98 protein-coding genes and 1 tRNA gene (1 of these 99 running past the window's edge) are annotated in these 106,670 nt (G+C 66.6%); 49 read left to right on the forward strand and 50 right to left on the reverse strand.

The genetic code is table 11. The features are described from left to right. Nucleotides 1-26, reverse strand: partial view of an ABC transporter substrate-binding protein gene (locus tag BLT60_RS09730; RefSeq protein ID WP_090876218.1) — the 5' portion only. Its footprint begins 1,534 nt before the window's first position; the window shows 26 of its 1,560 coding nt (coding positions 1-26); it begins with the start codon at nucleotides 24-26; its stop codon lies beyond the left edge, outside the window. 394 nt (nucleotides 27-420) lie between these two features. After that, complete coding sequence (locus BLT60_RS09735) at nucleotides 421-1,281, reverse strand: MurR/RpiR family transcriptional regulator (RefSeq protein ID WP_090876219.1); 861 nt, start codon at nucleotides 1,279-1,281, stop codon at nucleotides 421-423. A 384-nt stretch (nucleotides 1,282-1,665) separates the two neighbouring features. Between BLT60_RS09735 and BLT60_RS09740 the strand changes: the two genes are divergently transcribed. Both BLT60_RS09740 and BLT60_RS09745 read left to right on the forward strand, forming a co-directional pair. Next, a complete protein-coding gene (locus BLT60_RS09740; RefSeq protein WP_139167792.1) occupies nucleotides 1,666-2,706 on the forward strand; it encodes a peptidoglycan-binding domain-containing protein in 1,041 nt (346 codons plus the stop codon). A gap of 1 nt (nucleotide 2,707) precedes the next feature. After that, the gene (locus tag BLT60_RS09745) at nucleotides 2,708-6,676 is read left to right on the forward strand and encodes a hypothetical protein (RefSeq protein WP_090876221.1); all 3,969 of its coding nucleotides are present in this window, start codon (nucleotides 2,708-2,710) and stop codon (nucleotides 6,674-6,676) included. A gap of 166 nt (nucleotides 6,677-6,842) precedes the next feature. Here the strand turns inward: BLT60_RS09745 and BLT60_RS09750 are convergent. Further along, a tRNA-Gly gene (locus tag BLT60_RS09750) sits at nucleotides 6,843-6,917 on the reverse strand. Nucleotides 6,918-7,048: 131 nt separating this feature from the next. On the opposite strand from BLT60_RS09750, the gene BLT60_RS09755 reads away from it, so the two are divergent. Continuing rightward, nucleotides 7,049-7,564 carry a prolyl-tRNA synthetase associated domain-containing protein gene (locus BLT60_RS09755; protein ID WP_090876222.1) on the forward strand — a complete coding sequence of 172 codons (516 nt, stop codon included), beginning with the start codon at nucleotides 7,049-7,051 and terminating at the stop codon, nucleotides 7,562-7,564. Nucleotides 7,565-7,618: 54 nt separating this feature from the next. Here BLT60_RS09755 and BLT60_RS09760 read toward each other — a convergent pair whose 3' ends face one another. Next, entirely contained in the window at nucleotides 7,619-10,267 is a 2,649-nt protein-coding gene (locus BLT60_RS09760; protein ID WP_090876223.1) for a PQQ-dependent sugar dehydrogenase, read from the reverse strand. A 428-nt stretch (nucleotides 10,268-10,695) separates the two neighbouring features. Between BLT60_RS09760 and trxA the strand changes: the two genes are divergently transcribed. From trxA to BLT60_RS09775, 3 genes are read left to right on the forward strand one after another with little or no spacing between them, the layout of a single operon-like run. Beyond that, nucleotides 10,696-11,619: a thioredoxin gene (gene trxA, locus BLT60_RS09765; RefSeq protein ID WP_090876224.1), complete on the forward strand. Its 924-nt coding sequence runs from the start codon at nucleotides 10,696-10,698 to the stop codon at nucleotides 11,617-11,619. Nucleotides 11,620-11,628: 9 nt separating this feature from the next. Continuing rightward, nucleotides 11,629-12,294: an LON peptidase substrate-binding domain-containing protein gene (locus tag BLT60_RS09770; protein WP_090876225.1), complete on the forward strand. Its 666-nt coding sequence runs from the start codon at nucleotides 11,629-11,631 to the stop codon at nucleotides 12,292-12,294. Between the two features lie 12 nt (nucleotides 12,295-12,306). Further along, nucleotides 12,307-12,504, forward strand: coding sequence for a Trm112 family protein (locus tag BLT60_RS09775; RefSeq protein WP_090876226.1), 198 nt, complete (start codon nucleotides 12,307-12,309; stop codon nucleotides 12,502-12,504). A 22-nt stretch (nucleotides 12,505-12,526) separates the two neighbouring features. Here the strand turns inward: BLT60_RS09775 and BLT60_RS09780 are convergent, their stop codons facing one another. The 7 genes from BLT60_RS09780 to BLT60_RS09810 all read right to left on the reverse strand — a co-directional run bounded on the left by BLT60_RS09780 (nucleotide 12,527) and on the right by BLT60_RS09810 (nucleotide 18,818). Beyond that, entirely contained in the window at nucleotides 12,527-13,258 is a 732-nt protein-coding gene (locus tag BLT60_RS09780; RefSeq protein ID WP_139167793.1) for a lipase family protein, read from the reverse strand. Nucleotides 13,259-13,327: 69 nt separating this feature from the next. Continuing rightward, a complete protein-coding gene (locus BLT60_RS09785; protein ID WP_090876228.1) occupies nucleotides 13,328-13,927 on the reverse strand; it encodes a protein-S-isoprenylcysteine O-methyltransferase in 600 nt (199 codons plus the stop codon). Next, nucleotides 13,924-15,180: a hypothetical protein gene (locus tag BLT60_RS09790; RefSeq protein WP_090876229.1), complete on the reverse strand. Its 1,257-nt coding sequence runs from the start codon at nucleotides 15,178-15,180 to the stop codon at nucleotides 13,924-13,926. The genes BLT60_RS09785 and BLT60_RS09790 overlap by 4 nt, the downstream gene beginning before the upstream one ends. 182 nt (nucleotides 15,181-15,362) lie before the next feature. After that, nucleotides 15,363-16,247 (reverse strand): glycine betaine ABC transporter substrate-binding protein, encoded by an 885-nt coding sequence (locus BLT60_RS09795; protein ID WP_090876230.1) that lies wholly within the window; start codon nucleotides 16,245-16,247, stop codon nucleotides 15,363-15,365. Between the two features lie 60 nt (nucleotides 16,248-16,307). Beyond that, nucleotides 16,308-17,048 (reverse strand): ABC transporter permease, encoded by a 741-nt coding sequence (locus tag BLT60_RS09800; protein ID WP_090876231.1) that lies wholly within the window; start codon nucleotides 17,046-17,048, stop codon nucleotides 16,308-16,310. Further along, nucleotides 17,041-18,153 carry an ABC transporter ATP-binding protein gene (locus BLT60_RS09805; RefSeq protein ID WP_090876232.1) on the reverse strand — a complete coding sequence of 371 codons (1,113 nt, stop codon included), beginning with the start codon at nucleotides 18,151-18,153 and terminating at the stop codon, nucleotides 17,041-17,043. The genes BLT60_RS09800 and BLT60_RS09805 overlap by 8 nt, the downstream gene beginning before the upstream one ends. Beyond that, nucleotides 18,150-18,818 carry an ABC transporter permease gene (locus tag BLT60_RS09810; protein WP_090876233.1) on the reverse strand — a complete coding sequence of 223 codons (669 nt, stop codon included), beginning with the start codon at nucleotides 18,816-18,818 and terminating at the stop codon, nucleotides 18,150-18,152. The genes BLT60_RS09805 and BLT60_RS09810 overlap by 4 nt, the downstream gene beginning before the upstream one ends. A gap of 689 nt (nucleotides 18,819-19,507) precedes the next feature. Here BLT60_RS09810 and BLT60_RS09815 point away from each other — a divergent pair. The 5 genes from BLT60_RS09815 to BLT60_RS09835 all read left to right on the forward strand — a co-directional run bounded on the left by BLT60_RS09815 (nucleotide 19,508) and on the right by BLT60_RS09835 (nucleotide 24,978). Next, nucleotides 19,508-20,515, forward strand: a complete 1,008-nt coding sequence (locus BLT60_RS09815; protein WP_090876234.1) for an ABC transporter substrate-binding protein — start codon at nucleotides 19,508-19,510, stop codon at nucleotides 20,513-20,515. Between the two features lie 70 nt (nucleotides 20,516-20,585). After that, nucleotides 20,586-21,443: an ABC transporter permease gene (locus tag BLT60_RS09820; protein ID WP_090876235.1), complete on the forward strand. Its 858-nt coding sequence runs from the start codon at nucleotides 20,586-20,588 to the stop codon at nucleotides 21,441-21,443. Between the two features lie 3 nt (nucleotides 21,444-21,446). Continuing rightward, complete coding sequence (locus BLT60_RS09825; protein WP_090876236.1) at nucleotides 21,447-22,637, forward strand: quaternary amine ABC transporter ATP-binding protein; 1,191 nt, start codon at nucleotides 21,447-21,449, stop codon at nucleotides 22,635-22,637. Nucleotides 22,638-22,741: 104 nt separating this feature from the next. Then, complete coding sequence (locus tag BLT60_RS09830) at nucleotides 22,742-23,332, forward strand: CAP domain-containing protein (RefSeq protein WP_175478367.1); 591 nt, start codon at nucleotides 22,742-22,744, stop codon at nucleotides 23,330-23,332. Nucleotides 23,333-23,334: 2 nt separating this feature from the next. Next, complete coding sequence (locus tag BLT60_RS09835; RefSeq protein ID WP_090876238.1) at nucleotides 23,335-24,978, forward strand: AMP-binding protein; 1,644 nt, start codon at nucleotides 23,335-23,337, stop codon at nucleotides 24,976-24,978. Here BLT60_RS09835 and BLT60_RS09840 read toward each other — a convergent pair. From BLT60_RS09840 to BLT60_RS09855, 4 genes are all read right to left on the reverse strand, one after another. Next, entirely contained in the window at nucleotides 24,975-25,898 is a 924-nt protein-coding gene (locus BLT60_RS09840; RefSeq protein WP_090876239.1) for a cupin-like domain-containing protein, read from the reverse strand. The genes BLT60_RS09835 and BLT60_RS09840 overlap by 4 nt on opposite strands. Further along, a complete protein-coding gene (locus BLT60_RS09845; protein ID WP_090876240.1) occupies nucleotides 25,895-27,094 on the reverse strand; it encodes a GNAT family N-acetyltransferase in 1,200 nt (399 codons plus the stop codon). Before BLT60_RS09845 ends, BLT60_RS09840 begins: the two co-directional genes overlap by 4 nt. After that, the gene (locus BLT60_RS09850; RefSeq protein WP_244521202.1) at nucleotides 27,091-28,515 is read right to left on the reverse strand and encodes a lipopolysaccharide biosynthesis protein; all 1,425 of its coding nucleotides are present in this window, start codon (nucleotides 28,513-28,515) and stop codon (nucleotides 27,091-27,093) included. The genes BLT60_RS09845 and BLT60_RS09850 overlap by 4 nt, the downstream gene beginning before the upstream one ends. Before the next feature lie 172 nt (nucleotides 28,516-28,687). Continuing rightward, the gene (locus BLT60_RS09855) at nucleotides 28,688-30,487 is read right to left on the reverse strand and encodes a long-chain-acyl-CoA synthetase (RefSeq protein ID WP_090876241.1); all 1,800 of its coding nucleotides are present in this window, start codon (nucleotides 30,485-30,487) and stop codon (nucleotides 28,688-28,690) included. 72 nt (nucleotides 30,488-30,559) lie between these two features. Here BLT60_RS09855 and BLT60_RS09860 point away from each other — a divergent pair, with 72 nt between their 5' ends. Further along, nucleotides 30,560-30,805, forward strand: coding sequence for a sulfurtransferase TusA family protein (locus tag BLT60_RS09860; protein ID WP_090876242.1), 246 nt, complete (start codon nucleotides 30,560-30,562; stop codon nucleotides 30,803-30,805). A 9-nt stretch (nucleotides 30,806-30,814) separates the two neighbouring features. Here the strand turns inward: BLT60_RS09860 and BLT60_RS09865 are convergent, their stop codons facing one another. Continuing rightward, the gene (locus BLT60_RS09865; RefSeq protein ID WP_090876243.1) at nucleotides 30,815-31,891 is read right to left on the reverse strand and encodes a D-alanyl-D-alanine carboxypeptidase family protein; all 1,077 of its coding nucleotides are present in this window, start codon (nucleotides 31,889-31,891) and stop codon (nucleotides 30,815-30,817) included. A 257-nt stretch (nucleotides 31,892-32,148) separates the two neighbouring features. Between BLT60_RS09865 and BLT60_RS09870 the strand changes: the two genes are divergently transcribed. The 12 genes from BLT60_RS09870 to BLT60_RS09925 all read left to right on the forward strand — a co-directional run bounded on the left by BLT60_RS09870 (nucleotide 32,149) and on the right by BLT60_RS09925 (nucleotide 41,763). Beyond that, a complete protein-coding gene (locus BLT60_RS09870; protein WP_210185579.1) occupies nucleotides 32,149-33,021 on the forward strand; it encodes an urease accessory protein UreD in 873 nt (290 codons plus the stop codon). A 10-nt stretch (nucleotides 33,022-33,031) separates the two neighbouring features. After that, entirely contained in the window at nucleotides 33,032-33,334 is a 303-nt protein-coding gene (locus tag BLT60_RS09875; protein ID WP_090876245.1) for an urease subunit gamma, read from the forward strand. Between the two features lie 38 nt (nucleotides 33,335-33,372). Beyond that, the gene (locus BLT60_RS09880; RefSeq protein WP_090876246.1) at nucleotides 33,373-33,576 is read left to right on the forward strand and encodes a hypothetical protein; all 204 of its coding nucleotides are present in this window, start codon (nucleotides 33,373-33,375) and stop codon (nucleotides 33,574-33,576) included. Then, nucleotides 33,573-33,881 (forward strand): urease subunit beta, encoded by a 309-nt coding sequence (locus BLT60_RS09885; protein ID WP_090876247.1) that lies wholly within the window; start codon nucleotides 33,573-33,575, stop codon nucleotides 33,879-33,881. The genes BLT60_RS09880 and BLT60_RS09885 overlap by 4 nt, the downstream gene beginning before the upstream one ends. Further along, on the forward strand, nucleotides 33,881-34,279 hold the full coding sequence (locus tag BLT60_RS09890; protein ID WP_210185580.1) for a DUF6980 family protein: 399 nt from the start codon (nucleotides 33,881-33,883) through the stop codon (nucleotides 34,277-34,279). Before BLT60_RS09885 ends, BLT60_RS09890 begins: the two co-directional genes overlap by 1 nt. A gap of 23 nt (nucleotides 34,280-34,302) precedes the next feature. Further along, nucleotides 34,303-36,012, forward strand: coding sequence for an urease subunit alpha (gene ureC, locus BLT60_RS09895; protein WP_090876248.1), 1,710 nt, complete (start codon nucleotides 34,303-34,305; stop codon nucleotides 36,010-36,012). Next, the gene (locus BLT60_RS09900) at nucleotides 36,012-36,491 is read left to right on the forward strand and encodes an urease accessory protein UreE (RefSeq protein WP_090876249.1); all 480 of its coding nucleotides are present in this window, start codon (nucleotides 36,012-36,014) and stop codon (nucleotides 36,489-36,491) included. The genes ureC and BLT60_RS09900 overlap by 1 nt, the downstream gene beginning before the upstream one ends. Then, the gene (locus tag BLT60_RS09905) at nucleotides 36,451-37,218 is read left to right on the forward strand and encodes an urease accessory protein UreF (protein ID WP_244521203.1); all 768 of its coding nucleotides are present in this window, start codon (nucleotides 36,451-36,453) and stop codon (nucleotides 37,216-37,218) included. Before BLT60_RS09900 ends, BLT60_RS09905 begins: the two co-directional genes overlap by 41 nt. Beyond that, nucleotides 37,215-37,841, forward strand: coding sequence for an urease accessory protein UreG (ureG, locus tag BLT60_RS09910; protein WP_090876250.1), 627 nt, complete (start codon nucleotides 37,215-37,217; stop codon nucleotides 37,839-37,841). Before BLT60_RS09905 ends, ureG begins: the two co-directional genes overlap by 4 nt. A 103-nt stretch (nucleotides 37,842-37,944) precedes the next feature. Beyond that, complete coding sequence (locus BLT60_RS09915) at nucleotides 37,945-39,126, forward strand: M20 aminoacylase family protein (RefSeq protein WP_090876251.1); 1,182 nt, start codon at nucleotides 37,945-37,947, stop codon at nucleotides 39,124-39,126. A 69-nt stretch (nucleotides 39,127-39,195) separates the two neighbouring features. Beyond that, nucleotides 39,196-41,088: an ABC transporter ATP-binding protein gene (locus BLT60_RS09920; protein ID WP_090876252.1), complete on the forward strand. Its 1,893-nt coding sequence runs from the start codon at nucleotides 39,196-39,198 to the stop codon at nucleotides 41,086-41,088. A 93-nt stretch (nucleotides 41,089-41,181) separates the two neighbouring features. Next, nucleotides 41,182-41,763 (forward strand): VOC family protein, encoded by a 582-nt coding sequence (locus BLT60_RS09925; RefSeq protein ID WP_090876253.1) that lies wholly within the window; start codon nucleotides 41,182-41,184, stop codon nucleotides 41,761-41,763. Between the two features lie 40 nt (nucleotides 41,764-41,803). Here the strand turns inward: BLT60_RS09925 and BLT60_RS09930 are convergent, their stop codons facing one another. From BLT60_RS09930 to BLT60_RS09945, 5 genes are all read right to left on the reverse strand, one after another. Next, on the reverse strand, nucleotides 41,804-42,892 hold the full coding sequence (locus BLT60_RS09930; protein ID WP_090876254.1) for a M48 family metallopeptidase: 1,089 nt from the start codon (nucleotides 42,890-42,892) through the stop codon (nucleotides 41,804-41,806). Nucleotides 42,893-43,159: 267 nt separating this feature from the next. Next, the gene (locus BLT60_RS09935) at nucleotides 43,160-43,726 is read right to left on the reverse strand and encodes a LemA family protein (RefSeq protein ID WP_090876255.1); all 567 of its coding nucleotides are present in this window, start codon (nucleotides 43,724-43,726) and stop codon (nucleotides 43,160-43,162) included. Between the two features lie 22 nt (nucleotides 43,727-43,748). Then, nucleotides 43,749-44,081, reverse strand: coding sequence for a hypothetical protein (locus tag BLT60_RS09940; RefSeq protein ID WP_090876256.1), 333 nt, complete (start codon nucleotides 44,079-44,081; stop codon nucleotides 43,749-43,751). Nucleotides 44,082-44,942: 861 nt separating this feature from the next. Next, a complete protein-coding gene (locus tag BLT60_RS24005) occupies nucleotides 44,943-45,428 on the reverse strand; it encodes a hypothetical protein (protein ID WP_139167794.1) in 486 nt (161 codons plus the stop codon). Between the two features lie 70 nt (nucleotides 45,429-45,498). Continuing rightward, the gene (locus BLT60_RS09945) at nucleotides 45,499-49,506 is read right to left on the reverse strand and encodes an error-prone DNA polymerase (RefSeq protein WP_090876257.1); all 4,008 of its coding nucleotides are present in this window, start codon (nucleotides 49,504-49,506) and stop codon (nucleotides 45,499-45,501) included. Nucleotides 49,507-49,565: 59 nt separating this feature from the next. Between BLT60_RS09945 and BLT60_RS09950 the strand changes: the two genes are divergently transcribed. Further along, nucleotides 49,566-49,838 carry a BrnT family toxin gene (locus BLT60_RS09950; protein ID WP_090876258.1) on the forward strand — a complete coding sequence of 91 codons (273 nt, stop codon included), beginning with the start codon at nucleotides 49,566-49,568 and terminating at the stop codon, nucleotides 49,836-49,838. Continuing rightward, nucleotides 49,819-50,115 carry a BrnA antitoxin family protein gene (locus BLT60_RS09955; protein WP_090876259.1) on the forward strand — a complete coding sequence of 99 codons (297 nt, stop codon included), beginning with the start codon at nucleotides 49,819-49,821 and terminating at the stop codon, nucleotides 50,113-50,115. Before BLT60_RS09950 ends, BLT60_RS09955 begins: the two co-directional genes overlap by 20 nt. Before the next feature lie 31 nt (nucleotides 50,116-50,146). On the opposite strand, the gene BLT60_RS09960 is transcribed toward BLT60_RS09955, so the two are convergent. Both BLT60_RS09960 and BLT60_RS24745 read right to left on the reverse strand, forming a co-directional pair. Continuing rightward, a complete protein-coding gene (locus BLT60_RS09960) occupies nucleotides 50,147-51,838 on the reverse strand; it encodes a Y-family DNA polymerase (protein ID WP_210185581.1) in 1,692 nt (563 codons plus the stop codon). Between the two features lie 148 nt (nucleotides 51,839-51,986). Continuing rightward, entirely contained in the window at nucleotides 51,987-52,880 is an 894-nt protein-coding gene (locus BLT60_RS24745; protein WP_210185582.1) for an ImuA family protein, read from the reverse strand. A 197-nt stretch (nucleotides 52,881-53,077) separates the two neighbouring features. Here BLT60_RS24745 and BLT60_RS09965 point away from each other — a divergent pair, with 197 nt between their 5' ends. The 5 genes from BLT60_RS09965 (at nucleotide 53,078) to BLT60_RS09985 (ending at nucleotide 62,276) form a co-directional block, all read left to right on the forward strand. After that, on the forward strand, nucleotides 53,078-53,521 hold the full coding sequence (locus BLT60_RS09965) for a cupin domain-containing protein (protein WP_090876261.1): 444 nt from the start codon (nucleotides 53,078-53,080) through the stop codon (nucleotides 53,519-53,521). A gap of 79 nt (nucleotides 53,522-53,600) precedes the next feature. Next, on the forward strand, nucleotides 53,601-53,933 hold the full coding sequence (locus tag BLT60_RS09970) for a hypothetical protein (RefSeq protein WP_139167797.1): 333 nt from the start codon (nucleotides 53,601-53,603) through the stop codon (nucleotides 53,931-53,933). Between the two features lie 76 nt (nucleotides 53,934-54,009). Continuing rightward, nucleotides 54,010-58,815 carry an NAD-glutamate dehydrogenase gene (locus tag BLT60_RS09975; protein WP_090876263.1) on the forward strand — a complete coding sequence of 1,602 codons (4,806 nt, stop codon included), beginning with the start codon at nucleotides 54,010-54,012 and terminating at the stop codon, nucleotides 58,813-58,815. 81 nt (nucleotides 58,816-58,896) lie between these two features. Further along, the gene (locus BLT60_RS09980) at nucleotides 58,897-60,273 is read left to right on the forward strand and encodes an MFS transporter (RefSeq protein WP_090876264.1); all 1,377 of its coding nucleotides are present in this window, start codon (nucleotides 58,897-58,899) and stop codon (nucleotides 60,271-60,273) included. Next, on the forward strand, nucleotides 60,273-62,276 hold the full coding sequence (locus BLT60_RS09985; RefSeq protein WP_090876265.1) for a tetratricopeptide repeat protein: 2,004 nt from the start codon (nucleotides 60,273-60,275) through the stop codon (nucleotides 62,274-62,276). Before BLT60_RS09980 ends, BLT60_RS09985 begins: the two co-directional genes overlap by 1 nt. Nucleotides 62,277-62,307: 31 nt before the next feature. On the opposite strand, the gene purH is transcribed toward BLT60_RS09985, so the two are convergent. From purH to BLT60_RS24325, 3 genes are all read right to left on the reverse strand, one after another. Beyond that, nucleotides 62,308-63,924: a bifunctional phosphoribosylaminoimidazolecarboxamide formyltransferase/IMP cyclohydrolase gene (gene purH, locus BLT60_RS09990; RefSeq protein WP_090876266.1), complete on the reverse strand. Its 1,617-nt coding sequence runs from the start codon at nucleotides 63,922-63,924 to the stop codon at nucleotides 62,308-62,310. Nucleotides 63,925-64,024: 100 nt separating this feature from the next. Then, nucleotides 64,025-64,888: a VHL beta domain-containing protein gene (locus BLT60_RS09995; protein WP_090876267.1), complete on the reverse strand. Its 864-nt coding sequence runs from the start codon at nucleotides 64,886-64,888 to the stop codon at nucleotides 64,025-64,027. A 162-nt stretch (nucleotides 64,889-65,050) separates the two neighbouring features. Then, nucleotides 65,051-65,200, reverse strand: coding sequence for a hypothetical protein (locus tag BLT60_RS24325; RefSeq protein ID WP_175478368.1), 150 nt, complete (start codon nucleotides 65,198-65,200; stop codon nucleotides 65,051-65,053). A gap of 92 nt (nucleotides 65,201-65,292) precedes the next feature. On the opposite strand from BLT60_RS24325, the gene BLT60_RS10000 reads away from it, so the two are divergent. Then, on the forward strand, nucleotides 65,293-66,288 hold the full coding sequence (locus tag BLT60_RS10000; protein ID WP_090876268.1) for an NAD-dependent epimerase/dehydratase family protein: 996 nt from the start codon (nucleotides 65,293-65,295) through the stop codon (nucleotides 66,286-66,288). A 12-nt stretch (nucleotides 66,289-66,300) separates the two neighbouring features. Here BLT60_RS10000 and BLT60_RS10005 read toward each other — a convergent pair whose 3' ends face one another. Beyond that, nucleotides 66,301-68,055, reverse strand: coding sequence for a heparinase II/III family protein (locus BLT60_RS10005; protein ID WP_090876269.1), 1,755 nt, complete (start codon nucleotides 68,053-68,055; stop codon nucleotides 66,301-66,303). 109 nt (nucleotides 68,056-68,164) lie between these two features. Further along, nucleotides 68,165-69,496, reverse strand: coding sequence for an RsmB/NOP family class I SAM-dependent RNA methyltransferase (locus BLT60_RS10010; RefSeq protein ID WP_090876270.1), 1,332 nt, complete (start codon nucleotides 69,494-69,496; stop codon nucleotides 68,165-68,167). 180 nt (nucleotides 69,497-69,676) lie between these two features. Here BLT60_RS10010 and BLT60_RS10015 point away from each other — a divergent pair, with 180 nt between their 5' ends. After that, the gene (locus tag BLT60_RS10015) at nucleotides 69,677-70,936 is read left to right on the forward strand and encodes a CAP domain-containing protein (protein ID WP_090876271.1); all 1,260 of its coding nucleotides are present in this window, start codon (nucleotides 69,677-69,679) and stop codon (nucleotides 70,934-70,936) included. A gap of 3 nt (nucleotides 70,937-70,939) precedes the next feature. On the opposite strand, the gene htpX is transcribed toward BLT60_RS10015, so the two are convergent. From htpX to metX, 5 genes are all read right to left on the reverse strand, one after another. Then, on the reverse strand, nucleotides 70,940-71,872 hold the full coding sequence (gene htpX / locus BLT60_RS10020) for a zinc metalloprotease HtpX (protein ID WP_090876272.1): 933 nt from the start codon (nucleotides 71,870-71,872) through the stop codon (nucleotides 70,940-70,942). Nucleotides 71,873-71,972: 100 nt separating this feature from the next. Next, on the reverse strand, nucleotides 71,973-73,175 hold the full coding sequence (locus BLT60_RS10025; RefSeq protein ID WP_090876273.1) for an extensin-like domain-containing protein: 1,203 nt from the start codon (nucleotides 73,173-73,175) through the stop codon (nucleotides 71,973-71,975). Next, entirely contained in the window at nucleotides 73,172-73,723 is a 552-nt protein-coding gene (locus BLT60_RS10030) for an O-acetyl-ADP-ribose deacetylase (RefSeq protein ID WP_210185583.1), read from the reverse strand. The genes BLT60_RS10025 and BLT60_RS10030 overlap by 4 nt, the downstream gene beginning before the upstream one ends. Next, on the reverse strand, nucleotides 73,720-74,349 hold the full coding sequence (gene metW, locus BLT60_RS10035; protein WP_090876274.1) for a methionine biosynthesis protein MetW: 630 nt from the start codon (nucleotides 74,347-74,349) through the stop codon (nucleotides 73,720-73,722). Before metW ends, BLT60_RS10030 begins: the two co-directional genes overlap by 4 nt. A 2-nt stretch (nucleotides 74,350-74,351) precedes the next feature. Then, the gene (metX, locus tag BLT60_RS10040; protein WP_090876275.1) at nucleotides 74,352-75,554 is read right to left on the reverse strand and encodes a homoserine O-acetyltransferase MetX; all 1,203 of its coding nucleotides are present in this window, start codon (nucleotides 75,552-75,554) and stop codon (nucleotides 74,352-74,354) included. A gap of 151 nt (nucleotides 75,555-75,705) precedes the next feature. Between metX and pheA the strand changes: the two genes are divergently transcribed. The 4 genes from pheA (at nucleotide 75,706) to BLT60_RS10060 (ending at nucleotide 79,597) form a co-directional block, all read left to right on the forward strand. Beyond that, nucleotides 75,706-76,560 carry a chorismate mutase gene (gene pheA, locus BLT60_RS10045; RefSeq protein ID WP_090876276.1) on the forward strand — a complete coding sequence of 285 codons (855 nt, stop codon included), beginning with the start codon at nucleotides 75,706-75,708 and terminating at the stop codon, nucleotides 76,558-76,560. Further along, nucleotides 76,557-77,663, forward strand: a complete 1,107-nt coding sequence (gene hisC / locus BLT60_RS10050) for a histidinol-phosphate transaminase (protein WP_090876277.1) — start codon at nucleotides 76,557-76,559, stop codon at nucleotides 77,661-77,663. The genes pheA and hisC overlap by 4 nt, the downstream gene beginning before the upstream one ends. A 196-nt stretch (nucleotides 77,664-77,859) precedes the next feature. After that, nucleotides 77,860-78,798, forward strand: a complete 939-nt coding sequence (locus BLT60_RS10055; RefSeq protein WP_090876278.1) for a prephenate/arogenate dehydrogenase family protein — start codon at nucleotides 77,860-77,862, stop codon at nucleotides 78,796-78,798. 28 nt (nucleotides 78,799-78,826) lie between these two features. Continuing rightward, nucleotides 78,827-79,597, forward strand: a complete 771-nt coding sequence (locus BLT60_RS10060; protein ID WP_090876279.1) for an SDR family NAD(P)-dependent oxidoreductase — start codon at nucleotides 78,827-78,829, stop codon at nucleotides 79,595-79,597. Nucleotides 79,598-79,602: 5 nt separating this feature from the next. Here the strand turns inward: BLT60_RS10060 and BLT60_RS10065 are convergent, their stop codons facing one another. After that, on the reverse strand, nucleotides 79,603-80,634 hold the full coding sequence (locus BLT60_RS10065) for a DUF2125 domain-containing protein (RefSeq protein ID WP_090876280.1): 1,032 nt from the start codon (nucleotides 80,632-80,634) through the stop codon (nucleotides 79,603-79,605). A 119-nt stretch (nucleotides 80,635-80,753) separates the two neighbouring features. On the opposite strand from BLT60_RS10065, the gene BLT60_RS10070 reads away from it, so the two are divergent. Further along, nucleotides 80,754-81,281 (forward strand): gamma-glutamylcyclotransferase, encoded by a 528-nt coding sequence (locus tag BLT60_RS10070; RefSeq protein WP_090876281.1) that lies wholly within the window; start codon nucleotides 80,754-80,756, stop codon nucleotides 81,279-81,281. A gap of 60 nt (nucleotides 81,282-81,341) precedes the next feature. On the opposite strand, the gene BLT60_RS10075 is transcribed toward BLT60_RS10070, so the two are convergent. From BLT60_RS10075 to ftsE, 4 genes are all read right to left on the reverse strand, one after another. Further along, complete coding sequence (locus tag BLT60_RS10075) at nucleotides 81,342-82,127, reverse strand: lysophospholipid acyltransferase family protein (RefSeq protein ID WP_244521205.1); 786 nt, start codon at nucleotides 82,125-82,127, stop codon at nucleotides 81,342-81,344. 20 nt (nucleotides 82,128-82,147) lie between these two features. After that, nucleotides 82,148-82,774 carry a YdcF family protein gene (locus tag BLT60_RS10080; RefSeq protein WP_175478369.1) on the reverse strand — a complete coding sequence of 209 codons (627 nt, stop codon included), beginning with the start codon at nucleotides 82,772-82,774 and terminating at the stop codon, nucleotides 82,148-82,150. A gap of 126 nt (nucleotides 82,775-82,900) precedes the next feature. After that, nucleotides 82,901-83,800, reverse strand: a complete 900-nt coding sequence (locus tag BLT60_RS10085; protein ID WP_090876283.1) for a cell division protein FtsX — start codon at nucleotides 83,798-83,800, stop codon at nucleotides 82,901-82,903. Between the two features lie 58 nt (nucleotides 83,801-83,858). Then, on the reverse strand, nucleotides 83,859-84,518 hold the full coding sequence (gene ftsE, locus BLT60_RS10090; RefSeq protein ID WP_090876284.1) for a cell division ATP-binding protein FtsE: 660 nt from the start codon (nucleotides 84,516-84,518) through the stop codon (nucleotides 83,859-83,861). A gap of 212 nt (nucleotides 84,519-84,730) precedes the next feature. Between ftsE and BLT60_RS10095 the strand changes: the two genes are divergently transcribed. Together BLT60_RS10095 and hpt are read left to right on the forward strand one after the other, a co-directional pair. After that, the gene (locus BLT60_RS10095) at nucleotides 84,731-85,429 is read left to right on the forward strand and encodes a zinc-ribbon domain-containing protein (protein WP_175478370.1); all 699 of its coding nucleotides are present in this window, start codon (nucleotides 84,731-84,733) and stop codon (nucleotides 85,427-85,429) included. Continuing rightward, on the forward strand, nucleotides 85,429-85,971 hold the full coding sequence (gene hpt / locus BLT60_RS10100; RefSeq protein ID WP_090876286.1) for a hypoxanthine phosphoribosyltransferase: 543 nt from the start codon (nucleotides 85,429-85,431) through the stop codon (nucleotides 85,969-85,971). Before BLT60_RS10095 ends, hpt begins: the two co-directional genes overlap by 1 nt. 344 nt (nucleotides 85,972-86,315) lie before the next feature. On the opposite strand, the gene BLT60_RS10105 is transcribed toward hpt, so the two are convergent. Next, complete coding sequence (locus tag BLT60_RS10105) at nucleotides 86,316-87,065, reverse strand: class I SAM-dependent methyltransferase (protein ID WP_090876354.1); 750 nt, start codon at nucleotides 87,063-87,065, stop codon at nucleotides 86,316-86,318. Nucleotides 87,066-87,183: 118 nt separating this feature from the next. Here BLT60_RS10105 and gloB point away from each other — a divergent pair, with 118 nt between their 5' ends. Continuing rightward, on the forward strand, nucleotides 87,184-87,942 hold the full coding sequence (gene gloB, locus BLT60_RS10110) for a hydroxyacylglutathione hydrolase (RefSeq protein ID WP_090876287.1): 759 nt from the start codon (nucleotides 87,184-87,186) through the stop codon (nucleotides 87,940-87,942). A 24-nt stretch (nucleotides 87,943-87,966) separates the two neighbouring features. Here the strand turns inward: gloB and yddG are convergent, their stop codons facing one another. Then, the gene (gene yddG / locus BLT60_RS10115; RefSeq protein ID WP_090876288.1) at nucleotides 87,967-88,839 is read right to left on the reverse strand and encodes an aromatic amino acid exporter YddG; all 873 of its coding nucleotides are present in this window, start codon (nucleotides 88,837-88,839) and stop codon (nucleotides 87,967-87,969) included. A 165-nt stretch (nucleotides 88,840-89,004) separates the two neighbouring features. On the opposite strand from yddG, the gene BLT60_RS10120 reads away from it, so the two are divergent. After that, complete coding sequence (locus tag BLT60_RS10120) at nucleotides 89,005-90,735, forward strand: NYN domain-containing protein (RefSeq protein WP_175478371.1); 1,731 nt, start codon at nucleotides 89,005-89,007, stop codon at nucleotides 90,733-90,735. 27 nt (nucleotides 90,736-90,762) lie between these two features. Here the strand turns inward: BLT60_RS10120 and BLT60_RS10125 are convergent, their stop codons facing one another. The 3 genes from BLT60_RS10125 to BLT60_RS10135 all read right to left on the reverse strand — a co-directional run bounded on the left by BLT60_RS10125 (nucleotide 90,763) and on the right by BLT60_RS10135 (nucleotide 94,533). After that, nucleotides 90,763-92,442 carry a glycosyltransferase family protein gene (locus tag BLT60_RS10125; protein WP_090876290.1) on the reverse strand — a complete coding sequence of 560 codons (1,680 nt, stop codon included), beginning with the start codon at nucleotides 92,440-92,442 and terminating at the stop codon, nucleotides 90,763-90,765. 126 nt (nucleotides 92,443-92,568) lie between these two features. Next, nucleotides 92,569-93,294, reverse strand: coding sequence for an acetoacetyl-CoA reductase (gene phbB / locus BLT60_RS10130; protein ID WP_090876291.1), 726 nt, complete (start codon nucleotides 93,292-93,294; stop codon nucleotides 92,569-92,571). A 60-nt stretch (nucleotides 93,295-93,354) separates the two neighbouring features. After that, nucleotides 93,355-94,533, reverse strand: a complete 1,179-nt coding sequence (locus BLT60_RS10135; RefSeq protein WP_090876292.1) for an acetyl-CoA C-acetyltransferase — start codon at nucleotides 94,531-94,533, stop codon at nucleotides 93,355-93,357. Nucleotides 94,534-94,781: 248 nt separating this feature from the next. On the opposite strand from BLT60_RS10135, the gene phaR reads away from it, so the two are divergent. Further along, the gene (gene phaR / locus BLT60_RS10140; protein ID WP_090876293.1) at nucleotides 94,782-95,381 is read left to right on the forward strand and encodes a polyhydroxyalkanoate synthesis repressor PhaR; all 600 of its coding nucleotides are present in this window, start codon (nucleotides 94,782-94,784) and stop codon (nucleotides 95,379-95,381) included. A 13-nt stretch (nucleotides 95,382-95,394) separates the two neighbouring features. Here phaR and BLT60_RS10145 read toward each other — a convergent pair whose 3' ends face one another. The 4 genes from BLT60_RS10145 to BLT60_RS10160 all read right to left on the reverse strand — a co-directional run bounded on the left by BLT60_RS10145 (nucleotide 95,395) and on the right by BLT60_RS10160 (nucleotide 98,609). After that, on the reverse strand, nucleotides 95,395-97,092 hold the full coding sequence (locus tag BLT60_RS10145; RefSeq protein ID WP_175478372.1) for a bifunctional diguanylate cyclase/phosphodiesterase: 1,698 nt from the start codon (nucleotides 97,090-97,092) through the stop codon (nucleotides 95,395-95,397). Nucleotides 97,093-97,214: 122 nt separating this feature from the next. Next, complete coding sequence (locus BLT60_RS10150; protein ID WP_090876295.1) at nucleotides 97,215-97,622, reverse strand: hypothetical protein; 408 nt, start codon at nucleotides 97,620-97,622, stop codon at nucleotides 97,215-97,217. A 116-nt stretch (nucleotides 97,623-97,738) separates the two neighbouring features. After that, entirely contained in the window at nucleotides 97,739-97,924 is a 186-nt protein-coding gene (gene rpmF / locus BLT60_RS10155; RefSeq protein ID WP_090876296.1) for a 50S ribosomal protein L32, read from the reverse strand. A gap of 46 nt (nucleotides 97,925-97,970) precedes the next feature. Continuing rightward, nucleotides 97,971-98,609 (reverse strand): biosynthetic peptidoglycan transglycosylase, encoded by a 639-nt coding sequence (locus BLT60_RS10160; protein ID WP_244521206.1) that lies wholly within the window; start codon nucleotides 98,607-98,609, stop codon nucleotides 97,971-97,973. 246 nt (nucleotides 98,610-98,855) lie between these two features. On the opposite strand from BLT60_RS10160, the gene BLT60_RS10165 reads away from it, so the two are divergent. Then, complete coding sequence (locus tag BLT60_RS10165; protein ID WP_090876298.1) at nucleotides 98,856-99,743, forward strand: polyprenyl synthetase family protein; 888 nt, start codon at nucleotides 98,856-98,858, stop codon at nucleotides 99,741-99,743. A gap of 55 nt (nucleotides 99,744-99,798) precedes the next feature. Here the strand turns inward: BLT60_RS10165 and BLT60_RS10170 are convergent, their stop codons facing one another. Next, nucleotides 99,799-100,899 carry a patatin-like phospholipase family protein gene (locus tag BLT60_RS10170; RefSeq protein ID WP_244521207.1) on the reverse strand — a complete coding sequence of 367 codons (1,101 nt, stop codon included), beginning with the start codon at nucleotides 100,897-100,899 and terminating at the stop codon, nucleotides 99,799-99,801. Nucleotides 100,900-101,064: 165 nt separating this feature from the next. Between BLT60_RS10170 and BLT60_RS24020 the strand changes: the two genes are divergently transcribed. After that, nucleotides 101,065-102,381, forward strand: coding sequence for a hypothetical protein (locus tag BLT60_RS24020; RefSeq protein ID WP_139167798.1), 1,317 nt, complete (start codon nucleotides 101,065-101,067; stop codon nucleotides 102,379-102,381). Nucleotides 102,382-102,405: 24 nt separating this feature from the next. Here BLT60_RS24020 and BLT60_RS10175 read toward each other — a convergent pair whose 3' ends face one another. Further along, the gene (locus BLT60_RS10175) at nucleotides 102,406-103,188 is read right to left on the reverse strand and encodes a 3-hydroxybutyrate dehydrogenase (protein ID WP_090876356.1); all 783 of its coding nucleotides are present in this window, start codon (nucleotides 103,186-103,188) and stop codon (nucleotides 102,406-102,408) included. A gap of 146 nt (nucleotides 103,189-103,334) precedes the next feature. On the opposite strand from BLT60_RS10175, the gene BLT60_RS10180 reads away from it, so the two are divergent. The 3 genes from BLT60_RS10180 to BLT60_RS10190 all read left to right on the forward strand — a co-directional run bounded on the left by BLT60_RS10180 (nucleotide 103,335) and on the right by BLT60_RS10190 (nucleotide 105,611). Beyond that, nucleotides 103,335-103,820 (forward strand): Fur family transcriptional regulator, encoded by a 486-nt coding sequence (locus BLT60_RS10180; protein ID WP_090876299.1) that lies wholly within the window; start codon nucleotides 103,335-103,337, stop codon nucleotides 103,818-103,820. 220 nt (nucleotides 103,821-104,040) lie between these two features. Continuing rightward, entirely contained in the window at nucleotides 104,041-105,309 is a 1,269-nt protein-coding gene (gene ispG, locus BLT60_RS10185) for a flavodoxin-dependent (E)-4-hydroxy-3-methylbut-2-enyl-diphosphate synthase (protein ID WP_090876300.1), read from the forward strand. Between the two features lie 29 nt (nucleotides 105,310-105,338). After that, nucleotides 105,339-105,611, forward strand: a complete 273-nt coding sequence (locus BLT60_RS10190; protein ID WP_090876301.1) for a hypothetical protein — start codon at nucleotides 105,339-105,341, stop codon at nucleotides 105,609-105,611. 40 nt (nucleotides 105,612-105,651) lie between these two features. On the opposite strand, the gene BLT60_RS24935 is transcribed toward BLT60_RS10190, so the two are convergent. Then, nucleotides 105,652-105,786, reverse strand: coding sequence for a hypothetical protein (locus BLT60_RS24935; protein ID WP_280138919.1), 135 nt, complete (start codon nucleotides 105,784-105,786; stop codon nucleotides 105,652-105,654). Between the two features lie 246 nt (nucleotides 105,787-106,032). Between BLT60_RS24935 and BLT60_RS10195 the strand changes: the two genes are divergently transcribed. Beyond that, the gene (locus tag BLT60_RS10195; protein ID WP_090876302.1) at nucleotides 106,033-106,557 is read left to right on the forward strand and encodes a DUF6790 family protein; all 525 of its coding nucleotides are present in this window, start codon (nucleotides 106,033-106,035) and stop codon (nucleotides 106,555-106,557) included. The last annotated feature ends 113 nt before the right edge of the window (nucleotides 106,558-106,670 follow it).

Consider the following 106,670-nt stretch of genomic DNA (forward strand, 5'->3'; position numbering starts at 1 on the left):
GTTAGTCTGCCCGTTCGGATCGTCATCGTCGGTCTCTCCATGTCTCGTGAACCCTCGTGATCGGCCGGCCGGGCAACAGGGGTCGTTTGCCCGGAACGCAAGTTGCGGGCCGGATTACCGGCGCTGTTCGTGTCGTGGTTCTTTTCCGCCTTCGGGGGCATGGCCCCGTGTCCATCCCGGACCGGCGCCATGCCAAGAAGGCTCCACTGCATGGACCCTGCGGGCGCGCTTGAAACGAGTCAAACGAATTTCAAAAATGCGCTGTTTATTTTCGAAACTGAAACAAAGCGCGTCGATTCGACAATGGGACGAATCAGAAACGGCGCTGTCCCCCGCCTGTTTCAGCGCCTTTCCGGCATCTGTCGCTGGCCGTCCGCGCCCGACCGGGCGGCGCCCGGTCGCGATTCAGACTGTCCCGGATCAGAGGTCGCCGGGAACCAGGTCGCCCCACTCGTCGTGGATGTTCTCGATGAACTGCATCCGCTCGATCGCGGTCTGCCCGATCTTCAGGGCCAGCGCCGAGCACAGGTAGGTGATCAGCGAGACGGGGGCCGCTACCGATTCATAGACGGAGACGCCCCGGGTCCGGCAGCGCAGCGTCACGCTGGCGACTTCGGGCCCGCCGCGGCTGGCCTGGTCGGTCAGGTAGATCACCTGCGCCCCCGCATGGACGGCCGAGCGCATCAGCGAGCGCAGGCTGCGTGTCTTGCGGCCAATGCCGAGCGCCAGCATGGCGTCGGTCGGCTGGATCGAGGCGAATTCCTCCGGCACGGAGAAGCCGCCGATCGGGATCATCCGTATGTCCGCCTTGATGCGGATCAGCAGGGAACGGGCGAAATGAGCCAATGGATAGTTGTCGCCGAAGCCGACCACCCAGAGCTTTTCGGCCCTGGCCATCGACTGGATCGCCTGGTTCAGTTCGTCGGTCCGCAGCGCCTCGATGGTGCGCACGAGATTCTGCACATCGCTGGCCAGGTGCTCCGCCAGCGACTCCCGTCCGGCCTTTCGCGGCAGCCCGTCAACAAGGGGAGGCCGCCCGGCGCCCGCCTCGTTGCCGGAGCGGGCGATCTTCTGGGCGGTCTTGAAGCTCGGGTAGCCGAGCCGGCGGAAGAAGCGCGCCGTGGTCGCCTTCGAGACGCCCACCTGGGCGGAAATGTCGGTCGCCGACTTGAGGACGAGGGTGTCCGGATCCTCGAGCAATCGATCCGCCAGCCGCCGCTCCCCCCGCGTCAGGTCGTCATAGGCTTCCAGCATCCTCTGGGACAGCGTCGCATCGCTCATCGGCGCATCATTTTTTCGTTAGTGAAACAATTGGAGCATCAGTAGGCGAAAATCTCTCGAAAGTGAAGAAAACAGCAACCCGCCACCACGCGATCATGGTTGCAGCCCGCCAATCACCGACGAACTTGTATCCGAGAAGGGATGGGCCTCCGACCGGTGACGACAAAAAAAACGGCTGCCAACATTCGCGTCTTACCCTGTTGCAAGACAGAATGTCATTGAACGCTGGTAAGGACCGACCGTCATTGACGAGGACTAAGGGATGCGGCGTCAGAATATGATGCCATGGATCTCAGCATCAAGGCATAGCTTGAAGTGTATCTTTGAGAAAAAAGCTATCCTAGCATGACGAACTGATCTGACTCAGCGAGCCGGGGGCGCGACGTGTCAAAATTGGTTGGGGCGTTTTTCATCGTAGCGGCGCAAATTGTGCTTCTTGTCTTTGTCGCAGGACCCGCAGGCGCTCAAGACGCTACGCCATCATCTCACCCATTGCTGAAACCCTATAGCGACTGGGTGAATGACAATATTGAGAGCGAATTTGCCCGCTACTGGCGGATATATCCCGGTGACGACGGGCGCGAGCCGTATCTCGTCTACTGCAAGGACGATCTCTTCGCCGAGCATGCGATCAGAGGCAGGTCCGTTCGGGTCCGCTCGGGCTCCGAGGCCCTCGGTTTTTTTACAAGGATAACCGGCAAGACCGCGCAGCTCCTTCCCAGTTCCGAGCTCAATGCTGCGTTTGAGTTGGGTATCATCGACTGCATCGGATTTGGCGGAGAACTGGTCGAAGTGGCGGCGCCGGCAAGCGAGCCAGACGCCTTTGATCCGACTGTTGTCGATACCGTGCTCCGCACACTGGGGGTTCAAGCGAGCGATGAGACGTTCGATTGGAAGCCGGGGACGCTGGAATGGTCGATCTATCGTGCAACGAATGGCGACCTAAACGAGATCTACAATCTCTACGCCACCCATCGCTCCTACGGCGTCAACGCGAAGGTGAGGCCATTCGTGCACATGGCCGGGTTCTGGGCGGTGCGGGCCTTCGAATACACGGAGCGCGGCGGTAGGCTGCAATATGACGACCTACTCCAAGCCGCCAAGGGAAATTGCGAAGGGCGAGCGGACCTGTGCAAGGCGATTCAGATCGAACTCAAGCGGATCGGCCGTTATGCGGGAGCCATCGATGGCATCATCGGGCGGGGCACCAGGCAGGCGATCGATGCGATCGTCGGTACGCGGCAGGCCGGAAACCTGAGAGATATCGCGTCGCTGGATGCGTTTCTGGCCGCGCGACAGCCGGCCCCCACCGATGCCAGACCTGATGATGTAGGCGACAAGACCGTCTCAGACGCCAAGGGGGCCGAGCCGTCCGCGGCACCGGATTCGCTGCTGACCTTGCCGCAGAATCTGGACGACTTTTAGGATGGCGGTATTCCGGCAGCCGTCGCTCTATGGCGTACTGGCCGCCATCTCGTTGGCCTTCTCATGCCAGCTCGGACCCGCGCAAGCGCAGCAGCAAGGTCGCGCTTCCGTTTCGGCAACCGCCGGGGAGCCGAATGCAGTTTTTGTCAACGTTCCGAACGAGCCTTGCGTCTTCCTCTATGAAAGCCTGTCCGACCGGATCACCGGGCTCGATCTGAATTTCGGTCCGGTGAAGTTCGATCAGCGGACGTACTTTCTCAAATATTGCCGCGAGAAGAAGGACGAACTTGTCGCCCGGATCAAGGCGCCCTTCGAGGCGGCCCAGGCCCGCGCCGAGGACGCAGCCAACAAGGCGGCATCCGAACTGACGGGCGGGTTCTGGAAGTTCATGTCCGAGCAGCTTTATGCGCGGCTGCCGGCGGAGGAACGGGCCAGGTACGCACCGGGCACGCCGGAGGTGGAGGCGCTGGCCCACCGGTGGCTCAACGAGGCGCCGCAGGAAGAATTCGGGACCTATGTCGCAGCCTATCTGACCGCGGGCGGGCAGGAATCGCGCTTGCTGGATGCGTGGAAGGTCTATGTGGATCTGACCAACGGCGAATCCAAGACCATACTGGAGGGCGCTTACAAGCTTCTCAGCGACGCGAAAACGCGTCTCGCTCAAATCCTGCTCGCCAAGCAGCGGATTGCCGAAGAGCCCGACACGCCGATCTCCGACATCATCAGGGATGTGGGGCTCTCGGGAGAATGGTTCGAGTATTTCAAGAGCCGCGAAGCGCAGATCCGCGGACTGAATTCCAAATTCCGGCTGGCCGAGGTGATGGAGATCGTGTCCGACGCCATGGGGTCGGAGGACCAGTCGGACAAGGTCCGCGCATTCTTCCAGCTCATGGGCCTGTCCGGCGACGTCCTTGCCGAGAGCAATCAGCCTCTGTTTGTCTTTGTCGGCCAGATTATCCGGGACTATGCCGATGTCGCCAACCAGGCATTGGACAATGCCCTGTCCCTCGATGGCGTCATTCAACGACGCAACGGCTACTGCCTGGGTGAAGGGGTGCCGTCGCGCGACATCCGCAAGTTCTATTTCATCGAGCAGAAGGTGATGGCGTGCCCCCTCAGCTACGGCACATGGCCGCTGAAGCACGTTTACCAGTCCCAGGGCGGCGAGCCGACGCGGCTCTTCTTCTACGACGGCAGCAGCTTCATCGAGGCCGAGAATCCCAGTGGCCCTGACGGGGTTGTCGCGGCGGCCAAGCTGATCACGGACGCGATTGCGCTGGGATATCCGATCGTTTCCGACCCCGATGCGCATATCGCGCGCATCGCCGCGGTGTACAACACGGTCAATCCCGGCGGCGTTCCTGGATTGATGAGGAACGCGAGGGAAATCGTCGCGACCATCGAAGCTGCGGTGTCGGCGGTCAAGGACCTGCATCGGCCAGGCGACACCTGTTCGGCGGACCAGGTTCTTTCGGCGGTGGCACGGAGTGCGGGCTTTTCCACCGACAGCTTCCTGCGGGATCTGGCGAATGGTGGCGCGGACCGGCTGGCAAGCGCAATTGCCGCCTCCTTCATCGCATTCGAGGGCAGGTTCGGTCGCGGCGTGACGCGCGGCGACGGCGCCAACGCCTACGAGACCTATTCCGACCTCGCGGATGCCTTGTCGCGGGCCAGCGTGCTCATCCTGGAAGGACGGGTTCTCAATGCCGACCGGTCGGCCATTCCGGGTGCCAGCCTGGATATCGCGATCGGCGGCGGGCAACAGGTCGAAGGCTGCGAGGTGTCGCAGGCCGACGCGGCCGGCCGGTTCTCCGTCGTCGCCCTGGGCGACGGCAGATCCATGTCGATCACCGGGCAAGCGAACACTCCCGATACCAGGGGCGTGCGCGAGACGTTCGACGTCGCCTATTTCAGGCGCAATGGCTCCACCTTTGCGGAACGGGACGGTGGTCTCACTGCACGGGCCGACGGCGAGCTTATCGTCCCGGAGAGGGACGCGCCGCCCGGCGAGGAGGCCGACGAGGAGGAGGAGGTTGTTGTTCCCCCGCCCGTCGTCACCCCGGAACAGGCGGCGGCGTGCAGGGCGGTCGATCTGGCGGTTGCCGCGGCACGATCAGAGTTGGCCGTGGGCCTGTTCGACCGGCTGCCGGAGGTCCTGTCGAAGATTGACGAGGCCGTCGCGGCGCAGGAGAGCCTTGAGAATTGCGGGCCGGAGACCGCATCCGAAGTGGTAAAGGCGCGGGAGCTCCTGACCATCGCGCAGCGCGATGTCGCATCAGTGGAGGTCTTGCTTGGTCAATGCGAGCCGGCAGCACTGGCGGACAAAAGGGCTAGCCTGAAACCGGTTTCGGGCATCAACTACGATTTCCTGGTCGGCCGGCTCAACTATGCGACGGACGGAATCGAATATTTCGGAAAGGCCCTGTCCTATTACCAGGACAATCTGCTCGGCCCGGCAGCAACAATCCTCGAAAATCTGCCGGGGTTGTTCGGCCCGGACTGTCAGAACTATCAGGAGCGGGCAAAGCAGGGGCTGCAGAAAATCGCGGTGCTGCAGCAGTTCGATGCGCGCCTGGTGAGCGCCATCGACACCTGCGGAATGGACCAGCTCGAGGCCATGAGAGCCGAGGTTGCCGACCGCAGCCACAAATTCTTTGCCGAGGCGCGCGGTCGGATCGAGGGAGCCCTTTCCTCTTGTGCCGGGAAGCGGAGCGCAGAGGCCGCGGCCCGCAATTGCGAAGCGGCGACGGCGGCGTTGAACAAGGCGCGCGCGAGCTACAAGGCAAACAACCTGCGCCAGGCGACGGGCGAACTGGCATCGGCGCAGGACCTGCTGGATCCTGCCGCAAACGAGCTGTGTCCCGAGATCGGTGCCCGCATCGTCCAGGGCAACGCAAACATCGCCGTAATCCAACACGCGGAAGCAGAGTTACAAGGAGCATTGGCCAACTGCGATATCGAACGCCTGAAGGGAGCGCGAGCCCAGGCGACCAGCCAAAGCCACGTATGGTTCCGGACGGCCGTCGGACGGATCGACGAAGCATTGGCCCAATGCGACAAGCAGGTCGAGAACCAGTGCGAGATGGTGCGCTCGTCATTTGCCGCTGCGGATGAACTGTTCATCGCCGGGAATTTCGAGGCCGTCATGGTTGCCCTCGGGGAGATGAAGTTCAGGGCGGAGCAACCCGAAGCCATTGTGGGCTGCGAGGACCTGGTTGCTCGAGTTCCCGGCGCCACCGACTTTGTTCAAAACGTCATCGGCATGATCGGGCGCGGGGAAGCAGCCATCGCGTCCTGCGATTCGGCGGATATTGAAAGCGCGCTGGCAGCCATCGACGCTTCCGGTACGAAAAATGTCAGGGTGGATGAGGTCAAAGCGCATCTCGTGGCGGCGCAAGAGGCGTGTCAACCGCCGGCAGATGAGCCCGATCCAGTGGTTACGGCCGAGCCGGCGCCCGATACGGTTGAAGGCGCTGGTGCTCTCGAAATCCTGCGCGACGCGCAGGCAAGACTGAAAATCATGCTCGACGATGTCGACAAGGACATGGGCTTCTTCGCTCAAGGTACAGCAAGTGGCGATCGTCGCGTCGCGTCGGTTACCTATGATGTGACATCAGCCAACAGGACGAACGATGTCCCGACTTCGAGTGTGACAATCCGCAACAGGATTACGCTTGCCAAGTTTGGGTCAGACGAGGAAGCGCGGCCTCAGCCACAGCCCGGTGAAGAGCTCAATGCCGATTCATGGCTGGGTTTTCAGTATCTATCCTCCTACACCGGAAACGAAGGCGAGACGCACGCGACCATGCGGTTCTCCAAGGGCACCGTGCGAGTCGAAATCGTGTCTGACCTGACCGGCTTTACGGTGCTCAACGAGGAGGGCGAAAGCGATCGGGGCTACCCCTTCGCCGGCATGGCGGGCGCCATCGTTGGCAAATACCTCTACGAAAGCATCGATACCGGTTTGTAGATCGCGGCGGTGGCGCGAGCCGGCCAATCGGGTGCGGGAGGTCCCGTCTCAAAAGACCGCGGGCATATCAATGCGGCCGACTCGGCTAATTGGATGATAGGGGTCCGAACCCGGCAAGTCGGTCGCGAATACGCGACCTTCGGCCATTCTCGACGGTTGGGACAATTGGAGCGGGCGAAGGGATTCGAACCCTCGACCCCAACCTTGGCAAGGTTGTGCTCTACCCCTGAGCTACACCCGCTCGCGCGACCGTCGCCGGTCGCTGCGGGGCTTATATCGCTCCTTTGCCTGCTCTTGCAACATGGATGTCATAACTTGTGTGCGGATTGGCCAGGGAATACGGGATTCGGCCGACCGAGACCGGAGTCCGACATGCCAGCGATGACCCCCGACGACCTTGCCGGCTATCTTGCCGACCTCGGGATCGACAGCACCACCGTCACCCACCCGCCACTCCATACGGTCGAGGAAAGCCAGGCGCTGCGGGGCGCGATCGAGGGCGCACACACCAAGAACCTGTTTCTCAAGGACAAGAAGGGCCGCCTGTTCCTCGTCGTTGCGCCCGAGGATGCAGTGGTCGAGCTAAAGCACCTGCACGTGCGGATTGGCGCATCCGGGCGGTTGTCCTTCGGCAAGCCCGATCTGCTTCAGGAGGTTCTCGGGGTCATGCCGGGCTCGGTGACGCCGTTCGGCCTGGTCAACGACCATCCGCCGCGCGTGACGGTCGTCCTCGACGCGGCGCTGATGGCGAACGAGACCGTGAACTGTCATCCCCTGGTCAACACGGCGACGACGACGATCAGAAGCGCAGACCTCCTGGCCTTCGTCCGGGCGACCGGGCACGAACCGCTGGTGATTGCGCTTGACGAGGCACATCCCGCCGGTTGACCCGCCGGGGCGGGCGTATCGCGATGTCGCCGGCCGGCCTGGGCCGGACCCTGCTCAGATCAGCATGAAGTCGTCGACATCGAGGTCAGGCGCGCCCTTGAACTTGGCTATCTTGTCGCCGTCGTATTTCAGGACGCCGTTATCCTTGTAGTCGAACAGCTTGCTGAAATCCTTGGCCGAGAGGTCGCCATCGCTCAGCTTCTTGTGGTCGAAGACCGACATGGCGAGCAGGATGTTGTCGCCTTCGGCGCTGTCGAAATCCATGATCTTGTGGAAGGACTTGGTGATCCTGGAGTCGAAGATGAAGGAGTCGGCGCCGTTGCCGCCGATGAGCTTGTTGGTCCCCCTGCCGCCTGACAGGAGGTCATTGCCGTCGCCGCCGTTGGCCTTGTCCCGGCCCCAGCCGCCAATGATGTGGTCATTGCCGCCCAGGCCCTTGATCTTGTCGTGCTTGCCGCCACCGATGATCGTGTCGTTTCCCTCTGTGGGATTCGGCTGACCCTCGGGGGCATGCGTCGCGTCGATCTTGTCGCTTTTCTTGGTCCCCGTGATGGTGACACCCATGGCCTTCAGGTCGACCGTGATGTCGGAAAACTGGATGGACTCGAATCCATCGAGGACATCGTAGGTGTCGTCGGGGTTCGTCAGCGACCAGACGACGATGCCGGTCCCGTCCTGGGTCGGGGCCCAGGCGTAAGCGGACGACGGGCCGGAAATCACGAACTTGTCGCTGGCCGTCTTGCCGACGAGGTGCTGAACGAGGCGCGGGTCGTCCTGGTAGACGGGGCCCTTCAGCGACGACAGGTTGATCGTCATATCGGAGAAGCGGATCGTCTCGAAGCCGAACAGGACATCCACCCCGACGCTGTTCCAGATGGCGAAACCGTCTCCCGTACTCGCCGGCCCGATCTCGTAGCCCGCCGACGACGCGCCGACGACGAAGACGTCGTTGGCCGAAGTGCCGGTGATGGTCTGGTTGCCCGCCGAGTTGTAGTAGAGCTTCTCCGAAACGGTCGTGCTGATCTCCAGGCGGACGATGCGACCGTTGGCCAGGTCGGCGAAATAGATGTAGCCGTCCGGACCTTGCGAGAAGCTGACAGGGCTGAAAGCGCCGACGTTGGTAACGAATTGCGTCTGGGTGCGGTCGTTGATGTCGACCGTGTAGATTTCGCCATCGACGATGTCGGCGAAAAAGTAGTCGTTGAGGAAGGCGGCCGGGTACTTGGAGCCCGTGTAGATGTCGCTGGCGCCGACGATCGCGCTGATCTGGTATCCCGGCTCCGCGTCGAGGTGGGAGAAGGACTGGTAGGCTGCCGTTATCGAGATGGCGCCGCTGGCCACCTGGGCGTAGAAGGCCGCGGCGCTGGCCAGGTCCTGGTATCCCGGCGCCTTGATGAGCGACCCGCTCGCGTCACCCTCGTAATAGGGCCAACCGAAATTGGCGCCGGCGTCGCCCGAATTGATCTCTTCGTGGCTGTACCAGCCGGTCTCGGACATGAAGAGCCGGCCATCGTCGGAGAAGGTCATCGAATAGGGATTGCGCAGGCCGAGCTGCCAGACCTTCGACTGGTTGGACGACAGATCGCCGAGGTCGGCGAAGGGATTGTCGGCGAGGCCGTCGCCGGTCATCGGATCGATGCGCAGGATCTTGCCGGAGAGGCTCGTGACGTCCTGAACGGCAACCGACCGGGGATCGGCGTAGCTGTATGAGGTTCCGTCGCCGACTGACACATAGAGCGCGCCGTCCGGCCCGAAGGCGAGGGCGCCGCCGGCATGCGACCGGGAATCGACCTTGATATAGTCCTCCTTGTAGAGGCCTGTCGCCGTGTCGAAATCCGAGGACGGGGCCGCGATGTAGGCGGGATCGGTGTAGTCGAGGGCGCCGTTGCCGGAGATGTCGGCGAGCGTCTTGCCGGCGGCGCCCAGCAGGATCGTCTTGCTGTTGTCGACGATCTTCAGGGTCGATCCCGACGTGTCGACCTCGTAGCGGACGACATAGGCGAACCGGTTGCCGTTGCCGTCGGCAGCTGCCAGGCCGGTTGCGGTTGCCGTGTCCGGCGGATCGACGACATAGAAGGCATAAAGGTACGGGTTGTTCTCGAAATCGGGGTGGAGGGCGACGTCCATCAGCCCGCGATCGCTGCTGGAATTCACTTCGTCGCGGATATCGAGAAGCACCGATTTGACGACGCCGGTCGTGGTGTTGACGACCTTGATCGTCCCCGTCTTTTCGACGACCAGGGCGGTCGACGGGTTGCCGGGCAGCCACTCGATGTTCATCGGCTGCTCGAGCCCGGTCACGACGTTCTTGGTCGTGACCGTGTAGGGCGATGTCAGTTCCGGCTGGACCGGCGGGGAAACCGGGTTCTCGTCGTCGAGGATGGAGATGTTGGTCGTGCGCGGATAGAGCAGGGTGCCGCTGTCGATGCTGAGGATGGACAGGCCGAAGGTCTCGGTCGCCTCGGCGAGCGCATCGTTGGTGATCGGAATCTGGACCGTGATGCTGTTGGTGCCCGCGGCGATGATCGCCGAGCCGTTGCTGCCGGGAAAATCCTGGCCTGCAATGGCCGTTCCGTTGGTCGTCGCGTAGTTAACCTGGACTGCGCCGGAGGTGTCCCCGGTGCGCTGAAAGGTTACCGCCACGAACGGTTCGCCTTCCCGAACGCTGTATTCGGACGCCCCTAGAAACACCGATCCTGTCATAATTAACCCCGCGCGAAAGTATTGTTGACGCGTTAGTCTTGACGTTGCGGGGACACTACGATCTGTGGAGGCGAAATTTAATGCAAAATGTAATCAAATCCATATTAATCTAAGAATTTAACATTAACTTTTAAGGTTAACTCCGGTCGATGCGAGTAATATCAAGCGGATCATCCGTCAGGACGTGCTGGTGGGCGGTCGGGCGAGCTGGTGACGGCGCTGCCGGTCCGACGCCGGATCGGGCGATTGCTTGGGCGTTGAGGTCGGAATCAACGACGGACGGCATCGCCTGCCGGCACCGTCCATTGCGGTCCCGGCGGCGGGCGGCGCGGTCGATCGATTGTAAAGGCGGGGGGAAACCGCCATGTTAAGCAGGAAAACGATGTCTTGAGGCGGCGCTCTGCCGCCGGCGAAATACAGGGACGACAATGAGCACCTTTTTGACCGGAGACGGCAGCCCCGCCATGCCTGCGGGGGGCGCCAGCGACGCCGTTATCGACACAACGACCCAAACCTTCGGCGCGGATGTCATCGAGGCATCCATGCAGCAGCCGGTGCTGGTGGACTTCTGGGCGCCGTGGTGTGGCCCCTGCCGGACCCTCGGCCCGATCATCGAGAAAGCGGTCCAGGCGTCCAAGGGCGCGGTCAGGCTGGTCAAGATGAATATCGACGAGCACCCGGCGGTTGCCGGGCAGCTCGGCATCCAGTCGATCCCTGCGGTCATTGCCTTTTCCAAGGGCCAGCCGGTCGACGGGTTCGTTGGCGCGGTACCGGAAAGCCAGATCAAGGAGTTCATCGAGCGGGTCGGTGGTCCGGTCGGTCCTTCCGACGCCGAGGCCCTGGTGGCCGCCGGCGAGGATCTGCTGGCCGCCGGTGATACCACTGGCGCGGCCGAACGCTTCGCTGCCGTGCTGGCGGCCGAGCCGCAGTCGGTTCCGGCCACCGCCGGGCTGGTGCAGTGCCTTGTCGCGTCCGGCGACCTTGATCGCGCCCGACAGGCCCTCGATCAGTTGCCGGAAACCGCGGCCGGCGACCCGAAGGTGGTCGCCGCGCGGGCGCAACTCGATCTTGCGACGCAAGCCGCCAGCCTTGGTGACGAATCCCCGCTGGAGGCCCGCCTTGCCGCCGATCCCAACGACCACCAGGCCCGTTTCGACCTCGCGCTGCTCCGCAACGAGAAGGGCGATCGCGAAGCCGCTGCCGACGGGCTCCTTGAAATCATGGCAAAGAATCGTAGTTGGGAGGACGAGAAGGCGCGGAAGCAACTGCTGACATTCTTCGAGGCCTGGGGTCCGAAGGATGACGCGACGCTCTCCGGTCGCCGTCGACTGTCGTCAATGCTGTTTTCCTGAGGATTGTCCGTGAAGGTCGGTAACTGCGCTTATGGGTGTCCGGGGGACTTGCCGGAGATCATTCCGGTGTTTCCGCTGCCCGGGGCGCTGCTTCTGCCGCGCGCCGAGATGCCTCTGAATGTCTTCGAGCCGCGCTATGTCGCGATGATCGACGCAGCGTTGGCAGGCGATCGGATCGTCGGCATGATCCAGCCCGACGAGAGCAAGGCGCCTTGCGCCTCCGGGCCGGGCCTTTGCGGTGTCGGTTGTGCCGGTCGCATTACCGCCTTTTCCGAGACCGGCGACGGGCGTTACCGGGTGACGCTGACCGGCGTCGCGCGGTTTACCGTGCTCGAGGAGCATATCGTGCCGACCGGCTACCGCCAGTGCCGGGTGACCGCCGTTCCCTATGCCGGCGATTTCAAGGCGGAGCGCGACGAGGCCGTCGACCGCGCGTCGGTCCTCAAGTCGTTCCGGGACTATCTCGACGCGCACAATCTCGAGGCGGATTGGGAAAGCGTCGACCAGGCGACGAACGAGACACTGATCAATGCCCTGGCGATGATGGCGCCCTTTGGCGCCGCCGAGAAGCAGGCCCTGCTCGAGGCGCCCGATCTCAAGACCCGGGCGGAGACCCTCGTGGCCCTGACCGAAATGGCGCTCGCCCACGAGGGCGGTGGCCGTTCGCTGCAATAAGGGTGTGAATCGATGAGCGATGGCGAGCGCGTGGCCGGCAAGGTCGATCCCAAGCTTCTGGAAATGCTGGTCTGCCCGCTGACCAAGACGACGCTCGAATACGATGCGGCGGCGCAGGAATTGATCAGCCGCGCCGCGAAGCTCGCCTATCCGATCCGCGACGGCATCCCGATCATGTTGCCGGACGAAGCCCGTCAGCTCGACGCCTAGACTTCGCTACTGCTCTACGACCTCACCGGCTCGCGGTCTTCTGGCCCTGCAGGATCGCCAGCGACCTGGCCAGTACGTCGTCCTGGAGTTCCTCATCCTCGTCGATATTGAGGTGGTCGACGTCCTTGCGCTGGGTGAGGTCGATGTTGATGATCTCACCCTTGTAGCGTTTGCTGCCGGTCACTTCCTGACCATAGCCCTTTGGCTTGTAGAAGTTGAGAACCTCGGCGACCCCCGGTTCGACCGGATGGGTCTGGGCAACGGCGTCGAAGACCACGACGAACCGCACCGGCACGCCGTTGTGGACGATCCAGTTGGACATCACCAGCGCGGCGTCGCCACCGAGCGAATGGCCGATGATGATGATCGGCGCGACATTCTTGTCCTTCTTGTAGTCTTCGATGGCCTCGTTCGCGAGGCGCTGCCAGTGGGAGTGGTTGGCCAGCGTGACGGTGACGCCTTGCGCCTCGAACTTCTTGGCCAGGGCGTCCATGCCGCGCGACCAGACGTTGTGAAGGCCGCGCAGGATGATCACGCGCCCGTTCTTGTAGCCGCCGGCCGGAGGCTTGGGAATCGCCACGCTGGTGGCCGGCTTGGCAGGGTTGGTCGCGGTCTTGGCGGTTGCCTTGGGGGCGTAGGCCGGGCGGGGCGACGGCACGGGGATCGGACTCTCGGCGCCTGCCGGCACGGTCGCCGCCGCCAGCCCCAGAACGAATGCGGCGAGGGCCATCATGGCCGCCCGTCTCATTTTCATCGGGTGTCTCCGTTCATGCGTAGCCCACGTCCATGTTGGCTCAAAAAATGGCCGGGAGGTGGCGACCCGTCAATAGATCAGCGGGATAATGCGCTTGGTTCGGCGCATATAGGCGACATAGTCGTCGCCGAAGGTCTCGATCATCAGCTTTTCCTCGCGGCCGACCCGGAGGAAGTAAAGGATGCCCCAGCCGACGATGCCCGCAAACCCGGCGACCCAGTTGGGCAGCAGCACGGCTTGAGCCAGCGCCAGCAGCCAGAAGGCCGAATACATCGGGTGGCGGACATAGCCGTAGAGCCCGGTATCGACCAGAGTGTGCTTCTTGCGCGTGTCGAGGGTCACCGACCAGTTGCGGCCAAGCTGGCGATGGGTTTCGTAGAGAAACGCCAGGGCCGCGACCATCAGGACCAGGCCGATCCAGCCCATTGTCGGGCTGAAGGTGTAGTTGGCGAACCACGGCTGGCCCGTCCCGAACCGGCTGGTGATGAAATAGATCAGCGGGATGATGGCGAGGCCGGTCAGCGACGATGCCAGCAGCCACTGGTCGTGCCGCCCGCCGGCTGAGCGCGCCACCTTGGTCTTCCGCGACCGCCGCTGGTGCGGATAACGGACGACGAACCACAGCACGCCGCCGACAAACCAGATCCATTCCGCAACGAGTTGGCTCATTCTTTTCCAATCGCGGCCGCTTTGCCGGACTTCCGGGGCGACTGCTTCCTCTTGTAACTGCCATTCCTGGCGAAGATCGAGACCACCTTCTTGCCCAGCTTGACCCGTTTGGCCAGCCGCAGGGGGCCGAAGGCGATGTGATAGAAGTCGTAGGAGTAGCGCTTGGCGTTCGGCATCACAAACTGCCGATGGAGGTGAAGTGAACTGCGCTGCGCCTGGCGATATCCTTCCGCGCTCATCATGTCGCGGATCCGGATCATCCTGATGACCGGGCTGCCCGTCTTCGGGTTGCCGAGATCGGTGACGGGATTGGTCTTGTAGAAGTTGATCGGGTCGACTTTCGACTGATACTCGACCCAGAGCAGCGATTTCTCGGCGCCGACCCGGTAGACGTCCTGGCGCAAGGCCTTGGCGGCCGGGTGCAGGCCGATCTTCATGATCGAAGAGCCGACGGTGAGGAAGGCCGTCCGGCTGGCTTCCTTGTCGAGCCCGGGTGTCGCCCGATAGGCGCGGGCAATCGCCTCGACCATCATGACGGCGCCGAGGCTGACGCCCGACAGCAGCACTTCGTCGGCCTCGGGATCGCGGATCGCCTCAACGACCATCGCCGCGAACTGGTCGAGCAGAGTCTCCATCCCCGGTATGTCGCGCTTGGCGAGGTCGGCGGCACAGGCCCAGTCGGCAAGGGCAAAATCAATGAAGAAGTAGCCGCCGACGACCCGTAGCAATAGGCCGAAGACCACCAGCCCAACCGCGGTCGCGCCCAGTCCGCCGAAGGGGATGCCGAGCCATGCGGCCAGGAAACCGGCGCCGACGGCCAGCAGGATGAAGGCCAGCAGCAGGACCAGCGGGTAGATGAAGAAAAGGCCATAGCGGATGTTGGCCTTGAAGTAGCGACGCAGCGTTCCGGTCCAGATGAACTCGAACAGCGCCTTGTATCCGTGCAGCATGCGGCCGAGCCAGGATCGGTCGACATAGGGCGCCATCAGTTCGTCCCAGCGCAGGATGGTGTAGCGGCAGGCCGTCGACCAGTTCGGTCCGTCAGTCGTGACGTCCCAGCTGACCGAGCGCTGGTCCGGCGCGATGGCGGCCGGCGAGCATGTCGTCTCCGCCCCCCAGAGCTTGGCGAAGCGGCGCAGACCGCTGTTCATCCGATGGTCGAGCCGCTCGATCGGAATCGGCTCGAAACCGTAGATATGGATGACGCGCCGGGTCCTGACGAGATTGGGCTGGGCTGGTCGCTTGTCCGGCAATGAGCAGTTCCCGATTGGCTCCCGGCTGGGTGTGACCAGCATTTAGCCGAAGCCGGGGCGGGATGCCAGCGATGCTCACGCAGATCGGCCGATGATCCGTCGATGCCGGGGCGGGGCCGAGGCGGGGTCGCTCCCGCCCGCCAGGGTGCGGGCGAGAGCGGTTACTGTTCGCGGAAGGGCGGTCAGATGAGCCCGTTGCTGCTCAGGAACTCGGTCGCGACATCCTCGATCGTCATCTTGTCGACATCGACCTTGGCGTTGAGCATCTGCATGGTTTCGTCGTCGAGCTTCGCCGAAAGGGCATTGAGCGGCTGGGCCAGGGTCGGGTTGGCCTCAAGCGTGTCGCTGCGCACCACCGGAACGATCGCGTAGTCGGGGAAGTAGCCCTTGTCGTCGTCCAGGACGCGGAAGTCGAAGGCGGCAATCCGTCCGTCCGTGGCGAAAACCAGCGCGAGATCGACCTGGCCCTCGTTCAGCGCCTGGTAGGTGAGGCCGGAATCCATCGCCTTGAGGTCGGCGCGGCTGGTCTCGAAGCCATAGGCCTCCTCAAGGCCCGGCAGTCCGTCCGGCCTCTTCGGGAACTCGGCATTCACCGCCATGATCAGTCCGCCATCCGCATTGTAGGATGCGGCGAGGTCGGACAAGGTCTTCACGTCCTTGGTGCTGTCCTCGCCGGACTTGACCGCAAGGGCATAGGTATTGTTGGCGTTGGAGGGATCGAGCCAGGTCAGGCCCTGCTCTCCGTCCATCTCCTTCACCTTGGCATAGGTCGCCGCGGCGTCCATCGGATCGCTGACCTTGTTATAGGTAACCAGCGACGTGCCGGTATACTCCCAATAGACGTCGACCTGCCCGTTCAGCTGGGCATTGCGGAGCACCTGGGAGCCCATGCCGTCGCGCTTGTCGACATCGAAGCCCTCTGCCTCAAGAAGCTGTGTCGTCATCTCGGCCAGAAGCAGTTGTTCCGTGAAGTCCTTGCCGCCAACGACCACGTCCGCAGCCTGGGCGGATGCGGTCAGGGCGACGCCGGCAATCGCCGCCGTGAGAATCCTGGTCAGGTCTTTCATTTTCTTCTCCTCTGTCGTTCAGGTTCATTCACCGAGGGGTGAAATCGGAAAAAAGGGCGGTCAGCGCAGCGGATTGACGCCGCGCGGGATCGTCCAGAGCTGCATCTGGCCCATCAGGAAATCGACCAGGATGGCCAGGAGCGCCGTCGGGATCGCGCCGGCCAGCATCATGCCGAACTCGTTGAGGGCGATGCCGCTGAAGATCAGTTCGCCGAGACCGCCGCCGCCGATCAGGAAGGCCAGCGGCACGGTGCCGACATTGATGGCGAGCGCGGTGCGGATGCCGGCATAGATGACGAACATGGCGTTGGGCAGTTCGACCTTGAGCAGGATCTGCCTAGTGCTCATGCCCATGCCGTGGGCGGCCTCGATCAGGTGGGGCGGCACCGCGCGGATTCCGGCCAGCGTGTTCGAGACGATCGGCAGCAGGGTCAGCACGAACAGGCCGAAGATCGCCGGCGTATCGCCAATGCCGAGCAGGCTCATCGACAGGGCAAGGATGGCAAGGGTCGGGATCGTCGCGCCGATATTCAGGACCTGGAGGACGATGTCGCCATACCGGCGCAGCGCCGGTCGGGTCAGGGCGACGCCGAGCGGCACGCCGACCAGGACGGCGAGGCCGTCGGAGATGATGACCAGCATGATGTGCTGGCGGGCGAGATAGACGATGTCGTCCCAGAGGTCGATCATGGTCGGCAACAGGCCGCTCGCCCACGCCCAGGCGCCGAGCGCGAAGATCAGCACGAGCAGCCCGTTCCGCCACAGGCGGTAGAGCCCGGCCGCGGCGGCGTGCTCAGCCATCGCGGTGGGCCTCGCCGAGCAGGTGGGTGATGCCGCGCAGGGTCACGTAGCCCTTGAAGATGCGGTCGTCGTCGACACAGGCCAGCCATGTGACGTCATGACGGAACATGGTCGAGACCGCGGTTCGCAGGTCCTCGGTCACATTGATCGTTGTCGGCAGGGTCTCGTGGTTCTCGCCGACCTTGCCCTTCTTTCCGGCGGCGTTGGTCAGGGCGACGAAGCCGCGGACCCGGCCAGTGGCGTTGACCATGATGATCGAGTTGTGGCCGTGCTCTTCCATCAGGGAGGCGGCGGTCGCGAGCGTGTCCTCGGTCCGCACGCTCGGCGGATCGTGCATCATCGCGTCGCTGACCTTGAGCAACTGCAAGCGCTTCAGCGTCCGGTCCGAGCCGACGAAGTCCGAGACGAAGCGGTTCTTCGGATGGGCGAGGATGTTGTTAGGCGTGTCGTATTGGACGAGACGGCCTTCGTTGAAGATGGCGATGCGGTCGGCCATCTTGACCGCCTCGTCGATGTCGTGGCTGACGAACATGATGGTCTTCTTCATCTTCGCCTGCATCTTCAGGAACTCGTCCTGAATGATCGCGCGGTTGATCGGGTCGATCGCGCCAAATGGCTCGTCCATCAGGAGGACGGGCGGATCGGCGGCGATCGCCCGCAGGACGCCGATGCGCTGCTGCTGGCCGCCGGAGAGTTCCTTTGGGTAGCGCTTCAGGAAGATCTTGGGATCGAGCGCCACCATTTCGAGCAGCTCTTCGGCCCGGGCGCGCGACTTGGTGCGGTCCCAGCCGAGGATGTCCGGGACGATGCAGATATTGTCTTCGATGGTCTTGTTGGGAAACAGGCCGATCTGCTGGATGACGTAGCCAAGCGACCGCCGCAGTTCGACCGGGTTGTAGTCGTTGGTGTCCTTGTCGCCGATGAATATCTTGCCCGAACTCGGCTCCACCAGACGGTTGACCATCTTCATGGTCGTCGTCTTGCCGCAACCCGAAGGTCCAAGGAGCACGCAGATCTCGCCTTCGGGAACCTCCATGGTGACACGGTCGACGGCCGGCGCGGCCGCCCCGGGAAACACCTTGGTGACGTTGTCGAGGCGGATCATGCGGGGGCTCTCGCTGTTTCGCGCAGTCCCGGCGACGTGAGCAGCTTCTGGAAACCGAGCAATGCGAGATCCGCCGCCACGGCGAGGATGCTGACCGCCAGCGCGCCGGTGATCAATTGCCGGGGATCGGTCTGGCTGATGCCGCGGGAAATGAAGACGCCGAGACCGCCGGCGCCAATGTAGGCGGCGATCGCGGTGACGCCGATGTTCATCACCACGGCAATCCGCACCCCGGCCATGATCACCGGTATCGCCAGTGGCAATTCGACCTCGCGCAGCCTCTGCAAGCGCGTCAGTCCCATGCCGCGAGCCGCCTCGCGGAGCGCCGGATCGAGGTTGCTGATGGCCGTGTAGGTATTTCGGATGATCGGCAACTGGGAGTAGAGCAAAACCGCGATCACCGCCGGCACATAGCCGATGCCCTGGCCGATCAGCGACAGGACAGGGATCATGATGCCGAAGAGGGCAATCGACGGGATGGTGATGATGATGGATGCGACATAGAGGACGCCCGCAGCGGCGCGCTTGTTCTGGCTGATCGCGATGCCTATGGGCACGCCGGTAAGAATCGCCAGGCCGACCGCTACACCGACAATGGCGAGATGCTGACCGGTGCGAACGACGATCAGGTCCCAATTCGCAATGATGTACTCAAGCAATTCCATGATTGATCGGACTCTTGGACGCTCATCGTGTGAAATGCAATGGTAGATCAGCGCTTTGAGTTTAGATTCAACCTATTCTTTATCGTTTTGTGTATTATTCAAATACAAACATTTCTACCAAGAATTTTTCCGAAGAAGACTTGCTTCTCCAGATAAACTGAAATCAAGCGCCGATATATTTATCAGGATGGGGCGCTGTCGAACGGCGATCCCTCAGCGAATTCGCGACCTTCGACCGCTCGTCACAGCGTGAAGAACCGGTTGCGGGAATCTGGCGCCTTCTTCGCCGGGACGCGGGGAACCGCCTTTTTGACATTCCGGGGCGCGCCGCTATGGTTTTCATAACGCGCTGTCCCGTCGCCTTCCGGCGACGAGATGCGGTGCATTTCGCCGGGGTGGAGACAGTCAGGCGGCCGCGGGCCGCACGCTCCTGACACCCTATGACGGTTGCCGGTGCTTATCCTGCGAGAGCGCCGGGAACGACCATCAGGGGTGGCCGGGCCAGAATTCACGCAATGTGACGAGGAGATTCGCGGCTTCCGCTGGTGGCGACCGGGAACGTTTTCCCGCCCCTCGGCTTCTCGACGAGACGCCCTAGCTCTCACAACATGCCGGGTTCAGCGAGTCGTCGGCGACACATGCGTTTGCCGAAAACACGCCAAGAGTTTCGACACACAGGAGGATTGTTCATGTTTCGCCATTCCATCGCTCTCGCCGTCGGCGTCTTCGTCGCGGCGCCCGCCTTGGCCCAGGATGCCGAGATGGCCTGCGAGATCGACCGGCCGGTCGTCTTTGCCGACCTCAACTACGGCTCGGCCCAGTTCCACACCGCTGTCGCCAGCCGCCTCATCCGCGACGGCTTCGGCTGCGAGGTGGACAGCATCCCCGGCGATACCATCCCGCTGATCAACGGCGTCGCGCGTGGCGACGCCGATATCATCATGGAAATCTGGACCGCCAACCCGGCCCAGGCCTGGGTCGATGCCGAGGCCGCCGGGCAGACCGTGGCGCTCGGCACCACCTTCCCGGACGCCGCGGAGGGCTGGTTCGTGCCGACCTCGATCGTCTCCGGTGCCGACGCCGTCGCCCCCGACCTCAAGTCGGTCGCCGACCTGCCGAAATACACCGAACTCTTCGCCGACCCGGAGGAGCCCGGGAAGGGGCGTTTCTACAATTGCCCGGCCGGCTGGCAGTGCGAGGTGGTGAATACCCAGAAGCTGATCGCCTATGGCCTCGACGATTCGTACACCAACTTCCGTCCGGGCACCGGCGAGGCGCTCGCGGCGGCGGCCGAAGCGGCGGCGTTGCGCAACAAGCCGGCGGTCTTCTACTACTGGGGGCCGACCTGGCTGCTCGGCAAGTATGACTTCACCAAGCTCGATGAAGCGCCGTTCGACAAGGCGGTCTGGGACGAGATGCTGGCTTCCGACAAGCCGACCAAGGCGACCGCCTATCCGGTCAGCAAGGTCATCATCGGCGCCAACAAGGAATTCAGCGAGGCGGCGCCGAAACTGACGGCTTTGCTGAAGGCCTATTCCTCGACCAATGCGGCGACCTCCGCCGCGCTCGCCTATATGCGCGACAGCGACGCCAGCGCCGACGAAGCTGCGGTCGACTTCCTCAAGAGCAACGAGGACTGGACCAAGTGGCTGCCGGCCGAGGCGGTCGAGGGCGTCAAATCCGCTCTCGGCGAGTGACCGGACCTGCGGTAGATTGAGACGGGCCGGCGGCTAGACCGCCGGCCCGTTCGCGCCTGAGGACGCCACGATGTTCATCGACATCGGCAAGCCCATCGCCGACACGACCAATGCCTTCATCGAGTGGCTGATCGTCAATCATGGCGATGTCTTCGAGTCGATCGCCAATGCGCTGCTCACCGTCCTGATCCTCATCGAGCGGGTATTGCGCGGGGCCCCGCCGTGGTCGGTGATCCTCGTTGCCGGGCTGATCGCCTATGCGGCGAGCCGGAAGCCTGTCCTGTCGGTCGGCGTCATGGTGCTGGCCTGGCTGCTCGGCAGCCTCGGGCTTTGGGAGCAGGCGATGCAGACCATCGCCATCATGCTGGTTTCGGTCGGCATCGCGGTCATCATCGGCATTCCGCTCGGCGTGGTGACGGCCCGCAGCGACACAGCCCGGATGCTGCTCAACCCCGTCCTCGACCTGATGCAGACGATCCCCAGCTTCGTCTACCTGATCCCGGCGGCGATGCTGTTCGGGCTCGGCAAGGTGCCGGCAATCCTGGCGACGGTGATCTATGCGACGCCGCCGCTGATCCGGCTGACCGATCTCGGCATCCGCCAGGTCGATCACGCCGTGGTCGAGGCAAGCCGCGCCTTTGGCGCCACCCGCTGGCAGATGCTGCGCGGCGTCCAGATTCCGCTGGCCTTGCCCTCGATCATGCAGGGCATCAACCAGACGATGATGATGGCCCTGGCGATGGTGGTCATCGCCTCGATGATCGGGGCGCGCGGCATTGGCGAAACGGTGCTGCTCGGCCTCCAGCGCAACGACCCCGGCAAGGGCCTGGTCGGCGGCATCGGCATCGTCATCCTCGCCATCATCTTCGACCGGATCAGCCAGGCCTTCGGCCGCCGCCTGCAGGCCTATCGCGCGGTGGAGGGCTAAGCCATGCCGCTGATCGACGTCCGCAATGTCACCAAGATCTTCGGCGCGAGGCCGGAGCGCGCGCTTGCCCGCCTCAAGGCGGGCGCCGGCAAGGAGGCGATCCTCGCCGAATCCGGCAATACCGTCGGGCTCTACGACGTATCGCTGTCGATCGAGCGCGGCGAGATCTTCGTCGTCATGGGCCTGTCCGGCTCCGGCAAGTCGACGCTGATCCGCCATCTCAACCGCCTCATCGACCCGACCGAGGGCGAGATCGTCATCGACGGCAACGACATCCTCAAGCTGTCGATCCGCGAACTCGAGGCCTTCCGGCGGCAGAAGACCGGGATGGTCTTCCAGCGTTTCGGCCTGTTTCCCCACCGCACCGTCCTCCAGAACGTCGCCTATGGCCTCGAGGTGCGCGGCGAGCCGCGGGCGAAGCGGCACGCCAGGGCGGCCGAATGGGTCGCGACCGTCGGCCTGTCGGGATACGAGGACCAGTATCCCGCGCAATTGTCCGGCGGCATGCAGCAGCGTGTCGGGCTGGCGCGGGCGCTGTGCACCGATCCGGAGATCCTGCTGATGGACGAGGCCTTTTCGGCGCTCGATCCGCTGATCCGCGGCCAGATGCAGGATCAGCTCATCGACCTGCAGTCGCGGCTTCGCAAGACCATCGTCTTCATCACCCACGATCTCGACGAGGCGCTGCGGCTGGGCGACCGGATCGCGATCCTCAAGGATGGCTCCCTGTCGCAGATCGGCACCCCGGCCGAGATTCTGCTCAGTCCGGCCGACGACTACGTCCGCGCCTTCGTCAAGGACGTCAATCGCGCCCGGGTCCTGACGGTCGAGACTGTGATGAAACCGCCGCCGCTGCGCCTGACCGACGAAACGCTCGAGCAGGCGCTGGCCGAAATGCAGCGGCAGGGCGCAGAGATCGGATACGTCGTCAACGCGCGGGGCTATCGCGGCGTCGTTACCCGCGATTCGGTCAACGCCGCCATCGCCAGTCGCGCCGGACCGACCGTCGACGAGATCGCGGTCGGCGCGCCGTCGATTGCACCGGGGGCATCGCTCGCCGAGGCATTGCCTGCAACCCTTTCGAGTACATATCCGCTCGCCGTCATCAGCCGCGACGGGTCGCTGGAGGGGACTCTTTCGGCCGCCCAGGTCGGGGAAATCCTGACGCCCTCGAAGGATCTCGAAGCAGCATAGATGGTCGGTGCGGGGAGTTCTCGCCTGTTTCTCGCCGCCGTGCTAGCAAGGCTCGCCGCCACCGAAGAGCGGCGGATCGGTCGGCTAGCCGCATGGACAACAACATGGACAATACGGGTCTCACGCGCCGCTCGGCGTTCAGGATCATCGCGGTCGGGCTGGCGCCGGTCTTCATGCTGTCGGCCTGCGCGTCGCTGTTCGACAAGCCGGACGAACTGATCAAGGGCGCTGGCCGGCCCGGCCCGGCGACGGTCAATCCGGGCTCCGCCGCGCGGACGATTTCGGCCTATCGCACGTCGCGGGGGCTTTCGGCCGTGTCGGTCGATTCGAAGCTGACGGCAATCGCCCGTGGCCATTCCCAGGCCATGGCCCGCGCCGACAATATGAGCCATCGCGTGCGCGGCGAAAGCAGCTTCCCGCAGCGGCTCAGCCAGGGCGGCTACGATGCCGGCATCGCGGTCGAGAATGTCTCCGCCGGGCATCGCAATTTCGACGAGGCGCTTGCCGGCTGGAAGGCGTCGCCGGGCCACAACGCCAACCTCTTGAAGCCGGGCGTGACCCAGATGGGGATCGCGGTCGCCTACACGGCCAATGGCAAATACGGGAACTTCTGGACGCTGGTGATGGCGGCGCCTGACGATCGCCGCGCCACGCTCGGCCCCAATGCCGGCCCGCTCGTGGCGGTGCCGCGCTAGCCATGCTGGCGCGGGCGGCGAATTACGAGGCGCTGGTCGCCTCCTTTCGCTGGGATATCCCCGAACGTTTCAATATCGCGGTCGCCTGCTGCGACCGCTGGGCGGCGGTCGTGCCGGAGCGGGTGGCGCTGATCCGCCGGGACGGCAACGGCGCGCTGCATCCCATCACCTTCGCCGAACTGAAGCGTGGCTCGGACCGGCTGGCGCATGCATTGCGGCGCCGGGGCGTTGCCAGCGGCGACCGCCTCGCGCTGCTCCTGCCGCAATCCTTCGAGACCGCCATCGGCCATCTCGCGGCCTACAAGCTGGGCGCCATCGCCGTGCCGCTCGCCGCGCTCTTCGGTCCCGACGCGCTTCGCTACCGGCTCCGGAACTCCGGCGCCCGGGCGATCCTCACGGATGCCGGCGGGATCGCCAGCCTGTCCGAGATCCGCGGCGCCTTGCCGGATCTCGAAACCATCCTGTGCGTCGACGGCCCATCGGCCGGGATCGAGGGACTTGCCGAAGCGCTGGAGCCTTTCGACGAGCCGTTCGTGCCGGTCGATTCGAGCCCGGACGATCCGGCGATGATGATCTACACCTCCGGCACAACCGGCCCGCCAAAGGGCGCACTGCATGGCCACCGGGTGCTGCTCGGCCACCTGCCGGGTTTCTCCCTGACCCATGAATTCGCGCCGGATGCCGACGACCGCGTCTGGACGCCGTCGGACTGGGCCTGGGCCGGCGGGCTGCTCAACGCCCTGCTGCCGGCCCTCTATTTCGGCACGCCCGTCGTCTTCGGCCCGTTCCAGCGCTTCGACCCGGAGGCGGCCTTCGCGACGATCGCTGACGCCGGCGTCCGCAACGCCTTCCTGCCGCCCACGGCGATCAAGCTGATGGAGGATGTCGCGCGTCCGCGCGAGCGCTTCGACCTGAAGCTGAGGACGATCGGGGCGGCGGGCGAGAGCCTCGGCCGGTCGGCCTTCGAGCGGGCGGAAGGTACCTTCGGTCGATCGATCAACGAATTCTACGGCCAGACCGAGTGCAACTACGTGCTGGGCTCCTGCGCGGCGCTGGGCGTCAGCCGGGCCGGCGCCGTCGGCAAGCCGATCCCGGGACACACGGTGGCGATCATCGACGGCGAGGGCCGCGAGTCGCCGGTCGGTGAGCCGGGCGAGATCGCCATCCACCGTCCCGACCCGTCGCTCTTCCTCGAATACTGGCGCCAGCCAGAGGCGACGCGGGAGAAGTTCCGTGGCGACTGGATGCTGAGCGGCGACCAGGCGGTGCGCGATGCGGACGGCTATGTCCATTTCCTCGGCCGCAGCGACGACATCATCATTTCCTCCGGCTACCGGATCGGGCCGAGCGAGGTGGAGGACTGCCTCGCCGCCCATCCGGCGGTCGCGCTTGCCGCCGTGGTCGGCAAGCCCGATCCGGTGCGGACCGAGATCGTCAAGGCCTTCGTCATGCTGAAGCCGGGTCACGAGGCGGGGCCGGACCTCGCCGCGGAGATCCGCGCCCTGGTCCGCAACCGGCTTTCGGCGGCTGAATATCCGCGGGAGATCGCCTTCGTCGACGCGATACCGCTGACCACTTCGGGCAAGGTCATCCGGCGCGGGTTTCGCGACCGGGTTCGCGAAGAAGCGGCGAAGGCGGCCGACTAAACCTTGCGTTCGCCGCCGTAGTAATAGTTGGCCCGCCGGCCGAACAGCAGGGCGCGGAGACGCCGGCGCATGCCCTCGCTTCGCCGCAGCGGGTTGACGACAGCCTGCAGGGTGGCGAGCGCCATGACCTTGGCGCTGTCATAGGCCGAGTAGCGGCCCGGAGCCGGCTGCGGCAGGCGCAGCTTTCGCAGCATCGCGTTGGCGAGATAAAGGCGGTTCATGCGGATGTCGCGCGGCGATTTCCAGGTGATCGCCATCGAGATTGTCCAGTCGCTGCCGGTCCGCACCCAGTGCGGCCAGGTGTAGGGCAGGAACATGCCTTCGCCAGGCTCGAAGCGGTAGACCGTCGCCCGCTCCTCGAAATCCGCGAGGTAAGAGAGGTTGCGGTGCTTGCCCGGGAAGGTCTCGAGGTCCGGCTCCGACACCAGCGCCCGGTCGCGATTGTCGAAGACATGCATGAACTTCTCGCCATGAAGATGGACGAAGAAATTCTCCTCATAGTCGATGTGGAAGGGGGTCACCCCGTTGGCGGAGGAGACGAAGATGAAGCCCTGGAAGTCGGTCATGCCGTCGTCGTCCGCGCCGCCGATCGCAGCCCGGGCGTCAGCCAGCGCGTCGCGGATCAGCGCCGCGTATTCGGGCACGGTCTCGACATTCTTCAGCACCATCCAGGCGCCGCAGGTCTCGATCTGGCGGACGACGTCGGTCGGCGCGAGGTCGAGGCCGGGCACCTCGTCCGGTGGCTGGTTGGGCTGGAGCTTGCCGGAATTATACTCGACCCGGTCGCGGTCGAGACGGCCGGCCAGCCCGGCCAGCGCGTCGAGCGTCAGGAGCGGATGATCGGCGAGTCCGTGGCGAATCCGGAAGGGCTCGGCCGGAAAGGTCACGGCTGCGTCGTGGTCGATGTCGATCAGTCTCATGGCCGTCGCGCGCCGTGGGTCTGTTTCAGCCGCGCCCTGAGGGTCCTGGCGGTGGCGCGGGCGGCGATCTCGCCCCTGCAAGCGGCAAGGCCGATCCGGTAGAGGGGGCCGCCGCCGACCGGGCCGACGACCAGCGTGCCGAGCGCGATGCGATCCCGCCACAGGGCGTCGATCATCGGATGGTTGGCCGAGGCGCAGGAATCGACGCTGGCGATCGCCGGGTCGGCAAGCAGGCTATCGCCGGCCTCGAGCATCAGTTGTGCACCGGGCGAGTAGCGGGCGAAGCGGGCGTCATGGGCGATCTTCCACGTATAGGCGGTGGCGCCGGCAACGAAGCAGACAACGATGGCGACCGGCTTGTCGCCGAGCCGGATCGAGACGATCCGCACCGTGCCGCGCTCCGACCGGTTGAACACGACCTCGCGGGCGAATGCGGCGGTGGCGGCCCGTGACGCCAGGGCCGTGCCGGCTTCGCCCTTCCAGCTGTCCATCTCAAGGACCAGGAACTCCTCGAAGCGGGCGCGGACCCGGTCGTGGTCCGTCGCGGTCTCGATGGTGACGGCGCCGAGATCGCCGAGGCGGCGCATCTGCCGGGCGAGTTCCTTGCGCCGACCCGTCGGCAGCAAGGCGCGGCTGTCGGCGGGGCCGTCACTGCGGCGGTTGAGCACCGCGCGCGCGTGTTCGTCGACGATCTCGCAGGGGCGGCCGGCGCGGGTCGCGGCTTCGATCAGCGCCGTGGCGACCGGTCCTGCCAATGGCAGGTCGGGGATCACCAGGCTGCCGGCGCCAGCACACCGGATCATGCCGGCGGCTGCCGTGTCGAGCATGGAAGGGTCGACGAGCGGCGACCCCAGCGGACCGTAGTCATGCACCCAGATCCGCGTTGCCGGCGCGATCTTGCCGAGGCGGGCCGACACCATCGGCGCCAGCGCGACGAGATCCCCGTCGCCGCCGCGCACGGTCGCCACGGCGACGGTCGGGTCGAGATGATCGATCGCCGGCAGCAGGAAGCCGGGATGGAAGAAGACGTTGGCCTCGGCGCTGCGGGTGGCGAGGTCGCGCCAGCCGTCGATGCTGGCCGTCGCCTCGGCGGGGCTCAGCGTCGACAGGCTGTCCGCCGGCCGGCGCGCGCGATTGCGCCTCTCGCCGGGCGGGCGTCGCGACAGGGGCGATGCGGGGAAACCGATTTCGCTCACAGGACGGCTCCCGTTGCACGTCTGAAGGGCGGGAAGGTGAAGAGGACAAAGGAACGGATGCCGAGCCGGTTGCGCGTCGCGAAATAGAGCGCGAAGGTCTCCAGCAGCAGCGCGACCGATGTCGCGAACGCGGCGCCGGCTAGGCCGAAGCGCGGGATCAGCGCGAAATTCAGCACGATGTTGACGAGGAAGGTGGCGGTGTAGATCGCCGCGCAGATCCGCTGCTGACCGGCCATGGTCAGCAGGCTCTCGGCCGGGCCGATCGAGGCGCGGGCCAGCAGGCCGACGGAGAGGATGAAGAACAGCGGGTAGCCGCTGCCGAAGGACGGTCCGAACAGCAGGAGGAGTTGCTTGCCGACGATGAAGATCACCAGGATCAACGCCAGCGACGGCCAGAAGGTCCAGTGCAGCGTGTCGCGGACGAAGCTCGCCAGCCGCTGGGTGTCGCCGCTGGTATAGTATTTCGAGAAGCGCTGGGCGCCACCGGCCCGCACGGCGAAATAGACGAAATGGACCAGCGCCAGCGTCTTCGCCGCGGCGAAATAGATCGCCACCTGGTCCGGCGCCATGAAGTAGCCGACGACCAGGATGTCGACGTTGGTCAGGAGGTTGAAGAAGCCCTCGACGACGAAGATCGGCAGCGCGACGCCGATCCACAGCATCGGCTGATACTGGCGCGGACCGCTCGGGACGGTACGGCCGAGCCGCCGCTGCAGCAGGATCAGTTGTCCGATCGAGGTGACGTAGGTGGCGACGATGACCGAGCCCATCGCGGTCACGGCGTCCGGGGCCCAGCCGAGGCCGAGGGCCAGCGCCATGGTGGCCAGGATGATGATCGGCCGGACGATATAGGTCGGCCACAGGCTGAGGTCGGCCCAGCTGAAGGCACGGGCCATGCCGTCCTGAATCTCGCTGAGCGCCAGCATCGGCAGGGTGACGGCGCCGAGATAGAGCGGGATCAGGTAGTAGCTCGACAGCGCGTCGCCGAAACCGAGCAGGCCGAGGATGCCGAGCCCGGCGAAAAGCGTCGCTGCAATGAAACCGTAGACCCGGCTGCCGACCAGCACACCGCGCAACAGGGCCGTATCGCCCCGTGCGACATATTCGGGAACGAACCGGACGATGGCGGTCTGGAACCCGAGGCAGGCCAGCCCGCCGAGGATCACCGCCCCGACCCATACGACGACAAAGACGCCGTATTCGAAATCGCCCATCCAGCGGGCGAGGAGCACCTGGCTGACATAGGCGATCGCGGCGCTGACGACCCGGACGCCGAAGGCGATCACGGCGATGCGTTGCGATACCGAGCGGTCGTCGCTGTCGTAGAGGATGGAATCCAGCCGGCTGCCGACCGGCATCAGCCGGCGACCGAGACGGGCGCCGAAGGCCCTTTCGACGGCGCCGGCAAAGGATAAGCGCACGTGGATTGTCTCCGCTGGTATCGCGCAGCCGCCACTATGCAGGTTCGAGTTTTATAAAAACTGAACCGATCGGCTGCAAAAACACATACGGACGGAGGCGGTTATTTACAAATCAAGAGTAATTCACCATCGCGTCAAGGTTAACGCGGTATGAATAGTGGCGCCGGCCGGTCTAGAAACGGATGTCGCCGGAATGGATACGCCGGTGAAGGGCGGCGTCGATGCGGACCAGTTGCGCGGCGGCTGGATCGTCGAAATAGATCGGATCGTGGGTTTGCGACGGGTCAAAGCCCTCGCGGACGAGATCGATCTTGCGCTGCTTGAAGGTCGAGGTCGCGTCGATCGACTGGCGGAAGCGCACGAACGGCGGCCGGGCGTGGCTGCTGAGCGTGGCGTGGAGGTGGTCCCGGAACGCCTCCAGCGAGAAATCGTCGTTGACGGCCAGCGCCGCCATGCCGGCGCGGCCTTCGGCATGGGCGACTTCGACGCCATAGACATTGGCCTCGTCGACGCCGACGCAGAGGCTCAGCGCCTCGGCGACTTCGGCGGTCGAGATGTTCTCGCCCTTCCAGCGGAAGGTGTCGCCGATGCGGTCGACAAAATAGAAATAGCCGCGCCGGTCGCGGCGCATCAGGTCGCCGGTGCGGAACCACATGTCGCCGGCGACGAAGACGTCGCGCAGGATCTTCTTCTCGGTTTCCGACCGGTCGGCATAGCCGTCGAAGCGCTGGCCGGGTTTCAGCGGGTTGACGACGATCCGCGAGATCATCTCGCCGGTCTCGTCGTCGTCGCATTCGATGCACAGCCCATCGTCGTCGCGCACCGGCCTGTCGTGGTCGAAGTCGAAGCGGATGTTGGTGACGGGGAACAGCGTGCGTGCCCAGCGCGGGATGCGGCCGACGGCGCCTGGCGTGCTGTCCCAGTTGAAGATGATCGCGTTGCCCTCGGTGGCGGCGTAGAATTCGCGGATCGCGGTGATCCCGAAGCGATGGGTGAAGCGCTCCCAGACGTCCGGCCGCAGGCCATTGCCGCAGACCAGGCGGACCTTGTGCATCCGCTCCTTCGGGTGGGGCGGCGCGGTCACCAGGTAGCGGCAGAGTTCGCCGATATACTGGAACCGGGTGCAGTCGTTGTCGACGACGTCGTCCCAGAATTGCCGGGCCGAGAAGCGCTCGGCGATGAAGCTCGAGCCGCCGACCATCAGGCCACAGCCGATCGCCAGGATGCCGCCGGAGGTGTGATACATCGGTAGGCAGTTGTAGTTGCGATCCTGGGCCGTCATCTCCATCACGCTGGCATAGGCGAGCATCGCCGCATGGACGCGATAGTGGTTGATATTCGCGGCCTTCGGCAGGCCGGTCGTGCCGCTGGTGTAGATGAACAGGCAGCGGTCATCGAGGGTCAGCGTCGGGCGGTCCCCGGCGGGGATCGCCTCGTCGCCATGGTCCATGATGGCGTCGTCAATGCGGGGCCAGCCCGGCACGCCGGCGCCGTGGCCCCAGACGGTCGGCCCGGCCTTGACCATGGGCGCGGCGGTGTCGAAGGAATCGGCCAGTTCCGCGGCGACGATGATGTGCTTCGGCGAAACGAGGTTGATGCAATGGGCGAGGGCGGCGCCGGCGAGGTTGGTATTGAGCAGGGCCGTGGTGCCGCCGGCCCGGGCTATGCCCAGCCAGACTGCCGCATATTCCGGCCGGTTCGGCATCAGCAGGCAGACGACGTCGCCCTTCTCGATACCGTTGGCCATGGCCCAGCGGGCATAGCGGTTGCCGCGGCCGTTATAGTCGGCGTAGGACAGCGTCTCGCGCGCCGATATCAGCGCAGGCCGGTCGCCGAAGCGTTCCGCGAGATCCTCCATGGCGTCGGCGAAGGTGCGGTTGCGGTGCCGCGCCATCGGCGTCACCCGGCGCAGCGCCTTGAAGACGCCATGGGCGAAAACCCAGTCCTTCCTCAGGTTGTCGAGAAAGCTCATGTTCTCCCCTGGCCCACGATTCTTTCCCCGCGGTTCCGACAAACCTAGCATTGGCTGCAAAGCGAGCAAGTGATGACGACACGCCAGACCTGGGACTGCGATGTCCAACTCGACCTGCGCGGCCTGGCCTGCCCGCTGCCGGTCCTCAAGACACGCAAGGCATTGCTGGGCCTGGCCAGCGGCGGTCGCGTGCTGGTCGAGGCGACGGACCCGCTGGCGGCGATCGACCTGCCGCATTTCGTGCGCGAAGCCGGCCATCGGCTGGTCGTCGCGGAAACCGTCGACGGGGTCTACCGCTGCATCGTCGAGCGCGCCTGAGAAAGCCGGCTACTGGAGGATGAGCTGGGCGCCGGCGGGGTAGGGCGGCCGCGGCCGTGGCAGGGGAATATTCGCGGTCGGCCGGGCGCCCGACGTCGCGCTGGCGGCGGGATCGGCGTTGCCCGTGAAGACCGGCACCGGCTCCATCAGCACGAAGCGCGGCCCAAGGGCCGAACGGGCGCTCGGCTTGTCCGGCGGACGCTTGGTCTCGCAGATTTCCTTGCGCAGGTTGACCGGAGCGCCGGGCGCGGGACGGGACTGGAAGGTCGCCAGGTTCTGGCCGCGAAAGCTGGAGAAAAGACCGTTGAAGCCGCGATCGAGCAGTTCGGCCGCGGTCTCGGCCCGTGCCAGCGACGAGGTCTCGCCGAGGACGACGGCCATCAGCGTCCGGCCGTTGCGGGTTGCGCTGGCGACGATGTTGAAGCCGGAGGCGCAGACGAAGCCGGTCTTCATGCCGTTGGTGCCGCGATAGGTCTCAAGCAGCGTGTTGTAGGACTTGAGCGTCTTGCGGCCGGCCTTGATCGCGGTGATCCGGAAATATTCGCGGTATTGGGGAAATTCCATCCACACCGTGCGGGAGAGCACGGCAAGGTCGCGTGCCGTCGTCACCTGGCCGCTGGCCGGCAGCCCGTTCGGATTGACGAAATGCGTGCCGTTCATGCCGAGCCGCGCCGCTTCGGCATTCATCATCGCGACGAACCGCGATTCGCTGCCGCCCACGGTCTCGGCGATCGCGACGGCGATATCGTTGGCCGAGCGCACGATCATCATCTTCAGGGCATTGTCGAGGTTGATCACCGTGCCGACCTTGTAGCCCATCTTCGACGGTGGCTCGGCGAGCGCATTCTTAGAGACCACAACCGGGGAGGTCAGCGTCAACTGCCCGGTCTGCAGCGCCTTGAAGGTCAGGTAGGCGGTCATCACCTTGGTGATCGAGGCGGGCGGCCACAGCTTGTTGGCGTTGTCGCTGTTGAGCACGACGCCGCGCCCGACATCGACGACGATATAGGCCGGGTCCTGGTCAGCCCGTGCCGACCAGCCAGCGAATGACAACAGGAAAACGGCTACCAGAAGCGTCAGTCTCAAGGTTCAGCCCCAGCATGATGGCGGTCGCGACGCCCCCGACCGCGTTCACTTCCTTCATATCGACTTGGCGACAATTTGGCAAAGCCGGCAGCGGCGGGCAACCGGGACGTCGCCGCCTGCACAATTTGCCCAATAAACCGGCAAATGCATGAAATATGGGCCATCAAGCGCCACCGGCCTGTCCTCCGCCCCGATGGCGTCGCCTCCAGAATGGACATGGCGTCGGGCTTGCATGATGGGGCCGGTTCAAGAGCATAATGCCGTCAATGATCGTCGCCCCGCCAGTTGCCATTGCCGAAGCGCCATCGCTGCCTATCGCTTCGCTGCGATTGCAGCGGGCGCGCGGCGAGGCGCGTGTCACGGTGCGGCGCGAAAGGGGCGGCAACCGCCTCGACCAGTTGCGCCAGTCGGGATCGGCCAAGGTCCGGCTGCCGCGGATTGCCGACACCGCGCCGCTCGAGGCGATCCTCCTCAACACCGCGGGCGGCGTCACTGGCGGCGACCGTCTCAACTATGCGGTTTCGGTCGGTGCCGCCGCTGCGGCGGTGGTGTCGTCGCAGGCGGCCGAACGCGCCTACCGGTCGTCGGGCGGCGTCGCGCGCATCGACACGCGCCTCGAAGTCGGGGCCGGCGGCCGGCTCGAATGGCTGCCGCAGGAAACCATCCTTTACGAACGGAGCGCGCTTCATCGTCGACTGGAGGCGGATGTCGCCGGCTCGGCGACGCTGCTCGCCGCGGAAGCCGTCCTGCTTGGCCGCGCAGCGATGGGCGAGAGGCTGCATGACATCGTCTTCGACGACATCTGGCGCATTCGCCGCGACGGCGTCCTGGTCTTCGCCGAGGGGACGCGCCTCGACGGCGACGCGGTCGCCGGCATGGCCGGCAAGGCGACCGGCGGCGGCGCCGGCGCCTTCGCCACGGTCGTCATGGTCTCGCCGGACGCCGCCGCTCGGCTCGACGCGGCCCGCGAAATCCTTGCCGAGGGTGGCTGCGAGGCCGGCGCCAGCGCCTGGAATGGCCTCCTCGTCGCCCGGATTCTCGCGCCGGGCGGGCAGGCGTTGCGCACGTCCTTGACGAGGCTGCTGGAAATGTTGCGCGATGCGGCGATGCCGCGCGTGTGGAATTGTTGAAGAGGACACCATGAACCTGACGCCACGGGAAAAAGACAAGCTGCTGATCGCCACCGCCGCGATGGTGGCGCGGCGACGGCTGGAGCGCGGCGTCAAGCTCAACTATCCGGAGGCGATCGCGCTGGTCAGCGACTTTGTCGTCGAAGGCGCCCGCGACGGTCGCTCGGTTGCCGACCTGATGGAGGCCGGCGCCTCGGTCGTCAGCCGTGACCAGGTGATGCCCGGGATCGCCGAGATGATCCACGACGTCCAGGTCGAGGCGACCTTTCCCGACGGCACCAAGCTCGTCACCGTCCACAATCCTATTCGATAGCCCGCCGCGCCAAGCGGCCTAACGGAGTAACTAAACGCATGCGCCAGATCCTCGCTTCCGCCGCCGCCATCGCCTTCCCGGGCGTGGCCATGGCCCACACTGCGCTGGGCGAGCACGCTCATCCGCATGCCGCCGGCCACCCGTATCTCGGTATCGACGTCGTCCTGATCGTCGCCGCTGTGGCGATCGCCGGCGGGGTCGTCGCCTATGCCTACCGGCGCGGGCTGCGGAGCGGACGATGATCCCCGGCGAGATCATTCCCGCCGACGGCGAGATCGAACTCAACGCCGGCCAGCCGACGGTGACGATCGATGTCGCCAATACCGGCGACCGGCCGGTGCAGGTCGGCTCCCACTATCATTTCTACGAGACCAATTCGGGGCTCGCCTTCGACCGCGAGAAGACCCGGGGGTTGCGGCTCGACATTCCGGCCGGCACCGCCGTGCGCTTCGAGCCGGGGCAGACCCGCAGCGTGACGCTGGTGCCCTATCTCGGAAAACGGCTTGTCTTCGGGTTCAATCAGAAGGTGATGGGCGGACTCGACTGATGTCCAAGCTGCTTTTCGCCGATCGCCGCGTGTTGTGGATGGACCCGAAGGGTGTCCCGTCCTCATTTGGCGACGGCGCGCCCGAGGGTCGGTGCTGTGCGGCCATGGAGGCAGCCCTCGTGAACGCATGTCCGGACCATGCCGACGATCCGTTTGCCTGTCCCGACATGGTCGTCGCCTACAGCGACACCTTCGACGAGTACGGCCTGATCGTCCATGACGGCGGCGCCTCCTACCTGACGATTTCCTTCTGCCCCTTCTGCGGCGCGGAGCTTCCCCGGAGCCGACGCGACGACTGGTTCGACCGCCTCGAGGCGATGGGGATCGACGATCCTTCCGAAGCCGACATTCCCGAAAGCTTCCGGAGCGGCGCCTGGCGGCGCGCGACCGGTCACTAGCCCATTTCGACAAGGGACCTCACATGCCTTATCGCATCCCCCGCCACGCCTATGCCGAGATGTTCGGCCCGACCGTCGGCGACAAGGTTCGCCTCGCCGATACCGACCTGATCATCGAGGTCGAGAAGGATTTCACCACCTATGGCGAGGAGGTGAAATTCGGCGGCGGCAAGGTGATCCGAGACGGCATGGGCCAGGCGCAGACGACCAATGCCGAGGGCGCGGTCGACACGGTCATCACCAACGCGCTGATCGTCGACCACTGGGGGATCGTCAAGGCGGATATCGGCATCAAGGACGGCAAGATCGCCGGCATCGGCAAGGCCGGCAACCCGGATGTCCAGCCGGGCGTCGACATCATCGTCGGGCCGGGCACCGAGGCGATTGCCGGCGAGGGCAAGATCGTCACGGCCGGCGGCCTCGACGTGCATATCCATTTCATCAGCCCGCAGCAGATCGACGAGGCGCTGATGTCCGGCGTCACGACGATGCTCGGCGGCGGCACCGGCCCGGCGACCGGCACCAACGCCACCACCTGCACGCCCGGCCCCTTCCACCTCGGCCGGATGATCCAGTCGGCGGAAGGCTTCCCGATGAACCTCGCCTTTGCCGGCAAGGGCAATGCCTCCCTGCCGGAAGCGCTTGAGGAGCAAGTCAAGGCCGGCGCCTCGGCGCTCAAGCTGCACGAGGACTGGGGCACCACGCCCGGCGCCATCGACTGCTGCCTTTCGGTCGCCGAGGACTTCGACGTCCAGGTGATGATCCACACCGACACGCTGAACGAATCCGGCTTCGTCGAGAACACCATGGCGGCGTTCAAGGACCGCACCATCCACGCCTTCCATACCGAAGGCGCCGGCGGCGGCCATGCGCCGGACATCATCAAGGTCTGCGGGCTGGCCAATGTGCTGCCGTCCTCGACCAACCCGACGCGGCCCTACACGGTCAACACCATCGACGAGCATCTCGACATGCTGATGGTCTGCCACCATCTCGACTCGTCGATCCCCGAGGATGTCGCCTTCGCCGAAAGCCGCATCCGCAAGGAGACCATCGCGGCGGAGGATATCCTCCACGACATGGGCGCCTTCTCGATGATGGCGTCCGACAGCCAGGCGATGGGCCGGGTAGGCGAGGTTCTGATCCGCACGTGGCAGACCGCCCACAAGATGAAGGTTCAGCGCGGCAGCCTGCCGGAGGATGCCGCCGGCAACGACAATTTCCGCGTCAAGCGCTACATCGCCAAATACACCATCAACCCGGCGATCACCCACGGCCTCGACGAATGGGTCGGCTCGGTCGAGATCGGCAAGCTCGCCGACCTCGCGATCTGGTCGCCGGCCTTCTTCGGCGTCAAGCCGGACATGGTGATCAAGATGGGCACCATCGCTGCCGCCCAGATGGGCGATCCCAACGCCTCGATCCCGACCCCGCAGCCGGTCCACTACCGGCCGATGTTCGGCGGCTTCGGCAAGTCGATGACCAACTCGGCGGTGACCTTTGTCAGCCAGGCGGCGATCGCCGAGGGCATCACCGAACGGCTTGGGCTCGACCGGACGGTGCTGCCGGTCCGCCATACGCGCGGCATCTCGAAGGAATCGATGATCCACAATGCGACGATGCCGGAGATCGAAGTCGATCCCGAGACATACGAGGTGCGCGCCGACGGCGAGTTGCTGACCTGTGCTCCGGCCGAGGTCCTGCCGATGGCGCAGCGCTACTTCCTGTTCTGATGGCCCGCGCCGCCCACGTCATGACTGCCGGACACTGGTCCGGGCCCGCCGTCGACACGGTGGTCCTCGACCACGACAACCGGCATCGCCGGCGGCTGGCGATGACCGGCGAGGGCGGTCTCGCCTTCCTGCTCGATCTCGCCGAAGCGACGACGTTGCGTGATGGCGACGGCCTGCGGCTGGAAGACGGCCGTATCGTCGCCGTAAAGGCGGCGGCCGAGCCGCTGGCCGAGATCGGCGCGACCGACCCGGCTCACCTCGTCCGCATCGCCTGGCACCTCGGCAACCGCCACCTGCCGACGCAACTCCTCGGCGAGCGCCTGCTGATCCGCCGCGATCACGTCATCGAAGCGATGCTGGTCGGCCTCGGCGCCACCGTCACCCATGTCGAGGCGCCCTTCGATCCGGAAGGCGGGGCTTACGGGCACGGCGAAACCCATGGTCACAGCCATGGGGGGCATCATCACAGCCATGCTTGAGCGCCTGCCGAGCGATATCGGACCGGATCCGGCCGGCATGGCTGCGCCGGCGGCGTTGCAGCGGCTGCTGGCCTGGCTGTCCCCGGCCTTTCCTGTCGGCGCCTATACCTACAGCCACGGTCTCGAATGGGCGATCGAGGACGGGACGGTGGTCACGGCCGCCGACCTCGAAGCCTGGCTCGACGGCGTGCTGCGCCATGGCGGAGGCCGCAACGACGCCATCCTCTTCGCCCACGCATGGCGCGCCGCGGCGGCGAACGACCTCGACCAACTGCGCTCGATCGTCGAACTGGCGGCGGCGTTCCAGCCGTCGAAGGAGCGGCATCTCGAGGCGACGGCGCAGGGCCGCGCCTTTCTCCTCGCGGTGTCGGCTGCCTGGCCGAACGACCCGATGGCGGCGCTTGTCGACGCGCTCGGGGCCGACGCCCCGGTCGCCTATCCGATCGCCGTCGCGATCGCGTCGGCCGCCCATGGGGTTCCGCTCGACCTGGCGCTGGTCGCCTGTCTCAACGCCTTCGTCGCCAACATTGTCTCGGCCGGCGTGCGGGCGATTCCCATCGGCCAGACCGACGGCCAGAAGGCGATCGCGGCGCTGACGCCGGCCTGCGAGGCGGTGGCCGCCGGGTCGCTGACGGCTGGGCTCGACGACCTCGGCGGCATGGCGCTGCGCGCCGACATCGCCAGCATGAAACACGAAACCCAGTATACGAGGCTGTTCCGCTCATGACGCTTTCCCCCAACGGGCCGCTGCGGCTCGGTATCGGCGGCCCGGTCGGCTCGGGCAAGACGGCGCTGACCGATGCGCTCTGCAAGCAGCTTGCGCCGCGTTTCGACATCGCGGTGATCACCAACGACATCTACACTCGCGAGGATGCCGAATTCCTGATCCGCTCCGGCGCGCTGCCCGAGGAGCGGATCACCGGCGTCGAGACCGGCGGCTGCCCGCATACCGCGATCCGCGAGGATGCCTCGATCAATCTCGCCGCGGTCGCCGACCTCCGCGCCCGCTTCCCGAAGCTCGACATCATCCTGATCGAATCGGGCGGCGACAATCTCGCCGCGACCTTCTCGCCGGAACTTGCCGACCTGACCATCTACGTCATCGACGTTTCGGCCGGCGACAAGATCCCGCGCAAGGGCGGGCCGGGAATCGTCCGCTCGGACCTCCTGGTGATCAACAAGATCGACCTCGCGCCACTTGTCGGGGCGTCACTGGAGGTGATGGACCGCGATGCCAGGCGGATGCGGGGCGACCGGCCTTTCGTCTTCGCCAACATGAAGGACGGTACCGGACTGGCGGAAATCGTGACTTTTCTGGAGTCGCGCGGCGGGTTGAGTCAGGCGGCGTGACGTCATTGCCACAACCGGATGAAGGCCGCCGCGGTGGCCGTTTCGCCACTCGCTTTCCGGAGTCCGGCGGACTATGGTGCGCCGCGATATCGGTGGAGCCTGTATGCCAGTCATCAACCGTCTCGCGGACTTCCAGGATGACATCGTCGCCTGGCGCCGCGACTTTCATCGCCACCCTGAAATCCTCTACGACGTCCATGAAACGGCGGCGTCGGTCGCCGAAAGACTGCGGTCTTTCGGGCTCGACGAGGTAACCACCGGCATCGGCCGCACCGGCGTTGTCGGCGTCATTCGCGGTCGGGGAGCCGCGGGCGGACGGACGATCGGCCTGCGGGCCGACATGGACGCGCTGCCGATCCGGGAAACCACCGGCAAGCCCTACGCCTCGACCATCGACGGCCGGATGCACGCCTGCGGCCATGACGGCCACACCGCGATGCTGCTTGGCGCCGCGCGCTATCTCGCCGAAACCCGAAATTTCGAAGGGACCGCGGTCGTCATCTTCCAGCCCGCCGAAGAGGGCGGCGGCGGCGGCAAGGCGATGATCGAGGATGGGCTGATCGATCGCTGGGGCATCGACGAAGTGTATGGCATGCACAACATGCCGGGCATCGATGTCGGCGCCTTCGGCATCCGTCCCGGGCCGATCATGGCGTCGACCGACGATTTCACCATCGATGTCCATGGCGTCGGCGGCCATGCCGCCATCCCGCACGAATCGGTCGATCCGGTGGTGGTCGGCGCAGCCATCGTCCAGGCGTTGCAGTCGGTCGTCTCGCGGTCGGTCGATCCGATCGCCTCGGCGGTTGTGTCGGTGACGACGTTTCACGCCGGGGACGCCCATAACATCATTGCCGAGACCGCCCACCTGTCCGGGACGACGCGGACGCTTGATCCGGCTGTTCGCGACCTCGCAGAGGGCCGAATCCGGACCATTGTCGCCTCGATCGCGGCCGCTTATGGCGCCACGGCGACGCTGAACTACAATCGTAACTACCCGATCACCCGCAATCATGCCGTGCCGACCAGCCTGGCTGCGGCGGTGGCGGCCGACGTCGTCGGGCCCGACCGCGTCGACAGCCATGTCGCGCCGATGATGGGCGGCGAGGATTTTTCCTATATGCTTGAGGAACGGCCGGGAGCCTTCATTTTCCTCGGCAATGGCGACAGCGCCGGACTGCACAATCCGGCCTATGACTTCAACGATGACGCGATCCCGATCGGCTGCTCCTACTGGGTGCGGCTGGTCGAAACCGCGCTGCCGCTGCAAGGCCCCGATCGGTAGAGGGGGTCGCGCCGGCCATGGTCGATCGTGTATACGGGCGCCAACGGTAAACCGAAACGAAACCAGTTTATGCAGATCAGCAAGTTCATTCCGGCTTTCCTGAAGCCCGATCCGAAGGGCCCTTGGGACGTCATCGAGCGGCTCTTTCGCGAGGGCTGGCGGAAATATCTGCCGGGATATGCCATCGCCAGCTTCTTCATGGTCTTTGTCGCGGCGACGACGGCGGCGACGGCATGGATCATCGGCGACGTTGTCGACCAGGTCTTCATCGACCGCAGCCTGTCGCAACTGGTGATGCTGTGCACCGGCGTCGTCGTGATCTCGACGATCCGCGGCATCTCGCTCTACGGATCCGCCGTCGCGCTTGCCCGGACGGGCAATGCGGTGGTCGCCGACATGCAGAAGCGCGTCTACGACCACGTCCTCAAGCTCGGCATCGCCTATTTCGACAAGACGCATTCGAGCATGCTGATCACCGCGGTATCGAACCGGGCGGGTTCGGCCTCGGCGGTGCTGTCGACGGTGATGACCAGCCTCGTCCGCGACCTCCTCTCGGTGGTCGGCCTGGTCGCGGTGATGGTCATCAAGGCGCCGTTCCTGTCGATCATCGTTATCGTCATCGGCCCCATCGCGCTGATCGGCGTCGGCAACCTGGTCAAGAATATCCGTGCCGTGGCCCGGTCGGAATTCGCCGGCATGGCGGCGATCATCGCCTCGATGCAGGAGACGGCGGTCGGCATCCGGGTGGTCAAGGCGTTCAATCTCGAATCGATCATGCGGGCGCGGATGACCAAGTCGATCGAGTCGGTGCAGCGGCGCGGCAACAAGGTATCGACGATCAAGGCGCGCACCTCGCCGCTGATGGAGACACTGGGCGGCTTCGCGGTTGCCGGCGTCATCCTCTGGGCGGGCTATGCGACCATCTACCAGGGCGAGAAGCCCGGCTCCTTCATGTCCTTCATCACCGCGATCCTGCTCGCCTACGAGCCGGCCAAGCGGCTCGCCAATACCCGCGTCGGGCTGGAGCGCAGCGTCATCGGCGTGCGCTTCGTCTACGAGATCCTCGACAAGCCGATCAGGATGGACCCCAACCCCGACGGTCCCGAACTGAAGGTCACCGAGGGTGACATCCGCTTCGACAAGGTGAATTTCGGCTATCGCAAGAAGACCCAGGTGCTGCACGACTTCGACTTCCACGCCGAAGGCGGGAAGCTGACGGCGCTGGTCGGGCCGTCCGGGTCGGGCAAGAGTACGATCATGTCGCTGCTCGAACGGTTCTATGACGTCTGGGGCGGCACGGTGACCATCGACGGGCAGGACATTTCCAAGGTCCGCATCGCGTCGCTGCGCGACCAGATCGCGCTGGTCAGCCAGCACACGTCGATCTTCCAGGACACGATCCGCGAGAACATCCGTTTCGGCCGGCCGAGCGCCACCGACGAGGAGGTTGAGACCGCGGCGCGCAACGCCATGGCCTACGACTTCATCATGGCGACGCCGGATGGTTTTGAAACAGAGCTCGAGGAGGGCTCGGGGCTGCTGTCGGGCGGCCAGCTGCAGCGTCTGGCAATCGCCCGGGCGATGGTCCGCGACGCCCCGATCATCCTTCTCGACGAGGCGACGTCGTCGCTCGATTCGGAATCGGAGAACCAGGTCCAGGTCGCCTTCGAGCGGCTGATGGCCGGCCGGACCACGATCGTCATCGCCCATCGGCTCTCGACCGTCCTCGGCGCCAGCAAGATCTGCGTCGTCGTCGACGGCAAGATCACCGAGAGCGGCAAGCATGCCGAACTGCTCGCCGCCGGCAAGCAGTATGCCCGGCTCTACGATCTCCAGTTCGCACAGCATCCCGAATTCGAGGACGGGGACGACGACGACAACAACAAAGACAAAGACAAAGACAAAGACAAAGACAAAGACAAAGACAAAGACAAAGACAAGAAGGTGGCAACGGTCGGATAGGCCATTCGCCGCCGTCGGCGCGAAGCCGGGGCTGACATCCAGGCATTCGGCTCTATCTGAGACGGCTGGATTCACAACAAGGGCGGAACCGACATGCAGAAGCTGCAGGTCCAGGGCGTTCACCACATCACGCTGGTCGGGGCGGATCGGCAGACCTCGATCGACTTCTGGGAGGGCGTGCTCGGCATGCCCTTCGTCTTCGAGCAACCCAATCTCGACGCGCCGGCGGAAAGCCACCTCTATTTCGATCCCGGCGACGGGCGGCTGATCACGATCTTCACCAACGAAGAACGGAAGCCCGACCCGCAACGGACCTCGACCGACATCGGCGCCGTCCATCATGTCGCCTTCTGGGTGTCGCGGGCGACCTTCTCGCAGGCGATCGAGCGGCTCGACGCGCGCGGCATCAAGCACAGCGGCGTCAAGGATCGCGGCTTCATGGATTCGATCTATTTCCAGGACCCGCTCGGCCTGCTGATCGAACTCGCCGCCTATCGCTTCTTCCCGCCCGAGGGCGTCACCCATGGCGAGGTGCTGCTCGAGGCGCACAAGATCCGCGTGGCACGCGGCGACTACAACATCGCCGAGGTCCACCTGGCCGACGCGATCGAGCGGATCGTCGCGCGACGGCGCGAGAGCCTCTCCGACGACCGCTCGCCGAAGAACCCCTACTAGTCCGCCTGCCTGTCCCTGACAGGCGGGACGCATCGACAGCCTAGCCCCATGGGCCGGCTCCCGGTCCGGGACCGGGAAGGGGCGGGCGCGCATCGTCGCGACCGATTTCTGGCGGCTCGCCAGTCGCGCCCTCGATCCGCGGGGAGATCGCGATATCCATGCCGCCGGCATATTCGACGAGGGCGGCGATACGATCCTCGATCGGCGGGTGACTGGCGAAGAGGCCGGCGAGGCCGCTTGCCTTCGGCAGGTCGATGAACATCTGCTGGACCTGGCTCGGCGCCTTGAGTTCGGAGTGACCGGAAATCTTGCGCAGCGCGCCGATCATCGCATCGGGATTGCGGGTCAGTTCGGCGGCGCCGGCGTCCGCAAGGTATTCGCGGCGGCGGGAGACGGCGAAGCGGAGGGCGATGGCGAGGAAGCGGGCGAGAATGAAGATGGCGACCGCGACCAGGATCAGGATGATCGCGCCGCCGCCGCCCTTGCCGCTCGAGCTGCTCGACGAACGGCGTGAGCGGCCGGAGGTGTAGAGCAGGGCGCGGGGGCTCCTGACCAACAGGTCGCCGACCAGCGAGATGACGCCGACGAAGACCGCGGCGATGACCAGGAGCTGGACGTCGCGGTTGCGAATGTGGGTCAGCTCATGGGCGAGCACCGCCTCGAGCTCGGCGTCGTCGAGCGACTCGACCAGGCCGCGGGTGACGGTGATCGAATAATGCTTCTCGCGGATGCCGCTGGCGAAGGCGTTGCGGACGTCCGTGTCGATCATCCGCAGCGTCGGCATGGTGATGCCGCGGCTGATGCAGAGGTTCTCCAGGAGGTTCCAGACCCGTGGACTGGTGCGCCGGTCGAGGACATGGGCGCCGGTGGTCGCGTCGATGATGCCCTGGTGGGCGAAGAAGGCGATGACCCACCACAGCAGCGACACGGCCAGGGCGATCGGCACCAGCACCGGCATGAGCTCGAAGGCATTCTCGAAGCCCTCGCCGATATCGGGATTGTCGAAGGCCGAAATCACCAGCGCGAAGGCGAAGCAGATCATCAGCATCAGGAAGGGGAAGCCGGCGAGCAGGATCACCGTCTTCAGCCGGTTGTTCCAGATATGCGTCTTGAGACCGTAGGTGCCCATCGGTTTCGGCTTATGTGGTCACGGCCGGGGCCGCGCCCCCTCGGCCGATCAACACAGGACCGGCGCGCGTCTGTTTTCCCTCCCCGAACCGGGGAGGGTGGCAGCGAGCGGCGAAGCCGCTCGGTGACGGGTGGGGTTCGTGTGGTGAGGGAGCCCACCCACCATCCTTCGGATGGTCCCCCCTCCCCGTTCCGGGGAGGGATGGGCGTCGCGTTGCCGGAGCCCTGGGCTCAACCGACGTGTTTCGGGGGCGCCGGCGCATGGGGCTCAGAACTTGACGGACGGGGGGACGACGACGGCGGCTGTCTCGGCCTCGTCGAGCTCGAAGAATTCGCGGCCGGTGAAGCCGAACTGGCGGGCGATGAGGACGGCCGGGAACTGCTCGATCGAGGTGTTGTATTCCTGGACCGAGTTGTTGAAGAAGCGCCGGGACGCGGCGATCTTGTTCTCGAGGTCGGAGAGTTCCGACTGGAGCTGGAGGAAGTTCTGGTTGGCCTTGAGGTCGGGATAGGCTTCGGAGAGGGCGAAGAGCTGGCGGAGCGCGCCGGTCAGCATGTTCTCGGCCTTGGCCGCCGCTTCCGGGCCACTGGCCGACACGGCGGCGTTGCGCGCCGCGGTCACCGCCTCGAGCGTCTTCGCCTCGTGGCTGGCATAGCCCTTCACCGTCTCGACGAGGTTCGGCACCAGGTCGTGGCGCTGCTTGAGCTGGACGGTGATATCCGACCAGGCCTGCGAGACGGTCTGCCGGAGGCTGACCAGCCGGTTGTAGAGAAAGACGAGGTAGACGGCGCCGAGGACGATGACGCCGAGAATGATCCAGCCGATAGTGCCCATGGGAATTCCTTCCGTCCCGTGTTCAGGTCCGGTCGAGCTTATCAGGGGTCGCGGAGTCGGGCCACTGATCCGCGCAGAAGGCCTCCCAGTCCTCCCGCGACGGCCATTCCGTCAGCGGCGCGCCATTGGCCCTGGCGCGCAGCGCCGGCAGGATGATGGCGTTGATCTCCTGGCGGAGCGCCTGGTAGCAGTAGACCTCGGCGGTGGCGCAGCGGCGGCCGCGCCGACAGGCGCTGAAGGAACAGGTTTCTGCCAGCCCGAATTCTGTGCACACCTCGCGCATGAGCCGGGCTCGCAGCGGCTTGATCGGCCGTATCTCGACGTTCTCGTCCCCGATTCGCATCACCTTCGTCATGGCACGCCTCATCGTTTCCGCGACCGCTGCCGGCCCGGATCGTTGATCATTTCTCCCCCGGCGATGCCGAGGGTGGCGGGCGACGGCAGCCGCCATCGCAAGGGAAAAGCGGGCGGCTCCCGCCGCCCGCCCGGCGACTTGTCGCCATCCGGTCCATGCTCCGGCCACGCGCACCCGCAGGCTCGCGCGCCTTAAGGCGGGTCATGTCCCGCAGACCCCTCGTAGTGGGGGTCGGACTTCCCGGACAGCACCCCGGGCCGATGGCCGGTTGTCCATCGTCGCGGGCGCCGACCTCTCCACGTCAGGCCGGTGCCGGTACCGGGCAACGTCCCTCGGCGGGAGAGGCGGGCTCAAGTCTACGGGAGGTTTTCGGGAGGGGGACAAGGGGAGGGGTTATGCCGGTTGGAAGAAGACGGGTCTCAAACAGCGGGCTGCGTCATTAGGTCGATTGGTTTGGTTTTCCCCGAAGGCGCCACCATGACGGCCGCGTTTGGGACGGTGCGCGCTTCTTGAATTTGGTTTCCCAATCAGCGTAGCCTTTGGTGTCGGGGATAAGACCTTCAGACTCGGGTTGAGATAGGTCTGCCTCGGATGGTTCCGGAGCGTATTGACGATAGCTCTTTTGAAAACGCCGCCTATGTTCCTCGGATATGAGGTTCAAATCCCGAATGAGCGTTAGCGAGAAATAGATCCCGTCGTCTGTATAACTGTAAAGCGCATTCAGAATTGCCGGATAGCTATTATCAATGCTGCCGGAATCGTCAGGCAGGCCAAAATATAATTGTATCCTGGCGAGAGGATCTTCAGGATATTCATTTCTATATCGCTCGATCAATTGGTTTCGATTCTCAATCGTCTCCTTTAGGGATTCGATAGTTTGCAAAAGAATTGTACACAAATGCAGGGGCGGCCGGTTAGGTCTAAGCGATCGAAGATAGCTTTTTGTAGCAATTCTACAGGAATCGCGGGATTTGGTAAGGTCTCTAGATCTGCTTTTAGCTCGAATTTTCCTCCCGGACGCCGAACGGCGTATTCATATTGCAGCCGGCTAAGAGAATGTCTTTCCTTCATTGGTCTAATGAATTGCTTTTTCATTCGAAAAAATACTTGAATAATGCTGAGCAATAGTTCTATTGCGCCATTAATTGCCCGAATTTTTGATAAAAATTCTTGTTTTTCTTGTTCTTTCTTAATTAGTAGTTGCGCACCGCGCGCCCCAAAAAAGGCACCGAAGCCGCTAGCAAATAGAGCAATGGAGAAAGGATGAGTTAGGGCATCCGATATACGCTCAAGAATCCAGCTCGTGGCATTGTCCACCATCGCTATGAAATGCATGACCTCGAACATCGCGTAATTCTGCCGGTTAGAATCGCGCCAACTCTAGCGTGTGAATAGTGTATTCGCGGAGGTTTTTGGCTCAATGAAAGTTCCGACCCTTGGGCATGACCCTGCCGGCCGAGAGTTTCGCTAGGTCGGTGGCGACGCCGGGTTCCTCGCGGGCCAACTGGACCAGCCGTGACTTCGGGCCGATCTTCTCGCGCATGTCGACCTGCGGCCGGCGGATCTCGTCGGCGCGGGCCAGCGCCTCGAGGTCGCGGCGGTTGGGCTCGCCGGCCTCGGCCGACAGCGCCGACAGCATCGGCGTCAGGTCCTCCAGCTTCTCCGACACGACATGGATGACGCCGCTCTCGCTCTGCACCCGGCCGGTGACCGCGACGAGGCGGGCGCCAAGCACCACCGGGCGGAAGCGCTCGAACACCTTCGGCCAGACGATGATGTTGGCGATGTCGGTCTCGTCCTCGATGGTCATGAAGATGACGCCGCTCGCCGTGCCCGGCCGCTGGCGGACAAGGACCAGGCCGGCGACGGTCACCCGCCGCGGGTTTTTTCCTTCCCGGTCCGGCCTCCGGCCGTCCTCGCCTCTTGATTTTCCTTCCCGGTCGTGGCTTCGCCGCTCCTCGCCTCCTGATGCTTCCCGGTCGAACCTTCGGTTCTCCTCGCCTCTTGCCCGCTCGTCGCGGGTGGCGAGGGCGATCAGGGTGGCGTTGTCGACGATGCGGCGGGCAGCGAGTTGCGGGCGGAGGAAGGACAGCGGGTGGGCCTTCAGCGACAGGCTGAGATAGCGGTAGTCGTTGACGACATGCTCGCCGACCGGCATCGGCGGCAGGGCGACGTCGGGCTCCTTGCGGATGTCGCCGAGGTCGGCGATGTCGAAGAGCGGCAGGCGGCTGCCCGGCTTCGTCGCCGCCGTCTTGCCGCCGAGGCCGCGCGCCGCCCACAGCGCATCGCGCCGGTCGAGACCGATCGAGCGGAAGGCGTCGGCATCGGCGAGCCGCTCGATGGCCGCCTGCGACAGGCCAGAGCGCAGCCACAGGTCGCGGACCGAATCGTAACCGCGCCCCCGCGCGTCGGCGAGCGCCCGGGCGTCTTCCTCGTGGAAACCCTTGATCTGGCGGAGCCCGAGCCGGACGGCATGGGTCGACCGGATGTCCGGTCGCTGGTCGGCATTGGCGGGGTGGAGCTTCCCTCTCCCCTTGTGGGAGAGGGCTTCCGGACTTGGCGTCGCAGGGTGCGTAGCGCCCGAGACGCTTAGGCCGGAAGGGTGAGGGGCGATGCCCACGGGGTCGCATGCATCGTCCGTCATGGTGTCACGCCTGGCGGGGTCCCCCTCACCCATTGCCTCCCGGCTCGCCTGCGGCTCGCCAAGAGGCAAAGCCCTCTCCCACGAGGGGAGAGGGAAAGGGGCGATGGAGGCTGGAGAGTTTCGGAGCATTCGTTTTCGCGGGTGGGCGCCCCCTCCACCACCCTTCGGGTGGTCCCCCTCCCCCGCTTCGCAGGGGAGGATGGGCGCCTCAGGCAAGGGATGCGCTTCCGGTTCCAGCGTCGAGTCCCAGTCGGAGAAGTTGATGTCGGGCGGGCGGGTTTCGATGCCGTGGCGCTGGGCGTCGCGGACGATCTGGGCGGGGGCGTAGAAGCCCATTGGCTGGGAGTTGAGGAGGGCGGCGCAGAAGACGTCAGGGTAGTGGCATTTCAGCCAGGCGGAGGCGTAGACCAGCAGGGCGAAGCTTGCCGCGTGGCTTTCGGGGAAGCCGTATTCGCCGAAACCCTCGATCTGGCGGAAGCAGCGCTCGGCGAAATCGCGCTGGTAGCCGCGGGCGGTCATGCCCTCGACCATCTTGTCCTGGAAGGTCTTGATGGTGCCGACCCGCTTGAAGGTCGCCATGGCGCGGCGCAGGCGATCGGCCTCGCCCGGCGAGAAGCCGGCGGCGACGATGGCGATCTTCATCGCCTGCTCCTGGAAGAGCGGCACGCCGAGGGTGCGGCCGAGCACCTGCTCCAGTTCGTCCGCTTCGCCATGGGCCGGCGACGGCGAGGGATAGACCACCGTCTCCAGCCCCTGGCGGCGGCGGAGATACGGGTGGACCATGTCGCCCTGGATCGGGCCGGGGCGGACGATCGCCACCTCGATGACGAGGTCGTAGAAACTGGCCGGCCGGAGGCGCGGCAGCATGGTCATCTGCGCCCGGCTCTCGACCTGGAAGACGCCGAGCGAATCGGCGCGCTGCAGCATGCGGTAGACGGCGGGATCCTCGGCCGGGATCGTCGCCAGGGTCGGCGCCTCGCCATAATGATCGCGCATGAAGTCAAAGGCGCGGCGGATGCAGGACAGCATGCCCAGCGCCAGCACGTCGACCTTCAGCATGTTGAGCGCGTCAAGGTCGTCCTTGTCCCATTCGACGGTGGTGCGGTCCTCCATCGCGGCGTTCATCACCGGCACCATCTCGTCGAGCCGGTCGCGGGTCATGACGAAGCCGCCAACATGCTGGGAAAGGTGGCGGGGGAAGCCGATCAGCTCCTGCGACAGGGTCATCACCTGGGCCATGGCGCGGTCGCCGGGGTCGAGGCCGATGCGGCGGATATCGGCCTCGCGGACGCCGGCCGAGGACCAGCCCCAGATGGTGCCGGAAAGCGCGCCGATGGTGTCCTCCGACAGGCCGAAGGCCTTGCCGACCTCGCGGACGGCCGAGCGGGTGCGGTAGGTGATGACGGTCGCGGCGAGGCCGGCGCGGTGCCGGCCGTACTTGTCGTAGATATACTGCATCACCTCCTCGCGCCGCTCATGCTCGAAATCGACGTCGATGTCCGGCGGCTCGTTGCGCTCGGCCGAGATGAAGCGCTCGAAGAGGAGGTCGGAGCGCTCGGGGTCGACCTCGGTGATGCCAAGGACGAAGCAGACCGCCGAATTCGCCGCCGAGCCGCGGCCTTGCGCGAGGATGCCGCGCTGCCTGGCGAAGCGGACGATGTCGTGGACGGTGAGGAAATAGGGGGCGTAGTCGAGCTGGGCGATGAGGCGGAGCTCGTGGTCGATGGCGGCCTGGACCTTGGCCGGGACGCCGGCGGGATAGCGGAAGCGGGCGCCGTCCGCGGTCAGCCGCTCCAGCGCCTCCTGCGGGGTGGCGGCATCGCCGGTCGGCTCGTCGGGATACTGGTAGCGCAACTCGTCGAGCGAGAAGGCGAGGCGCTCCAGCACGGCGCGGGACTCGGCGACCGCCTCCGGACAATCGCGAAACAGCCGGGCCATCTCGGCGGCGTCCTTGAGATGGCGCTCGGCATTGGCGGCGAGCAGCCGGCCGGCGGTCGCCAGCGACTTGTGCTCGCGGATGCAGGTCAGGACGTCCTGCAGCCGGCGGCGCTCCGGCGCGTGGTAGAGCACGTCGTTGGTGGCCATCAGCGGCACGCGGTGGCGGCGGGCGACGCGGTCGAGCGCCGCCAGCCGGCGATGGTCGGCGGCGGCATAAAGCCGGCTTGCCATCAGCCGGACATTGCCGGGAAAGGCATCGGCGAGGGCGGCGAGGGTGGTGTGCAGCGGATCGGTTTCCGCTGCCGTTTCGGGGTCTCCTCTCCGCTCACCCCCGCGCAAGCGGGGATCCAGAACCACGATCGCGTGCCCGGCTTCGCGGTCACTGGGTCCCCGCTTTCGCGGGGATGAGCGGTTGGTGGGGGCGGCTCCTGCATGGATGGGGCCTGAGCCGGTTGCAGAGCTCCGTGGCATGACGCCGAGCATCAGGCCGTCGCCCCAGGCGAGGAGATCGGCAAGGTCGAGGTGGCATTCGCCCTTGGCGGCGCGGCGGTTGCCCAGGGTGAGGAGGCGGCAGAGACGGCCATAGGCGGCGCGGTCGGTCGGCCAGGCGAGGATATCGGGGGTGCCGTCGCGGAAGACCAGCCGGCAGCCGACGGCGTAGCGGAAGCCGGCGGTCCTGGCCGCGACATGGCCCCGCACGACGCCGGCCAGCGTGTTGCGGTCGGCAACGGCGATGCCGGCAAGCCCGAGCCGCGCGGCTTCGCCCACCAGTTCCTCCGGATGCGAGCCGCCGCGCAGGAAGGAGAAATTGGTGGTGACGGCGAGCTCGGCGAAGGCGGTCATGGGACGCCTCCTCCGTCGTCGGCTCTTGAAAATAGAGCAAATTGTAACAACAATATGCTATGGAATACGAATGGGACCCGAAGAAAGCGGCGGCGAACCTCGCCAAGCATGGGGTTGCATTCGAGCGCGTGGCCCTGTTCGAGTGGGAAGACGCCTTGATCGACGAAGATCTTCGTTACGCCTACGGAGAACGTCGTTTCAATGCCTTTGGAAGGATCGAAGGCCGCCTGCATACACTGGTCTTCACAATGCGGGGACGATCGGTTCGCATGATCGGATTGCGAAAAGCCAACAGTCGGGAAGTCCGTCGTTATGGAAAAGAAAAAGCCTGACCATATTTCCCAGGAAGACTGGGACGCGGTTGATGTCCCGGAATGGACCGACGAGAGGTTTCGCCGGGCCAGACCTGCCCATGAGGTCTTGCCGGATATCTTCCCCAAACCCCGGCCGCGCGGACCGCAGAAGACGCCGACCAAGGTCCAGACGACGATCCGGCTTGACAGCGACGTGATCGCCCATTTCCGGTCGACTGGCGCGGGCTGGCAGAGCCGGCTCAACGAAATGCTCCGGCGGGGCGTCGCGCAGGAAAAGAAGCGCGCCCAGAAATGACCGGGAGTGGTGCGCCGCAGTTTCCGGCGCATCACCCGAAGACCCCGTGCAGGTACCAGCGCGGGGCGATGGTCTCGCGGCCGTAGAGGCCTTCGCGGAAGAGCCAGAAGCGGTGGCCGGTGGCGTCCTCGACGCGGAAATAGTCGCGGGTCTCGTCCTCGTCGTTGCGCCACCATTCCGGGGCGATGCGTTCCGGTCCTTCGGAGCGAGCGATGCGATAGAGGGCGCGCCGCCAGCGGAAATGCATCGGCGGGCCGTCGGGCACCGCGGCGGTCGCCTCGACCGGCTCGGGCCGGGCGAAGAGGCGGAGCGGCCGGTCGATGGGATCGGCGTCCATGAACGCCGGGAAAAGGGGAGGGTCCAGTGCGCGGACACACGACACCTCTCCATCAGAATTCGTTGCGGACCTCCCGTCCGCTCGTCCCCGCGCAAGCGGGGACCCAGATTCCGACGGGTAGTGGTGGCCGGATCCTGGATTCCCGCTTGCGCGGGAATGAGCGGAAGGAGGAGGGAGCCCTCCCCAATGCCTGCCGGGGGACAATGCGTGCGCCGCGGCATCGATATCAGTCCATGCTTCCGACCGTTCGGGGATGTGGCTGTCGCGGGGGACGATGCGGCGGACGCGTTCGGGGCCGATGCGGGCGCCGATCCGGTCGATGAGCTGGCCGAGGTCGGCCTCGCCGACGGCGTCGCCGGCAAGGTCGACCTGGGCCGGGGTGTCGGGGGCGGTGACCGGCACCGAGAGGCGGGCCATGTCGAAGCCGAAGCCGGCGTCGAGCTCGTCGGCAAGGCTTGCGAATTTCTCGGCGAAGAGGCCGAGGACGTGCTTCGGCGCACGCACCGGCCGGCTGGTGCCGACGCCGAGCCGGGTGACGACGCCATCGACGCGGAACAGCGACAGCTCGAAGCGCCGCGCGCCCTCGCCGCGCTGCTCGAGGTTGCGGGCGAGCGTCGCGGCGAGCGAGGCGATGGTCGCGGCGATGTCGTCCTCCAGCCCGATCGGCTCGGCGAAGCGGCGCTCGGCGATCAGGGCGGCGACCGGGCGGCGCGGATCGATCGCCTCCTCCTCGCGGCCGAGCGCCTGGTCGAGCCGGCGCATGAGACTGGCGCCGAAACGGGCGGCGAGCGGCGCCCGCGGCGCGTCGAGGATCTGGCCGATGCGCTTCAGCCCGACCCGGTCGAGCGCCGCGACGATGTCGTCGTCGAGGCGGAGCGCCGCGAAGGGCAGGGGGACGAGCAGGTCACGCGCGCCGCCCGACGCCACCCGCGACGTTTCGGCGTAGCGCGCCGCCGCCCAGGCGGCGCCGGGGGTATCGGCGATGGCGGCGCGGGCGGCGAAGCCCTGAGCCGGAAGGCGGGCGGCGAGATCGGCGACCAGTTCCGCTTCGCCACCGAAGAGATGGGCGCAGCCGGTGATGTCGAGCATCAGGCCGTCTTGGCCGTCGAGGGCTACCAGCGGCGTATAGCGCTCGGCCCAGTCGGCGATGGCGGCAAGCAGGGCGGCGTCGCTGGTCGGATCCGCGTCGACCGCGTCGATCGCCGGGATGATGGCGCGGGCGTCGGCCAGAGCCTGGCCCCGGTGCAGCCCGCGGCGGCGGGCGGTCTCGTCGAGGGCGACGAGGCGCAGCGCGCTCCTGGCCTTCGCGACGACGACGAGGGGCGGTGTTTCTCGAACGTTTTGGGTTGCGGTGCGTCCTTCGAGGCTCGGGCTATGCCCGAGCACCTCAGGATGGCGGATGGGGTTTGTCTCTGTCTCCGGATTGACGCCGCCGATTCTTCGGCCATTGCGATCAACACCGACCTCGCCATCCTGAGGTGCGCGCGAAGCGCGCCTCGAAGGACGCGGTTGCCCGGATGGCTTTGGCGATGGCTCATCCCGTCCGGCGATACGCCACGACCGTCCCAGCCGTTCGCGCCAGATCCGGTCGGTCGGCAGGCAGGGCAGCGCCAGGGCGAGATAGCGCCGGGGTGGCGAGGGGGGCGAGGGCGAAGCTCCGTGCGTCATGGTCCCATTCCAGGTCGAACCGGCCGGTGGCGCCGGCGCGGTTGCGTTCGAGGTGAAGCCGCCAGGCAGGGCGGCCGATGCCGGCGGCGAAATCGTCGAGGGTGCCGGCCGGTCGCGGCTCGACCAGCCAGCGGGTGGCGGCGGCGCCCGGTTCGGCGGCGGCGGCCTGGCGGAGCAGGATCCCCATGACGCCGCCGTCGCGGGCCCGGAGCGCCAGCCGGCGGCTGGCGGTGAGGTCGAGGACGCGGGGATGGCCGCGGATCTCGCCGAGCACCCCGGCAAGACCGGCGCAGCGCAGCCCCTCCTCGAAGACCCACAGCGTCTCCTCCGGCCGGCGGGTGACGACGACGATCAGCCGGCCGGGGTCGAGACCGAAGCGATCGAGGCCCGGCCCATGGGGATGGCCGCCCTCGCGGACCGCGGCTTCCTCCATCACCCAGAGCAGCGGACGGTCGTCGCCGACGGTCAGGCGGGCCAGAATGGCGGCGGCGAAGCCGGTGGCGGCGGAGCCGGCGCGGGTGGTCTCGGCCCGGACCTCGTGCAGGGCGTTGCGGCGCAGGCCGCCGCCGAGCAGGCAATCGAGGCCCTCGACGCCGAAGGGCAGCAGCTTTTCGGCGCGCCGGGGGGCGAGACGCGGGGCCTCCGGCCTTTCCGGTCCCTGAGGGGGGACGGCAGGCGACGGCGGTGCCTCGACGCCGAGCGGACGGCCCTCGATTTCGGCAATCCTCCGGCGCAGCCCGGCAAAGTCGTCCCCTGCCATGAAAACGCTCGCGCGCATGGCTTTCGGCCTTTCGATGTGAATATGTTCCTGTTTTGTTCTATTGATTCCGGAGAACGAAAAAAGAGTCAAGCGGATTCCGGGAAAGCCTGTGGTAACGGGCTCGCCGCTAAGGTGTCGCCCCGTCCAGCCGCCGCCTTCACCCAGGCCGCAGTCGTCCCACGCCGATCGGAGCCGTCATGATCCGCGCCAAAGCCGTCCTTGCCGTTGCCTTTTCCGCCGCCTTCGCCCTGCCGGCAGTGGCGCTCGACCCGGGGGGCGAGCAGTACAAGAACCTGCTGACGCCGCTGCTCGAAAGCGGCAAGACGATCCTCGACCAACAGATCGCCTATCCCGCCGGCACGGCCAAGGTGACGGCGGCAATCGTCACCATCCCGCCCGGCAACGACACCGGCTGGCATACGCACGAGGTGCCGCTCTTCGCCTATGTGATGGAGGGCGAATTGTCGGTCGACTATGGCAGCAAGGGCGTCAAGGTCTACAAGGCGGGCGACAGCCTGCTCGAGGCGATGGACTGGCCGCATAACGGCACCAACCGGACCGACAAGCCGATGAAGCTGCTGGCCGTCTACATGGGCGCCGAGGGCGAGCCAAACGCCGAGCCGGTCGACGGACCGAAATAGCGCAAGCGGCGCCGGCCGGGGGAACCGGGCCCGCCTTCGCCGTCTTGACGCCATATGTCGCGACTATCAGGGTCGACCCATGAACGGTCGATTCCCCGCCATGGTCCTCATCGTCGCCGCCATCGCGGCGCCGGACGCCGGCATGGCGCAGGCGTCGGGCGCGGTGACCCCGGCGGCGCTGGTCAACGCCATCGGCCAGGCGATCATCATCCTGCTCATCGCGCTGGCGGCGCTGTCGGTCGCCGCCAAGCTGTCGATCCATTTCGGCCTCGTGCCGCGCGAACCGGAAACCCGGCTGCAGACCCTGATCCACGGCGCCGCCAATGTCGTCGGCCGGCTCAGGCCGCCGCAAACGATGCGCGACAGGCGGCGGGCCGAACGCATGTCCGAGGACGACGAGCGGCGCCGCTAGGCGTCGCGCGCGAATGTCACAAACGCCTCATAGGATGAGGCGAATAACCAGAAACGTTGTCGCCGGGGGAAAGCCCATGCATGCCGCAGAGGCCGAACGCAGCCGCCTGATCGGTGCGGTCCAGAAGATGCTGTCGCGGGCCGGAAAGGATGACGGGGCGAGGCTCCCGGCGCTGGCCGGCGATCTCCTCGGCCATGTCAGCCCGGAGGACCTTGCCCGGGTCTCGCCCGACGACCTTTGCGGCTTCGTCCGCTCGGCCGATTCGCTGCTGGCGCGGCGCAAGCCGGGGCAGGCCGTGGTGCGGCTCACCGATCCCGACGGCGACGGAGCGGGGCCGGATGGCGAGGTCACCGTCATCGAGATGCTCAACGACGACATGCCCTTCCTGGTCGATTCGACCCTCCAGGAGTTGCAGGCGCTCGGCCTCACGGTGCGGCTGGTCGCCCATCCGGTGGTCACCGTCACCCGCGACCGCGCCGGCAAGCTCACCGCCTATGGCGCGGAGGCGCAGGCCTCCGGGCGCGGCCGGCGGGAGAGCCTGATCCAGATCGTCATCGCGCGCGTGGCGCGGACGGCGGATCGTGAAACGATCGCGGCGCAACTGGAAAGCCTGCTCGTCGAGATCCGCCACGCGACCGCCGACTGGCCGGCGATGGTCGAGAAGCTGGCGGCGATCATCGCCAGCTACAAGGCCGAGCCGCCGCCGATCCCGGCTGCCGATGTCGCGGAGGCGATCGCCTTCCTCGAATGGCTGGCCGACGACAATTTCACCTTCCTCGGGGTGCGCGAATACGGCTTTTCCGGCGGCGCCAAGCGCGGCCAGCTCAACCGCGAGGAGGGGAGCGGGCTCGGCATCCTCGCCGATCCCGACGTGCGGGTGCTGAGCCGGGGCGGGCGCGGCGTGACGATGACGCCGGCGATCCGCGAATTCCTTGCCCGGCCCTTCCCGCTCTTCGTCGCCAAGTCGAACCTCAAGTCGCGTATCCATCGTCGCGCCTATGCCGACTATATCGGCATCAAGTGCTACCGCAGCGACGGCCGGCTCGCCGGCGAGGTCCGCTTCATCGGGCTGTTCACCTCGACCGCCTATAACCGCTCGGTGCTGGCGATCCCGTATCTGCGCCGCAAGGCGGAAGCGATCGTCGCCCGCGCCGGTTTCGGCGGCGCCGGCCACTCGGCCAAGACGCTTGTCAATGTGCTGGAATCCTATCCGCGCGACGAGCTGTTCCAGACCGACGAGGACACCCTGTTCCGCTTCGTTATGGCGATCATGGCGCTGGCCGAGCGGCCGCGGGTCAGGGTGCTGGCGCGGACCGACAAGTTCGACCGCTTCGTCTCGGTCCTCGTCTTCGTGCCGCGCGACCAGTATGACACCGACGCCCGGGAACGGATAGGCGCCTATCTCGCCGAGACCTTCGACGGGCATGTCTCGGCCTATTACCCGACCTTCTTCGAAGGGGCGCTGACCCGGGTCCAGTTCATCATCGGCCGGGCCGGCGGCGAGACCCCCGACCCCGGCGAGCCGGCGCTCGAGGCGGCGGTGACGCGGATCGTCGAGAGCTGGCCGGACGCGCTGGCGGCGGCGCTCCGCCGCCGCTTCGAGCCGGCGCGCGCCGACGTACTGGCCGGGCATTACCGCGACGCCTTTCCGGTCGGCTATCGCCACGCGACCAGCCCGGAAGCGGCGGTCAACGACATCGCCACCTTCGCGCGGCTGACCGGCGAACACCCGATCGCCGGCTCGTTTCACCGCGACAGCTGGACGCCGCCGCACGGGCTGGCGCTGAAGCTGATCCACCTCGGCGAGCCGATCGCCCTGTCGATGCGGGTGCCGATGCTCGAGAACATGGGCCTGCGGGTCATCGATGAGCAGACCTACGAGATCACGCCGACCGGCGACCGGCCGCGGATCTTCGTCCACGAAATGGCGCTGGAACGCGCCGACGGCAAGCCGGTCGACCTCGAGACGGCGGCGGAACCGCTGATCGCATGCTTCATGGCGGTCTGGTACGGGCTGGCCGAGAATGACGGCTACAACGCGCTGGTGGTCAACGGCGGCCTCGGCTGGCGGGACGTCACCATCCTGCGGGCGGTGTCGCGCTACATCCGCCAGGCCGGGACGCCGCTCACCCAGCATACGCTGTGGGAGACGCTGAACGCTCACGCCGATATCGCCCGGACGCTGGTCGAGCTGTTCCATGCCCGCTTCGACCCGGACAATCGCGACGAGCGGGTCGCCGGCCGCCGCGTCGCGCGGATCGAGACGGCGCTCGAAAAGGTCGAGAGCCTCGACGAGGACCGCGCCATCCGGCGTTTCCTCAATGTCATCGACGCGATCCTGCGGACCAATGTCTACCAGCGCGATGCCGAGGGCGAACCGCGCCGCCAGATCGTCTTCAAGCTCGATTCGCAGCGGATCGAGGACCTGCCGGCGCCGCGTCCCTTCCGCGAGATCTTCGTCTACGGGCCGCGCGTCGAGGGCATCCACCTGCGCTTCGGCAGGGTGGCGCGCGGCGGCATCCGCTGGTCGGACCGGCCGCTCGACTTCCGCACCGAGGTGCTCGGCCTCGCCAAGGCGCAACAGGCCAAGAACGCGGTGATCGTGCCGGTCGGCGCCAAGGGCGGCTTCGTGCCGAAGCTGCTGCCGGCCTCCGGCGATCGCGCCGCGATCTTCGAGGAGGGCAAGGCCGCCTACAGCATCTTCATCTCCAGCCTGCTCGACATCACCGACAACCTGGTCGATGACGCGCCGGTGCCGCCGGACGACGTGATCCGCCGCGACGAGGACGATCCCTACCTGGTCGTCGCCGCCGACAAGGGCACGGCGACCTTCTCCGATACCGCCAACGCCATCGCGGAAGCGCATGACTTCTGGCTTGGCGACGCCTTCGCCAGCGGCGGTTCGCATGGCTATGACCACAAGAAGATGGGGATCACCGCCCGCGGCGCCTGGGAGGCGGTGAAGCGACATTTCCGCGAGATGGATACCGACATCCAGGCGACGCCCTTCACGGTGGTCGGCGTCGGCGACATGTCAGGCGACGTGTTCGGCAACGCGATGCTGCTGTCGCCGCAGATCCGGCTGGTCGCCGCCTTCGACCATCGCGACATCTTCATCGACCCGGATCCCGATCCGGCGGTGGGGATCGCCGAGCGCCAGCGGCTCTTCGACCTGCCGCGATCGAGCTGGCAGGACTATGACCGGGCGAAGATCTCGGCCGGCGGCGGCGTCTTCTCGCGCAAGGAAAAGTCGATCCCGCTCAGCCCGGAGATGCGGGCGGCGCTCGACCTGACCGGCGAAAAGGCGACGCCCAATGTCATACTGCGCGCCATTCTCGGCGCCCGCGCCGACCTCCTGTTCTTCGGCGGCATCGGCACCTTCGTGCGGGCGCGGGACGAGGGGCCGGACAAGGTCGGCGACCGGGCCAATGACGCGATCCGCCTGACCGGCGGCGAAGTGCGGGCCAGGGTGGTCGGCGAGGGCGGCAACCTTGCCATGACCCAGTCGGGGCGGATCGAATATTGCCTCGCCGGCGGACGCTGCAATTCCGACGCGATCGACAACTCGGCCGGGGTCAACACCTCCGATGTCGAGGTCAACATCAAGATCGCGCTCGGCAAGGCGGTGCGCGATGGGCGGCTGGACGCCAGGGGCCGCGACAAGCTGCTCGCCTCGATGACCGACGAGGTGGCGGCGCTGGTCCTGCGCAACAACTATCGCCAGACGCTGGCGATCTCGCTGACCGAGATGCGCGGCTTCGCGTATTTCGGCTACCAGCGGCGGCTGATCCAGGACCTCGAACGCCGTGGCGTGCTCGACCGGGCGGTCGAATCGCTGCCCGACGAGGTGGCGATGGCCGAGCGACAGGCGGCCGGCAAGCCGCTGACCCGCCCCGAGATCGCGGTGCTGGTCGCCTATGCCAAGATCCTGCTCTTCGACCAGTTGATGGCCGGCGACGTCGCCGACGACACGACGCTCGACGACGAGTTGTTCCGCTACTTCCCGACCCGGATGTGGGACGACTATCACGCGGATATCGAGAGCCACCGACTGCGGGCCGAGATCATCGCGACGATGGTCGCCAACTCGATGGTCAACCGGGCCGGGCCGACCTATGCCATCCGCGTCGCCGACCGGACCGGCGCCTCGCCGATCCAGATCGCCCGGGTCTATGTCGTGCTGCGCGAGGCCTTCCGGCTGCGCGAACTCAACGACGCCATCGACGCGCTCGACAACAGGATCGACGGGACGACCCAGCTCAATCTCTACAGCGCGGTGAAGCACCTGGCGGTGTCGCGGACGACATGGTTCCTGCGCAACGTCTCGCTGGACGCCGGAATCGGGCCGGTGGCCAGCGCCTTTGGCGAGACCATCGCGACGATGGCCGGGATGCTCGACCGGGTGCTGCCGGAGCCGGTCGCCGCGCGCCTTGCCGACTCGATCGAGGCCTATCGGGCCGCCGGGGTTCCGGAGGAGGTCGCGGTCGCCATCGGACGCCTGCCGGTGCTGGTCGACGCGACCGACATCCACCTTGTCGCCGAGGCGACCGGCCAGTCGCTCGAGGCCGCAGCCACCGTCTTCTACGACGTGGGCGAGCGGGCCCGGATCGGCAATGCGATGCGCCGGGCCGAGGCGATCCCGATGACCGACTATTACGACGGGCTGGCCCGCGAGCGGGCGCTGGAGACCATCGCCACCGCCCATCGCCAGATCGCCATCCAGGTGATCAAGGCCGGCGGCGTCGAAGCCTGGCGGGCGGCGCGCAGCGATGCCGTCGAACGGAGCCTCGACGTCGTCTCCGGGATCACCGAGACGGAGGAGATGACGCTGTCGCGGATCGCGGTGGTGGCCAGCCTGCTGGCCGATCTCGCGGCGATCTGATCCAGGCGCGATTGGCGTCCGCCGACTCTTCCTTCGCCCGCCGCAACCGGACTAAGCTGCCGGGAGGCGTCGGGCGAGGGCATGCGGGTGGGGCGGATCATTGAACATGGGGCGACACGGCCGACGAAACGGTCCGCCATCCTTGGCTGGCTGCTGTTCGATTGCGCGACGCAGCCCTTCTTCACCCTGGTCATCACCTTCGTCTTCGCCCCCTATTTCGCCGCCCATCTCGCCGCGACGCCGGTCGAGGGGCAGGCGCTGTGGGGCTATGCGACCGGGACGGCCGGGCTGATCATCGCCGTCTCGTCGCCGCTGCTCGGCGCCATCGCCGATGCGACGGGCGCGCGAAAGCCCTGGATCGCGGGCTTTTCCGTCCTGCTCGTCGTCGGGTCGATCGGCCTGTGGTGGGCGGCACCCGGGGTCGAGGGGGCGATCGCGATCGCGCTCGTCGCTTTCGTCGTGGCGACGATCGGGGCCGAATTCGCTACCGTCTTCAACAATGCGATGATGCCGGACCTCGTCGATGCGGACCAGCTCGGCCGGCTGTCGGGCACCGGCTGGGCGGTCGGCTATGCCGGCGGGCTGGTCAGCATCGTCATCAGCCTCGGCCTGATGATCGGCGATCCGGCGACCGGCAAGACGCTGTTCGGAACGACGCCGATCCTCGGCCTCGACCCGGCCAGCTTCGGCGGTGACCGGGCGTCCGGCCCGTTCAGCGCCATCTGGTACGTGGTGTTCGTCCTCCCGCTGTTCCTCTTCGTGCCGGACACCCCGAAGCGCCTGGCGCTGCTGCCGGCGATCCGCTACGGCTTCAGGGACCTCGCCGCGACCGTGGCCCATCTCGGCCGCCACGCCAACGCGGCGCGCTACCTGCTCGCCCGGATGATCTATGCCGACGGGCTGGTGGCGCTCTTCGCCTTCGGCGCCATATACGCCGCCGGCACCTTCGGCTGGAGCTCGATCGAACTCGGGCTGTTCGGCATCCTCATCCTGGTGACCGGGACGATCGGTGCGGCGGTCGGCGGGCGGATCGACGACCATATCGGGCCGAAGCGGCTGATCCTCGGCTGCATCGTCATTCTCGCCCTGGCCAGTCTCGGCATCCTGTCGGTCGATACCGGCCATATCGGCTTCATCATCCCGGTCGATCCGGGCGGCGGCGGGCTGTTCGGATCGGCCAGCGAAAAGGCCTATCTGGTGCTTGGCGCGACGATCGGGGCGATCGCCGGGCCGCTGCAATCGGCCAGCCGGACGCTGCTGGTGCGGATCAGCCCGCCGGGGCAGATGACGCAGTTTTTCGGCCTCTATGCGCTCTCCGGCAAGGTGACCAGTTTCGCCGGGCCGCTCGCGGTCGGGGCGCTGACGGCGTATTCAGGCAGTCAGCGAATCGGTATCTCGGTCCTGCTCGTGTTTTTCGTGGCAGGCGGCGCGGTGCTGATGACGGTCAGGGAGGATTGATGAAGCGGCCGGCAGGACAGGGAAACGCACCGGGACAGATCGACGATGTCCTTGCCGCCGCGGCCGGGCTGGTCGGCAGCGGCAAGTATCGCGTCGCAATTCGCCAGCTGACGCGGAACGCCGCGGCGCTGAAGCATCCCACCGGACAGAACATCCTCGGCAACGCCTACCTGCGGTCCGGCAAACCGGACGAGGCGCTGACCGCCTTCGACGCCGCGCTGGCGCTGGCGCCGCAATTTCCCGAGGCGCATTGCAGCCGGGGGGTGGCGCTGCAGGAGGCCGGGCGGCAGGACGAGGCGCTGGCCGCCTTCGACCGGGCGATAGCGCTGCGCGCCGCCTATCCGCTGGCCCATTTCAACCGGGGCAACGCGCTGAAGGCGTTGGGGCGGACGGAGCAGGCGGTGATGGCCTATGACCGGGCCGGCCGGCTCGAGCCGGCCTTCAGCGAGGCGCATCTCAACCGGGGCTTCGCGCTGCTCGGCCTCGGCAAGGCAGGCGAGGCGTTGAAGGCCTTCGACCTGGCGCTGAGGCTGCGGCCGGAATGGAGCGAGGCCAATCTCGGCCGGGGGACGGCGCTGGAGCGGCTGCACCGGCCGGCGGCGGCGCTGGCCGCCGTCGACGCGGTGCTGGCCGGCGATCCGGATAACGGCGATGCGCTGGTGGTGCGCGGCAACGCCCTGACCGCGCTGCGCCGGACGAAGGAGGCGCGGGCCGCCCATGAGCGCAGCCTCGCCGTGCTGGCCGACACGCCGGACGGGCTGGTCAGCCGGGCGAGCGTGCTGGCGAGCCTCGACCGCTACGACGAGGCGCTGGCTGCTGCGAGCGATGCGGTGGAACGTGGCGCGGGCCCCGACGGCCACTTCGCCCGGGCCTCGGCGTTGCGCGGCCTCGACCGTTTCGCCGAGCAGCTCGAGGCGCTGGATACCGCGGTCTCGCTTGGCAAGCCCGGTGGCGCGATCCACCGCGCCCGCGCCGTGGCGCTGGCCGAGCTCGGCCGTTTCGACGAGGCGGACGCCGCCTTCGAGCAGGCGGTTACGCTCGATCCGGGCGACGCGCGGACGCAGTTCGACCATTCCCATCTCCTCCTCCATCGCGGCGATTTCGAACGCGGGCTGACGGCGCATGAATTTCGCCTGCGGCTGCCGAACTTCGCTTTTGGCGACCGCGCGACGCCGCGCTGGCAGGGCGAGGCCATCGCCGGCAAGCGGCTGCTGGTCCATGCCGAGCAGGGGCTGGGCGACGCGATCCAGATGCTGCGCTATCTCGGCCGGGTGGTGGAGACCGGGGCGACGGTGGTGCTGGCGATCCCGGCGCCGCTGCGGCGGCTGGTCGCCACGAATTTTCCCGATATCGAGATCCGCGACATGGGCGGCGACTATGCCGACTTCGATCTCCAGGTGTCGCTGATGAGCCTGCCGCATGTCTTCGAGACGCGGCTGGAGACGATCCCGGCGGAGATTCCCTATCTGGTCGCCGAGGACGACCTGGCCGCCAAGTGGCAGGAGCGAATCGGCACCACCGGCTTCCGCATCGGCATCTGCTGGAGCGGCAATCCCGACTACCGGGCCGACCGCCACCGCTCGATTCCGCTCGCCAGCTTCGCGCCGCTGGCGGTGAACCCCGAGGTGCGGCTGATCAGCCTGCAGGCAATCCACGGCCTCGACCAGCTGGCCGACCTGCCCGACGGCATGGCGGTCGAGGACCAGGGCAGCGAGATCTCGGACAATCCCGACGGGTTGTCGGAGATCGCGGCGCTGATGGGATCGCTCGACCTGGTGGTCAGCGCCGACACGGCGGTCGCCCACCTTGCCGGGGCGCTCGGCCAGCCGGGCTGGACCGCGATCCGGTTCCAGCCGGAATGGCGGTGGCTGGAAGGCCGGAGCGAGCCGCCGTGGTATCCGACCATGTGGCTCTTCCGCCAGCCGTCGCTCGGCGACTGGGACAGCGTCTTCGCCGAGATGGGCCGCTATCTCGACAAGCTGTGGCGCGAGTCGGGCGGCTAGCCCGGTCGCGGTATCCCTAACGCCGCTTCGCTCAGTGGCGGAAGTGGCGCATGCCGGTCATCACCATGGCGAGGCCGCGTTCGTCGGCGGCGGCGATGACCTCGTCGTCGCGCATCGAGCCGCCGGGCTGGATGACGGCGGTGGCGCCGGCCTCGGCCGCGGCGAGCAGGCCGTCGGCGAAGGGGAAGAAGGCGTCGGAGGCGACGACCGAGCCGATGGCCAGCGATTCGTCGAGGCCGGCGGCTTTTGCCGCCTGTTCGGCCTTGCGGGCGGCGATCATCGCCGAATCGACGCGGCTCATCTGGCCGGCGCCGACGCCGACGGTGGCGAGGTCCCTGACATAGACGATGGCGTTCGACTTGACGTGCTTGGCGATGCGCCAGGCAAAGAGCAGGTCGGCCAGTTCGACCGGCGTCGGCTGGCGCCTGGTGACGACTTTCAGGTCGGCCTCGGCGACCATGCCGGCGTCGCGGTCCTGGACGAGCAGGCCGCTAGCGACGGTCTTGACCGTCAAGCCGGGGGCGCGGGCGTCGGGAAGGCCGCCGGCGATCAGGAGGCGAAGGTTCTTCTTGGCGGCGACAATGGCGATCGCCTCGTTGCTGGCGTCCGGGGCGATGATCACCTCGGTGAAGATCTTGACGATCTCGGTCGCGGCCGCGGCGTCGAGCGGGCGGTTCAGCGCGACAATGCCGCCAAAGGCCGAGACCGGGTCGCAGCGCAGCGCCCGGGCATAGGCCTCGGCGAGGCTGTCGCCCTCGGCGACGCCGCAGGGGTTGGCGTGCTTGATGATGGCGACGGCGGCGGAGCTGTCGGGATCGAACTCGGCGACCAGCTCATAGGCTGCGTCGGTGTCGTTGATGTTGTTGTAGGAGAGCGCCTTGCCCTGGACCTGGCGCGCCGTGGCGACGCCGGGCCGGCGGTCGCCGGTCAGGTAGAGGGCCGCGGCCTGGTGCGGATTTTCGCCGTAGCGCAGGGTCGAGCCGAGCCGGCCGGCGAAGCTCCGCCAGGCCGGGGCGTCGTCCTCGAGGGTGGCGGCGAACCAGGTCGAGACCGCCGCGTCATAGGCGGCGGTGCGGGCATAGGCCTTGGCGGCGAGGCGCTGGCGTAGCGCATAGGGCGTCGCGCCGTCATGGGCGTCGAGCGCCTCAAGCAGGGCCGGGTAGTCGTCGGGCGACACCGTCACCACGACATAGCCGTGATTCTTGGCGGCGGCGCGGATCATCGCCGGGCCGCCGATATCGATATTCTCGACCGCCGTGGCGTAGTCGGCCCCGGCGGCGACGGTGTCCTCGAAGGGGTAGAGGTTGACGACCAGCAGGTCGATGCCGGCGATGCCGTGGGTTTCCATCGCCTCGGCATGGGCGGGATCGTCGCGCAGGCCGAGCAGGCCGCCATGGACCTTGGGATGCAGCGTCTTGACCCGGCCGTCCATGATCTCGGGAAAGCCGGTGGTTTCGGCGAGGTCGGTCACGGCGATGCCGGCTTCGTCAAGGGCGGCGCGGGTGCCGCCGGTCGAGACGATCTCGACGCCACGGGTGCGCAGCTTGCGGGCGAGATCGACGATGCCGGTCTTGTCGAAGACGGAGAGCAGCGCGCGCCGGACGGGGACGTGGTCGGGCGGCGCGAACTTTGCCGGGGAAACGGCCATTGGTCACCATGGGTCGAGGGGCCAGAGGAGCCCGGCCGATAGCACGATTCCGCGCCCGGTCAAATGCGACCGGCTGACCGGGGTGTGGGTGCCGGTGCGGCTATTCCGGACCGAAGTCGATGTTGGGGGCGGTGATGGCGAAGACACTCGCGCCGGCGGCCGGGACATAGACCTCGAGGCAGTTTCCGGGGCCGTCGGTGATCATCCAGATATGCCCGGCGAAGCTCTGCTGGGTATAGGATTCGCCGGGATTGAGGTTGCCATAGGGCTGGGGCATGCCGTTGCCGTCGATCCACAACACGCCGCGGAAGCCGTCGGTGCGGTTGACGAAGGTGATCGACGCCTCGCCGCCGGTATCGGTGGTACGCATCGTGCCGAGCTGGCTGCAGCCGGCAAAGACCTGGGCGGTCGGCGGTGGGGGCGCGGGCTGTGGCTGTGCCGCGACATCGCCGGGCTCCGGCATGTCGCGGCAATCGGTGACGAAGCGCGCCACCGGGTCGGCGGCGCCGTTCAGGCCGAGGCTATGGTCGGTGCGCTCGCCGGCGGTATAGGCAAGCTCCAGCGAGGTCTGCATCGCCTGCCAGATCGGGTCGTCGAGCTCGACGGCGAGGCTGACGCCGGTCAGGCCGACCTCGGCGCCGACGCCGATCACGTCGCCGGTGATGACGTCGCGATAATTGCTGCCGAGAATCCGGACATCAACCGGCGCGCCTTCCGCCAGGCTGCCGATATCCGCGCCGAGTTCGATGGTCGCATAGGTGCCGCCGGCGCCGATCCGGCAGGTGGCGATGAACTGGACCGCGTCGGTCTCGGGGATGGCGTAGACGAGGGAGAGGCGGGTCTGGAAGGGATCGGGGTCGAGATAGCGGTCGTAGATCCAGACGAAACCGTCCTGGGCCATCGCCGCGCCGGCGAGCGTTGCCTGCAGAAGGAGCGCCGCTGCCGCGATGCCGATCCTTCGCATGGTCCATCCCCGCCACTGGGCCGAATAATCGGTCCGAATAATTGGCGGGATAAGACCAGATGGTCGGGAGGGGCGCAATCGCGCCGCCCCTCTAAACGCAAAACGGCCGCGCAGTGACCCTCGGCGAGGGTGACGCGCGGCCGGGCGTGGAACGCGGATCGGTTAGACGACGCCGAACGCGAAGAGCGCGATGATCACGACGATCGGAACGCCGAGAAGCCACATGATGCCTGCCTTCAACATGATCTTTTCTCCATCGGGGTAAAGTCTGGAGCGATAACCCGGCAGTGGGAAGAAAGTTCCGGCAGCCATTCCCGCCCTCGCCAGTCGCCGTCGGGCCGCCTGTCCGGTTTCCCCGAATCGGGACGTCTTGATAAACCTCACCCGATCGCGGGAGGGAGACGATGAGCGTACTTGTCACCGGAAGCGCCGGACATCTCGGGGAGGCGCTCCTGCGCACGCTCGCCGCAGCCGGCCGCCCGGCCCTGGGTATCGACATCAAGCCGGGGCCGCATACCGACCGGGTCGGCTCGATCGACGATCGGGATTTCGTGCGATCGTGCATGACCGGCGTCCGGGCGGTGATCCACAGCGCGACGCTGCACAAGCCGCATATCGGGACGCATGCCAACCGGGACTTCATCGATACCAACGTCACCGGAACGCTGGTGCTTCTCGAGGAGGCCGTCTCGGCCGGGGTCGAGTCCTTCGTCTTCACCAGCACGACCAGCGCCTTCGGGGCGGCGCTGACGCCGGCCGGCGATCAGCCGGCGGCGTGGATCACCGAGGATGTGCCGCCGATTCCGCGCAACATCTACGGCGTTACCAAGGTCGCCGCCGAAGGATTGTGCGAACTCTTCGCCCGCCAGAACCGGCTGCCGGTGGTCGTGCTGCGGACCTCGCGCTTCTTTCCCGAGGCGGACGACAGCGCCGCGGTGCGGGACATCTACGACACCGCCAATGCCCAGGCGAACGAACTGCTCTACCGCCGGGTCGACATCGCCGATGTCGTCGATGCCCATCTGCTTGCCGTCGAGCGGGCAGCGGAGTTCGGCTTTGCCCGCTTCATCATTTCGGCGCCGACACCGTTCGATCGCGACGATGCGGCCGTGCTGCGGAACGACGCGCCGCGGGTGGTGGCGCGGCTCTTTCCCGAATTCGCCGATCTCTATGCGGCGCGCGGCTGGACGATGTTTCCGGGGATCGACCGGGTCTATGTCGCGAAGCAGGCCATGACGCGGCTCGGCTGGCGGCCGGCCTACGACTTTCGCCATGTGCTGTCATGCCTCGCGGCCGACGAGGACTTTCGCAGCCCGCTGGCCCGGGCGGTTGGCGCCAAGGGGTATCACGACACGACCTTCGCCGAGGGGCCGTACCCGGTCGCGCCGTCAGGGGCCTGACGGCTGGCCAAGTCAGCCGCGAGCAGGGGCCCGGGCGCGATCGGGTGCCGGCAAGGCGCGGCGGCGGCCGCCGACGGTGGTGCGCTGCATCTGCCAGCCGACCACCGGATTGTGCTGGGCGCGGCCATGGATGACGATCTGCGACGCCTTGCGGTTGCCGCGGGTGTTCGACATCAGGATCGATTCCTCGATCTCGACGGAGGGTCCGTCGGTCGAGAATTCCCAGGTCTCGCCGTCGGTCATTTCCAGCGTGACGCCGCGGCCCTGCTGGGTGACGCTGACATTCGGGTGGATATGGAAGCGGATGGCGAAGGCGTCCTTGCCGGACCGGGTCAGCGGATTGCCGGAGGGCGTCATGAAGGAATCCGACCCTTCCAGCACGTCGCCGGCCTCCGACAGGGCAAGGCGGCGCTCATGGACGATGGCGTAGCGGCTGACATAGCCGTTATGGCCCATCGACAGGACGGTCGAGCCGCCCTCGAAGCCGCGCTCGGACTTGACTCGCGACGGGCCGGAGATGATCGCCTCGCCGAGCCATTCGCCGATCCAGGACCGGGTGAGGAAGCGGCATTGCGAGGTGTCGTTGAGGGTGACGGTCGAATGGGCGGCGGTGGTGCGGGCGAGACGCCGCAGGCCGGAGCCGGAAAAGGGGACGCCGCAGTTGACGATCAGGCGCTGGCGGGCGGAACTCATCTCGAAGGACAGGCAGCCGGCATGGGCCTCGGTCGAGAAGTCGGTCGGCGGCGGGCGGCCGGCATCGGCGATCAGGATCGTCGTGCCGGCTTCGATGCGCTGGTAGCCGCTATGCGGGGCGCTGGTCAGTGGCGCGCCGCGGACGTCGTCATAGGCGAGCACCGTGGCGAGCTGGTCGGCCGGGGTGTCGCCGGCGCCGTTGAAGCGGGCGAAGCCGCCGTCGCCCTGGCGGAAATAGCGCAGCATCGGCATCATCCGGTCGATCGCCGACAGGAGGATGCGGGAGGGCTGCTGGCCGCGGGCGGTGAAGGCCTGGCGGAGCGGCAGCAGGTCGAGCAGCACCTCGAGGATGGCGACCGGGTTGCGGCTGGCATGGCCGCCATCGGGCAGGACCTGGCGAACGAGTTCCTGGTCGAGCCACTTGGTCGCCTGCTTGAGGAAGCGATCCTGGTCCGACATCGAGAGCGCCGCGGAGGCGAGCGCGATCATGGCGCGCAGCCGCGGCAGGCCCTGCGGCCCGTCATAGGCCGTGCGGCGGAGGTAGCGGACCTGACGGGTCAGCGAGCGCATGAAGCGGCGGTAGAAGGCGAGGTCGCAGCCCTCGAGGATCAGCGGCGTCTGGGCCAGCCACGAGATGATGCGGCGGGCGACGACGCCGGGCTCCCAGGCGATCGGGTCGGCACGGCCGGCCTGGGCGATCCACTCGTCGACAAGGCTGCGGGCATTGGAGCGCGACAGCGCCATGTCGGTGGCGCGCAGGTGGCGCAGCCAGCCGAAACCGTGCAACTCACGCATCCAGGCATCGCTCGGCGGGTCGACATCGAAGATCGAATAACCGTCGGCGTCGACGCCTTCGCCGGAAAAGAAGAAGCGGCCGGCGTAAATGTCGAGCGCGGTGGTGGGGTCGGCGGTCCGGAGGTCGATCGGCGCGATCAGCAGCCGTTCGGGGATGCCGCTGGCATAGCGCCAGCGGTAGAAAAAGCTCGCGTGATAGCGGAACGCAACCTGGCGCGAAAACGCGCTCAGGGCGAAGCGCATCTGTCGACCCTGACCGGATGCCGATCCGATCGCCATCAATTCACTCCAGAGACCCGGACTACCCCTTGCCCCAACCGACGAATCACAGGCGGTTGGCAGACTATCACCCTAGAGCAGATTTCAATCAATTGGACGGAAATCCCCATCAGGGCTTGATCAGCCGGCCGATGAAGAAGCCGTCGAGGCCCGCCAAGCGTGGGTTTGGATCGGGAAGATGGCAGGGCAATGTCCGCAGATAACCGGCTTCGGTGACCACCCCGGCGATGCCGCCGATCTCGTCGGCGGCGATCGGCGACGGCGTGAGGCCGTGCCGGGCGATGGCGGCGGCCGCCTGACCCTCGCCCTCCTGCGGCTCCAGCGAACAGGTGCAATAGACCAGCGTTCCACCGGGTTTCAGCCAGGAGACGGCGCGGTCGATCATCCCGGCCTGGCGGACGGCGATGCTCTTCACGTCGGCCGATTGTTTCAGCCAGGCGGTGTCGGGGTGGCGGCGGATGGTGCCGGTCGCCGTGCAGGGGGCATCGAGCAGGATGGCGTCGAAGGGCTCCGACGGCTGCCAGGCGAGGAGATCGGCGGCGACGACATCCGCCGAAAGGCCGAGCCGCTTGAGGTTGGCGCTCAGCCGTTCGAGGCGCGGGGCCGAAATGTCGACCGCCGTGACGCTGGCGCCGGCATGGGCGAGCGTCGCGGTCTTGCCGCCCGGTGCGGCGCAGAGGTCGGCGACGCGCTTGCCGGCGACGTCACCGAGCAGGCGGGCCGGCAGGGCGGCCGCTGCGTCCTGGACCCACCAGGCACCCTCGGCATAGCCGGGCAGGTCGGCAACCCGGCCGGTCGGGACGAGGCGGACGGTACCGCTCGGCAGGACGATGCCGCCGAGTTTCTCCGCCCACCCCGCGGCGTCTTCCTTCACGGTGAGATCGAGAGACGGTTCGACGAGGTGGGCGGCGGCGATGGCGCGGGTCGTTTCCTCGCCATAGCTCTTGATCCAGCGGGTCCACAGCCAGTCGGGCGTGTCGAGGCGGGGGGCGTCGGCGCCGACGAGGACCGTATCCTTCTCGCGCGCCATCCGCCGCAGCACGGCGTTGGCCAGTCCCTTGAAATGACGGCCGTCGGGATCGGCGGTGACCTGATCCATCGCGGTGGAGACGGCGGCGTGGTCGGCGACATCCATGAACAGGATCTGCGCTGCGGCGATCTGGAGGATGCGGATCAGGGCGCCGGCCTTGCGCGGCCGGCGGTCGAGCATCCGGTCGAGGGCCGCCTCGATCTCGCCAAAGCGCCTGAGCGTCGTCGAGACGATGGCGCGGGCGAGGCGGCGATCGCGATCGCCGAGCCGGTTGAACGCGGTGCCGCCGTCGCTCGGGTCGATCAGGCCGTCGAGGGCCTGGCGGGTGTCGAGGACGGCGATGAGCAACCCGGTGGCGGCCTGCCGCGAGGCGAGGCCGGTGGCGGATTTCGGTTTTTGAGGTTGAGCCATTACCGCGTCGCGTAGATCACCCCGCGCCGGAAAGCAAATGCCGTCGCGACCCTGGCGCCTCGACAAACGCCGATCCCGCCCAACTTACGTCAAATCGCTGCTGTCTGATTAGGATTGTCTTGCATTGTTGCGCCTATAGCGGCGCTTCTCCCATGACATCCATGATCCGGAGCCTGCCTGGTGGAACCGACTGCCCAAGAACAACTCATGCTCGAACTCGTCAACCGGGCGCGGCTCGACCCGGCCGGCGAGGCCAAGATGTTCGGCATCGACCTCAACAAGGGGCTTGGCAAGGGCACCATCAAGGCGACGCCGAAACAGCCGCTGGCGATGAACATGGACCTGCTCGAAGCGGCGCGGGTGCACAGCGCGTGGATGCTCGACAAGGATGTGTTCAGCCATACCGGGGTCGGCGGCTCGTCGGCCGGCGATCGCATGGCGGACGCCGGCTATGTGTTCACCGGCAACTGGGCCTGGGGCGAGAATATCGCCTGGCAGGGCACCACCGGCTCGCTCAACCTGACCTCCTATATCGTCGACCAGCACAAGGCGCTGTTCAAGAGCCCCGGCCACCGGGAAAACATCCTCGATGGCGACTTCCGCGAAATCGGCGTCGGCCAGATCCAGGGCGACTTCAAGGGCTACAACGCCTCGATGGTCTCCCAGGAATACGCGGCGTCGGGCAACGCCATGCGGTTCGTCACCGGCGTGATGTATGACGACAAGGACGGCAACGACTTCTATTCGGTCGGCGAGGGCAAGGGCGGTATCGCCGTCTCCCTCGGTGGCACGACCACCGTGTCGATGTCGGCCGGCGGCTACCAGGTCAAGGCGCCGACCGGCCTCGTCACGGTCACCCTCGACGGCGACATCGTCTTCAAGGTCGACACGAAGAAGGGCAACGCCAAGGTCGACCTGGTCGATGGGGCGACCCTCGAAAGCTCGGCGAGCCTGACGATCGTCGACGGCATCCAGCATGCCCGCCTGCTCGGCATCGCCAAGGCCAACCTGACCGGCGGCAACGACGACGACCGGCTCGACGGCAATGCCGGCAAGAACAAGATGTGGGGCAATGGCGGCGACGACACGTTGAACGGCGGTCGGGGCCGCGACAAGCTGTTTGGCGACAATGGCGACGACAAGCTGGTCGGCAATGGCGGCAACGACAAGCTCGGCGGCGGCGCCGGCGACGACATCCTCAAGGGTGGCAAGGGCCGCGATACCTTCGTTTTCAAGCAGGACGTCGGCAACGACCGCGTCCTCGGCTTCAAGACCGGGCAGGACCGGCTCGATTTCAGCGACATCTTCGGATCGGCCAAGAAGGCGCTGGCGGTGGCGGAAACCCACCACGGCAACACCGTCTTCGACCTGCCAGGCGGCGACCACGTCACGCTGAAGGGCGTGAAGGCCTCGAGCCTCTCGGTCGACGACTTCGTCTGAGCCTCAGCCCCAGGGGCCGCGCTGGCGGTTGCGGGCGGGGCCGGTGCGGCCGACGCGGGGCACCGCAACGGAAGCGGGGGGCTGCGCGGCCGGGCCGTTGCGCATCATGCCCTGAAGGGCGGCGATGCGGTTGGCGGTGGCGGGATGGGTGGCAAAGAGGTTGTCCATCCGGGCGCCCGACAGCGGGTTGATGATGAACAGATGGGCGGTCGCCGGATGGCGCTCGGCCTCGTCATTCTGCATCCGCGGCGCGGCCTGGGCGATCTTCGACAGGGCGGAAATCAGCCAGTCCGGGCGGCCGGTGATCTCGGCGGCGGCGCGGTCGGCCGAATATTCGCGGGTCCGGCTCACCGCCATCTGGACGAGGAGCGCGGCGATCGGCGCGACGATGGCGGCAACCAGAATGCCGACGAAGCCGAAGGGATTGTTGTTGTCGCGGGCGCCGCCGAAGAAGAAGGCGAAGTTGGCGAGCATCGAGATGGCGCCGGCGATGGTCGCGGTGATCGTCATGACCAGCGTGTCGCGATTCTTCACATGGCCGAGCTCATGGGCCATCACGGCGGCGATCTCCTCGCGGGAGAGCGCGCGGAGTAGGCCGGTGGTGGCGCAGACCGCGGCGTTTTCCGGATTGCGGCCGGTGGCGAAGGCGTTGGGCTGGGGCGAGTCCATCACATACACCTTCGGCATCGGCAGGCTTGCCTGTGCCGCCAGATCGCGGACGATGGCGTAGAATTCCGGCGCGGTGCGGGCATCTACCTCGCGGGCATTGTGCATGCGCAAGACCAGCTTGTCGGCATTCCAGTAGGTGAAGACGTTCATCCCCGCCGCGACCAGGAAGGCAATCGTCATGCCTCCGGTGCCGCCGACCATATAGCCGACGCCCATGAAGATCGCCGTCATGGCGGCAAGCAGCATGGCGGTCCGCAGAAAGGCCATTCACAATGCTCCGTTCACGCGAGAGATACGCTGTTGCGACGGAGATAATGATGGGGAGCGTGAGGGCCTGCCGCAAGATCGGGCGGGCGCCGGAGGCGGGTCAGCGGCAGTAAGTGCTGGTGCCGTTCTTGCCGCGGCGGATCACGTCGAAGTGGAAGTGATCCTTGTGGTAGCCGTCCGAGCCGGGCCCGAGAACGGTGGTGAACGGGCCGCAGCCGGCCTCCCGCACGTCGGTGAGGAAGCGCCTGGCGGAGGCGTTCTTGCCCTTGCCGACCTCGACCCAGCCGACGCCCTCGATCTCGAAGGCCGAAATGTCGATGGCGTTGCCGTGGGCGTGCTCGCTGAGCTTGGCGCCGGGGACGTTGTTGCGGGTGCGGCAGGAATAGGAGGCGGCGACACGGACGCCGGTGACGCTGCCGCGCAGGTTCTTCCGGGCCAGCGGTTCGACCTGGTCGCGCATGAAGGTGGCGAAGGATTGCGCGGCGCGACAGGACAGGACGGCGTTGCTGGTCAGGGCGATCGCGCCATTGTCCAGCGCCGAGACCTTGGTCGGTACGTCGATGCCGCACTGGCCCTTGCGGATCGGATCGATCGATACCGAGACGAGGCCCAGCATCCGCAGGCTGCGCATGCAGTCGAGTTCAGGCCCGTCCGCATCCTTTGGTGGCAGCGAGGCAAGCTGGGTGGCGGCGGCGAGCGCGGCGGCGGCCGAGCGGATCTTCGGCAGAGGCACGTCGATCACCGGCGGCGAGGCGACGCCGGCATCGTCGGGCGCATAGGCGACCGTCGCATCGGGCACGACCGGGGGGATGGCGGGGGCCTCGGCAATGACGGCGGGAGCCTCGGCAACTACTGGCGCTGGCGCTGCTTCCGGCGTCGGGTCGTCGACGGGCTCGAAACGGCGGTCGAAATCGACCGGTTCGGACAAGGGAACGAAGCCGGCAAGGGTTTCCGCTTCGCTCGGCAGCCCCTCGGTATCCGTCTCGGCGATGCCGGTGGCTTCGTCGTCCTGGGCGGGGCGCGGGCGAGGGTCCGGCACGTTGGCGACGGCCGCTTCGGTGTCGGCCTCGGGCGCCGGGGCGGCAGCCTCGACCGGGGGAGGCGGTTCCGGCGCTTTCGCCGGGGCGCTGGCCGCGGGTTGGGCCGGCTCGGCGCGGTCGCCCTTGTTGAACACCTTCTTCAGGGTCTGCACCGGCGGCGCGAAAATCCGCCGCAACTGCTGGGCCGACTCGCTCTGCGCCACGGCGGTCGCCGGCATGGCGAGGCCGATCAGGACGAGGGCTGAGGCGAGGCGATGAATCAAGGGCCGGCGTTTCCGGGTTGCAGCAAGACGCCATAGGTCGCGGCGGCTTCCCTGTCGAAACAGCAAAAAATCGCCTTCGTCAATGCGCCGGTGGCCGCGATGGTTTCCTCGCGGACGGTGCGAATGGCGATGGCGGCGGCGCGATCGGGCGGAAAGCCATAGGCGCCGGTCGAAATCGCCGGAAAGGCGATCGAGGCGATGGCATGGGTCCGGGCCAGCGCCAGCGAGCGGCGGTAGCAGGAAGCCAAGAGGTCGTCCTCGCCGTCCCTGCCGCCCCGCCAGATCGGGCCGACGGTGTGGATGACGTGGCGGGCCGGCAGGCGATGACCGGCGGTGATGCGCGCTTCGCCAGTCGGACAGCCGCCAAGTGCGCGGCATTCTTCAAGGAGTTCCGGGCCTGCGGCGCGATGGATGGCGCCGTCGACGCCGCCACCGCCGAGCAGCGAGCTATTGGCGGCGTTGACGATGGCGTCGACAGACAGCGTCGTGATGTCGGCGACGAGGACAACCAGTTCCGGCCCATCGGCCGGCTTGCCCGTCGCGGTCAATGGCTGAGCAGGAACACGGCCTGCTGCCCGAACAGGTTCCAGAACCACCACGGAGCATTGAGAGCGATGCGCTGGCCGCTGCCGTTCAGCGCCACGCCCCTTTCGATATGGGCGCCCATCTCGTCGCAGAGGTCGATGAAGTCCCGGATCGTGCAGAAATGGATGTTCTGCGTCTCGTACCAGGCCTGCGGCAGGTTGCGGGTCACCGGCATGCGGCCGTTGAGCATCAGCATGCCGCGCATCCGCCAATGGCCGAAATTGGGGAAGGAGACGATCGCCTTGTCGCCGATCCGCAGCATCTGCTCGATGACGTCGCGGGGCCGGTGCGTCGCCTGCAGGGTCTGGCTGAGGATCACGTAGTCGAAGGCGTTGTCGGGATAGTCGACGAGGTCCGTGTCGGCATTGCCCTGGATGACCGACAGGCCGCGGGCAACGCTCTCGTTGACGCCCTTCTGGCTGATCTCGATGCCGCGGCCGTCGACACCGCGGGTCGTCTCGAGCAGCGACAGGAGACCGCCGTCGCCGCAGCCGACGTCGAGGACGCGCACGCCCGGCTCGACCAGTTCGGCGATGACCAGATGGTCGACGCGCGTGGCGTTGTCGACGGAGCGCTGGGGGGCGTTCATGCTCACGCGATCCCGCGGGCGTAGGCGGCGGAGGACAGGAAGCCGCGAATGGTGTCGAACATCTCCGGCTCGTTGAGCAGGAAGGCGTCATGGCCGCGATCGGTGTCGATCTCGACGAAGCTGACGCTGGCCCCGGCGGCGTTCAGCGCGCGGACCACCGCCTTGTTCTCGACGGTCGGAAAGAGCCAGTCGGAGGTGAAGGACACGACGCAGAAGCGGGTCTTCGAACCGCGGAAGGCGTTGGCGAGGCGGCCGCCATAATCCTCGGCAAGGTCGAAATAATCCATCGCCCGGGTCAGGTAGAGATAGGAATTGGCGTCGAACCGCTCGACGAAGGTCATGCCCTGGTGGCGCAGGTAGGATTCGATCTGGAAATCGGCGTCGAAGCCGAAGGTCGGCTTGTCGCGATCCTGAAGGTTGCGGCCGAACTTGCGGTGGAGCGCCTGCTCGGACAGGTAGGTGACATGGGCGGCCATGCGGGCGACGGCCAGTCCCTTGCGGGGGCTGGTGTCGTCAAGCAGGTAGCGGCCGCCGCGCCATTCCGGATCGGCCATTACCGCCTGGCGGCCGACCTCGTGGAAGGCAATATTCTGCGAGGAATGGCGGGCGCCGGCGGCAATCGGCAGGGCCGAGAATACCCGTTCGGGATAGGTCGCCGCCCATTGCAGCACCTGCATGCCGCCCATCGATCCGCCGGCAACGCAGAACAGCGTCTCGATGCCGAGTTGGTCAAGCAGCATGGCCTGGGCCCGGACCATGTCGCCGACGGTGATGACGGGCAGGCCGAGGCCATAGGGCTCGCCGGTTTCCGGATCGGTCGTCGCCGGGCCGGTGGTGCCCATGCAGCCGCCCAGCACATTGGTGCAGATGATGAAATAGCGGTCGGTGTCGATCGCCTTGCCCGGTCCGACCATCTCCGTCCACCAGCCGGGCTTGCCGGTGACCGGATGGCGATTGCAGGCATGCTGGTCGCCGGTCAGGGCGTGGCAGAGCAGAATGGCGTTGGAGCGCGCCTCATTCAGCGTACCATAGGTCTGGTAGGCAATCTGCAAGTGGTTGAGCCGCTTGCCGGAATCGAGCAGCAGCGGGCGGTCCGGGCCGAAACGGACGACCGGACTGGAGGGATTGTCTGCCTGTTCAAGTGCCACGACCGCCTGATCGGCAGCCGGGGCGCCTGTCGGCTCCGTGTCGCCGACGATCGCCATCGCAGGTTCTTACATCGTTACAGGGAGTCAATCTGCTAGGAGGGGCACCGCTAACTGTCAATGTTTTCTTTGATTTTGCCGGGCGGCTTGCCTATGAATCGGCGCCCTCGACCAGCCCGCAATCAGACCCTCCACGGCGGCCACCCGACCCATGTCCGAACCGGCGACTGACACCCAAGCCCTGACGGCTCTCCGCCAGAAGATCGACGCCATCGACGACGATGTGCATCGCCTGCTCATCGAGCGCGGCGCGGTGGTCGACTCGCTGGTCCGGATCAAGGGGACGAGCAAGGCGGGCAACGCCTTTCGGCCCGGCCGCGAAGCCTCGATGATGCGCCGGCTGGTCGCCGCGCATCAGGGCGCGCTGCCGGTGACGACGGTCGAGCATATCTGGCGCGAGATCATCACCACCTTCACCCGGATGCAAGCGCCCTTCGACGTCGCCGTCGACATGAGCCATGCGCCGGAGCGGATGCGCGACCTCGCCCGCTTCTATTTCGGCTTCTCGGTCGGTCTCGACGCGATGCCCGACGCCGCGGCCGTGGTGGCCCGGGTCGCCGGCAACACAGACCTCGGCCTCGTCGCGATCGACGAGACCGGCGCGGGCGCGCCGTGGTGGCGCGGCCTGATCGGCGACGGCACGCCGCGGATCATGTCGCACCTGCCCTTCATCCGGTCGAAACGCCGGCCCGCCGACCTGCCGGCGCTGGTGATCTCGCCGCCGCTGGCCGATCCGACGCCGCCGGAGGTGATCCTCTATGCGGTCACCTCTGGCGCGGACCTCGTGGCCGGCGACGGCATCGAGGTTCTGGCCCGACGGGAGAGTGGCGGCATCCGGGACACGCTGGTGGCGGCACCGGCCGACCTCGATCGCGCGGCGATCGAGGCGCGGGCCGGGACGACCCTCGACACGATCGCCGACGTCGGCGGCATCGCCCGCGGCATCGCGCTCGACGGCGCGCCATCGGTGCTCTACGCGCCGATCGGCGAGGGAGACGGCGCATGACGACCGACCGACGCCCGACGCCGCGCCCCGGCGTCCTCGACATCGCCGCCTATGTGCCCGGCCGCTCCAAGGCGGCGCCGGGCGTCAAGCTGCACAAGCTGTCGTCCAACGAGACGCCGCTCCGGCCGAGCCCCGCCGCGGTCGCCGCCTATCGCTCGGTGGCGGAGACGCTGGCGCTTTATCCCGACGGATCGGCGGCGGACCTGCGCGCGGCTATCGGCGCGGCCCACGGCCTCAACCCGGACCGCATCGTCTGCGGCGCCGGCTCGGACGAAATCCTGACGCTGATCGCCCAGGCCTTCATCGGCCCCGGCGACGAGGCGATCCACACCACCCACGGCTTTCTCGTCTACCCGATCGCCATCAAGGCGGCCGGCGGTACGCCGGTGGTCGCGGCCGAGACCGACTATACCGCCGACGTCGACGCGATCCTGGCCGCCGTCACCGAACGGACGCGGGTGGTCTTTCTCGCCAATCCCAACAACCCGACCGGCACCTACCTGCCCTTCGACGAGGTGCGGCGGCTGCATGCCGGGCTGCCGCCCGAGACCGTGCTGGTCATCGACGCCGCCTATGCCGAGTACGTGCGCCGCAACGACTATGAGAGCGGGATCGAGCTCGCCGGCAACGCCGACAATGTCATCATGACGCGGACCTTTTCGAAGATTCACGGGCTGGCGGGACTGCGGATCGGCTGGGGTTATGGCGCGGCGCATATCATCGATGCGCTGAACCGCATTCGCGGTCCGTTCAACGTCTCGGCGCCGGCGATTGCTGCGGGCGTCGCGGCGATCGGCGACCGTGGCCATACCGAGAAGGCGGCGACCCACAACGAGACGTGGCTGCCGAAGCTGACCGCGGCGATCGAGGGGCTTGGCCTGACGGTCACGCCGAGCGTCGCCAATTTCGTGCTGATCCATTTTCCCGAAGAAGCCGGGCGGCGGGCGGTCGATGCCGACGCCTTTCTCGTTTCGCGGGGCGTGGTGGTCCGGCGGCTGGAGGCCTATGGCCTGCCCAACGCGCTGCGCATGACCGTCGGCTCCGACGAGGCGAATGAGGCGGCGCTGGCCGGCCTTGCCGCGTTCATGGGCGGGACGACGTGATGGCTTCGGTGGTGGATAGCGGCATTGCGTCCTTCGAGGCTCGCTTCGCTCGCACCTCAGGATGGCCAGGGTTGTGGTTTCCGTTTGGGGGGCGGCCTTCTTGTGGGGCGTCTCCCGTCCTCGCCATCCTGAGGTGCGAGGGTGAAGCCCGAGCCTCGAAGGACGCACGCCAGCCGACCCAGGAAGGACCGACATCGTGAGCGATCCCGTCTTTCCGCGGCTGGCGCTGATCGGCATCGGGCTGATCGGTGCGTCGATCGCGCTGGCCGCCTGCAGGTCCGGGGCCGCCGGGCATGTCGCGATCCACAGCCGCACGGCGAAGACGCTGGAGCGCGCCGAGGAACTCGGGCTCGGCGACAGCTATCACGCCGATCCGGCCGACGCGGTAAAGGACGCCGATTGCGTCATCCTGTGCATCCCGGTCGGCGCCTCGGGCACGGCGACGGAGGCCATCGCGCGCCACCTCAAGCCGGGGTCGACCATCTCGGATGTCGGTTCGGTCAAGGCGTCGGTGATCGCCCAGATGGCGCTGCACCTGCCGGCGGATGTTCACCTGGTGCCGGCCCATCCGGTCGCCGGCACCGAATATTCGGGGCCGGACGCCGGCTTCGCCGCTTTGTTCGACAACCGCTGGTGCATCCTGACGCCGCCGCCGGAGGCCGACCCGGCCGCCGTGGCGCGGCTCGTCGACTTCTGGAGCCGCCTCGGCGCCAATGTCGAGACGATGACCGCCGAGCACCATGACCTCGTGCTGGCGATCACCAGCCATGTGCCGCATCTGATCGCCTACAACATCGTCGGCACGGCCGCCGATCTCGAGACGGTGACCCAGTCCGAGGTGATGAAATTCTCGGCCGGCGGGTTCCGCGACTTCACCCGCATCGCCGCCTCCGATCCGACGATGTGGCGGGACATCTTCCTCAACAATCGCGAGGCGGTGCTGGAAATGCTCGGTCGCTTCTCCGAGGACCTGACGGCGCTGCAGCGGCTGATCCGCTACGGCGAGGGCGACAAGCTCTACGACCTCTTCGCCCGGACCCGGGAAATCCGGCGCGGCATCATTGCCGCCGGCCAGGCGATCGAGGCGGCCGATCTCGACCGGCCGCACGGCAAGGACGACGACGAAGCGGGATAACCCCGCCAGCAGAGCAGGGAGACGAGCGATGGGCTTCGACATGGGCGCCTTCGCGCTCGCCGGCAGGACCGCGCTGGTGATCGGCGGCACGAGCGGCATCGGCCGGGAGATCGCACTGGGCTACAAGGTGGCCGGGGCGAGGGTCCTGATCGCCGGGCGCCGGCAGGACAAGCTCGACCGGGTTGCCGCCGAGCTTGGCGGTGACGATGGCGCACCGATCGCCTATCCGGTCGACGTCCAGTCGGTCGCGACGCTCGAGCCTTTCGCCGAAAGAATCGAGGCCGATCACGGGCCGATGGACATTCTGGTCAACTGCCAGGGGACGACCTTCATCAAGCCGGCGCTGGAGCTCAGCGAGGCGGAATATGACGCGATCCTCGATACCAACCTGAAGGGCGTTTTCTTCGCCTGCACCGCCTTCGGCCGCCGCATGCTGGAACGCGGCAAGGGAGCGATCGTCAACATCTCCTCGCTCTCCGCCCATAACGGCTGGGCGCAGGCCGCGGCCTATGGCGCCAGCAAATGCGGCGTCGGCGGCATCACCCAGAGTCTTGCGGCCGAGTGGGGCGAGGGCGGGGTAAGGGTCAACGCGATTGCGCCGGGCTTCTTCGTCACCGACCTCAATCGCAACATGCCGAAGGAACGCAAGGCGGAACTGGAGCGGCGGGCGGCGATGAAGCGGGCCGGCGACCTGTCGGAACTGGTCGGCGCGGCGATCTACCTTGCCTCGGACGCCGCCGGTTTCGTCAGCGGCACGACGCTCAACGTCGATGGCGGCTATCTCGCCTCCGGGATCTGAGGCCGTCAGAACCGCAGCGGCGGGATGGTGGCGACCGCGATCACCCCGACCGAAACCACGCCGTCGCGAATGGCGATCGGCATTTCGCGTGCGTCCGCGTCGCCCTCGACCGGCTTGGCGAACATGCTGGCGGCCGCGATCCACTGCTTGACCTGGTCCTCGGCGCCGGGACGGATCTTTGCGACCGCCTTTGGCAGCTTCTTCAGGCCGGAGACGCGGACCGTCAGGTTGCCGGTGATCAGGCCCGCCGGCGACAGGCGAACCGCGCCGCTGGCGCGGATCACCGAACCACCAAGCGCGACCAGCAGGCTGGTGACGTCGACGGTGCCGCCGCTGGCGAGCCAGGCGCGCATGGTGGCGGCGGGGTCGGTGCCGAGCGAGCCGCCGACATCGTGGGCGGTGACATCCATCTGGATGGCGAAGGCCGGCAGGTCGGCGCCCTTGCGCAGCTTCACCAGCAGGTCGTCGGCGAGCAGGGTAAAGCGGTAGGCGTCACCGCCGGCAGGCTCGGCGGCGCCACGGGCGCGGCTGGCGGCAAGCCGGGTGAAAGGCGGCTTCTTGACGTCGGGTTTGGCGGCGACGGTCAATTCATCGAGTTCGAAGGCGATGCTGTTGAGGCCGGACAGGCCGGCATCGGCGTTGGCGATCGCCCGCAACCAGTTGGCGTCATAGGCAAGGCCCTGCGCCGGTGCGTCGATCGCCATCGGCGCCGAAAGCGCGGCTGTGACGCTGCCCGGCCAGTAGACCGGGGCGCTGGCCGTGAGGCGGGTGAAGCCAACCGCCATGCCGGCCTTCGTGTCGTTGAAGCTTGGCTGGCCGCAATCGAGGTCGAGGCTGAGGGGAAAGCCGCCGGTCTCGTTCTCGACGCAGGCGACCGCCCGTCCGTCGGCGGCGAGCGAGGCAAGGAGGTCCTGCACTGCGCTGGTCGCCATGCGGTTGCTCAGGTACCAGTAGCCGCCCCATAGGACGACGAGCAGGACCACGACAAGGGTCGCGATGGTCGTGCCGCGGCGGAAACGGTGTCGTCGTTTGGTCATGGGGTGCCTTGTTGCGCGGCGCTGGTCGACCTGATAGGCCGACGCCCGCCCGGATCGATCGTCGTGAACGCGCTCCCGGCTCTTCCGCTTGCCCTGTCCGCAATTCGGATCCGATGCGTATGTCCGATTTCTGGGTCTTTGGCTATGGGTCGCTGATGTGGCGGCCGGGCTTCGACTATCTCGAATCCGAGACCGCCGACCTGGCGGGCGCCCATCGATCGCTCTGCGTCTATTCCTGGGTCCATCGCGGCACCCGGGCGCGGCCCGGGCTGGTGCTCGGCCTCGACCGGGGCGGCTCGTGCCGCGGCGTCGCCTTCCGGGTGGCGGGACGCGATCGCGCCGCCGTGCTCGCCTACCTGCGCGAACGCGAACTGGTGACCGATGTCTATCGCGAGGTGTCGCGGCCGATCCGGCTGCGCCGCGAGGGACGGCCCGAGGTCGCGGCGGTGACCTACATGGTCGATCGCGATCATCAGCAATATGCCGGGCGATTGCCGCCGGACGCCATCCTTGCCCATGTCCGCGCCGGCCACGGCCAGTCCGGCGCCAACAGCGACTATATCGTCAGTACCGTGGCGCATTTGCGTGCCCTTGGCCTCACCGACCCGATTCTCGAACGCGTCGTGGCGGCGCTGGCCGACACCTGAGCGAAGCGTCCGAGAGAGACGAACATTCCGGCGAGACGATGGCTGGCGGCCGCGCCGGCTTCAGTCGTGCCCGATCGTCGCAATGCGCGACCGGGCCGCATCGGAAAGGGGCGGCGGATTGGGTGCGGCGGCGGCCTCGGCGATGAGGCGGTCGGAGGCCTCCTCGACGGCCTTTTCCAGCCGCTCGGCGAAGTCCTTGGTGTCGAGGCCGGGCTCGATCGGCGGCAGGTATTCGATGACGATCGTGCCGGGGTAGCGGAGGAACTTGCGGCGCGGCCAGAACAGGCCGCTGTTGAGCGCCACCGGCACGACCGGGACGCCGAGCGCCTTGTACATGAAGGAGACGCCGAAGTGATAATCCGGCGGCGCGCCCGGCGCCCGGCGAGTGCCTTCCGGAAAAATGATGATCTCGCGCTGCTTGGCGATCTCCTCGCGGGCTCGCGCCACCAGCGCGCGCAAGGCGGCGGACCCGCCGCCGCGCTCGACATGGATCATGCCGGCGGCGGTGGTGTAGAGGCCGAAGAGCGGGATCTGCCTCAGCTCGCGCTTGATGACGAAGGTCGGAAAGGCGAGCGTCGGGATCAGGGCGAAGGTCTCGTAGGCCGACTGGTGCTTGGCGGCGACGATGGCCGCGCCCTGCGGGATATGCTCGCGGCCACGGACTTCCAGCCGGATGCCGCCAAGGACGCGGGCGAGAAAGGTGCAGACCGTCCCCCACAGCTTGGCGAAGGCGACGCCGGTGCGTTGCGGCATCAGCAGGAACGGCACGATGCCGACGATCAGCATAACCGTGGTGACGAGATAGAAGGCGATGTTGAAGACCAGCGATCGGAGGATCGTCGCCAAACCGGGACCCTTGTCGACGCTCAACGGCCGGCGGCGCGGGCCGGGCGGGTGATCGGAAGAAGCTGGCGGGCTTCCGCGGCGAGGAATTTGCCGTACTCGCGGGCAAGCAGGCCGAAGGTGGCCGAATCCCGCCACCAGTCGTCGAGACGCAGGTCGGGATTGCTGACGGGGAAGGCGATCAGTTCGACATCCGGCATGGTGCCGCCGAGCTCGGCCATGCTGCGCGGCATGTGATAGTCGCTGGTGACGACGATCAGCGACCTGAAGCCCTGCTCCTCGACCCAGCGCTGGGTCTCGCTGGCATTCTCGATGGTGTCGCGGGCGTGGTCGAGATCGACGCAGCAGGCGAGCACCGGGCGGACGCCATCCTCCACCGTCTCGGCGAGCGTTTCGCGGGTGACGACCGGGTTGACGCCAGAGATCAACAGGCGCTGGGCGCGCCCTTCGGCGAGCAGGGCGAGCGCGCCGTCGATGCGGGCGGTGCCGCCGGTCAGGACGACGATGCCCTCGGCGCGCGGATCGACCGGCGGGGCGGCGACCGTCACCGTGCGGGCGAAGGCGACGAAGCCGATGGCGAGGCCGACAACCAGCGATCCGGCAAGGGCAGTTGCCGCAAACCACACCGGTTTCCGCTTCCGCGAAGCCATCAACTGTCCTTTCGCCGCCGTGTCCCGGCGCGATTTATCCTCTGCAATCGCGTTCATGCCGCGACCGTCGCAGCAGCGATCATACCAAAATCCGCGCCGTCCCGCCCATATCTCATTGCCGCATGCTCATTCAGACTCGGCCAGGTAGCGATAGACGGTGAGCCGCGAGGTTATCGCGGTCATCACGGCGATCATGAAGGCGATGGCGAGCGCCCCCAGATAGCCGACCGGACCGACCGCGAAACTGCCGAACAGCGCCGCTGTCTGGTCGGCGGCGACCGGGCTCATCGACGGCGCCAGGACGAAGCTGGTCAGGGCGAAGATGAAGGCGGCGGCGGCGGCGCCCATCAGCCCGCCCTTGAGGCCGAGCAGCATGAAGTGGCGCTGGTATTCGCGGGCGATGAAGCCGTCCTCGGCGCCGACGAAATGGAGCACCGAGACGACGTCGCGATTGCCGGCCATGGCGCCGCGGGTGGCGAAAACGACGCTGAGGACGGTCGCCATGAATACCAGCGACAGGATGCCGAGGCCGATGAAGACGGTGACCCGCGCCATGGTCTGGAGCCGCGAGGTCCAGCCCCGATGATCGTCGAGCGTCGCGCCGCGGACCTGGGCGGCGAGGCGGTCGGCCAGGGCGCCGAGATCGACGATCGACGGGTCGGAGAGGCGGACGACGATCAGCCGCGGGATCGGCAATTCGCCGAGATCGAGGCCGGTGCCGAGCCACGGTTCGAGCAGCGCCGTGCTCTCGGCCTCGGAGATCACCTCGGCGCTGGCGACGCCGCGAAACAGCCGGGCGACCGTCGCCGCCTTGGCGGCCTCGGCCGCCGTGTCGACGCCCTCGATCGGCCGGACCTGGATGGTGACCTCGCGCAACAGGTCGGTCTGCCAGTCGCTCGCCGCGTCGCGGACAAGGGTGACGGCGCCGAGGGTCAGGCAGGCGAGGAAGCACATGATGGCGACGACGATCGTCAGCGCGTTGCCGGAAACCGTGTTTTCCGGCACGAGCTGGCTCTGCTTGCGCATCGCCAGGCGGGACTGCCGGCGAAAGGCCGCAAGCTGGAGCTTGTGCGAGTGGTCGGCCTCAGTCGTAGACAGTGAGCCGCCCTTCCTCGATGACGAGACGCCGGGCATTGAACTGGTTCATCAGGTTGATGTCATGGGTGGCGATGACGACGGATGTGCCAAGCCGGTTGAGCTCGACGAAAAGGCGCATCAGCCGGCGGGCGAGCGGCGGATCGACGTTGCCGGTCGGTTCGTCGGCGAGCAGGATTTCCGGCTTGCCGATCAGGGCGCGGGCCAGCGCCGCGCGCTGCTTCTCACCGCCGGACATGACCGGCGGGAAGGCATGCATCCGGTCGCCGAGCCCGACCCAGCGCAGCAATTCGACGACATCGGCCCGGTAGCTCGATTCCTCGTTGCCGAGGACCCGCAGCGGCAGGGCGACATTCTCGAATGTGGTGAGATGGTCGAGCAAGCGGAAATCCTGGAAGACGACACCGATCCGTCGGCGCAGCGCCGGCAGGTCGGTCTTGGACAGCGATGCGGCATCCCGGTTGAACACCGTGATCAGGCCGCGCGTCGGCTTCAAGGACAGGAAAATAAGTCGAATCAGCGTCGTCTTTCCCGCTCCGGACGGGCCGGTCAGGAACTGGAACGAGCGCGGAGCGATCTGGAAGGACAGATCGCGAAGGATTTCGGGCCCCATTCCGTAACGGAGGCCAACATTCTCGAAACGAATCACCTGGTCGCCAGCCTTGCCTCGTCCGTCCTCTTCAGAACCACCTTGCCATTCCCCGCTTAGCCGTTTGTGGCCGTTGGTGCCACCGGAACAAGGCATCTCAACGGCGCAAGCGTTGCCAGAAGACCGTCCGGCTTTCCCCCATCATGGTTTCCAAGGCGTTAACTTTCTTCGCCTATCGTTGTCCGCATGCTCCTGTTGGGGGATTGCGAGCCATGACGATACGATGCCCGAAATGCAAGACGCCGAGCCTGCTCTCGCCGGAGGAAGTCGGCGAAGTCGGTCGCCTCGAACGCTGTCCGAACTGCCAGACGACGTGGCTGGCGCGCCATTTCGCAGCGAACGCGGATTTCGGGCGCCGTGACCGGCGACCGATGACTCGCCGCGAATCGCCGATCATCGACGGCGAGTTCGTGCCGCCCATTCGATTCACCTCCGGATTCCACGGCCAGGGCGCGGCCCGCACGGCGAGTGTCCGGGTACCGCCTGCCGCCCGGCGCTATGGCTTCGTGGCCGCGGCGACGGCGCTGGTCCTGACGCTGATCGCCATCGTCCTGCTGACGCCGGCGGTCTCCGCCCTGCCGCGGTTCGTCGGCTTCGTCACCGAGCGTGGCAGCGTCGCGCTGGAGGCGGTTTCCAGCAAGACCGTTACCCTGCGCGGCACCGAAGCGATCCTGGTCGAAGGCCAGATCGTCAACCGCAGCGGCCAGGACCTCGACGTGCCCGCCGTGCGCATCGCCTTGAAGGAGGACGGGTCCGAGGTCTATAGCTGGCTGATGGAACCAACAGTACAACGCGTCCGCGCCGGCGAAACGGTCGGCTTCCGCTCGGCGATGGCGAGCCCCCGACCGGGCGCCAGCCAGATCGCCCTCAGCCTTGCCGATCGCGGCGACGCCGGGACCGGCGCGCGCTGATGCAACGTATTCGGGGCCGCGACCTTCGGGTCCTCTATGACGCGCCGACGATTGCCAAGCGCAATGTCGAGCTTGCCGAGGAGATCGCCACGGCGGGCTATGTCGACCTGCTGGTCGTCTCGATCCTCAAGGGCAGCTTCATCTTCGCCGCCGACCTGATCCGGGCGCTGCACACCGTCGGACTGGCGCCGGAGGTCGAGTTCCTGTCGCTCTCCAGCTATCGTTCCGGAACCGAATCGAGCGGCGAGGTCACGGTGCTCCGCGATATCGAGACCGACGTGGCCGGCCGTGACGTGCTCTTGATCGACGATATTCTCGAATCCGGCCGGACCCTGGCCTTTGCCCGGAGCCTGATGCTGTCGCGCAAGGCGCACCGGGTCGGCATCGCCGTGCTTCTCGAGAAGCCCGGCAAGCTCTCCCAGCCGCTGAAGGCCGATCACGTCGGCTTCAGTTGCCCCGACTATTTCGTCGTCGGATACGGCATGGACGTCGCCCATGCCTTTCGGGAACTGCCCTTCGTCGGGGTTGTCGAAGACGAGTAGGACCCCTGGTCCTACTCGTTTTTTGCCTTCCCTGTCGGCCCTCCGGGCCTCCCCGCCTCTTGTTTTGCCGCGTTGCCCCCCGGCGAGTGGGGCAGGCCGCGTTCCCCCCAACCGCTCATCCCCGCGAAAGCGGGGACCCAGGCGGCGTCGGGAATGGGCTCGTAGCCGGCCGACACGGGCACCCGGCCGGAGGACTGGATCCCCGCTTTCGCGGGGACGAGCGGGTACGGGATCCGCAAGACGTCCCATGGTCCGTGCGGGAGCCTTCGGCCCTCCTCGCCTCTTTTCTTGTTTCCCGGTCCGGCCTTCGGCCGTCCTCGCCTCTTTTGCCCCGCCTCTTGGAATCAGTCCTCCGAGGAGTCCCGGGTGGCCGCAGCCGGGGGCGCGACGAGGGCGGGTCGGAAGGCCGGCTTTCGCCGGCTCGCGTCGGCCGGGATGGCCCGGTAAAGCTGCTTGGTCGCCTCGACGAGGATCACCCCGGCGAATGCCGGCCACAGCGTGACGCCGACCCGTTCCCAGTTGGCGCCGGTGCGCAGCCAGGGCCGGCGGGCGATCGGCGGGACGCAGAGCGCTTCCGACCAGCCGAGTGGCGAGAACATCGCCTCGCGCAACAGCGCGGTCAGTTGTCCGCGGGTGAAGGGGCGGCCGTAGCCGAAAGGCGTCTTCTCCGCCCAGGCCCAGATGCCGCGGCGGTTGGGGACGACGAGGATAACGCGGCCGCCGGGAGCAAGAACCCGCCAAATCTCGCGCAACTGCTCGCGCGGATTGTCCGCCACCTCGAGGCTGTGGACCACCAGCACCCGCTCGATCGAGGCATCGGGGAGCGGCAGGACGTCGGTGGCGACGAGGGCAGCGGCGTTGAGACCGTCCGGCGGCCAGTTCACCACCCCCTGTCCCTCCGGCATGAAGGCGATGGTGCGGGCGGCGCCGTCGGCAAGGTCGTCGAGATAGGGCGTCGCATAGCCGATGCCGAGAAGCTGCTCGCCGGCGAGCGAGGGCCAGTGCTTCTTGAGCCGGGCGCCGATCAGGCGGCTGGCAATCTCGCCGAGGCGTTCGGCGTAAAAGGCCCGGAGATCGACAACGTCGAGATACATGCCGTCCATCCTAGGCCATTCTTCGCCAAGATTTCGTGTCCGGCGCGGCGGGTGGTCCCGGTTGGCGGCAGATGCTAGTCAGGGGCATCAACCGACACCCGACGGAGTCACAGTTACCATGGTCCTGAAGATCGAGCAGTTCCCCTGTCGCTCGGACAATTTCGGCGTTCTCATTCACGACACCGAGGCCAACGTCACCGCCTCGATCGACGCCCCCGAATTCCAGCCGATCGTCGATCGTCTGGCCGATCTCGGCTGGGACCTCGACGAGATTCTCGTCACCCATCACCACGAGGATCATGTCGAGGCCAACCTGACGCTGAAGACCGCCTATGACTGCAAGATCGTCGGCCCGGCTGGCAAGATCCCGGGCGTCGACCGGACGGTCAAGGACGGCGACACCTTCACCTTCGGCACCTTCGAGGTGCAGGTCATTGCCACGCCCGGTCATACGCTCGATCACATCTCCTACTACCTGCCGGCCGCCAAGGTGGCCTTTGTCGCCGACACGCTCTTTGCGCTGGGCTGTGGCCGGGTGTTCGAGGGCACGCCGGAAATGATGTGGGAGTCGCTCGCCAAGCTGGCCGCGCTCCCCGACGACACGACGATCTATTGTGGGCACGAATACACGCAGGCCAACGCCAAGTTCGCGCTGACCATCGAGCCGGAGAACACCGAACTGGTGGCGCGCGCCGCGGAAATCGACCAGCTTCGCGCCGAGGGCAAGCCGACGCTGCCGACGACAATCGCGCGGGAGAAGGCGACCAACCCGTTCCTGCGCGTCGGTTCGCCGGCGATCCGCAAGACCCTGGGCCTTGAGGGCGCGTCGCAGGCCGAGGTCTTCGCCGAGGTCCGCAAGCGCAAGGACAACTTCTGAGGAACGCAGGTTTTCGGGCGCCGGTCAGCGGCGCCTGAAGGCGTCCTTCGAGGCCAGCGCCGCGCCGCCGGCAATCAGCGCGGTCGCCACGGCGATCGACCAGGCCGGCGCGGCGAAGCCGGCGACGATCAGCACGATGGTCGACAGCAGGGGCGCGGCATAGGCGCTGGCGCCAAGCACCTGGATGTCGCCGTGCTTGACGCCGTAGTCCCAGACATAAAAGGCCGCGCCGACCGGCATCAGGCCAAGGCCGCCGACCGCCAGCCATTCGCCGATCCCGGCCGGCCACACAGTTTCTTCCAGGACGAGATGGGCGATGGCGCTCAGGGCGGCGGTCGCCAGGCAGAAGCCTGCGACCGCGCCGGTGCCGACGCTGGCGAATCGCCGCGACAGCACCGAATAGGCCGACCAGGTGAGCGCGGCGCCAAGGGCGGCGGCATAGCCGGCGGCGAATTGCGGATCGATCGAGACGCTTTGGCCGCCGGTCACCACGACGACCGTGCCGGCAAGGCCGAGAAGGGCGCCGACCAGGTGGTACCAGCGCAACCGCTCGCCCGGCAGGAGCGCCGAAAAGACGACGATCAGCAGCGGCCAGAGATAGGAAATCAGGCTCGCCTCGACCGGCGGTGCGCCGCGTAGCGCGGTAAAGTAGAAGAAATGGAAGCCGAACAATCCGCCAATGCCGAGGATCCAGGCGCGGATCGGGATGACGAGGTCGCTTGCGCGACCGGTCGCCGCCACCCAGCCGAGGCCCAGCAGGCCGCTGACGGTGAAGGCCATGGCGGTAAGCTGGAACGGCGGTACGGCACCCGATGCGGCGGTGAACACCGCCAGCAGCGACCACATCAGAACGGCCGAGAAGCCGATCCAGGTGGCGAGTTGTCGACGAGGAGCCATCTTTCCTTCCGGCCGGGCCGAATCGCGCGTTTGCGCTTTTTACCCCTAAACACCGGGGATGAATTAAAACAGGCGAGACATACCGGGGCCAAAAAGCTAAGAATAATAGGGCTGAGGGGCTAGAATCACACCGACCCGAGCGCGGGAACACGCTCGAGGAGAATGATGGCGAATACGATCAAGAGTGCGCTGTTCGTAGACTACGACAGCTTCCATCGCAGCCTTGAAGCAGCTCACGCGGACGTGGCCGAGCTTCTCGCTCAGAAGGCCGCGACGCTGGTATCTGCGATCGAGACCGGAAAACTCGTCACGCCCGAAGTGGAGGAGGGCGCGCGTCGGCGCAGCCTGATACGGCGTTGCTATGCCGATCCGCAGCTTCTCGGCAAGAACCGGTCGGCGTTCATCGCCTCTGGATTCGAGGTCATCGACTGTCCGCCGCTGGAAGGGTCCGACCGCAATTCCGCGGCCATTCACATCATTCTCGATGCGATGGACGCACTCGGCCATCCGGCCGGCTACGAGGAATTCATCCTGCTGTCGGCCGATACCGACCTGACGCCGATGCTGCTCAGGCTGCGGGCGCATAACCGGTTGACGGTGATCTACGCCGACGACGTGACGTCCTCGAGCTACAAGGCGATCGCCGACGCGATGATCGCCGAGCAGGATTTCATTGACCTCCTGGTCAGCGAGGAAGCGCCGCCGGAGCCCGAAGTCGAAGCGGAGGCCCTGGCCGAAGCCGAGGCACCCGCGGCGGCCGGGGACCGCAGCGCCCTCGAGGCGCTGGCCCGCAAGATTCACGCGGCAACCAATGTCCCGATGTTCTCGCCGCGCACCTTCGCCGACCTGTTCCGCTTTCTTGCCCAGGAAGTCGGCGAGAGCGGCTATCATTTCCAGCAGACCGCCGAGAAGGTGACGGAACGGCTCACCGAGGCCGGGCGCAACGCCAATCGCCGCCAGGTGCTGTTCGTGGTCAAGGGCCTTGCCCTGAAGGGCCATGTCTTCTCGACCAGCGATACCCCGGAACGCCTCGCCGAGGTCTTCCGGGAGCAGGTGCTCTATCTCGCCGGCAGCGCCGGCGTCGACGTGACCGCCGAGGAGGCAGCGCTCCTGCCGTCGTGGATCGTCGGGCGCTCGGCCGCGCCGCCGGCCCGTCCGGCCGCGACGCCGCCGGCGACGAAGACCCAGGACAAGCCGCCGGAGCGCAAGTCGATTCTTCGTCGACGGCCGACCCGACCGGTATCGGCGAAGCCGGACGCAGAGAAAGCCGAGAAGGCGGAGAAGACCGAAAAACCCGCCAGGGCCGAGAAGGAAGAGGCGCCGACCAAGCAGGCTGCGCCGGCCGAGCCCGAAACGCCGCCGGCGCCGAAGGCCGAGCCGTCGCCAAGCAGTGGGTCGTCGCATCTGCGCCGGCTTGCGGAACTGCGGGCAAGCAGTGCGTCGCGGGCGCCCGGCCGTCTTGCGGCTCTGAGAGCCAAGAAGGACGAGAAGGCCGAGCCGTCGGACAAGGAGGCGGCGCCGGCCAAGGATGCGCCGACGCAATCGGCCGCCGCGCAGCTCAAGCCGCCGGCGAAGGCCGCCAAGTCCGGCGACGCGCCGGACGGGCTGGAGAATTCGATCCTGGCGGCGATCGCCCAGGCGGTCGACGTGCTGGTCGAGGACGGCGGCCCGCCGGCGAATGCCAAGGACACCGCTAACGAGGGACAGGTCGAGGCTGACGTCGAGATCGATCTCGACCTCGATATCGAGGAAGCGTCGCCGCTGGACACCGATCCGCTGATCGCGGCGGAACCGCCGCCCGAGGCCGAGCCCAGCGAGGGCGGCGACAGCGACGACATCGGCGACGAGATCCAGCGGATCATCGCCTCCTACAGCCGCGCCCGCCAGCAGAGCTGAGCCTTCGGGCCAGCCGTCGGGTCCCGGTTATCGTCCGCGACCGGCAACGCGGTCCTGCAACCAGCGCCCGATCTCGGCCGCGCTGCCCTGCGCAGCGTTCCACGAGTCGGCCGCGGCAAGCGCCCGTTCGCTGAGATCCGCATGGCGGTCGATCGCCTCCCGAACCGCGGCCAGGACGGCGTCGGGCGTGGCGTCATCGAAGGTCGCCGGTTCGTTGCCGTAGCGCCGGGCGAAGTCGGCCATCCAGCCGCGCTGCGGCACGACCAGCACCTTGCCGAGCGACAGGGCCTCGACAAAGACCCCCGAGCCGGACACCTCGTAGCGCTGGCGATAGGGCAGCACGACGATGTCCATGCGGTCGAGCATGGCGAAATAGTCCTCGGTCGAAACCTTGCCGTCGATCAGCTCGACGCCGGGATCGTCGCGCAGCATGGCGATGGCCTCGTCGACCGGCCGATCCGCCAGCCGCGCCAGCCCGCCCGGGTCGAGCTGCACCGTCCAGCCGATGCGATCGCCGAAGGCCTTTCGGGTTTCGTGGACCAGGGCGGGAATCAGGTCGGCGCCGCGCTCCTCCCGCGTTGCGCCAAGGTAGCCGAGCCGCAGGGGTCCGCCCGGCGCGGCGGCGCGAGGCGTCGCATGTTCCAGCGCAAGCCCCGCGGCGACATAGGGAAAGAGGCGGATATCAAAGGTATCGCCGCCGAGTTCGCGCAAGGTGTCGATCTGGCTCTGGGTCTCGCAGTAGATCAGGAGTTCGGCATTGCCCAATTGCTTCAACGCGGCGAAGGTCTCGGCATAGATGGCGCGGACGATCCCGGCGCGAGACGGGTGGGCGCCGAGATTGGAATCGACGATCCCGACGATCAGCGACGAGCCGTCGTCGGCATGGTGGCGCAGCATCCAGTTGGCCATGCCGAGGATCGTCGTGTTGCGCATGGTGTGAAAGACGAAGAGCCGGTCGTCGGCGGGAATCTGCCGGTCGAGTTCCACCTCGAAATAGCGATTGACGTTGCGGTGCCATTGCAGGTCGTCGAAGGGGATTTCGCCGGTATACATCCGCGTCGTCAGCGCCGGACGGAAGTCGAAGCCAAGTGCCTCCGGCGGCGCGCCTGCGTCGGTGGCGCCGTAGAAGACGCCCGGCAGTCCGAGTGCGGCGAAGCGGTGCAGGTAGAAGAGGTTGTTGTTGAAGTTGTGCCCCTGGCCGGTGTCGGGGGCGAAGCCCGGGTCGACGACGACCGCGCGCGGCGAGGGCGTGTCGCCGGCGGCCGGGGCGGCCGGGGCTGGGGCGTCCATGTGGCCCAGCGCGATGTCGATCTCGCCGAGCCAGACCAGGGCATGCCAGATCGACATCCTCGGCTTTTTCGGCCGCTGCTCGTCGGGGTCGGCAAGCAGCGCCGCGAGGCGCTCGGCGAACATCGGCAGGGCGTCGCGGTCGCCGAGTTCGACCGCCTGGTGGAAGCCGCGCCGGATCGGCCTGGCGCCGACGGACCCGTCGGCGAGCGCCTCGAGCAGCAGGCGATAGCTGCGCTCGGTCTCGCCGGCGTGGCTCAGGGCGTCGACCAGTTGCATGCGGGTCCCCTGGCGGGGGGCAAGCGCATAGGCCTTTTCGCGCTCGGCGACGGCGCCTACCCAGTCGCCGGCCTTCTCAAGGGCGTCGGCGTTTTCCCGGTGCTGGCGAAGCTCGGCCTTCTTCGGATTGTCGGATGCCACAAGCTATCCCGTGAACGTGTGAGGGGGCGAGCCCGCACAAGAACGGCCTGAAACGGGTTTGGCAATGGCGATTGCAGGCATTTCCGTGGGAAGTGCCCGAGAATTTGCCGGTGCGCCCAGGCGATCTCAGCCGTTGGCGATGTACTGGCCACCGTTGATGGTCAGCACCGAGCCGGTCATGAAGGCTGCCGCGTCGGAGGCGAGATAGGCGACAAGCGCGGCGATCTCGTCTGCCTCGCCGAGCCGGCCGACCGGGATCTGGCCAACGATGCTGTCGAGGACCTTTTCCGGCATCGCCGCGACCATCTCGGTCGCGACATAGCCCGGACAGATGCAATTCACCGTGACGCCCTTGCGGGCATTCTCCTGGGCCAGCGCCTTGGTGAAGCCGATGACGCCGGCCTTCGCCGCGGAGTAGTTGACCTGGCCCATCTGGCCCTTCTGGCCGTTGATCGAGGAGATGTTGACGATGCGGCCGGCGCCGCGGTCGCGCATGCCGCCGATCACCGGTCGGGTCATGGCGAACATCGAATCGAGATTGGTGCGCAGCACCGCCGACCACTGGTCGAAGGTCATCTTGTGGAACATGCCGTCGCGGGTGATGCCGGCATTGTTGACCAGGATTCCGGTCGGGCCGAGATCGGCCTCGACCCTGGCGATCCCCTCGGCCGATGCCTCGGGATCGGCGACGTCCCATTTGTAGATGGCGACGCCGGTCTCCGCCTTGAAGGCCTCCGCCGCCTCGTCGTTGCCATGATAGGTCGCGGCGACGGTGGAGCCGCCCGCGGCCAGCATCCTCGAAATCGCAGCGCCTATGCCCCGCGTTCCTCCCGTAACGATGGCAACGGCCATGGTCGTCCTCCCCGTCGTTGTTGTGGTCTTCTTGTCATTGCAGTCAGTCTTCGTTGTCGCCTATCGCTCGATGCACATGGCGATGCCCATGCCGCCGCCGATGCACAGTGTCGCCAGGCCGCGCTTGGCATCGCGCTTCTGCATCTCGTGGAGCAGCGTCACCAGGACGCGACCGCCCGAGGCGCCGATCGGATGGCCGAGAGCGATCGCCCCGCCGTTGACGTTGACGATGTCGGGGTCCCAGCCGAGGTCCTTGTTGACCGCGCATGCCTGGGCGGCGAAGGCCTCATTGGCCTCGATCAGGTCGAGATCCTCGACCTTCCAGCCGGCCTTCTCCAGGGCGCGGCGCGACGAGGGGATCGGTCCGGTGCCCATCACCGCCGGATCGACGCCTGCGGTCGCCCAGGAGACGATCCGCGCCAGCGGCTCGATGCCGCGCGATGCCGCCTTGTCGGCGCTCATCACGACGATCGCCGCCGCGCCGTCATTGAGGCCGGAGGCGTTGCCGGCGGTCACAGTGCCGTCCTTGACGAAGGCCGGGCGCAGCTTGGAGACCGACTCGATGGTCGTGCCGGGCCTGAAGTGCTCGTCCTTGTCGACGACGATGTCGCCCTTGCGGGTCGAGATGGTGAAGGGGACGATCTCGTCCTTGAACCGGCCGGCGCCGTGGGCGGCCTCGGCCTTGTTCTGAGACTTCACTGCGAACTGGTCCTGGTCCTCGCGGGTGATCTGGAACTCGCGGGCGACATTCTCCGCCGTGTTGCCCATGTGGTAGCCGTTGAAGGCGTCCCACAGGCCGTCCCGGATCATCGTGTCGATCATCGAGAAGTCGCCCATCTTCACGCCCGAACGCAGATGGGCGCAATGCGGCGCCATCGACATCGATTCCTGGCCGCCGGCAACGATGATGTCGGCATCGCCGGTGGCGATCTGCTGCATGCCGACGGCGACGCTGCGCAGGCCCGAGCCGCAGAGCTGGTTGAGGCCCCAGGCGGTCTTCTCGGCCGGGATGCCGGCCGCGATCGCCGCCTGGCGGGCGGGGTTCTGGCCCTGGCCGGCGGTCAGGATCTGGCCGAGAATGACCTCGTCGACCTCGTCGGGCGCGACGCCGGCGCGCTCCAGCGCGGCCTTGATCGCCGTGGCGCCGAGTTCATGGGCCGGGGTGTTGGCGAAGGAGCCGTTGAAGGCGCCGACCGCGGTCCGGGCCGCGCCGGCGATGACGATGTCACTGGTGCTCATTGCGAGAATTCTCCTGTCTGGCCGCGCTCGGCCGGAAGCGATTTCAGAATCGACTACAGCCCGCGCCCCAAGCCGCTGTCAATGCGACGGACGCCCGCTGCTTCTAATATGGCATCGCACAAATAATTGGCGAGCCTGCAAAAAAGCTTCTATCGTCAATCCCGTGGGAGAGCCGGTCGCGTATTTGTCGCGTCCGGATTGGGTCGATCCCTTGCGGGATTTCAGTCTACGTGTGAGTGGCGTCGGACATGACAGCGGAAAAAGAGCCAACTACGATCAAGAAGTACGCCAACCGGCGGCTCTACAACACGGGGACCTCGACTTACGTAACGCTTGAGGACCTGGCCGAGATGGTGAAGGCGGGAGAAGACTTCGTCGTCTTCGACGCCAAGACCGGCGAGGAAATCACCCGGTCGGTGCTGACCCAGATCATCTTCGAGCAGGAGAACAAGGGCCAGAACCTCCTGCCGATCGCCTTTCTCCGGCAACTGATCCGGTTCTACGGCGACTCGATGCAGAACCTGGTTCCGACCTATCTCAATTTCTCGATCGATTCCTTCGCGCGGGATCAGGAGAAGATGCGCAGCCAGATGACCAATGCCTTCGGTCCCGGCGCGCTCGACGTCGTCGGCGACCAGGTGCGCCGCAATACCGAGATGTTCGAGCAGGCGATGCGCATGTTCCTGCCGTTCGGCGGTGGCGCCACCGGTGGTCGCGAGGACACGCCGACCGCCGCGACGTCCGACAAGGCCGGCGAAGCGGAAGGCGGCGCCGATATCGAGGCGCTTCGCCGCCAGCTCGACGCCGTGCAGGAACGCCTGGAAAAAATGTCGGAAAAGAAGAAGTAGCGGACGGACGCCGCTACGGCTGGGGACTGCCCGGCTGATCGCCGACGTCGCCGACCAGCGTGCCCTGGATGCAATCGATCCCCCAATCGGCAAGCAGGGCGACGGTTTCCTCGTCCTGAACCCATTCGGCCACGACCGGCACCTTGAAGCTGCGCGCCAGTTCGGCAAGCGCCCTGACGAAGGTCCGGTCGTCGCTGTTCGCCGGCAGGTTCTCGATGAACGAGCCGTCGATCTTGAAGAAATCGACCGCCAGCAGCCTGAGATTGCGGAAGGACGAGAAGCCGGCCCCGAAGTCGTCGATGGCGACCCGGCAGCCATGGCCGTGCAACATCCCGACGAAGGTGGCGGCTTCCTCGACATTGTTGATGGCGATCGACTCGGTGAGTTCGACGATCAGCCGGGGAGCAAGGTCGGATCGGGCGGCGAGGCGGTGCGAGAGGCGCGCGGTCCACTCGCTGTCGCCGATCGTTTCAGCCGAGACGTTGATCGACAGGTGGATGTCCGGCCTTTCGCACAGCGTGTCGAGGGCGAGTTCGAGAACCCGGTCGTCGATCATCCTGACCAGGCCAATGCGCTCGGCCAGGGCGATGAAGCGGGCCGGCTCGACCACGGTGCCGTCCGGATGCTCGACCCGGGCGAGTGCCTCGTAGAACAGGGGCTTGCGGGTGCCGATGGCGACCACCGGCTGGAAGACCAGCTTCACCTTCCGCTCGGCCAGGGCCGCGGCAAGGGCGCGCGATTGCGACGCGACGAGCTTGCGGTCGGCCTGGCTTCCGGCCGACGGCTTGTAGGCCGCGAAGCGTTCGCTGCCCAGGCGGCGCGATGCGTGCAGCGCGGAAAGCGCGTTGGCGACCGCTTCGCTGGCGGTCCGGCCGTAGCGCGGCAGGCCGACGCCGCCGATCGACACGGTGACGGCCAGCGACTCGTCGCCGATGTCGATCACGTCGTCGCGCACGGCGGCGCGAACACGTTCCGCCGCGGCCCGCATGTCGTCCTCCTCGCAATGCACCAGCATGATGCCGAGCTTGCGGCTCGAAAAACGGCCGATCGCGTCGCCGTCGCGCAAACACGCCTTGATGCGGCGGGCGACTGTCGCGAAGGTCTTCTCGGCGACATCGAAGCCATAGGCTTCGTTGATCGCCCGCAGGTTGCTGATGGAAACGATGAAGAAGGCGAGGGGCTTCGGCGACGAGCCGGTTTCGGCGAGGGTCTGGTCGAGCGTCGCCAGCAGGTGGCCGCGGTTGAAGCAGTCCGTCAGTTCGTCGTGGCGGGCGAGATAGGCGAGGCGCTGCTCCTGCTCATAACGCTCGTTGATGACGCGCATGATACCATGGGCACGGTGCGGCTTGCCGTCCTTGCCGGCGTACCAGCGGCCGATCTCCTCGATCCACAACTGGCGCTCGCTCGTCCGGCCCTCCGGGAGAAGCGAATACTGGACCTGGAAGGCGACACCGCCGCCGGCGTCGCTCGATCCGTCGTGAATGGCGTCGTAGCGGGTAGCAAGACTGCCCGGATCGACAAGGGCGGCGAAAGCGCGGCCCGTCGTGATCCGGTCGAGGGTGCCGATGCCGAGCGCGTCCAGGGCGTTGGGGCCCCAGCGCATGGTGTCGTCGTCGAGCGACCAGTCGTAGACGACATGACCGACGGCCGCGAGGATCTCGTCGCAGGGAAGCGACATATCCCGTGCCGCCGTCATCGTTGGTTCGACCACGACGTCCTCCAGCCCGGCACGATCCGACAGCGCCCTGTACATGCGTGCGGCACTATGGCGACCATGGGTTAAGGAAGCGCCAAGAAACCCGTCATAAGGGAAACAAAGCGAGGGACGGCTGACTACGGCCCGCCGTCGAAGCCCTGGCCGAAGGTGACGTCGCGGGAGGCGGTGCGGATCGTGATGGAGAAGCCGGCGACGACGTCGAACAGCGCGATCAGGGTCAGGACGAAGAAAACCGAGTTGGCGCAGTAACCGACCACAATCAATTCAATGACATAGACGATCAATACAACCGTCGAAAGTATGTGATTGGTGACCGTCGCCGTCGAGGTCCGTCCAGACTTCAGCACCTCGAGGAACAGGATGACGATCCCGAGGGTGATCATCAGGTCGCCGAGGGTCAGCGCCCAGCGGGCGCCGGACACCATGACGATGCCGAAGAGTTCGTCGGACCAGTCGACGCCGGCATAGCCCAGGATGTTGAACAGGATCAGGGGAACGATGGTCAGGGGTATGGCGGTGATCATGGTTCCACCTTCGGTGCTTCGCGAATCCGGCGCGGCGCGATGCTAGCGCCGCCGCATCCGACAAAAAAGGCCGGCGTGACGCCGGCCTCTTCATTCCTGTCGGCCAGGGACCGTAATCAGCTGTCGCTCTTCGGTTCCAGCACCTGCCGGCCGCCATACATGCCCGACTTCAGGTCGATGTGATGCGGACGGCGAAGCTCGCCGGAATCCTTGTCTTCGACGTAGCTCGGCTTCTTCAAAGCATCGGTCGAACGACGGAATCCGCGCTTCATGCGCGAGGTTTTTCTCTTGGGGACTGCCATCTCTTGTCCTCGAAATGATCAAAGGTTGCGGCGCTTATACGCAGACTCAGGGGTAGAGGCAAACGATATAGGGCCCGGCGAGTCTTGCGCGGGCCTCGATGGTGCGCGCCAGCGACGTCATCAGCTTCGACGGACGGGCGGGATTGCGGGCCAGGGGATTGGGCAGGGCGCTGGCGAGAAGAGCCGACTGGCGGGCGGTGAGATCGGCTGCGGGTCGGCCGAAATAGTGCTGCGCCGCCGCTTCGATGCCGAAGATCCGCGGGCCCCATTGGGCGATGTTGAGGTAAAGCTCCATCTCCCGCCGCTTGCCCCAAACCGTGTCTGCGTAAAGGGCCAGGGGGATTTCGATGGCCTTGCGGACGTAGCTCCGCGACAGCCAGAGGAAGAGGTTTCGCACCGTCTGCATGGCGATGGTCGACGCGCCGCGGGAGGGGCCGCCGGGGGATTCGACGACCTCGGAGATCGCCCCCCAGTCGACGCCGTTATCCTCGCAGAAACGAGCGTCCTCCGACATCATGACCGAGACCACCAACGCCTTGGAAATATTGTCGAATTCGACCCATCGCCGGTCGAGCGGACCCTCGACCAGCCGGGTGTAGAGCATGTAGGTGCCGATCGGGTTGACGAAGCGGTAGACCGGTACGAGGAGGAGCGGCAGCGCCACCAGAATCACCAGTGCGATCAACAGGATACGCCAAAGGCGACGCCAGCGCGGGCCGGCTTCGGGTTGGGGATTCGCCTTGCCTGTCGGCGCCTTCTCCGCCGGCCTGGCGGGAGGCTTTGCCCTGGCCGGTTTGGCGCGGGATTTCGGGGTTTTCGCCGGACTCATGGCCAAGCGATAGCCGCCGTCGCCGGCTTGCGCAACGCTTGACCGCGCGCCGCTTTGGTCGCATTCGGGACAGCTTGCGACGGTGCCGGGCGGGGAGCGGACATGTTCGAGACACGGCTGAGACAGGCGGCGGACGCCACCGAGGCGGCGCTGGACCGGCTGCTGTCTCCTGAATCGCGCCCCGGCGAGGTGATCCGGCCGGCCCGGCTCACGGAGGCGATGCGCTATGCGGCGCTCGGCCCCGGCAAGCGGGTGCGGCCGTTCCTGGCGATCGAGACGGCGCGGCTGTTCGGGGTAACAGATGCGGCGGTTGTCACCGCGGCGGCGGCGATCGAATGCGTTCACGCCTACAGCCTGGTGCATGACGACCTGCCGGCGATGGACGACGACGCGACGCGGCGCGGCCGGGCGACCGTCCATATCCGCTATGACGAGGCGACGGCGATCCTGGCCGGCGACGGGCTGCTGACGCTGGCCTTTGACGCGCTGGCCTCGCTCGACGTCCCTCCCGCCGTCCGGATCGACCTGATCACCGGGCTGGCGCGGGCATCCGGCGTCGGCGGCATGGTCGGCGGCCAGGCGCTCGACCTCGACGCCGGCGAGGCGGTCGAACTCGACGCGGTGACGACCATGCAGGCGATGAAGACCGGGGCGCTGATCCGCCATGCGGTCGCCGCCGGCGCGAGGCTCGGCGCCGCACCCGCCGACGATGCGGCGCGGCTCGACACCTATGGCCAGGCGCTCGGGCTTGCCTTCCAGATCGCCGACGACCTGATCGACGCGACCGGCGATGCGGCGATTGCCGGCAAGGCGACAGCCAAGGATGCGGGGCGCGGCAAGCGGACGCTGGTCGCGCTCCTCGGCGTCGCCGCGGCGCGGGCGCGGCTGGCGGCGACGGTGGACGAGGGAATCGCGGCGCTGACGCCATTCGGCCCGGCGGCGGACACGCTGCGCGATGCGGCGCGGTTCATCGCCGAGCGCGAGGCCTGAGACGTCGGCTTCTCGCGAGCCGCAACGCCTCATCCGGCTCGGTGCGGCCTGTGCCTCACATGAATTCGGCGCGCAGGTCGAGCGACGAGCGGACGCCGATATCGTCGAAATGGGCGTCGAGCCATGCGCGCGCCGCCTCGCGACCGGCCTCGTGCAGTTCCTTGAAGAAGCGCCACGAGGTGTCGAGCTTGGATGAGGCGGAATGGCGCGACAATGCCTCGGTGGCGTCGATCCGGTGGACGCGGTTGCGCCGGTAGCGGGCCGGATCGATGCGGTTCTCGTCGAGCAGGCGATTGACGAAGTCGATGGCGCGGAATTCCCTGAGCAGCGACGAGTTGAAGGTGATCTCGCTGACCCGCTCCATGATCTCCTTGGCGGTCTTCGGCACCGCCTCGCTGCGCACCGGATTGACCTGGACCAGCAGGATGTCCGAGCACTCGGTCTCGGTGAAGAAGGGAAACAGCGCCGGGTTGCCCATGTAGCCGCCATCCCAATAGTGCTCGCCGCCGATCTCCACCGCCTGGAAGAGATAGGGCAGGCAGGCCGAGGCCATCACCGCGTCGGCGGTGACCTCGTCGTCGGTGAAGACCTTGATCTTGCCATCGCGGACATTGGTCGCCGAGATGAACAGTTTCAGCGCGGTGTTGGCGCGCACCAGGTCGAAATCGACCAGCCGGTCGAGCAGGTCGCGCAGCGGGTTGATGTTGAGCGGATTGATCCGGTAGGGCGAGACCATCTGCGACAAGCGATGGGTGTAGTCGAAGCTCGGAAAGGTCGGGAAGGAGGGGAAGGCCGGCAGGTTCCAGAAGCCGAGGATGTTCTGGAAGATCTCGCCGGCCGTTCCGCCGGCCATGCCCTCGCGGCTGATCCGCCGCCAGAAGGCGGCGAGCCGCCGCTGGGCCCCGACCGCGCCATCGCGCATCAGCCCGTCGGCCAGCACCACGGCATTCATCGCCCCGGCGCTGGTGCCGGAGATCGCCTCGAAGTCGAGCCGGTCGTCGCCGAGCAGTTCGTCGAGCACCCCCCAGGTGAAGGCGCCATGCGCGCCGCCGCCCTGCAGCGCCAGGTTGATGGTCTTGACCTCCGGCCGCGGCGTCTTCGTCGCCGCATCGTCCTTACGAGCCACCTGCTGACCTTCTTCAATCGTCTTCGACACTCTTCGCTCCAAATTCTTGCCAACTTGAGAAGTTCAAGAACGAAAGGACACCAAATTTACTTGACACCGCTGGTGACTGATCATTGCATAGTAAGAGGTGCGAAACTGTTGGAAGTTGGAATAGGACACTCCAACCCACAGCGACTTTTCCACGAGGTCTCATACATGACTTTGATAGACGCTATTGGCGACAGGATTGACCTCTCCCAAGTCGGCGATCGTTCCTCCTTACGAGATCAATTGGCTCGGCTGACAAACGCTGAAGCTTCCGATCTACTGAGTCAAATAAAGCGTTTGCTACCCAAGCCTTCCAACGCGCCGAGTGCATTTCGCTTTGTAGCTAACTCGACGTTGTCGGGGTTCCCGTATCCATGCGGACAGTTCGAATGCCGAACCCAGCGACTGGCGGAGATTTCGGCATTTGCTGCGCTGTATGCAGACGAAATCGTCCTTTTTAATCCTATGTCTTGGTTCAGTACACATCAGCTTAAACCTAAGACTGCCAACCTCGACTCAAAGGCACTCGAAGAATTTTCGTTCCGACTGTCGCAGATAATAGCGTTACATCCCTTGATCGAGCGAAAAATTGTTACATTTGTTGATATGACAACGCATAATTATTGTCAAAATTGCTTTCAAAAGGGGCTTAATATTGCCAATTCATTAACTCATGACGAAAGTACGGAGGAGGATAATGATCCTTACTTTCAAATAGCCAATTATTATATAGATCTGGTCGATGTTTCATTCGAAGGAATACGTGACAATGTCGCCTATTTTCGAATCGAGGGCGATAAGGATTTCATCGGGCACGAAACCGCATTTTATTCTTGTAGCGCGGACTTGGCGCGTGGACTAAAGAAAGGCAAAAAATTAAATATTGATCAAGTATTAAGGGTGGGGGTTAGCCGGTCTTTTGCTCATTATCACTCCAATGACATCTCCAAAGCGCACTCGATATCCAATCTATATGGCATCGATAAGATGATATCTTCCGCGTTTCAATTTAATATCTTAAAGGACTATTTCGGCGAAGAAAAATTTGGACAAATTATCAACGTGGATTATCCCTTCATATCTGGATTAGAGCTGAATAAAGTTGTTAAATTTAGGGATAATGAATGGCATCACCTGCATGATTTTCGGAAATTGATCGAGAATGGGTTGCGCTCTGGAGTGGATGTTGCAGAAGAACTTCAGAGTGAATCAATATCAATCGAGAAAATGATCTCAAAGCGATCAAGGGTCTTCCGAAGGGACGTTGCTAAAGATTTTTCGATTAGCGTCGCGGGAATTGGCGCAAGTGTGCTGGCAAGCGGGGTATCTAATACTGTTGCGATAGTTTTGGGGGCGCTAACGTCTGGCCATCTCGCTAAGATGGCGATACCAAAAATCATAGATAGAATAGCCGAGCCAGACGACATCCGTGACTCAAAAGTATACTACGCGTGGAAAGTTACTAACAAGATATTGCGAAAGTGATTGGGTGAACTGCGGGCCGCCTCCTCAAGCCGCGGTCCAGCCGCCGTCCATCGGCAGGATGGCGCCGGTGATGTTCCTGGCCGCGTCGGTGGTCAGGAAGACGGCCAGCGCGGCGATCTCCTCGACGGTGACGAATTCCTTGGTCGGCTGCGCCGCCAGCATGACGTCGCGCTTGACCTCTTCCTCGGTGATGCCGCGCGCCCTGGCGGTGTCCGGGATCTGGGCTTCGACAAGCGGCGTCAGGACGTAGCCGGGACAGATGGCGTTGGCGGTGATGCCGTGCTGCGCCGTTTCCAGCGCCACCGTCTTGGTCAGGCCGGCGATGCCATGCTTGGCCGCGACATAGGCGCTCTTGAAGGGCGAGGCGACCAGGGCATGGGCGCTCGCCGTCTGGATGATGCGTCCCCAGCCCTTCTTCTTCATGGCCGGCAGCGCCGCATGGATGGTGTGGAAGGCGGAGGTGAGGTTGATGGCGATGATCGCGTCCCACTTCTCCGCCGGAAACTCATCGATCGGCGAAACGAACTGGATGCCGGCATTGTTGACCAGCACATCGATGGCGCCGAATTCCTTCTCGGCATCGGCGATCATCGCGGCGATCTCGTCCGGCTTCGTCATGTCGGCCGGGGAATAGCGGACCTCGACGCCCATGGCGTTCGCCATCTCGTTGCGGTTGACCTCGATCTCATGCGCGTCGCCGAAGCCGTTGAGGACGACGTTGGCGCCCTCCGCGGCCATCGCCCGGGCGATGCCGAGTCCGATGCCGCTGGTCGATCCGGTGACCAGTGCGGTCTTGCCCTTCAGCATGATTGTCTCCTCGCGAAATGCGGTTCCGATCCCTATATATTGCATTGCAGCATAATCGCCATCCCCGCGTGACGCGGGCCGATGTGCTACATATATAGCGGCAAACGCCCGCCCGATGGACGGGCCGGAGGATCAAGGACGCGGCCATGGCAACCGTCAGCCCGATACTGGAGCATCGCAAGCACGACCACGGCCGCTGCACCGCGGACGCGATCAGCCATGCGCGCGAGATCTGCGATGCCGAAGGCCTGCGCTTCACCGACCGCCGCCGCGAGGTGCTGGCGGCGCTGCTCGAGAGCCACGTGCCCGCCTCCGCCTATGAAGTGATCGACCGGCTGGGCGAGACCGGCCATCGGCCGGCGCCGGTCTCGGTCTATCGCGCCCTCGATTTCCTCGTCGAGCACCGCTTCGCCCACCGCATCGAATCGCGCAACGCCTATGTCGCCTGCGACCGCGGCGCCGACTGCGACGACGAGGCGACGCTGTTCCTGCTTTGCGAGAAATGCGGCGCTGCCGGCGAAGCCTCCTCGGCCGCCCTTCACGCGCTGATCGCCGACGTCACCGGTGCGGTCGACTTCGCGCCGAAGGCCCCGGTCGTCGAGATCCGCGGCCTCTGCGCCGGCTGCCGCTAGATCACGCGCCGGAGAAGCCACGGCATCCCGCGGCCGATCGGGCCTTCGCCGGGCCGGCGGTCGCGCCTTGCGCCCGACTTGCGCTTTGCGGCCAAATCCCCCATGTCGAGACGGTCTGCCGCCCCGTTTTCCCGGAATCGTGCTAGTCTTTGCGCGGATTCGCGACTTTGGCGGCGAGTGCATTCTTGCGTCGCACCCCCGATAGATCGAGTGCCTTTGTATGGCTGACTACCTGACCGAACCGTTTCCCCGCCGTCGCGCCGTTGGCGTCGATGTCGGCGGGGTCGTGGTCGGCGGCGACACGCCGGTGGTCGTCCAGTCGATGACCAATACCGATACCGCCGATATCGACGGCACCGTCCGCCAGGTGGCGGCGCTGGCCCGGGCCGGCTCGGAGCTGGTTCGCATCACCGTCGATCGCGACGAGGCCGCCGCCGCGGTGCCGCATATCCGCGACCGGCTGGCGGCGCAGGGCGTCACCGTGCCGCTGATCGGCGATTTCCACTATATCGGCCACACGCTGCTGACCGAGCATCCGGCCTGCGCCGAGGCGCTCGACAAGTACCGGATCAACCCCGGCAATGTCGGCTTCGGCGAGAAGAAGGACCGGCAGTTCGCGACCCTGATCGAGATCGCCGCCCGCCATGGCAAGCCGGTTCGCATCGGCGTCAACTGGGGCTCGCTCGACCAGGCGCTGCTGACCCGGCTGATGGACGACAACGCCGCCAGCGCCAACCCAAGCTCGGCCCGCGACGTGATGCGCGAGGCGATCGTCCAGTCGGCGCTGCTGTCGGCCGCCCGCGCCGAGGAACTCGGCCTCGGGCGCGACCGGATCATCCTGTCGGCCAAGGTCAGCCAGGTGCAGGACCTGATCGCCGTCTATGCCGAGCTTGCCCGGCGCACCGACCACGCCCTCCATCTCGGGCTGACCGAGGCGGGCATGGGCTCGAAGGGCATCGTCGCCTCCTCGGCGGCGCTGTCGATCCTCCTGCAGCAGGGGATCGGCGACACCATCCGCATCTCGCTGACGCCGGAGCCCGGCGGCGACCGCACCCGCGAGGTGGTGGTGGCGCAGGAACTGCTGCAGACCATGGGCTTCCGCGCCTTCGTGCCGGTGGTCGCCGCCTGTCCCGGCTGCGGGCGGACGACCTCGACGGTCTTCCAGGAACTCGCCCGGCGGATCGAGGACGACCTCAGGACCAGCATGCCGGTGTGGCGGGAGAAATATCCCGGCGTCGAGGCGCTGCAGGTCGCGGTGATGGGCTGCATCGTCAACGGGCCGGGGGAATCGAAACACGCCGATATCGGCATCTCGCTGCCGGGCACCGGCGAGCAGCCGGCGGCGCCGGTCTTCGTCGACGGCAAGAAGGCGGCGACGCTGCGGGGCGCCAATATCGCCGACGACTTCCAGAAAATGGTTGCCGACTATATCGAGCGCCGCTTCGGACAGCCGTCCGCAGCCGCGGCAACGGCCGACGCGGCCGAATAGCGCCGGAACCGGCCAGGGAGACGAAAGACGTGAGCAACAAGGCGAAGACCGACGCGGAGGTCCGCTACGCCAAGGCGCAGAAGCGCGCCCAGGACGCGACCGAGGCCCAGAACGAGGCGGCGGCGGAGGCGAAGCGGGTCGACGAGAAGACCGAGCGGCTGCGGGCGCTGCGTCTTGCCAAGGAGGAAGCCGACCGCGTCGCCAAGGCGGCCGAGCCGCCGAAGAAGAAGGCCAAGCCGCGGGCCAAGAAGAAGGCCGCGGCAATCCCGGTCGAGGACCTCAACGCCAGCAACGACGACTGAGGCGCGGGGCGGCTACGCGCCGTTTCCCCCCGCATCCCGGTCAGGCGCCTTGCAGCTGGCCCTGCATCATCGCGGCGGCCACCACCGAGGCGATGCCGATCGGCCGGTAGCGGTCGACCAGGCTGGGCTTCGGCGTCGGGCGGATCTTGCGCGGCTGTGAAACGGTGGCGGTCATCTTTCCCTCCTGCGGTGACTGTCCGGCGATGATCGCGCCGCCGGCCTGAACCGGCCCGGAACCGGGCGTTTAGGTGCGGTTCACCAAGAGGCGGGGAGGGCTGACAGCCCGACCGGGAAGCGGGCCAAGAGGCGGGGAGGGCCTTTGGCCCGACCGGGAAACAAGACAGGCCCGTGCATCGCCTAAACCTCCCGTTAGGGCGGCGCTGCCATGCTTGGCGCTTCCCGCCACAGGAGACGCCCGGCCATGGACAGCGCCATCGGATTCGTCCTCGGCAATTTCACCCTGACCTTCTTCGTCATCGGGCTGGTCTTCTCGGCCGTGTCGCTGGCCCGCAGGCCGGCGCCGCGCACCGCGCCGGTGGTGGTCGAGGCGCTGTTCAAGTGGTTCCTGTTCTTCTCGATCGGCGCCAGCTACCTCTACAACGCGGTGATGCACACGGTGTTCGCCGAGATGGCGGCCAGCTTCATCGGCTGGGCCAACTCGCCGTTCCAGTACGAGGTCGGCTTCGCCAGCCTCGGCTTCGCGGCGGTCGGCTTCCTCGCCACGTGGCGGAGCTTCGACATGCGGCTCGCGGCGATCCTCGGTCCGGCGCTCTTTCTCTGGGGGGCGGCCTGCGGCCACATCTACCAGATGATCACCGCCCACAACTTCGCCCCCGGCAATGCCGGCATCATCTTCTGGACCGACATCCTGCTGCCGATCGTCGGCTTCGTGTTCCTGTGGCTCCAGCGCCGCTACCAGCGCGACGGGCTGTCGCCGGCGCCGTAGGGGGCGGGCGAGGAGGGCGGAGCCCGGACGACCGAGGCCGGGCGCCCTCCACCACGCTTGGCGCGCCCCCTCCACCACCCTTCGGGCGGTCCCCCTCCCCCGTGAACGGGGGA

Origin of the sequence: Bauldia litoralis, from assembly GCF_900104485.1 — a bacterium.
Lineage (GTDB): Bacteria > Pseudomonadota > Alphaproteobacteria > Rhizobiales > Kaistiaceae > Bauldia > Bauldia litoralis.

Excerpts from the sequence above, each read along its gene's own strand:
- BLT60_RS09945 (WP_090876257.1), bottom strand. The coding sequence starts at position 49,506 with ATGACCGCCTTCGCCGAGCTCGCCGTCACCACCAATTTCTCCTTCCTG.
- BLT60_RS09900 (WP_090876249.1), top strand. The coding sequence starts at position 36,012 with ATGGCCCGCGCCGCCCACGTCATGACTGCCGGACACTGGTCCGGGCCC.
- BLT60_RS09975 (WP_090876263.1), top strand. The coding sequence starts at position 54,010 with ATGCATGCCGCAGAGGCCGAACGCAGCCGCCTGATCGGTGCGGTCCAG.
- metX (WP_090876275.1), bottom strand. The coding sequence starts at position 75,554 with ATGGCGATCGTCGGCGACACGGAGCCGACAGGCGCCCCGGCTGCCGAT.
- BLT60_RS09815 (WP_090876234.1), top strand. The coding sequence starts at position 19,508 with ATGTTTCGCCATTCCATCGCTCTCGCCGTCGGCGTCTTCGTCGCGGCG.
- BLT60_RS09755 (WP_090876222.1), top strand. The coding sequence starts at position 7,049 with ATGCCAGCGATGACCCCCGACGACCTTGCCGGCTATCTTGCCGACCTC.
- BLT60_RS09915 (WP_090876251.1), top strand. The coding sequence starts at position 37,945 with ATGCCAGTCATCAACCGTCTCGCGGACTTCCAGGATGACATCGTCGCC.
- BLT60_RS09955 (WP_090876259.1), top strand. The coding sequence starts at position 49,819 with ATGGAAAAGAAAAAGCCTGACCATATTTCCCAGGAAGACTGGGACGCG.
- BLT60_RS09810 (WP_090876233.1), bottom strand. The coding sequence starts at position 18,818 with ATGGAATTGCTTGAGTACATCATTGCGAATTGGGACCTGATCGTCGTT.
- BLT60_RS09735 (WP_090876219.1), bottom strand. The coding sequence starts at position 1,281 with ATGAGCGATGCGACGCTGTCCCAGAGGATGCTGGAAGCCTATGACGAC.
- BLT60_RS10060 (WP_090876279.1), top strand. The coding sequence starts at position 78,827 with ATGGGCTTCGACATGGGCGCCTTCGCGCTCGCCGGCAGGACCGCGCTG.
- BLT60_RS09800 (WP_090876231.1), bottom strand. The coding sequence starts at position 17,048 with ATGGCTGAGCACGCCGCCGCGGCCGGGCTCTACCGCCTGTGGCGGAAC.
- BLT60_RS09835 (WP_090876238.1), top strand. The coding sequence starts at position 23,335 with ATGCTGGCGCGGGCGGCGAATTACGAGGCGCTGGTCGCCTCCTTTCGC.
- phaR (WP_090876293.1), top strand. The coding sequence starts at position 94,782 with ATGACAGCGGAAAAAGAGCCAACTACGATCAAGAAGTACGCCAACCGG.
- BLT60_RS09860 (WP_090876242.1), top strand. The coding sequence starts at position 30,560 with ATGACGACACGCCAGACCTGGGACTGCGATGTCCAACTCGACCTGCGC.
- BLT60_RS10175 (WP_090876356.1), bottom strand. The coding sequence starts at position 103,188 with ATGCTGAAGGGCAAGACCGCACTGGTCACCGGATCGACCAGCGGCATC.
- yddG (WP_090876288.1), bottom strand. The coding sequence starts at position 88,839 with ATGGCTCCTCGTCGACAACTCGCCACCTGGATCGGCTTCTCGGCCGTT.
- BLT60_RS09995 (WP_090876267.1), bottom strand. The coding sequence starts at position 64,888 with ATGCGAAGGATCGGCATCGCGGCAGCGGCGCTCCTTCTGCAGGCAACG.
- BLT60_RS24020 (WP_139167798.1), top strand. The coding sequence starts at position 101,065 with ATGACTTTGATAGACGCTATTGGCGACAGGATTGACCTCTCCCAAGTC.
- BLT60_RS09870 (WP_210185579.1), top strand. The coding sequence starts at position 32,149 with ATGCCGTCAATGATCGTCGCCCCGCCAGTTGCCATTGCCGAAGCGCCA.
- BLT60_RS10085 (WP_090876283.1), bottom strand. The coding sequence starts at position 83,800 with ATGCGCAAGCAGAGCCAGCTCGTGCCGGAAAACACGGTTTCCGGCAAC.
- BLT60_RS24325 (WP_175478368.1), bottom strand. The coding sequence starts at position 65,200 with ATGGCTGCCGGAACTTTCTTCCCACTGCCGGGTTATCGCTCCAGACTT.
- BLT60_RS09785 (WP_090876228.1), bottom strand. The coding sequence starts at position 13,927 with ATGAGCCAACTCGTTGCGGAATGGATCTGGTTTGTCGGCGGCGTGCTG.
- BLT60_RS09980 (WP_090876264.1), top strand. The coding sequence starts at position 58,897 with ATGCGGGTGGGGCGGATCATTGAACATGGGGCGACACGGCCGACGAAA.
- BLT60_RS09875 (WP_090876245.1), top strand. The coding sequence starts at position 33,032 with ATGAACCTGACGCCACGGGAAAAAGACAAGCTGCTGATCGCCACCGCC.
- BLT60_RS09830 (WP_175478367.1), top strand. The coding sequence starts at position 22,742 with ATGGACAATACGGGTCTCACGCGCCGCTCGGCGTTCAGGATCATCGCG.
- ureC (WP_090876248.1), top strand. The coding sequence starts at position 34,303 with ATGCCTTATCGCATCCCCCGCCACGCCTATGCCGAGATGTTCGGCCCG.
- BLT60_RS09745 (WP_090876221.1), top strand. The coding sequence starts at position 2,708 with ATGGCGGTATTCCGGCAGCCGTCGCTCTATGGCGTACTGGCCGCCATC.
- BLT60_RS09775 (WP_090876226.1), top strand. The coding sequence starts at position 12,307 with ATGAGCGATGGCGAGCGCGTGGCCGGCAAGGTCGATCCCAAGCTTCTG.
- BLT60_RS09880 (WP_090876246.1), top strand. The coding sequence starts at position 33,373 with ATGCGCCAGATCCTCGCTTCCGCCGCCGCCATCGCCTTCCCGGGCGTG.
- BLT60_RS09795 (WP_090876230.1), bottom strand. The coding sequence starts at position 16,247 with ATGAAAGACCTGACCAGGATTCTCACGGCGGCGATTGCCGGCGTCGCC.
- BLT60_RS09885 (WP_090876247.1), top strand. The coding sequence starts at position 33,573 with ATGATCCCCGGCGAGATCATTCCCGCCGACGGCGAGATCGAACTCAAC.
- BLT60_RS09950 (WP_090876258.1), top strand. The coding sequence starts at position 49,566 with ATGGAATACGAATGGGACCCGAAGAAAGCGGCGGCGAACCTCGCCAAG.
- hpt (WP_090876286.1), top strand. The coding sequence starts at position 85,429 with ATGCAACGTATTCGGGGCCGCGACCTTCGGGTCCTCTATGACGCGCCG.
- BLT60_RS10165 (WP_090876298.1), top strand. The coding sequence starts at position 98,856 with ATGTTCGAGACACGGCTGAGACAGGCGGCGGACGCCACCGAGGCGGCG.
- hisC (WP_090876277.1), top strand. The coding sequence starts at position 76,557 with ATGACGACCGACCGACGCCCGACGCCGCGCCCCGGCGTCCTCGACATC.
- BLT60_RS10080 (WP_175478369.1), bottom strand. The coding sequence starts at position 82,774 with ATGGCTTCGCGGAAGCGGAAACCGGTGTGGTTTGCGGCAACTGCCCTT.
- BLT60_RS10135 (WP_090876292.1), bottom strand. The coding sequence starts at position 94,533 with ATGAGCACCAGTGACATCGTCATCGCCGGCGCGGCCCGGACCGCGGTC.
- BLT60_RS10180 (WP_090876299.1), top strand. The coding sequence starts at position 103,335 with ATGGCAACCGTCAGCCCGATACTGGAGCATCGCAAGCACGACCACGGC.
- BLT60_RS10070 (WP_090876281.1), top strand. The coding sequence starts at position 80,754 with ATGTCCGATTTCTGGGTCTTTGGCTATGGGTCGCTGATGTGGCGGCCG.
- gloB (WP_090876287.1), top strand. The coding sequence starts at position 87,184 with ATGGTCCTGAAGATCGAGCAGTTCCCCTGTCGCTCGGACAATTTCGGC.
- BLT60_RS09920 (WP_090876252.1), top strand. The coding sequence starts at position 39,196 with ATGCAGATCAGCAAGTTCATTCCGGCTTTCCTGAAGCCCGATCCGAAG.
- htpX (WP_090876272.1), bottom strand. The coding sequence starts at position 71,872 with ATGGCCTTTCTGCGGACCGCCATGCTGCTTGCCGCCATGACGGCGATC.
- BLT60_RS10105 (WP_090876354.1), bottom strand. The coding sequence starts at position 87,065 with ATGTATCTCGACGTTGTCGATCTCCGGGCCTTTTACGCCGAACGCCTC.
- BLT60_RS09935 (WP_090876255.1), bottom strand. The coding sequence starts at position 43,726 with ATGGGCACTATCGGCTGGATCATTCTCGGCGTCATCGTCCTCGGCGCC.
- BLT60_RS09855 (WP_090876241.1), bottom strand. The coding sequence starts at position 30,487 with ATGAGCTTTCTCGACAACCTGAGGAAGGACTGGGTTTTCGCCCATGGC.
- BLT60_RS10120 (WP_175478371.1), top strand. The coding sequence starts at position 89,005 with ATGGCGAATACGATCAAGAGTGCGCTGTTCGTAGACTACGACAGCTTC.
- BLT60_RS09940 (WP_090876256.1), bottom strand. The coding sequence starts at position 44,081 with ATGACGAAGGTGATGCGAATCGGGGACGAGAACGTCGAGATACGGCCG.
- BLT60_RS09905 (WP_244521203.1), top strand. The coding sequence starts at position 36,451 with ATGGTCACAGCCATGGGGGGCATCATCACAGCCATGCTTGAGCGCCTG.
- BLT60_RS09965 (WP_090876261.1), top strand. The coding sequence starts at position 53,078 with ATGATCCGCGCCAAAGCCGTCCTTGCCGTTGCCTTTTCCGCCGCCTTC.
- BLT60_RS09890 (WP_210185580.1), top strand. The coding sequence starts at position 33,881 with ATGTCCAAGCTGCTTTTCGCCGATCGCCGCGTGTTGTGGATGGACCCG.
- purH (WP_090876266.1), bottom strand. The coding sequence starts at position 63,924 with ATGGCCGTTTCCCCGGCAAAGTTCGCGCCGCCCGACCACGTCCCCGTC.
- pheA (WP_090876276.1), top strand. The coding sequence starts at position 75,706 with ATGTCCGAACCGGCGACTGACACCCAAGCCCTGACGGCTCTCCGCCAG.
- BLT60_RS09925 (WP_090876253.1), top strand. The coding sequence starts at position 41,182 with ATGCAGAAGCTGCAGGTCCAGGGCGTTCACCACATCACGCTGGTCGGG.
- phbB (WP_090876291.1), bottom strand. The coding sequence starts at position 93,294 with ATGGCCGTTGCCATCGTTACGGGAGGAACGCGGGGCATAGGCGCTGCG.
- rpmF (WP_090876296.1), bottom strand. The coding sequence starts at position 97,924 with ATGGCAGTCCCCAAGAGAAAAACCTCGCGCATGAAGCGCGGATTCCGT.
- BLT60_RS10010 (WP_090876270.1), bottom strand. The coding sequence starts at position 69,496 with ATGGCTCAACCTCAAAAACCGAAATCCGCCACCGGCCTCGCCTCGCGG.
- BLT60_RS10005 (WP_090876269.1), bottom strand. The coding sequence starts at position 68,055 with ATGGCGATCGGATCGGCATCCGGTCAGGGTCGACAGATGCGCTTCGCC.
- ispG (WP_090876300.1), top strand. The coding sequence starts at position 104,041 with ATGGCTGACTACCTGACCGAACCGTTTCCCCGCCGTCGCGCCGTTGGC.
- BLT60_RS09985 (WP_090876265.1), top strand. The coding sequence starts at position 60,273 with ATGAAGCGGCCGGCAGGACAGGGAAACGCACCGGGACAGATCGACGAT.
- BLT60_RS09820 (WP_090876235.1), top strand. The coding sequence starts at position 20,586 with ATGTTCATCGACATCGGCAAGCCCATCGCCGACACGACCAATGCCTTC.
- BLT60_RS09760 (WP_090876223.1), bottom strand. The coding sequence starts at position 10,267 with ATGACAGGATCGGTGTTTCTAGGGGCGTCCGAATACAGCGTTCGGGAA.
- BLT60_RS10095 (WP_175478370.1), top strand. The coding sequence starts at position 84,731 with ATGACGATACGATGCCCGAAATGCAAGACGCCGAGCCTGCTCTCGCCG.
- BLT60_RS10150 (WP_090876295.1), bottom strand. The coding sequence starts at position 97,622 with ATGATCACCGCCATACCCCTGACCATCGTTCCCCTGATCCTGTTCAAC.
- BLT60_RS10000 (WP_090876268.1), top strand. The coding sequence starts at position 65,293 with ATGAGCGTACTTGTCACCGGAAGCGCCGGACATCTCGGGGAGGCGCTC.
- BLT60_RS24745 (WP_210185582.1), bottom strand. The coding sequence starts at position 52,880 with ATGGCAGGGGACGACTTTGCCGGGCTGCGCCGGAGGATTGCCGAAATC.
- BLT60_RS09780 (WP_139167793.1), bottom strand. The coding sequence starts at position 13,258 with ATGAAAATGAGACGGGCGGCCATGATGGCCCTCGCCGCATTCGTTCTG.
- BLT60_RS09825 (WP_090876236.1), top strand. The coding sequence starts at position 21,447 with ATGCCGCTGATCGACGTCCGCAATGTCACCAAGATCTTCGGCGCGAGG.
- trxA (WP_090876224.1), top strand. The coding sequence starts at position 10,696 with ATGAGCACCTTTTTGACCGGAGACGGCAGCCCCGCCATGCCTGCGGGG.
- BLT60_RS24935 (WP_280138919.1), bottom strand. The coding sequence starts at position 105,786 with ATGACCGCCACCGTTTCACAGCCGCGCAAGATCCGCCCGACGCCGAAG.
- BLT60_RS09930 (WP_090876254.1), bottom strand. The coding sequence starts at position 42,892 with ATGGGCACCTACGGTCTCAAGACGCATATCTGGAACAACCGGCTGAAG.
- BLT60_RS24005 (WP_139167794.1), bottom strand. The coding sequence starts at position 45,428 with ATGTTCGAGGTCATGCATTTCATAGCGATGGTGGACAATGCCACGAGC.
- BLT60_RS09840 (WP_090876239.1), bottom strand. The coding sequence starts at position 25,898 with ATGAGACTGATCGACATCGACCACGACGCAGCCGTGACCTTTCCGGCC.
- metW (WP_090876274.1), bottom strand. The coding sequence starts at position 74,349 with ATGAACGCCCCCCAGCGCTCCGTCGACAACGCCACGCGCGTCGACCAT.
- BLT60_RS10065 (WP_090876280.1), bottom strand. The coding sequence starts at position 80,634 with ATGACCAAACGACGACACCGTTTCCGCCGCGGCACGACCATCGCGACC.
- BLT60_RS09805 (WP_090876232.1), bottom strand. The coding sequence starts at position 18,153 with ATGATCCGCCTCGACAACGTCACCAAGGTGTTTCCCGGGGCGGCCGCG.
- ureG (WP_090876250.1), top strand. The coding sequence starts at position 37,215 with ATGACGCTTTCCCCCAACGGGCCGCTGCGGCTCGGTATCGGCGGCCCG.
- BLT60_RS09970 (WP_139167797.1), top strand. The coding sequence starts at position 53,601 with ATGAACGGTCGATTCCCCGCCATGGTCCTCATCGTCGCCGCCATCGCG.
- BLT60_RS10195 (WP_090876302.1), top strand. The coding sequence starts at position 106,033 with ATGGACAGCGCCATCGGATTCGTCCTCGGCAATTTCACCCTGACCTTC.